The organism is Comamonas faecalis (assembly GCF_039538025.1).
Taxonomy (GTDB): domain Bacteria; phylum Pseudomonadota; class Gammaproteobacteria; order Burkholderiales; family Burkholderiaceae_C; genus Comamonas_C; species Comamonas_C faecalis.
This window is the reverse complement of sequence record NZ_BAABBP010000014.1, coordinates 1-93,713: the sequence shown is the minus strand read 5'-3', so window position 1 is coordinate 93,713 and position 93,713 is coordinate 1. Positions and strand designations below refer to the sequence as shown.

Sequence of the window (93,713 nt, the reverse complement as noted above, 5' to 3'; positions counted from 1 at the left end):
AGGGGCAAAACGCCCCGATCGGCGGGCAAAAAAATAGTTGCCCCTGCCGAAGTCAACTCAAATTGCATCATCTGAAAAATAGCCCAGACGTAGCACGCCTGGAGGTGAGTTATTCAGAGCATCCTTAGAGCCTAATGGCCTAGTTCACTGCCGCATAGGCAGCTCAGAAAAAAATGAGCGATATATACCAAAAACGCGGTAAGTTCACTGCCGCATAGGCAGCTCAGAAACTGTTCACACAAGGCTACTACCTGCACATCTTGTTCACTGCCGCATAGGCAGCTCAGAAAATCATGGAGTCGAGCGAGTGCCGGCAGTAGCCGTTCACTGCCGCATAGGCAGCTCAGAAAATGTCGTCTTGGTCTGGCTTGAATGTGGTCATGTTCACTGCCGCATAGGCAGCTCAGAAAGGTAGTCTTCCGCTCCCGGGCGCAGGCTCAGGGTTCACTGCCGCATAGGCAGCTCAGAAATTTGCGGCCAGGGCGCCCAGGTCGGCGGTTTTGTTCACTGCCGCATAGGCAGCTCAGAAAAGCTACTGCCAGATTTTGGCTGGTATCTCCTAGTTCACTGCCGCATAGGCAGCTCAGAAAGTCGACACCCCGTTTGACGCCGCGCCCGAGGCGTTCACTGCCGCATAGGCAGCTCAGAAAGTCAGCAGCGCCATGGGCACGGGCGTCAACGTGTTCACTGCCGCATAGGCAGCTCAGAAATTGGTGGAGAGCCCTGCGCCAGCGACCAGCTCGTTCACTGCCGCATAGGCAGCTCAGAAATACAACACAGATTTCGCAGGAGCGCCCAATGAGTTCACTGCCGCATAGGCAGCTCAGAAATTCAAGGCGCGCCGCGAAATGCAGACGGCCATGTTCACTGCCGCATAGGCAGCTCAGAAATTGCCCAGCATCACACCGTAGGTGGAGATGCCGTTCACTGCCGCATAGGCAGCTCAGAAAGAGAACGTGACGCTGCGCGTCTCCAGGCGCGAGTTCACTGCCGCATAGGCAGCTCAGAAAACCGACACGACGATCACCGTCGACGCCGAAATGTTCACTGCCGCATAGGCAGCTCAGAAAGGCGTGGCGTTTGACGTCTTTGATGCCGCCGTGTTCACTGCCGCATAGGCAGCTCAGAAATGGCCCTGGCTTGAGCAGGCAAAGGCGGTGATGTTCACTGCCGCATAGGCAGCTCAGAAATGGTCGATCGGTCGGAAGATTGCTGAGGAAGTGTTCACTGCCGCATAGGCAGCTCAGAAACATTTCGACCAGCAGGCGGGCCTGGATCTGCTGTTCACTGCCGCATAGGCAGCTCAGAAATGTATGGCCGCCTGTCCGAGCGCGTCGTCTACGTTCACTGCCGCATAGGCAGCTCAGAAATCTAAAACGCGTCTGTAAACACAAGTTTTATTGTTCACTGCCGCATAGGCAGCTCAGAAAACTCGACCTCGTAGGCCACGGCCTTGTCTGCCGTTCACTGCCGCATAGGCAGCTCAGAAACAGTGGCAAGGTGGGCAATGGCAGGTGCTGCCGTTCACTGCCGCATAGGCAGCTCAGAAATGGCGCGCGGTCAAGAACAACGTGCTCAAACCGTTCACTGCCGCATAGGCAGCTCAGAAAACGGCCCTGCTGCTGCACGCTGGCGGGTCGACGTTCACTGCCGCATAGGCAGCTCAGAAAGTCAGCCCACCACCGCCTGCGCCAGACGAGTAGTTCACTGCCGCATAGGCAGCTCAGAAATCGGAAAGACGAGGGCCATCACATCAGGGCAGGTTCACTGCCGCATAGGCAGCTCAGAAACGTACCGGCGCGCTGATTGCCACGCTGGACGTGTTCACTGCCGCATAGGCAGCTCAGAAAAGGTGCGGATTCCCGACAGCATGCCGAGGCTGGTTCACTGCCGCATAGGCAGCTCAGAAATACGATATTGCCGCCGGGACGTTTACAACCACGTTCACTGCCGCATAGGCAGCTCAGAAAACACCGTGCCGTCGGCGGTGACGCCCGTGCCCGTTCACTGCCGCATAGGCAGCTCAGAAACTTGGCCTGGGCAGCGCGGCGCAGGCCGCGACGTTCACTGCCGCATAGGCAGCTCAGAAATGTCCGCCCAGACCTACCGCGTCGTCGCGGTCGTTCACTGCCGCATAGGCAGCTCAGAAATCCACAAAAACCAGCTTCCCGCGTCCGTTGGAGTTCACTGCCGCATAGGCAGCTCAGAAATGCCGCCGCGCTTGATCCCGCAGGAGGCGCGGGTTCACTGCCGCATAGGCAGCTCAGAAAGCTGTCTTGCTGCTGCCTGCCGCGATGACGGCGTTCACTGCCGCATAGGCAGCTCAGAAAACACCCACGCACGGGCCGACTACCCGCGCGAGGTTCACTGCCGCATAGGCAGCTCAGAAAAGGGCGGCCTGCGCCAGGCTCCAGGGGTAGGCGTTCACTGCCGCATAGGCAGCTCAGAAATGGTGGATACCTGGCGTGGCTCGGCTGGCAGCTGCTGCGCGCGCCTGCAGCAGCGCATCGCGACCTGCCCATGCCGGGCTGGCACACCGCCCTGCCGCGCTGGAGCGCCGGCCTGCGCATGGGCCTGGCCTCGGGCCTGCTCAACCCCAAGAACGCGCTGTTCTACGCCAGCCTGTTTGCGCTGCTGGGCAATGCCGCCACAGGCGTACGGTGGTTTTACGGCGCCTGGATGTTTACCGCCGTGCTCGCCTGGGATCTGGCCGTGGCCGTCGCCATCGGCCACCCCCGGGTGGTCGCGCGCTTCACCCGCCAGGTGCCCCGCATCGAGCGGGCGACGGGCGTGGTCTTGCTGCTGGCGCTCGGGATGGTGCTGATCCGGTAATGCCCAGGCCCGGGCGCGCTACGATGCCGCCCCACAGGTCGACACGCGCCACAACCCGGAGACATCCACCCCATGCAACCCTACGACGCCGCCATCCTCATCGGGCGCTTCCAGCCCGTGCACAACGGCCACCTGGCGCTGCTGCGCGCGGCGTTGGCGCAGGCGCGCCAGGTCATCGTCATCCTGGGATCGGCCCACCAGGCGCGCACGCCGCGCAACCCCTTCACTTGGCAGGAGCGCGCCGACATGCTGCGCGCCGCGCTGCCCGAAGCCGAGCGCAGCCGCATGGCGCTGCTGCCGGTGCGCGACTACTACGATGAGCCGCGCTGGGCCGAGGCGGTGCGCCAGGCCGTCGCCGCGCACCTGCCCGCGGATGCCCGCATTGCGCTGATCGGCCACTTCAAGGACGACACCAGCGGCTATCTGCGCGCCTTCCCCGGCTGGCCGCTGGTGCGCATGCCGCGCCAGGGCCAGTTCGACGCCACGCCGGTGCGCGACGCCTATCTTGGAGCCGCCCCCGGCGCGCTTGAGCCCGCACTGGCGGCACTGACCGGCCAGTTGCCCGCCAGCACCCGCGACTGGCTTGCGCGCTTTGCGCAAACGCCCGACTACGCCGCGCTGCAGGAAGAATGGCGCGTGCTGCGCGACTACCGCGCCAGTTGGGCCAACGCGCCCTACCCGCCGGTGTTCGTCACCGTCGACGCGGTGCTGCGCTGTCAGGATCAGGTGCTCTTGATCCGCCGCGCGCACGCGCCGGGCAAAGGGCTGTGGGCGCTGCCCGGCGGCTTTCTGGAGCCCTACGACACGCTGTGGCAGTCCTGCCTGCGCGAGTTGGCCGAGGAAACCCTGCTGCAACTGCCCGAGGCGCAGCTGCGCGCGGCGCTGCGCGGCGTGCAGGTGTTCGACCACCCGCAGCGCAGCCAGCGCGGACGCGTCATCACCCATGCTTTCTGCTTCGACCTGGGCGACACCCCCCTGCCCGCGGTGGAAGGCGGCGACGACGCGGCACACGCGCAATGGGTGGCGCTGGCCGACCTGCCGGCGATGGAGGCGCAGTTCCACGATGACCACTGGCAGATCCTCGGCCACTTTTTTCCCTTGCCCGCGCCGCTGAGGTCTTGAAATCGGCGACAACGCCCTTATCATTAGCACTCAAGGCGGATGAGTGCTAACAACACCATCTGCTGCAAATACGAAACGCCCGCCTCCATTGCGGGCGTCTTGTTGGGCATTTCGCCTTTTGTTTCAACTTAGGAGCCTTGCAAATGAAACTGCGCCCCCTCGCCGATCGCGTGATCGTCAAGCGCCTGGAAAACGAGACCAAGACCGCCTCGGGCATCGTCATCCCCGACAACGCTGCCGAGAAGCCCGACCAGGGTGAAGTGCTGGCCGTCGGCCCCGGCCGCCTGGATGAGGATGGCGACCGCGTCGCGATGAGCGTCAAGGTCGGCGACCGCGTGCTGTTCGGCAAGTACAGCGGCCAGACCGTCAAGGTCGAAGGCGACGAGCTGCTGGTCATGAAGGAAGACGACCTGTTCGCGGTCGTCGAGCAGTAATTTGGAAGCCGTTGGGCGCCCCGCCGGCTGCACCGCGCATGCCCGGACATGCAAGGCGCCCAACCCACGAACGCAACACTGGAGTTTTGAAAAATGGCAGCAAAAGACGTAGTTTTCGGTTCTGACGCCCGCGCCCGCATGGTCGAAGGCGTGAACATCCTGGCCAACGCGGTCAAGGTCACCCTGGGCCCCAAGGGCCGCAACGTGGTGCTCGAGCGCAGCTTCGGCGCCCCCACCGTGACCAAGGACGGCGTGTCCGTGGCCAAGGAAATCGAGCTCAAGGACAAGATCCAGAACATGGGCGCGCAGCTGGTCAAGGAAGTCGCTTCCAAGACCAACGACATCGCCGGTGACGGCACCACCACCGCCACCGTGCTGGCTCAGGCCATCGTGCGCGAAGGCACCAAGTACGTGGCCTCCGGCCTGAACCCGATGGACTTGAAGCGCGGCATCGACAAGGCCGTCGTCGCGCTGGTCGAGCAGCTCAAGAAGCAGTCCAAGGCCACGACGACGAGCAAGGAAATCGCCCAGGTCGGCTCCATCTCGGCCAACGCCGACGAGTCCGTGGGCAAGATCATTGCCGACGCGATGGACAAGGTGGGCAAGGAAGGCGTGATCACCGTCGAAGACGGCAAGAGCCTGGACAACGAGCTGGAAGTCGTCGAAGGCATGCAGTTCGACCGCGGCTACCTGTCGCCCTACTTCATCAACAACCCCGAGAAGCAGGTCGCGCTGCTGGAAAACCCCTTCGTGCTGCTGTTCGACAAGAAGATCAGCAACATCCGCGACCTGCTGCCCACGCTGGAAGCCGTCGCCAAGGCCAGCCGTCCGCTGCTCATCATTGCCGAGGACGTCGAGGGCGAGGCCCTGGCGACTCTGGTGGTCAACACCATCCGCGGCATCCTGAAGGTCGTCGCCGTCAAGGCCCCCGGCTTTGGCGACCGCCGCAAGGCCATGCTGGAAGACATCGCCATCCTGACGGGCGGCAAGGTCATCGCTGAAGAAGTGGGCCTGACGCTGGAGAAGGTGACGCTGGCCGACCTGGGCCAGGCCAAGCGCGTGGAAATCGGCAAGGAAAACACCACCATCATCGACGGCGCCGGTGCCGCCGCCGACATCGAGGCGCGCGTCAAGCAGGTGCGCATCCAGATCGAGGAAGCCACCAGCGACTACGACCGCGAGAAGCTGCAAGAGCGCGTGGCCAAGCTGGCCGGCGGCGTTGCCGTGATCAAGGTCGGCGCTGCCACCGAGGTCGAGATGAAGGAGAAGAAGGCCCGCGTCGAAGACGCACTGCACGCCACCCGCGCTGCGGTGGAAGAAGGCATCGTCGCCGGCGGCGGCGTGGCCTTCCTGCGCGCACGCCAGGCCATTGGCGACCTGCAGGGCGACAACGCCGAGCAGGATGCCGGCATCAAGCTGGTGCTCAAGGCCATCGAAGCGCCGCTGCGCGAAATCGTGGCCAACGCCGGTGGCGAGCCCTCGGTGGTGGTCAACGAAGTGCTGGGCGGCAAGGGCAACTACGGCTTCAACGCCGCGACCGACACCTACGGCGACATGCTGGAGATGGGCATTCTGGACCCGACCAAGGTGACCCGCGCCGCGCTGCAGCACGCCGCCTCCGTCGCCTCGCTGCTGCTGACGACCGAAGCCATGGTCGCCGAGTCGCCCAAGGACGACGCACCCGCCGGCATGCCCGACATGGGTGGCATGGGCGGCATGGGCGGCATGGGCATGTAATCGCCTACGCGACGGGAAGAAGGCTTCAGCCTTCTTCCACGGCCCGCATCACGAAAGGCTGCTTCGGCAGCCTTTTTTGCGTCTGCATCATTCCGTTCGGGCGAATTTTTGAAGGACGGCAAGCAATCGACTTCTGCCGCCGACTGGCCCCCATTCGGAAAGTAGGAAAATTTTTCTTATAGTTACTAAGAATCATTCTCATTTATAGCGATAATGCACTCAGGCCGCGACGCACGACGTTGCGGCACGACGCTCATCGTGGGGTCGCCAGCGGGTCGTTCAATGCAGCCCGTTGGCTACTTTTTGCCAGTCACCGGTTCGCCCTTTAGCCAGGCATTTTTTTGCACGAACACGAGCGCATTCTTCGCAAGTCCGCCCGATTCCGATGGAGAGCCGCTGCGCCGTGCCCTACCCCGAAGAAGACTCCGATCTGCTGGCAGCGGAACATGGCGTGCTGCTGCGCCACTTCGGCGCGCTGCAACGGCGCTGCACCGAGCAGGCCCGCGCCCAGGCCCAGGAGATCGCCCGACTGCAGCAGCAACTGGTGCGCGTGCGCGCCCAGGCCGTCGTGCTGTGCAGCGTGCTGGCCTGGGAGCGCGAAGACCGCCGCCGGCAACTCGCTGCCAGCGCCGCCTGGCTCGAACCGGATCTTCTCCCTCCAACGAACACCCATGCCGAAACCGATGCCGAAGCCGAACGGCTGGCGCGCAGCCAGCGCTACGCCGATCTGGTGATCTGCCAGACCGGCTGTGTGAGCCACGGCCATTTCTGGCGCGCCGAGGATTTTTGCCGGCGCAAGGGCGCGACCTGCGTGCTGGCCGAGCAGCCCGACGCGCTGCGCATCCTGCGCAGCCAGCCCACCGAGCAGGCCCAGCCCGCCGAACCCGCCACCGTGAACGACAAGGACATGCCATGAGACAGCCCGCCCTCCAGTTCCCCGCGACCGCCCAGGACGCCTCCATCATCAACGACACGCCCGACCACCCGCTGCTGAGCGAATGGAAACAGCTCACCCGCGAGGGCCTGGCGGCCCGCCGCGCGCACTGCCTGGCGCACGCGCTGGCCTGGTACACGCGGGCGCTGTGCGTGGCGCGCCAGCTGCTCACCCATGCGCAGGACAGCCATGCGCCGCACGAGCGGCTCGCCGCCTACGTCACCGCCCACCTGAATCTGGCCGACTGCTACGCCGACATGAACCAGCCTGCCAGCGCCGCCGAATGCCTGTGCCGCGCCCACCACAAGCTCATGGCACTGCAGGACAGCGACGCCGCGCCACAGCCCCTGCGCCTGGAGGCGGCCCGGCTGCTGCAGTCCACCCGTGCGGCCTTGCAGCAAGGCCGGCGTGCGCGCAGTGCTCAAGCACTGCATACGCTGCATGCATTGCCCAATGCCCTGATGCATTGACCCGGAGAAGCGGTTGTTGGCCGCTTGCGCTTGCCATCCTTATCGAATGCGAGTGCGGGTGCGCCTGCCTGGCGCCCACATCACAGGGGCGCCGCCGTGCGACTCAACGCATGCGTTGCAGCAGTCCGGCCGTCGAGGCATCGAGCCCCGCCACGTCACCGCTTTGCAGGCGCGGCAGCAGGTCCAGCGCCATTTGCTTGCCCAGTTCCACGCCCCACTGGTCGAAGCTGTTGATGCCCCACAGGCTGCCCGAGCAGAACACCCGGTGCTCCTGAAGCGCCACCAGCGCGCCCAGCGAGGCGGGCGTAAGCGCGTCCAGCAGCAAGAACGTGCTGGGCCGGTTGCCCGGAAAGTGGCGGTGGCCGCAGTCGCTGTGCCGGCCCTGCATCAGCGCCCGCGCCTGGGCCAGCGCGTTGGCCAGCAGCATCTGGTGGTGGCCCGCCAGCGCGTGCATGCCCTCGCGCACCGCGACGAACTCCAGCGGCAGCACGTCCGGCCCCTGGTGCAGCAGCTGGAAGAACGCATGCTGGCCGTTGCTGCCCGGCTCGCCCCACAGCGCCGGCGAGGTGGCATAGGGCAGCGCCCGCCCGTGGTGGTCGACGCGCTTGCCGTTGCTCTCCATCTCCAGCTGCTGCAGGTGCGCCGGCAGGCGCCGCAGGTTGGCGTGGTAGGGCGCGATGCAGCGGCTGCCGAAGCCATGGAAGTTGCGATACCAGACGTCGAGCAGCGCCAGTCGCACCGGCAGATTGTGCTCCAGAGGCGCGGTGCGGAAATACTCGTCCATTGCGTGCGCGCCGGCCAGCAGCGCGCGAAAGCCGGCGTCGCCAATGGCGATCGCGATCGACAGGCCAATGGACGACCACAGCGAATAGCGCCCGCCGACCCAGTCGGCGAAGCCGAACGTCGTGGTGACGCCCCAGTCACGCGCCGCGGCGACGTTGCTGGTCAGCGCGACGAAGTGACGCGCCACGTCCTGCCCGCCCTGGGCGTCGAACCAGGCGCGCGCCGAGCGCGCGTTGGTCATGGTCTCCAGCGTGGTGAAGGTCTTGGAGGCGACGATAAACAGCGTGTGCTCGGGGCGCACGTTGCGCAGCACGCGGTCGAGTTCGTGGCCGTCGATGTTGGAGACGAAGTGAAAGCGCTTGCCCAGCACCCGGTAGGGCTCCAGCGCCACCACCGCCATCTGCGGCCCCAGGTCGGAACCGCCGATGCCGATGTTGACGATATCGGTGATCTGCGCGTCGGCCCGCACGCTCTCGGCAAACGCCAGCATCGCATCCAGCGTCTGGTGCACCTCCTTCAGCGCGCCGGCCACCCAGGGCTCATCGCCCGGCAGAGCCAGGCCGCGCGGGCGGCGCAACAGCGTATGCAGCGCAGCGCGCTGCTCGGTGATGTTGACCGCCTGGCCGGTCAGCAGCGCATCGCGGTGCCGCTGCAGGCCGCAGGCGCGCGCCATGTCCAGCAGCAGGCGCTCGCTGCCCCTGTCCCACAGGTTTTTCGACAGATCGGCAAACACCTCGGGTGCCTGCTGGCTGAAATGCGCAAAGCGCTGCGGGTCGCTGGCAAAGGCCTCGCGCAGATCGAGCTGACGTCCCTGGCGCTCGAAGTAGGCGCGCAACTGCGCCCATTGCGGCGTCTGGTCGCAGCGCGGCCCCAGCGCTGCCTGCGCGGTCTCGCATTCCTGTGGCATCACGGCATCCATGCGGGCAGCCCTCAGCGCTTGCGCACCACGACGCTGCCCACCGAATAGCCGGCGCCAAACGAGCAGATCACGCCTGCGTCGCCCGCGGCCAGGTCGCCGCGGTGGCGATGGAAGGCGATGATGGAGCCGGCCGACGCGGTGTTGGCGAATTCGTCCAGGATCAGCGGCGCGCGGTCGCGGCTGACCTCGCCCACCAGCTTCTTGATGACCAGCTGGTTCATGCCCTCGTTGGCCTGGTGCAGCCAGAAGCGGCGCACCCCGGCAGGCTGCAGATCCAGGGCGTGCAAGTGTTCCTCAATGTGCGCGGCGGCAATCGGCACCACCTCCTTGAACACCTTGCGCCCTTCCTGGCGGAAGGTCTTGTCGCGCGCGGCCGGGTCGCTGTCCTCGCTGCGGTTGAGAAAACCGAAATTGTTGCGGATGTTGTTGGAGAACTGCGTGGCCAGACTCGTGCCCAGCACTTCCCAAGTGTCGCTGGCGACTGCTTCCTCGGCGCGCTCGATGAGCACTGCGGTGCACACGTCGCCGAAGATGAAGTGGCAGTCACGGTCGTTCCATGCCTGGTGGCCCGAGGTGATCTCTGGGTTGACCACCAGCGCACAGCGCACGCTGCCGCTGCGCACCGCGTTGACCGCCTGCTCGATGCCGAAGGTGGCCGACGAGCAGGCGACGTTCATGTCGAAACCGTAGCCGCCCGCGCCCAGCGCCTGCTGGATCTCGATGGCCATCGCCGGGTAGGCGCGCTGCATGTTGGACGCAGCGCACACCACCATGCCCACGTCGGCGCCGCTCCTGCCCGCCTGGGCCAGCGCCTTCTGCGCCGCATCCACGCCAATTTCCGCCATCAGCGACAGCTGGTCGTCGCTGCGCTCGGCGTAATGCGGATACATGCGCGCCGGATCGAGGATGCCGGTCTTGTCCAGTACGTAGCGCTGGCGGATGCCTGAGGCCTTCTCGATGAACTCGACGCTGGAATGCTGCAGCGGCACACGCTCGCCGGCTGCAATCGCGCCGGCGTGGCGCGCGTTCTCCTGATCGGCGTAGTGGTTGAAGGCTTCGACCAGCTCGGCGTTGCTGATCGTAAACGGCGGCTGGTACAGGCCGGTGCCGCTGATGACGACTGAATGCATGGATAGTGGCTTTCCGCGCCCGCACGGGCGGGCGGCTGGCGCGAGTGTAGCGGGCTGACTCCCGGGCTCCGGCGGCTCAGGCCGCCGTCATCAATTGTTCTAACTTGACCGCGTCGACCGCAAACGCGCGAATACCTTCGGCCAGCTTCTCGGTGGCCATCGCGTCGTCGTTGAGCGCGTAGCGGAAACCCGCCTCGTCATACTGGATGCGCGGCAGATCCAGCGCGCGCGCGGCATCGGCATCAAGCGCCTGCACGATCGGCACGTCGCTGGCGGCCAGCTGCGCCAGGAGCTCTGGCGCAATCGTCAGCAGATCGCAGCCAGCCAGCGCCACGATCTGCCCGACGTTGCGAAAGCTCGCGCCCATCACCTCGGTGCCAATGCCGTGGTGCTTGTAGTATTGGTAGATGGCGCGCACCGAGCGCACGCCGGGGTCGTTGCTGCCAGCCGTCGCGGCCTCGTCCCAGGCGCTGCCGGCCTGCTTCTTGTACCAGTCGTAGATGCGCCCGACGAAGGGCGAGATCAGTTGCACGCCCGCCTGGCCGCAGGCCACGGCCTGCGCCATCGAGAACAGCAGCGTCAGATTGGTGTGGATGCCGCGGCGCTCGAGCTGGCGCGCCGCCTCGATACCCTCCCAGGTCGCGGCCACCTTGATCAGAACACGGCCCGTGTGCACGCCCTCGGCCTGGTAGAGCTCGATCAGGCGCTCCGCGCGCGCCACCGTGGCCGCCGTGTCAAAGCTCAGACGCGCGTCGACCTCGGTGGACACTCGCCCGTCGACGAGCGACAGGATCTCGCAGCCAAAGCGCACCAGCAGGCGGTCGATGACCTCGTCGACGGCGCGGCCGCGCCAGCGCTGCACCGCGTCTTGCAAGAGCGGCGCGTATTCGGGCTTCTGCACCGCTTTCAGGATCAGGGACGGGTTGGTCGTCGCATCGCGCGGCTGGAACTGCGCCATCTGCTTGAAGTCGCCGGTATCGGCCACGACGGTGGTGAACTGTTTCAGGGCCTGGAGCTGGTTCATGCACATCCTCATCGCAAAGCGCGCCCGCGGCGCGCATAGCCGTCAAGTGTATGCCGCTCGCGCGGATGAAACCGCGTTACATTCGCAACAGCTCCTCCGTCCTCAGCGTCCCCCATGCTCGACCGCATCGCCGCCTCCCTGCCCAGCCTGGCACCTGCCGAACAGCGCGTGGCGCGCCTGGTGCTGCACGACCCGCGCGCCTTCACCACGCTGCCGGTGCGCGAGCTGGCAGCGCGCGCGCTGGTCAGCAAGCCGACGGTGGTGCGCTTTTGCCGCAGCATGGGCTACGACGGGCTGGCCGACTTCAAGCTCAAGCTCGCCGGCAGCGTCAGCGAGGGCGTGCCCTTCATCCACCGCAGCGTGGATAGCGACGACAAGACCGCCGACGTGCTGGTCAAGGTGGTGGACAACGCGGTCGCGGCCTTTCTGCAGTACCGCAACGCCGCCAGCGTGCAGGCGCTGGACCGCGCCGCCGAGGCGATTGCCGCCACCTGGCGAACAGGGCGGCGCCTGGAGTTCTATGGCGCGGGCAACTCGGGCATCGTCGCGCAGGACGGGCAGCACAAATTCTTTCGGTTGGGCATCACCAGCCTGGCAACCAGCGACGGCCACATGCAGGTCATGAGCGCGACGCTGCTGGGCCCGGGAGACTGCGCGGTCATCATCAGCAATTCGGGGCGCACGCGTGACCTGATGGACGCCGCCGGCATTGCGCGCAAGGGCGGCGCGACGACGATTGCGATCACCGCCAGCGGATCGCCGCTGGCGCACAGCTGCCAGATCCACCTGGCGGCCGACCACCCCGAGGGCTACGACCGCTACAGCCCCATGGTCTCGCGCCTGCTGCACCTGCTCATCATCGACGTACTGGCCACGCGCGTGGCGCTGCGCATCGGCGAGCCGCTGCAGCCGGTGCTGCAGCAGATGAAGAACAACCTGCGCGCCAAGCGCTACACCTGAGTCCGCCCGCGCTACTTGGCCTCGGCCAGCAAGGTCTTGACGTCGGCCTCCAGCGCCTGAGGGCCGGCACCGTAGCGTTCATACACGCGCAGTTGCCCTTGCGTGTCGTACACATAGCTGCCGGCCGAATGATCCATGGTGTAGCTGGTCGGCGTCTGGCCGTCGACCTTGCGAAAGAACACCTTGAACTCCTTGGCCACGGCTTCCAGCTGCTCGGGCGTGCCGCGCAGCGCCAGAAAACCGGGATCGAAGTTGGCCATGTAGGCCTTGAGCACCTCGGGCGTGTCGCGCTCGGGATCAACCGTGATGAACAGCCCCTGCAGCCGCTCGCCGTCGGCACCCAGCGCAGCCTTGACCTGCGCCATCTCCTGCATCGACGTGGGGCACACGTCGGGGCACTGGGTGTAGCCAAAGAAGATCACCACCACCTTGCCGGCAAAGTCCTTGAGGCTGCGCTCGCTGCCGTTGTGGTCGGTCAGGTGGAAATTCTGGGCATATTCCAGCCCGGTCACGTCGGTGCCCTGAAAGCTCGCCTGCGGCTTGGAGCAGGCGGCCAGAGCCGCCACACAGCCGAGGGCGGCCAGGGTCTTGAGAGCATTGCGTCGAAACATGAAACCCATCACAGAACATAGTGATCGACCAGCAGCGCGGCAAACAGCGCGCTCAGGTGGATCAGGGAGAAACGAAAAGTCTTGCGCGCCAGCGCGTCGGAATAATCGCGCCACAGCACGAAGCCGTAGGCGCAAAAGCCCAGGCTCAGGACGATGGCGGCGATCAGGTAGATCCACGAGCTCATGCCGTAGACGAAGGGCATCAGGCAGCCGGCAAACAGGATGAGCGTGTAGAGAAACACCTGCAGCCGGGTGAACTCGTTGCCATGCGTGACCGGCAGCATCGGCAGGCCCGACTTGCGATAGTCCTCCACACGGTACAGCGCCAGCGCCCAGAAGTGCGGCGGCGTCCACAGAAAGATGATCAGGAACAGGATCAGCGCCTCGGGGCTGACCTGGCCCGTCATCGCCGCCCAGCCCAGCACTGGCGGCATGGCGCCCGAGGCGCCGCCGATCACGATGTTCTGCGGCGTCAGCGGCTTGAGGATGACCGTGTAGATGATGGCGTAGCCGACAAAGGTGGCAAAAGTGAGCCACATCGTCAGCGGGTTGACCAGGAAATACAGAATGCCCGAGCCCGCGGCGCACAACAGCGCCGAGAACGCGAGCGCCTGGCGCATCGACAGCTCGCCCTTGGCCGTGGGGCGCCAGGCGGTGCGCTTCATGCGCGCGTCGATGCTGCGCTCGACCATGCAGTTGAACGCCGCCGCCGCGCCCGCCACCAGCCAAATGCCAAAGCTGGCCACGGCCATACTCAGCCATTGCCCGGCCGTCGGCAGGCCAGGCACGGCCAGCACCATGCCGATGAAGGCGCAGAACACGATGAGCTGGATCACGCGCGGCTTGGCCAGCGCGTAGAACTGCGCCAGGCGCGACGGCATGGCGTGCACAGCGGTGGCCGCCTGGCCGGGGTTGGTCGTCGTCGTGTTCATGCGGATACCTGTGATGCCATGCGTGCCGCGCCCTGGGACGCCGCCACGGTTGCGGGCGCGCGGCAGCTTGCCGCCAGTGCCCAGGTCAACACCACCACCAGCGCACCGGCGCCGCCGGTGTGCAGCACGGCGGCGGCCAGCGGCCAGTCCAGCACCACGTTGGACAGGCCGGTGACGAACTGCAACAGCGTCAGCCCGACCAGCCAGCGCGCCTGGTCGCGCAGCACGCCAGCGCGGTGCAACCGCCAGGCCAGCACCAGCAGCAGCGCCACCACCGCATAGGCCGCCAGGCGGTGCAGATAGTGAATCGCGGTGAGCGCGGCAAAACCGATCAGGCTGCCGTCGGGCATCTGCCCCAGCGGACGCCACAGCGTGAAGCCCTGGCCAAAATCCATCGCCGGCCACCAGCCGCCCTGGCACTGCGGAAACGTGGTGCACGCCAACACCGCGTAATTGGTGCTGACCCAGCCGCCCAGCGCCGCCTGCAGCCCCACCAGCAGCGCCGTGGCGCCCAGCAGCCAGCGCAGGCCACGGCGCAGCGGCACGCGCTGGCGACCTTGCAATATGTAGGTATGGCGCACTGCCTGCGCGCACAGCAGCACCAAGAGCACCAGACCGCCGAGCAAGTGCAGCGTGACGATGGCGGGGAACAGCTTCATCGTCACCGTCAGCGCACCAAACGCGCCCTGCAGGCACACCCAGACCAGCGTGACCGTGGGCCACCAGGGGTTGAGCGGCCGCTCGGCACTGGCGCCGGCTCGGCGCGCCTGGCGCCAGCGCAGCCAGGCCGAAATGGTGAGCACGATGATCAGCACGCCGACGCCAGTGGCCAGATAGCGGTGGATCATCTCGACCCAGGCCTTGCTGTGCGTGACCGGCCCAGTGGGCATGGCCGACTGCGCGGCCGAGATCTCGGTGTGCGCGCCCACGGGGCTGGCGCTGCCGTAGCAGCCAGGCCAGTCGGGGCAGCCCAGGCCCGAATCGGTCAGTCGCGTGAAGGCGCCGAACATCACCAGATCGAAGGTCAGGAACAGCGTGAGCACCGTCAGCGCCTGCACGCGCCGCAGCGGCCCGGCGCCGCGGTTCTTGAACCACACCCAGGCCAGCGGCAGCAGCGCGATCAAAAGGCCCAGCGTCATCAGCTCGATCACCGGGGCCAGGTCGTACAGCGGTTGCTCCATCGTCGTCGTCATCCTCGTCGCGCCTTGTTGCGCCCCGGCCTCACTGCAGTTCCTCGCGTCCGGCGCGATCCCACGAAGAAGACGCGCGCAGCAGGCGCTCGATGTCGCGCCGCGCCTTGGCCGCGCCCTTGGCGTCCAGATCGGCAGGCATGCGCATCATCCAGTGGCCCATCGGGTCGACCAGGTACAGGTGCTCGGCCAGCGCATGGCCGTCTTCAGGCTGCAGCCAGCCGGCGATGTCGGCGCCATCCATGCGCAGCACGCTGGCTTGCGCCAGGCCGGCGCGGATGTCGCTGGGCAGTGCCTGCGCGTCGCTGACCAGCCAGATCCAGTCCAGGCGATCCTTCTCGCGCCCCAGGCTCTCGCGGATCTGGCGCTGCAAATACAGGTTGTTTCGGCAGGTGGCGTCGCACGCGCCGGGCGCGACGCTGACCAACAGCCATTGGCCCTTGAGCTCGCCCAGGCGGCGCGTGCTGCCGTCGAGCGCGGTGACGAGCGCCTGCTCAGGCATGGCGCGCTGCGGGTTGATCAGCGTGCCGAAGTTGGTGCGCCCCTCGGGCCGGATGACGTAGTAGGTGAAGTACGACAGCACGACCGGCGCGGCAAACACCAGCATCAGCAAGAGCAGCTTCCAGCGGCCGGTGCGCGTGCGCGACTGCTCGACCAACGCCACCAATGCGGTGTCGCCCGCAGAGCGCTGCTGCGCCGCGGCGTCAACCGGCGGGCTGGCGCCCGGGGCGAAAAAAGCGTCGGATGATTTGGAACCAGACATAGAGCACCATCACCAGGGCAGAAAGCCCGAACCACTGGAAGGCATAACCGTAATGTTTGTCGACACCGCTGTCGGCCGCCGGCCACTGGCGCAGCAGGCCGTCGCCGCCCGGCCCGGTCTGCTGCACCGTCACCGGCAGCAGCGCCAGGCCAAGCTCATCGGCATAGTCCGACAGGTGCAGATTCTGCCGTATGCGCGAAGGCCCCGAACCCGTCGCCGTTGATGCAAATTCAAACAGGCGCGCGGGCTCGCCGGCCACGCGTCCTTCGACGCGCACCTCGCCCGCCGGGGCGGGCAATTCGGGCAGGCGGGCGCGGTCGCCAAAATCGCGCGCCACCCAGCCGCGCTGCACCGCAACAACCGCTTCGGTGCCGCTCAAGCGCAGCGCGCTAATCACGTCAAAACCCACGCGCCCACTCATCTGGCGATTGTCCAGAAACACGGTCGAGCCCTCCACCCACTGCCCGCGCAGCATCACCGGGCGGTGCAGCGCCGCCCCGCCCGCTGCGGCCAGCTCCACGCTGTCCAGAGCCGCCTCACCCTGGCGGGCCTGCACCTGTGCCTGCAGCCGCTCTTTTTCATGCGCGCGCGAGAGCTGCCACGCCCCCAGCCGCGCGGTCACGCCCGCCAGCAGCAGCGCCGCCAGCGTCAACACCCACCAGCGCAGCATGGCGCTGCGCGGCGAATGACGCTGAACGGTGTTCATTTGATAATGCATGGCATGAAAATCGTCATCGTACTCGCGCTGCTGGCCATCATCGCCAGCCTGGGCAGCGCCCTGTTCTTCATGATGCGCGGCAACCATGGCGACGCCAGCGATGCGCTGCAAAGCCGGCGCATGGTGCGCGCGCTGGCGCTGCGCGTGGGCCTGTCGGTGGCGCTGTTTCTACTGTTGCTGCTGTCATGGAAGCTGGGCTGGATACAGCCCACGGGCCTGCCATTGCAATAAGACAATAAGCACCACCAACGAAAAAGCGCCCTGAGGCGCTTTTCGCGTTGCTGCGGCCGCCTGCTCACATCCAGTAGACCAGCACGTACAGGCCCAGCCAGACCACGTCGACGAAGTGCCAGTACCAGGCTGCGCCCTCGAACCCAAAATGGCGCTGGGGCGTGAAATGCCCGCTCATCAGCCGCAGCGTGATGAAAAACAGCATCAGCATGCCGATGAACACGTGGAAGCCGTGGAAGCCAGTCAGCATGAAGAAGGTCGAGCCGTACACACCCGAGCTGAGCTTGAGGTTCAGCTCGGTGTACAGGTGGTAGTACTCGTAGCCCTGCACGCACAGGAAGACGAAGCCCAGCACCACCGTGATCCACATGAAGCCGATCGTCTTGCCGCGGTTGCCCAGTTGCAAAGCGTGGTGGGCAATGGTCAGCGTCACGCCCGAAGTCAGCAGCAACGCGGTGTTGATGGTGGGCAGCCAGAACGGCCCGACGGTGTGAAACGGCTCCACGGTCTGCGCTGGCGACCCGGTCGCGCCCGCGGCGACGCTGGGCCATACGCCCTTGAAGCCCGGCCAGATGATGTCGTTGCCCAGGTTGGCCAACTCTGGCAGCGAGTGCACGCGTGCCCACCACAGCGCGGTGAAGAAGGCGCCGAAGAACATGACCTCCGAGAAGATGAACCAGCTCATGCCCCAACGGTAGGAGTGGTCGATGCGCCTGCCGTACAACCCGGCCTCGCTCTCGCGGATCGCGTCGCGGAACCACACGAACAGCACGGCCAGCCACCACACGAGGCCGAAGATGAACGAATACTTGCCGATCTGCACGCCATTGACCCACAGCGCAGCGCCCAGGATCACGAAGAACAGGCCGAACGCGGCCATGATCGGATGGCTCGACTGCTCCGGTACGTAGTAATAGGGCGCAATGCCCTGGGTAGTGCTTGTCATGGCGTCTCCTCGGTTCTCGTTGGTGTCTGTGGGGATCAAATCCGTGCTCTGCCGTGCATCACCCGCCCACCCAGTGCACGACGGCGATCAGCGTCAGTACCAGGGCCAGCATCGCACCGAGCGCGACGAAGACGAGCAGCAGCGGGGGAAGCTTTTCCTGATCCTGGTGGTGACGGGCATTGCGGCGCAGCCCCAGCAGCGACCACGCGACGATGCGCACCGCACGCCAGTGCGACGCCTTGCGCGGCGTGCCAGGGGCGTCGTCGGGGTTGGTCGCCATCACGACCGCGCTCCCTGCGCCGCGGCCTGTGCCGCGTCGGCGGTTGCAGGCGCCGGCGGCGTCTTGCCGCCGACTTCGAAGAAGGTGTAGGACAGCGTGATCGTCGTCACGTCGCGCGACAGGCGCGGGTCGATGACGAAGGTGACCGGCCACTGTTTTTTCTCGCCCGGCTCCAGCGTGTACTGGTTGAAGCAAAAACACTCGATCTTGTTGAAATGCGGCGCCGCCTGGCGCGGCGCATAACTGGGTATGGCCTGCGCGGCCATGCGCCTGTCCTGCACGTTTTCGAATTCATACATCACGGTCGCCATCTCGCCCGGATGCACGGTCACGGTGTGCTGCGCCGGCTTGAAGCGCCATGGGCCGTGGGCATTGGCGTCGAATTGCACGGTGACCGTGCGGCTGGTGTCGATCTGAGAGTTGCTTGGCACGCGCACGTTGGCGCCGGCCGTGCCATTGCCCGGTACCAGCCGCTCGGACAGCGACAGGATGTTGATGCCGGTGACCTCGCAGATGCGCTGGTACAGCGGGATCAGCAGATAGCCAAAGGCGAACATGCCTGCGGCCACGACTGCCAGCTTGCCCAGCATCCTCAGGTTTTCACCGCGCACGACAGCCATGGCCAGCACCCTCCCGCGTTCAGTGCATCCAGGCCATGTTGACCACGAACCCGATCAACAGCGCCAGAGAAATCGACGCCAGGATCAGCGCAGTGCGCACATTGGCCTTTTTCTGCTGCTCACTCAGCATGTCTGTCTCCTGTCCTTGGCCGCTCAGCCCACGACGCGGGTGGCGGTCTCGTCGAGCTTGGGCGGCTCGACGAAGGTGTGCATCGGTGCCGGCGAAGGCACCTCCCACTCCAGCCCCTCGGCCCCTTCCCAGGGGCGCTGCGGTGCCTTCTCGCCCTTGCCGCGCATCATCGGAACGACCACGGCAACGAAGAAGTACACCTGGGCGATGCCGAAGAAGAACGCGCCGATCGAGGCGATCATGTTGAAGTCGGCAAACTGCATCGGGTAGTCGGCGTAGCGGCGCGGCATGCCGGCCAACCCCAGGAAGTGCATGGGGAAGAACGCTACGTTGAACGAGATGATCGACCACCAGAAGTGGATCTTGCCGCGCGTCTCGTCGTACATCACGCCGGTCCACTTGGGCGCCCAGTAGTAGTAGGCACCGTAGATGGCGAACAGCGAACCCGCCACCAGCACGTAGTGGAAGTGGGCAATGATGTAGTAGGTGTCCTGGATCTGCGTGTCGATCGGCACCACGGCCGGAATCACGCCGGTGAAGCCGCCGATGGTGAACACGAAGATAAAGCCCACGGCCCACAGCATCGGCGTCTCGAAGGTCATCGAGCCGCGCCACATCGTGGCCGTCCAGTTGAACACCTTCACACCGGTGGGAATGGCGATCACCATCGTCGCGTACATGAAGAACAGCTGGCCGGTCACCGGCATGCCGGTGGTGAACATGTGGTGCGCCCAGACGATCATCGACATGGTCGCGATCGCCGCGATCGCGTAAACCATCGAGGTGTAGCCAAACAATTTCTTGCGCGCAAAGGTGGGGACGATCTGGCTGATCATGCCGAAGGCCGGCAGAATCATGATGTAGACCTCGGGGTGGCCGAAGAACCAGAAGATGTGCTGGTACATGACCGGGTCGCCGCCGCCCGCGGGATTGAAGAAGCTGGTGCCGAAGTGGCGGTCGGTCAGCGTCATCGTGATCGCGCCGGCGAACACCGGCATCACCGCGATGAGCAGGTAGGCGGTGATCAGCCAGCTCCAGCAGAACATCGGCATCTTCATCAGCGTCATGCCCGGCGCGCGCATGTTCAGGATGGTGACGATGATGTTGATCGCGCCCATGATGGACGACGCGCCCATGATGTGCAGCGCGAAGATGGCGGCATCGAGCGACATGCCCATCTGCGCCGACAGCGGTGCGTACAGCGTCCAGCCCGCCGCGGGCGCGCCGCCGGGCATGAAGAACGCCGCCGACAGCATGAAGCCGGCGGGCGGCAGCAGCCAGAAGCTGAAGTTGTTCATGCGTGCGAACGCCATGTCGGACGCGCCGATCTGCAGCGGAATCATCCAGTTCGCAAAACCCACGAAGGCCGGCATGATGGCGCCGAACACCATGATCAGCCCATGCATCGTCGTGAGCTGGTTGAACATCTCGGGGTTGAAGATCTGCAGCCCCGGCTGAAACAGCTCGGCGCGGATCAGCATGGCCAGCAGGCCGCCGATCATCAGCATCGTGAACGAGAACAGCAGGTACAGCGTCCCGATGTCCTTGTGGTTGGTGGCAAACAGCCAGCGGCGCCAGCCGGTGAGCTGGTGGTGGCCGTGCCCGGTGTCGCCGACATGTCCGTGGTTATCCAGAACTGCGCTCATGGTCGAATCCTCAAATGACGTTGGACGGGTGGCTCACTTGCTGCGCTGGGCAAGCACTTCGGCGGGCTGAACCAACTGGCCGGTATGGTTGGACCAGGCGTTCTTGGTATAGGTCACAACGGCGGCCAGATCGGTGTCGCTGAGCGCGGCCCATGACGGCATCGCGCCATTGCCCGCGCCGTGCAACACGATTTGCAGCTGCTTGGCATGGTCGTCGTCGCGCACGACGGCCGAACCGTCCAGCGGCTTGATCGGCCCTGCACCCTTGCCGTTGGCCTGGTGGCAGGCGGCGCAGTTGGCGGCATAGACCTTCTCGCCGCGCGCCTTCAGCGCGTCGAGCTCCCAGACCTTGTTGGGATCGTCGAGCTTGGCCGCGGCGACCTTGCGCTGCGCGTCCACCCACTCGGTGTAGGCCTGGGCCGACACCACCTTCACGTGGATCGGCATGTAGGCGTGCTCCTTGCCGCACAGCTCGGCGCACTGGCCGTAGAAGTCGCCCTCGTGGTCGGCGCGAAACCAGGTGTCGCGCACGAAGCCGGGAATCGCGTCCTGCTTGACGCCGAAGGCCGGCACCATCCACGAATGGATCACGTCATTGGCCGTGGTGATCACGCGCACCTTCTTGCCCACCGGCACGACGAGCGGGTTGTCCACCCGCAGCAGATAGTCGTCGGGCGCGTTGCTCACGTCGCCGCTGTTGGACATGACACGGTGGCTGTTGTCGATCGTGGAGAGGAAGCCCAGCCCCTCGCCCTCGCCGGCCAGGTAGTCATAGCCCCACTTCCACTGGTAGCCCGTGGCCTTGATCGTCAGGTCGGCGTTGGTCGTGTCCTTTTGCGCCACGATGACCTTGGTCGCCGGCAGCGCCATGCCGATGATGATCAGGAACGGCACGACGGTCCAGGTGACCTCGACGACGATGGACTCGCTGAAGCTGGCCGGCTTGGCGCCGCGCGACTTGCGGTGGTGCCAGATCGAATAGAACATGACGCCGAACACGCCGATGAAGATCACGGTGCAGATGATCAGCAGCATCCAGTGCAGATCCACCTGCGCCTGCGCGATGCGTGAGGCCGGCGGGTGCAGGTTGAGCTGGCGCACCGCAGGCCCGCCAGGAAGATCCTGAACGGCGTGGGCGTTGCCGGCCAACCACAGTGCGCCAGCCAGCAGCGGCGCGGTGAGCTTGTGGGAAATGCTTGTCATCTTTGTCTTTCTCTGCGCTTTCGACCAATCATGTGCTGCGCCCGCAGGCGGCCGGCAACGCCGGCGGCGGTGACCGGCCAAGCCGGCATTCCCACCTCGCTCCATCAGTCCAGGCTGCTTTCCATGCAGCCTGTTGTCTCCTTGCTTCACGCCACGCGGCCGTGTCTGCCCAGTCGCACCGGTTCATTACACGGCCCAAGCATGCCCGCACACCACAAAATCCAGCAATACGCATTAATCCCGATCAAACAGTCCAGGATTGCGATGCGGTTGCCAGCCGGGGCCTTCCCCGGCATCTCACGCGGCACACGCTGCAGGCGCTATCAAAAATGATTCTAGTGCGATTTGACGCAGATCACAGGCAGCGCGATTGCAATCGTTGCGCAACGGCGATACAAAACAACAATTCGTGCGCTGCTGACCGGCCTACCGCGCCGGTGCGCTGCGTGTGATGCTCAGCGGCGCGCGCGGCGGCGCCTTGAACGCGTGGCCGTAGACGATCTCGAAGGTCAGTGCCAGCTGCCCGCCCTGGGCCGGGTCGGCCAGCCGCTCGGCCATGGCCAGCAGCAGCTGCGCTCGCCAGTGCCGTCCGCGCAGGCCGGCAAAGCGCGCCACATGCAGGTTGCGCCCCAGCTCGCGCAGTTCCTGCAGTGCACGCTCGGGCGTGGCAAACGTGAGCACGATGCGCTCCATGTCCATCACCGGCTCGGCAAAGCCGCCGCGCACCAGCATGTCGCCCCAGTCGTGCATGTCGGTGAAGGCATGGCCCGGCGCGGGCCAGCCCAGCGCGTCGTAGACCGCACGCAGCTCGCGCAGCGTGTCCGGCCCCAGGCAGGAGAACATCAGGTAGCCATCGGTGGCAATCGCCTCGCTCCACCGGCCGATCAGCGCCTGCGGATTGGCCGCCATATGCAGCGCCATATTGGCCCACAGCATCTGCACGCTGCCCGGCTGCGGCATGCCAAAGCGCACCGGCGCGCCGCGCAGCCGCTCCCATAACGACGGCGTGAAGCGCTTTCTCGCCAGCGCCTGCCCGGTCGGGCTGGAGGTCTCGGCCACCAGGCACTCGGCCTGCGGGAAATGCTGCGCCACCAGCGCATGGCCCTCGGTGCCGCCGCGCAGTGGATCCCAGTCGCACCAGATGCCAGGCGGGCGCACGATCCACGACAGGCGCTCATGCATGCGCCGCGCCACCTCCTCGTGCAGCCAGGGCGCCTGCTGCGGCGCTTGCGCCTGCCAGCGCGCGGCGGCCACCTGGTCGATCGTGGGAGGGAGTTGTTCGGTCATGGCACAAAAACGGCGCAACCGTGCGCCATGGCGGACGAGTATATTGAGCCGATGGTTTTCCCGTGGCCCGCATGGACATCGCCTGCGCGCGCGCCGCATGGCACGCGCCCCGGCCCGCTGCACCGGGCGTTGCAGTTGCTGCAGCGCCTGCCCAGCCAATGCGCCGTCTGCCATGCCTGGCCGGCACAGCGCCTGTGCCCCGCCTGCCGCCAGTGCGGCCATGCGGCGGCAGTGGCGCGCTGCACGCGCTGCGCGGCCCCGGTCGCGCCCGGCATCGCGCAGTGCGGCGATTGCCTGAAGCACCCGCCGCCGCTCGATGCCTGCCTGGCCGCCGTCGGCTACGGCTACCCCTGGGCTGACCTGCTGACACAGTTCAAGTTTGGCGCTGATCCCGGCTGGGCCGCGGCGCTGGGCACGCTGCTGCGCGACCTGCCCGGCGCCGCGGCGCTGCTGGACGGCGCCGACGCGCTCGTTCCCATTCCGCTGTCGACGCAGCGCCTGCGCCAGCGCGGCTACAACCAGGCACTGCTGCTGGCGCGCCAGCTCGACCGCGCCAAGGTACGGCCGCAGTGGCTTGAGCGCCTGCACGATACGCCGGCGCAAAGCCGCCTCACGCGCGCCCAGCGCCTGCGCAACCTGCGCGGCGCGTTTGCAACAGCGGGCGATGCGCCGGTTGCTGGGCGCTCCATCGTGCTGATCGACGACGTGATGACCACCGGCGCCACGTTGTACACCGCCGCCAGCGTGCTGCGCGGCGCCGGCGCGCGCAGCGTCAATGCCATCGTGCTGGCGCGAACGGATTGAGGACGCGTTGTCACGCCCCGGACAAGCTGCGTGCAACAGCACCCCTACAGTGGCCGCATGAAAATTTTTGCCAATCATGACGAAGTGACCGCCAGCGTCGGGCAGGCCGTGCCGCCGACCGACTGGGTCACCATCACCCAGGCGCAGATCGACCAGTTCGCCCAGGCCACCGGCGACCATCAATGGATTCACACCGACCCGGAGCGTGCCGCGCAGGGGCCGTTCGGCACCACGGTGGCGCACGGCTTTCTGACGCTGTCGCTGCTGGCGCGCTTCATGGGCGAGGCCTTTGGCGTGCAAGGCACACAAATGGGCATCAACTACGGGCTCAACCGCGTGCGCTTTCCGTCGCCCGTGCCCGTCGGCAGCCGCCTGCGCGCCCACCTGAAGCTGCTGGCCGCCGAGCCGCTGCCCGGCAACGGCCTGCAGATGACCTGGGAAGTGAGCGTGGAGCGCGGAGGTGCAGACAAACCCGCCTGCGTTGCCGAGGCGCTGGTGCGCACCTACGGCGCGCCGGATTATTGATTCGACCCTTTGAAGTAGCAATTTTTCGTCATTGCGGCGAAGGCCGCAATCCATGACTTCCTCTCAAAGGCACTGGATCCCGGCCTTCGCCGGGATGACGAGTTCAAACATCACAAGGCCGGAGCAATAATTAATCAGAGACTGCCCCGGCAAAGCCGTTTTGCCGCCAGGCCTCGAACACGGTCACTGCCACCGCGTTCGACAGGTTCAGGCTGCGCTGCTGCGGGCGCATCGGCAAGCGCAGGCACTGCACCGGAGCAAAGCGCGCGCGCACCGCCGGCGGCAGGCCGCGCGACTCGCTGCCGAAGACCAGCCAGTCACCCGGCGCAAAGCGCGCGTCGTGCACCGCCCGCGTGCCGCGCGTAGTCAGCGCAAACATGCGCGCGGCATCGGGCCGTTCGCCATCCAGCAAGGCCTGCCAGTCGCGGTGCACGCGCACCTGGGCGTATTCGTGGTAATCGAGCCCGGCGCGGCGCATCAGCCGGTCTTCCATTGAAAAGCCCAGCGGCTCGATCAGGTGCAGCCTGCAGCCGGTGTTGGCCGCCAGCCGGATCACGTTGCCAGTGTTGGGCGGGATTTCGGGTGCGACGAGAACAATGTGGAACATGGCGTGATTGTCCGCCGCCCGCGCACCGGCTATTCCATTTCTATATCGATCGAGTACGCGAAGGTGAAGCGCAGACAGTGCTGTAGCACGACAAGCGAAGCCGACAAAGTAATCGGCTGATATAGAAATGGAATTACATCCGCCCGGCGCGATTCAAGCGCCGTCAGCCCACCTCATCGAGCCACTGGCACAGCGTCTGCCACTGCTCCAGATCGCGCCGCACGCGCGAAGGGCTGACGTCGAACAGCGTCAGCCCCTGCGCCGCCAGGTGCACATAGTTCTGCGCGTTGCGCAGCGTGCCCAGTCGGGTAAAGCCCAGGTCGTCGATGAACTCGCGCAGGTGCTCGGCGGCAATCGTGCGCTCGTCCACACGCGTGCCGATGATGCCCACGCGCGCCGGGTCGCGCTCCAGCTGCTGCGCCAGGTCATTGAGGAATTCACGCGTCGCGAACATGTCGAACACGCTGGGCTGCAGCGGAATGACGATGCGGTCGGCCTGGCGCAGCACGTCGTTCAGGCGCCAGCCCTGCAGGCCGGCGGGCGTGTCCAGCACCGCATGCGTGCTGCCACGCGGGGGCTGGCCCAGCCAGTCCGGACGCGCATCCCACAGCGCGATGGGCGCCGCGCTCTCGGGGCGCTGCTGCAGCCACAGGCGCGCCGACTGCTGGCGATCGATGTCGCCCAGCGCCACCGCGTGGCCGCGGCTGGCCCAGTAGCCGGCGATATTGGTGGCCAGCGTGGATTTACCCACGCCGCCCTTGGGGTTGGCGACTGCGACCACCGGCATGGCGTTCCCTCCTGTCGTGATGTGTTCGTGGTGTCTGACCTCGGCGCATTATCACTGCGCCGCACCACGCCAGACCGGCTATTGCGGCTGCGTGCGCTTGATGAAGAACAGCCCCGCGCCAACCATCATCAACAGGCCGCCAAACACCCGGTTCTGCGCCCGCATCGCGCCGGCGTTCTGCATCACGCGGCGCAGCGCACTGGCGCTGGCGGCGTAGCCACCCATCACCAGCATGTCCACCGGCACCATGGTGGCGGCCATGACCAGCAGCTGGCTCCACAGCGGCCGCTCGGGGTTGATGAACTGCGGCAGCACGGCCACCATGAACAGAATGCCCTTGGGGTTGGTCGCATTGGTCAGCAGGCCGGTGGCCAGGCGCTGGCGCGGCGCCATGTACTGCTGCTGCAGGTCGCCGCCCAGCGTGCCGGCGCTGCCTGCGCGCCACTGGCTCCAGCCCAGGTAGATCAGGTAGCAGGCACCCAGTACCTTGACCACCAGAAAGGCCGGCGCCGAGGCGATCAAAAGCGACCCCACGCCAGCGCCGGCGATCACCAGCAGCACCAGCAGGCCCAGCTCCAGCCCGCAGATCGTCACCGCCGCGCGGCGCACGCCGTAGGACAGGCCGTGGCTCATCGACAGCACCGCGCCCGAGCCCGGCGAGACCGCGATCACCCACGACGCCACGAAAAATGCCACCCAGGTATGCCAGTCCATGATTGCCCGCACCGAAAAAGAAAAGCCGCCAAGCCGGCGGCCGGGAAAACCCTCGATTTTAGCGATCTGCAGGGGCCTGCGCACGGCGCCGGCAGATGCGCTCAGCGCCCGTACAGCGCGGTGAAGCTGGCCTTGGCCAGCGCATTGGCGTTGGCCATGAAGCCGGCCAGCGCGGCGGGTGCGTCGTCGGGCACTTCCAGGCGCTCGACCGACAGCGCGTACACAGTGAAGACGTAGCGGTGCGGCTTGTCGCCCGGCGGCGGGCACATGCCGCCCCAGGCGTACTGGCCGTAGTCGTTGCGGATGTGGCGCGCGCCGGCGGGCAGGTTGGCGCCGCCTTTGGCGCCAGCGTTGGCCGCAAGCTCGTTCACGTTGGCCGGCAGATCGACCACATACCAGTGCCAGAAGCCCGAGCCCGTGGGCGCATCGGGGTCGTACACGGTGACCGCAAAGCTCTTGGTGGCGGCCGGCGCGCCGCTCCAGCGCAGCACGGGCGAGCGGTTGTCGCCGCCGCAGCCGAAGTCGTCGAACTCGAAATGCTTGGCAATGGTGCTGCCGTCGGCAATGTCGGGGCTGCTCAGCGTGAAGGTGCTCATGGTGTTCTCCTGTTCAGATTCGCGATGCCTATCGCCGCGAACAAATCCTTATATCAAATACGCCCTTCCTCGACGGCGTGGCAGGCCACCAGGCCGCCGCCTTCCTGCGCCAGCATCTGCGGGCGCTCGCTGTGGCAGCGCGCGTTGGCAAACGGACAGCGCGGGTGAAAGGCGCAGCCCGTGGGCGGGTCCAGCGGATTGGGCACCTCACCCTGCACCGGCGTGCGCGCGCGGCCGGTGTCGTGCATCTTCGGGATCGCGTCCAGCAACATGCGCGTGTAGGGGTGGCGCGGCGCGGAGAACAGGCGCTGCTTGTCCGCCAGCTCCACCAGCCGGCCCAGGTACATCACGCCCACCTGGTCGCTGACGTGGCGCACCACGGCCAAATTGTGGCTGATGAACAGATAGGTCAGGCCGCGCGCGCGCTGCAGGTCGCGCATGATGTTGAGCACCTGCGCCTGCACCGACACGTCCAGCGCGCTGGTGGGCTCGTCGCACACCAGGAACTCGGGCTCGGTCGCCAGCGCCCGGGCGATCGAGATGCGCTGGCGCTGCCCGCCCGAGAACTGGTGCGCAAACTTGGCCATGTCCGCCGCCGCCAGCCCCACCGAGGTCAGCAGCTGCGCCACGCGCTCGCGCAGCGCGCCGCGCTCGGTCACCAGCCCATGCTCGCGCAGCGGCTCGCCGACGATGTCCTGCACACGCCAGCGCGGGTTCAGGCTGGCATAGGGATCCTGGAAGATCATCTGGATGCGCCGACGCATCGCACGGGCGTCCCGCCCCTTGAACGCGGCATGCGCGTCCTGCCCATCGAAGGTAAAGCCCCCGCGCGTGGGCGCGTACAGGCCGACCAGCAGGCGCGCCACCGTGCTCTTGCCGCAGCCCGACTCGCCCACCAGCGCCAGCGTGGTGCCGCGCTCTATCGTGAAGCCCACGCCGTCGACCGCATGCAGCAGCTGGCGCGGCTTGCGCTCGATCACGCGGTTGAGCCAGGGCGCAGATACGTCAAAAGTCTTGGCCAGGTCATGCGCCTGCACCAGCGGCTGCCCTGCTCGCTCCTCCTTTGGGGGAGGGTTGGGGTGGGAGCCAGCGCCGCCCGCTCCCTGCTCGACGAGGCCAGCCCCCATCCCGGCCTTCCCCCAAAGGGGGAAGGAGCAATTGCCCAAGGGCTTGTTCATGCGGCCTCCTTCTTCGCAGCATGCAGCCAGCAGGCCGCCTGCGTGCTGCCGGCGGGCATCAGGTCGGGGCGTTCGACGCGGCAGCGGTCGAAGACCTTGGGGCAGCGCGGGTTGAAGGCGCAGCCGCGCGGAATGGCGTTCAGCCGCGGCATCGCGCCGTCGATCTGGTTCAGGCGCTCGCGATCGCTGTCCATGTCCGGGATGCAGGCCATCAGCCCGGCCGTGTACGGGTGGGCCGGCTGGTGGATGACCTCGTGCACCGGGCCAATCTCGGCAATGCGCCCGGCATACATCACCGCGACGCGGTCGCAGGTCTCGGCAATCACGCCCATGTCGTGCGTGATCAGCATCACCGCGGCGCCGTGCGTGCGGCACAGGCGCTTGAGCAGCTCGATGATCTGCGCCTGGATCGACACGTCCAGCGCCGTCGTCGGCTCGTCGGCGACGATCAGCTGCGGCTCGGCCGCCAGCGCCAGCGCAATCACCACGCGCTGGCGCATGCCGCCCGAGAACTGATGCGGATAGTGGTCGATGCGCTGATCCGCCGCCGGGATGCCGGTGTCCTGCAACAGCTCGATGGCGCGCGCCCGTGCCTGCGCGGCCGACAGCGGCAGATGGGTGCGAATCGTCTCGACCAGTTGCTGGCCCACGGTGTACAGCGGGTTCAGCGAGGTCAGCGGATCCTGAAAGATCGCGCCGATGCGCCGCCCGCGGATGTGGCGCATCTTCTCGGGCGGCAGGTCGTCGATGCGCTCGCCGCCCAGCAGAATCTGCCCGCCGGCAATGCGCCCGGGCGGCTCCAGCAGGCCGATGATGGACGCGCCCGTCAGCGACTTGCCCGCGCCCGACTCGCCCACCACGCCCAGGATCTCGCCCGGCGCAATCGAAAACGACACATCATCCAGCGCGCGCAGCGTGCCGCGGCGCGTCGGAAATTCAACCATCAGGTTCTGGACTTGCAGCAGCGGTGCGCTCATTTCAGCCTCTCAGCCCCTCAACTTCGGGTTCAGCGCATCGCGCAGCCAGTCGCCCAGCAGGTTCACCGACAGCGCGATCAACACCAGCATCACGCCCGGGAAAATCGTGATCCACCACTCGCCCGAGAACAAATAGTCGTTGCCCACGCGGATCAGCGTGCCCAGCGACGGCGAGGTGGGCGGCGCGCCCACGCCCAGAAAGGACAGCGTCGCCTCGGTGATGATGGCCGTGGCCACCTGGATGGTGGCCAGCACCATCACCGGCCCCAGCACGTTGGGCAGCACGTGGCGGTGCATGATGGCCAGCGGCGCGACGCCGGTCACGCGCGCCGCCTGCACGTATTCCTTGCCGCGCTCGACCATGGTCGCGCCGCGCACCGTGCGCGCGTACTGCACCCAGCCCGACAGCGCGATCGACAGAATCAGCACGCCGAACGCCAGCGACTCGGGCGCCTGCGGAAACACCGCGCGGCCCACGCCGGCAATCAACAGCGCGATCAGGATGGCCGGAAACGACAGCATCACGTCGCACAGCCGCATCAGCAACCCGTCGACCCAGCCGCCGCGAAAGCCCGCCACCAGCCCCAGCGCCACGCCCAGCACGACCGACAGCAGCACCGACACCAGCCCCACGACCAGCGAGATGCGCGAGCCGTAGATCACCGCCGACAGGATGTCGCGCCCCTGGTCGTCGGTGCCCAGCGGGTACTTCCAGCTGCCGTCGTCGAGCCACACCGGCGGCAGGCGCGCGTCCGACAGCTCCAGTGTCGACAGATCAAGCGGATTGTGCGGCGCCACCCAGCCGGCAAACGCCGCGCACAGCAGGCACACCAGCGCCACCAGCGCCGCGGCGATCGCCACCGGCGAGCGGCGAAAGCTGTAGGCCACGTCGCTGTCATACCAGCGCAAAACGGTGTTTTTCATGGGCTTGAGAAGAGGCTGATGGGGAAGGAGGAAGTGGGCAGCGGGGAGCCGTCACAAGCCGCCCCCATCCCTGCCTTCCCCCAAAGGGGGAAGGAGTGGTGACGATAGCCTGCGCCGGGGTATTTCCCCCTCACCGGCTGAAGACCGCGGCTCCTCTTGCGGTATTTCTCCCTCCCCCTCTGGGGGAGGGCAGGGGTAGGGGCCGGCGACGTCAAGCAACCGAGCCACACCCCCCAAAACCAGCGCGCCCCCATCCTCGCCTCCCCCCAAAGAAGAAAGGCGTCAATCCATGCAGCGGCATGCATCACCTTCACACGCCCCCCGTCAGCGGCATGGCCTGCTCGACCAGGCTGGCGTGCAGCGCCGCGCCCAGGGGCAGCACCGCGTCGTTGAAGTCGTAGCGGCTGTTGTGCAGCGCCGCGCCGTTGCCCTGGCCCAGGCGCAGATAGGCGCCGGGCTTGGCCTGCAGCATGAAGGAGAAATCCTCCGCGCCCATGCTCGGCTCCAGGTTGCGCACCACGCTCTCGGCGCCCACCAGCTGCTCGGCCACACCGGCGGCAAAGCGCGCCTCGCTGGCGGTATTGATCGTCGCCGGGTAAATGCGCTCGTAGCGCACCGTGGCCGTGGCGCCAAAGCCCAGCGCAATCGCGCTGCACAAATCCTTGATGCGCGCCTCCATCATGTCCTGCACCTTGGGCGAGAAGCTGCGCACCGTGCCCACCAGCGTCGCCTCGCCCGGCATCACGCTGAACGCACCCAGCTCGCCCGCGCGCATCGCGCACACACTGATCACCGCGCTATCGATGGCGCGCACGTTGCGCGCCACGATGCTTTGCAGCGCCGTCGTGATGTGGGCCGCCACCAGCACCACGTCCACCGTCTGGTAGGGGTGGGCGCCGTGGCCGCCGCGGCCGGTGATCTCGATGGTGATGCGGTCGGCTGCGGCCATCATCGCGCCCTCGTTCAGGCCGATGGTGCCGGGCTTCATCGCCGGCCAGTTGTGCATGGCAAACACCGACTGCACCGGAAAGCGCTCGAACAGCCCGTCCTCGATCATCACGCGCGCGCCGCCCATGCCCTCCTCCCCGGGCTGAAAAATGAGCACCGCCGTGCCGTCAAAGCGTCGCGTGGCCGCCAGATAGCGCGCCGCGCCGACCAGCATGGTCGTGTGCCCGTCGTGGCCGCAGCCGTGCATCAACCCGCTTTTGCACGACCTCCAGGCAAAGTCGTTGTGCTCGGCCATGGGCAGCGCATCCATGTCGGCGCGCAGGCCCACCATCTGCCCGCTGCTGCGCCCGCGCCCGCGCACCACGCCCACCACTCCGGTGCGGCCAATGCCCTCGTGCACCTCGTCCACGCCCGCGGCGCGCAGCGCCTCGCGCACGCGCGCGCTGGTGTAGACCTCCTCGAACCCCAGCTCCGGGTGGGCGTGCAGGTCGCGGCGCAGCGCGGTCAGCTCGGGGTGGAACTGGGCAATCTGCGCAAACGCGCGCCCGCCCGCCTTGTATTGCAGGTTCTGCATTCAATGCCCCCCTGCCTTGTCCACGCGCAGGCGCGGGTCGACTACGAAATACAGCAAATCGACCACCAGGTTGATGACCACGAAAATCAGCGCAATCAGGCACAGATAGGCGGCCATCACCGGGATGTCGGCAAAGGTCACGGCCTGGATGAACAACAGCCCCATGCCCGGCCACTGGAACACCGTCTCGGTGATGATGGCAAACGCGATCAACCCGCCCAGCTGCAGCCCGGTAATCGTCATCACCGGCACCAGCGTGTTCTTGAGCGCGTGGCCGAAATAGATGGCGCGGCTGCTCAAGCCGCGCGCACGGGCAAACTTGATGTAGTCGGTGCGCAGCACCTCCAGCATCTCGGCGCGCACCAGCCGCATGATCAGCGTGAGCTGGAAGATCGCCAGCGTGATCGCCGGCAGCACCATGTGGTGCCAGCCCTTGGCCGACAGCAGCCCCGTGCTCCACCAGCCCAGCTGCAGCACCGGCCCGCGCCCGAAGCTGGGAAACCAGCCCAGCGTCACCGAGAAGATCAGGATCAGCAAAATGCCGATCAGGAAAGTGGGCAGCGACACGCCCAGCAGCGACAGCATCATGAACACTTGGCTGGTGAAGCTGCCGCGGCGCAGCGCCGCGTACACACCCATCGGCAGGCCCACCAGCAGCGCCAGCGCGGCGGCCACCAGCGACAGCTCCAGCGTCGCCGGAAAACGCTCGGCGATCAGGCGCGAGACCTTGACCCCCTGGCGCAGAGACAGGCCGAAGTCACCCTGCACCGCGTTGACCAGGAAATGCCAGAACTGCACGATGAACGAGCGATCCAGCCCCAGCGCCGCACGCAGCTGAGCGATCTGCTCGGGCGTGGCGTCCTGGCCCAGCACGATGAGCACCGGGTCGCCAACGAACTGAAACAGCATGAAGGCGATGAACGCCACCGTGGCCATCACGACCACGGCCTGGAGCAGACGACGCAGGACAAAGGCAAGCATGGGGTCGGAGTATGTCAGCAGTTGGAACGATCGCCCCGGCTACAAACCATGATGGGCTGTCGTCATTGCGACGCAAGAGCGTCACTTCGGTGCAAACACCACTGGGGAAAAAGAGCACCGTCCGGAAAAAAACGTCATCCCGGCGAAAGCCGGGATCCAAAGTCCCCATCAACGCGACAGAAAGGGAAAGGCCTCCCAAAGGAGGCCCGTCACCCGATCCGGAAACCGGGCCCCAAAAAAATCGGGCGCCCGGAATTTGCAGCCGCGCTCAGAAGCGGTGGCGCAGGCCTGCAGTAATGCCGGTGCGGCTGCGCGCGCCGTTGGCGTCCAGCGCCATCCCATTGCCGCCGCTGACGCGGGTGTGGTCGACGCCGAAATAGGCATCAGTGCGCTTGGAGAACGCATAGTCGGCCACCGCGACCAGGAAGTTGGCCTTGCCGTTGAACGCGCCACTGGCCGAGCCCGTCTGCTTGGCGTGGTAGTAATGCGCGCCCAGGTTCAGCTGCGGTGTGATCTGGTAACCAGCGCCCACGGTGTACATCTGGCGCTTGTTGGCGTGGTCCAGCACATTCATCGGGTTAGCAAGTGCACTGGCGCCCGGCAGGAAGCCGCCGTTGGACGCACCAGACCAGTACGCTGCCAGCAAACCGCTGTCCACGATGCTGTTCACGCCTGGGGTGAACGTGCCCTTGCGCTTGTTCAACGCATAGCCGGCATTGAAGTACCAGCCTTGCATGCGATAGGAGCCACCCAGTGTCCAGGCATCGACCTTGGTGTCACCCGGCAGTGTCGTGCGCAAATACCCCCCGCCCACGGCCAGACCCTTGTCGGCATAGCGCAGATAACCACCAAAGGTCTTGATGCCACCAGTCGCAGCATTCACACCGGGGCCAAGCTTCTCGACGGTATTGCCTTCATCAAACGAGTACTGCAGCGACCCGCGAACGGCCCCCATCTCGGCGGTGTACTTGATCATGTTGCTGGCGCGCGCGCTCATCGCCATGCCGATCTCGGGCTTGTACGCCTCCATGTAGGGCGAGTACGGGAACGATGCATAGGTAGTCGTCACCACATCGAACAGTACGTTGTACTGGCGACCCATCGTGATGCGGCCAAAGCTGTTGCTTTGCAGTCCCACCCACGACTGCTGGAAAAAGTTGGCGGCCGCCTGGGTGCCATCGTCGGCATTGAAGCGCGCCTCCAGGTTGGCCAGGGCCTTCAGGCCGCCGCCCAGATCCTCGGTGACGTTGACACCCCAGCGGCTGTTGGACATGCCGCCGCCAATCATCTTGCTGGAAGCCTCATTCTGGGCATTGGAAATATGGCGGTAGGCCACGTCCACGATGCCGTACAGCTGCACGCTGCTTGCATTGGCCTGGGCATAGGACAGCGGCGCGGCAACGGCCAGCATGGCGGCCAGTGCGAGAGTCTTGGGAGTGAACAGGCGCATGGTTTGTCTCTTTCAATCGAGAGTTGTGAATGAAAGTTTCATTCTAGGAAACACCCCGGTGTGAGCAAGCTCACAGTGCATCCGCACCACAGTCGTTTTCCCGCATAGCCTGTTGCGCAGGTGACACATGGGGCGCATGGGGCGGCGCGTCGTGGCGCCAGCGGCGCGCGCGAAACCGGCTACTGCGTTGCCTGCGCGAAAAAAACAAAGCCCGCACAGGGCGGGCTCAGACAGGCAGAACGGGATTGCGGCGGGCGAGGGCATCGAGAAAACGCGCCAAGCCTTCTTTTTGTTCTTTGCTGTACTTGGAGGTCATCACGGCATTCCATGGCGCCGCACCGAACGGCAGGCACCCACAAAAAAACCGCCACCCGAGGGCGGCGGTTTGCATGCGATCCAATCGCGCCGGCCTGGGCCGGCATCGGATTAGAAAGCGTGGCGGATGCCGACTTGCAGACCTTGCTGCTTGCCGCTGGCGGTCAAGCCAGCGCTCGTGGCCAGGTTACCGGCGTTCAGGCCGAAAGTAGCACCATTCTTGTTCTTCAGGTAGGCATAGGTGCCGTACACGGCGGTGCGCTTGGACAGATCATAGACATAGCCCAGCGAGAATTCGTTGGCCTTGGCGCTGCTGTCGCTCCACTTGTAGTGGCTGTATGCGGCCTTGATCTTGCCGGCGCCCACGGGAGCGGTTACGCCCAGCATGTAGCTCTTGAGCTTCTCGCTGTTGCCCAGATCGTCCTTGTACTTGGTGTTCTTGTAGGCAGCGGCCAGCTTGGCAGCGCCCAGATCGTACGAACCACCCAGCTGCCACGTCGTCAGGTCTTCAGCAGCAGGATTCAGGCCACCCACACGGTTGCCGTTGAGCTTGTCGTAGCCAAAGCCCACGCTCAGAGGGCCGTTGTCATAGGTCGCACCCAGGGTGATGTAGCGGTTATCGCGCGAAGCGGTTTGCTCGCCAAAGCCGTAGTTAACACCCAGCTTGAAGCCGGCAATATTGGGCGTGTAGTAGGTAATACCGTTTTCAACACGTGCCGCATAGCCGTTGCCCCAGAAGCGGGTAGCACCAATACCGGTATCACCAAATGGGTCGTAGCGCGAAACGGCCAGGTAGGAAGCGGTCAGCTCGCGGCCAAAGCGCACGATACCGAAGCCGCCTTCCAGGCCAACGTACGAAGTACGCTTGAAGTCGAAACCACCGCCAGCAGCCTTGCCTTCGCCGGTGTCGGTGCCGATGCCGCCTTCCAGGTTGAAGATGGCCTTCAGGCCGCCACCCAGGTCTTCGGTGCCGCGCAGGCCCAGACGGCTGTTGGTGGTGCCACCGTAGTTGGTCAGGCCGTAGACGTTCTTGTCGCCCTTGATGTAGGTGGGGCCGGTGTCAACAACGCCGTACAGAGTCACGGAGGACTGCGCCATGGCCAGGCCGGAAGCGGACAGGACTGCCAGGGCGATCAGGGATTTTTTCATTGCGAGGTTCTCCAAGGTTGAACAGAGGGCGCCGCTTTGGGGCGCCAACCTCCTGGTGGGGAAGTTGGGACTATTGCACCAGAGGGGACTGTGATCTGCAAAGCAAATCGGCGAAGGACCACTGGAAAACCCGGCATTCGTTGTGGCGTTGCAACATTTCGCCCTTACGCCCAGACACATTGCCCAAGTGCCACCTGGCAGGCATTCATCCCTCGACCAGTTCGAAACTGGTCGTGATTTGCGCTGTTTTGCCCAGCATGATGCTGGCCGAGCAGTATTTCTCGTGGCTAAGCGCAATGGCGCGCTCCACCGCCGCTGCGGGCAGGTTGCGGCCGGTGACGGTGAAGTGCATGTGGATGCTGGTGAACACCTTGGGCTCGGTGGCGGCGCGCTCGCTGGTCAGCCGCACGGTGCAGCCGCGCACCTCGTGGCGCCCGCGCTGCAGTATGAGCACCACGTCGTAGGCGGTGCAGCCGCCGGTGCCGGCAAGCACGGCCTCCATGGGCCGCGGCGCAAGGTTCTGGCCACCGCGCCCGGGGTGCTCGACGTCGGGCGCGCCGTCCATCATCAGCACGTGGCCGCTGCCGGTCTCGGCCACAAAGCCCATGCCGGTGCGCGTGCCGGCGGGGCCGGTCCAGCTGACGGTGCATTCCATGGCGGTGTTCTCCCCAAAAAGACGAAAAAGAAAATAGATGTTGCAGTGCAATATTTTTACACTACAATCGGCACCAAGCGCTGGCACCCAGGTGTTGCGCACCGATTGTCTCCTCCATCTCCTCAAAGGATGGATTACGCCCCGCACCGCAAGGTTCGGGGCGTTTTTTTGCGCCCGCGTTCGGGCGCGCTGCGGTCGCAGCGCGTCACATGCCTGGCGGCACAGTGGCGGTGCCATGACGGCGAATGTGTGGCGAATGTGCAACGGTTGTTCACCAGGCGCATGCCGCCTACCATTGGCACGGCGAGCGTACGGAACGTATTTTCAGGAGCAGACATGCGCCCCTCAGAAGCATTGGCCCGCCACCGGGAAGCAGTCCACCAGGTGATTGCCGCGCACCACGCCTGCAATGGCCGGGTGTTTGGCTCGGTGGTGCATGGCCGCGACGCACCCGGCAGCGATCTGGACATTTTGATCGACACCACGAACGAGACCACGTTGATGGACGTGGCAGCCATTCAGGTTGCCCTGCAGGCGCTGCTGGCCGTGCCCGTCGACGTCGTCACGCCCAAGGCATTGCCGGAGCGTTTTCGCGGCCAGGTGCTGCGCGAAGCACGTCCGATATGAGCCCGCCATGAGCAAGGCCGACCGGGTTGGCGACTATCTATCGCACATGTTGACCGCGTTGGAGCGCATCGAGCGCTACACCGCGGACATGGATGAAGCGCAATTCATGGCCAATGCGTTGGTACAGGATGCGGCGCTGCGCAACATCGAAATCATCGGCGAGGCGGCCAACAACATTCAGCGTGCAGCGCCTGAATTTGCCGCACAGCACAGCGAGGTGCCGTGGCTGGTGGTGTACACCATGCGCAACCGCATTACGCACGGCTACGACAGCGTCGACCTGGCCATTGTCTGGCGGACGATCCGCAGCGATCTGCCTGCGCTGAAAATTCAGATCGAGCGGGTGCGGGCCAGCGTGCGGGCGTAGCCGCCGCGGATGAACGACAGCCGTCGCCGGGGTCTATCATGTCCGCCCGCGCCGTTCGTGCTGCGGCGCAGCAAAATACACCCATGACCCAAGTCCAGACTGCCTCCCATTCCTTTGTTCTCTCCCCGGCCGAATACCTGAAGAAAGTACTGACCGCGCGCGTCTACGACGTGGCGCGCGAGTCGGATCTGCAGCCGGCCAAGGCGCTGAGCCGGCGCCTGCACAACAAGGTGCTTTTGAAGCGCGAGGATCAGCAGCCGGTGTTCAGCTTCAAGCTGCGCGGCGCGTACAACAAGATGGCACAGCTGCCGGCCGACCAACTGGCGCGCGGGGTGATTTGCGCGTCGGCCGGCAACCATGCGCAGGGCGTGGCGATGAGCTCGGCGCGCCTGGGCACGCGCGCCGTCATCGTCATGCCGACGTCGACGCCGCAGGTCAAGGTGGACGCGGTGCGCCAGCTCGGCGGCGAGGTGGTGCTGGTGGGCGACAGCTATTCCGACGCCTACGAGCACGCGCTGGCGCTGCAGGCCGAACAGGGCCTGACGTTTGTGCACCCGTTCGACGACCCCGACGTGATTGCCGGCCAGGGCACGATTGCCATGGAGTTGCTGCGCCAGGTCCAGGCGCTGGGCAATGCGCGGCTGGATGCTGTGTTCGTGCAAATTGGCGGCGGCGGGCTGATTGCCGGCATTGCCAGCTACATCAAGGCGCTGCGCCCGGAAGTCAAGATCATCGGCGTGCAGACGGTGGACTCGGACGCGATGGCCCAGTCGGCCCAGGCCGGCGCGCGCGTGCAACTGCCCGATGTGGGCCTGTTTGCCGACGGCACGGCAGTCAAGCTGGTCGGCGAGGAGACGTTTCGCCTGGCGAGCAAGCTGGTCGACGAGTATGTGCGCGTGGACACCGACGCCGTGTGCGCGGCGATCAAGGACATTTTTGCCGACACGCGCAGCATCGTCGAGCCGTCGGGCGCGCTGGGCGTGGCGGCCATCAAGCAGTACGTGGCCAAAAACAAGACGCGCGGCGAGACCTATGTGGCCATTTTGTCGGGCGCCAACATGAACTTCGACCGCCTGCGCTTCGTCGCCGAGCGCGCCGACATGGGCGAGGAACGCGAGGCGCTGTTCGCGGTGACGATTCCCGAGGAGCGCGGCAGCTTTCGCCGCTTTTGCGAGGTGGTGGGCGCGCTGCCGGGCGGCCCGCGCAGCGTGACCGAGTTCAACTACCGCATCAGCGACGAGCGCAAGGCCCATGTCTTCGTCGGCCTGTCGACGCACGGCAAGGGCGAGTCCGAGAAGATCGCCAAAAGCTTTCTGAAAAACGGCTTCGAATCGCTGGATCTGACGCATGACGAGATGGCCAAGGAGCATTTGCGCCACCTGGTGGGCGGCCACTCCAACCTGGCGCGCGACGAGCGGCTGATGCGCTTCACCTTCCCCGAGCGTCCGGGCGCGCTGTTCAAATTCTTGAGCCTGATGCGCCCGACCTGGAACATCTCGCTGTTCCACTACCGCAACCAGGGCGCCGACTACGGCCGCATCCTGGTCGGCATGCAGGTGCCGGCGCAGGACGGCGCGGCGTTCGACGCGTTTTTGCAGGAACTGGATTACCCCTGGGTGGAAGAGACGCACAACCCGGCGTACCGGCTGTTTCTGCAGGCCAATGGGCGGGCGTGAGGGGGAGGGGTGGGCGGCAGATGGGTCAGCCCTGCCGCCAATGCCAAAAACCGCGCCGGCCTTGCTCCCTCTCCCCCCGGGAGAGGGTTGGGGTGAGGACGGTGTGCACAGCAACAGGCTTTTGCCGAGGCCGACGCCGCTGGCCCCCACCCCCGCCCTCCCCCAGAGGGAGAGGGAGAAATACACACGCCGGTCGGCAGCTTTGCTCCTTCCCCCTCTGGGGGTAGGTTGGGATGGGGGCGGCTGGCCATGATCCAAGCCCTGCGCCACTATCTGCTGGCCGTGCAGTTCTTCACCCGCCTGCCCGTCACCGGCCGGCTGGCGGCGTGGGTCGGCTACAGCCCGGCCCTGCTCAACGCGGCCAGCGCGCACTTTCCCGGTGTCGGCTGGCCGGTGGCAGCCGTTGCCTGCGCCGTGTACGCGCCACTGTGGTGGGCGCTGGGTAGCGGCGGCTTTGCGCCGCTGGCAGCGGCCGCGCTGGCCACGGCCACCACGCTGCTGGCGACCGGCGGCTTTCACGAGGACGGCCTGGCCGACACCGCCGACGGCCTGGGCGGCGGCTACACGCGCGAGCGCGTGCTGGAGATCATGAAGGACTCGCGCATTGGCGCGTTCGGCGCCATGGCGCTGGTGCTGGCGCTGCTCACCAAGCTGGCGCTGCTGGCACAGCTGGGCAGCACGTCGCTGGCGCCGGCGCTGTTGGCGCTGCTGGGCGCGCATGTGCTGTCGCGCTGGTGGCCGCTGACGGTGATGCGCTGCCTGCCCTATGCAGGCGACGGCGCAAGCAGCAAAGCTAAGCCGCTGGCCAGCCACACCAGCGCTGCAGCCGTTGCCGCCGGCGCGCTGTGGTGTGTGCCGGCGCTGCTGTGGCTGGGCGCGGCGCTGGGCTGGGCGGCGCTGGCCAGCGCCGTCGTCGTCAGCGGCCTGGCCGCGCAGTGGATGCACTGGCGGCTGGCGCAGCGGCTGCAGGGCTTTACCGGCGACGGCCTGGGCGCGGTGCAGCAACTGGGCGAGCTGGGCTTTTACCTGGGGCTGGCGCTGGCGCTGGCGCAGCGGTGAGCCAGCTGTGGCTGGTGCGCCATGCGCGCCCGCTGCAGGCGGATGGCCTGTGCTACGGGCGGCTGGATCTGGCGGCCGACGCGCAGGCCACGGCGTTGGCGGCGCTGCAACTGCACACGGCGCTGCCACCGGACGTGGCCGCGCTGCGCCACTCGCCGCTGCTGCGCTGCGCGCAGCTGGCTCAGCAGTTGCAGGCCCTGCGCCCGGCGCTGGCGCTGACGGCCGACCCGCGGCTGGCCGAGATGGATTTCGGCAGCTGGGAGGGCCGCACCTGGAGCGCCATCGACCGCCAGGCGCTGGACGCCTGGGCCGCCGACCTGGCAGGCCACGCGCCCGGCGGCGGCGAGCCGCTGGCCGCGATGCTGCAGCGCGTGGCCGCAGCGCTGCGGCAGGCGCGCGCGCAGGCACGGCAGGCGGGCGGTGCCGACCAGGTATGGATCACCCACGCCGGCGTGGCGCGCTGCGTGGACTGGCTGCTGGGCCCGCACGCCACGCGCACGCCGCAGGCGCACGAATGGCCGGTGCAGGCGCCGGTCTTTGGCGGCTGGGCCTGCATTCCTCTATAGCTTCGTGACAATGGCGGCCATGACTGCACCGAACAAGAAACCCCTGCTCTCCATGCTGGACCTGGTGGCCGTGCGCGAGGGCGGCACCGCGGCCCAGGCCATCGAGATTGCCGTGACCACGGCGCGCAAGGCCGAGGCGCTGGGCTTTGCCCGCTACTGGCTGGCCGAGCACCACAACATGCCCGGCATCGCCAGCTCGGCCACCGCCGTGCTGGTGGGCCACATTGCCGGGGCCACGCAACATATCCGCGTGGGCTCGGGCGGCGTGATGCTGCCCAACCACGCGCCGCTGGTGGTGGCCGAGGCCTTCGGCACGCTGGCCAGCATCTACCCCGGACGCATCGACCTGGGGCTGGGTCGCGCGCCGGGCACCGACGGCGCGACCATGCGCGCGCTGCGGCGCGACCGTTTCGAGACCGAAGCCGACTTTCCGCGCGATGTGGCCGAGCTGCAGCGCCTGCTGGGCCCGGTGCAGCCGGGCCAGGCCATCGTGGCGGTGCCGGGCGCGGGCACGCGGGTGCCCATCTGGCTGCTGGGCTCCAGCCTGTTCTCGGCGCAGCTGGCGGCCGAGCGCGGCCTGCCCTACGCGTTCGCCTCGCACTTCGCGCCGCGCCTGCTGCACGCGGCGCTGGATCTGTACCGCTCGCTGTTTCGCCCGTCCAGCGTGCTGGACAAGCCCTACGCCATCGTCGGCGTGCCACTGGTGGCCGCGCCCACCGACGACGAAGCGCAATACCTGGCCAGCAGCACCTACCAGCGCGTGCTGGGCATCCTGACCGGGCGGCGCGGCCTGCTGCCGCCGCCGGTGCAGGGCTACCTGGAGCGCCTGGGCGCGCAGGAACGCCAGGCGATCGCCGACTTTCTGGCGGTCGCGGTGATCGGCGGGCCGCAGACGGTGCGCGAGGGCTTTGCCGCGCTGGCCCAGGCCACGCGCGCCGACGAGTTCATGCTGGTCAGCGACGTGTTCGACCCGCCGCTGCGGCTGCGCTCGCTGGAGATCGCGGCGGCGGCCCGGCAGGCGCTCTAGGGCCTGTTAACGCTATTTTTGGCGATGCGAACATACTCAAAACGGCGTCAATCGAGACGTGCGACGCGGCCCAGACTGGGTGTCTGGGCAAGGAGCGCAACGAAGAGTGGCGCAGTTTTGAGTATGTTCCCTTCGGGTTGCGATCAAAAGGGCCATCGCCGGCGTTGCCAGCCTTGCCAAGGGTGGCACCTTGGCTGCGGCTGGCGCCTTGGCGAGTGGCCCTTTTGATCACAACGCATCCGTCAAAAATAGCGTTAACAGGCCCTAATCCTTTTCTCGGAGGAAAACCATGGCGGCGACGCTCAGCGACAAACTGGTGGTGGCCATCTCCTCGCGCGCGCTGTTCGACTTCGAGGAAGAAAACCACCTGTTCGAGGCCGGCGACGAGGCCGCCTACATGCGCTACCAGCTCGAACACGTGCACGCACCGGCGCGCCCGGGCATTGCCGACGCGCTGGTGCGCAAGCTGCTGGCATTCAACACGTCCCAGGCGCAGCGCGTCGAGGTGGTCATGCTCTCGCGCAACGACCCGGCCAGCGGGCTGCGCGTATTCGCGTCGGCCCAGGCCGCCGGCATGGCCATCGAGCGCGGTGTGTTCACGCGCGGACGCAACCCCTTTGCCTACCTGCGCCCGCTGGGCGCCCACCTGTTTCTGTCGGCCAACGAGGCCGACGTGCGCCAGGCGCTGGCCGAGGGTTTTCCGGCAGCGCGCGTGATGACCGACGCCACGCCCGCCGGCGACCGCTACCCGCACGAGGTGCGCATTGCGTTCGACGGCGACGCGGTGCTGTTCTCCGACGAGGCCGAGCGCGTCTACCAGGCCGGCGGCCTGCAGCAATTCCTGGCGCACGAGCAGGCGCTGGCCACCACGCCGCTGGGCAGCGGCCCGTTTCGCCCGCTACTGGCCGCGCTGCACCGGCTGCAGCAGCAAGCCCAGGCGTCGCAGACCATGCGCGTACGCACCGCGCTGGTGACCGCGCGCAGCGCACCGGCGCACGAGCGCGCGGTGCGCACCCTGCTGCAATGGGGCATCACGGTGGACGAGGCGATGTTTCTGGGCGGGCTGGAGAAAGGGCCGTTCCTGCGCGCGTTCGAGCCCGATTTCTTCTTCGACGACCAAAGCGGCCACGTGCAGTCGGCCGCCGCCCATGTGCCTGCGGGCCACGTGGCCAGCGGGGTGTCCAACCCGGAACCTGGATAGCCGCCGCTGCTCGCCCGCCTGCGGCTTGTCGAGATATAGGAGGCCAGCCCTCTGGCCGATGCAATCCTCGCGACGAGGGCGTCGCTCCTACCCGGTGGCAGGTCTCGCCTGGATGCGGTGGGTGGGGCAGCCCGCTTTATTCCGTTTCGATATCGATCGAGTACGCGAAGGTGAAGCGCAGACAGTGCTGTAGCACGACAAGCGAAGCCGACAAAGTAATCGGTTGATATGGAAGTGGAATTACGCGCCGCCGCCGCGCTTGATCTTGGGGTCGGCGTAGGTGGGCGACTCGTCGTTGCTGACCTGCTGGGCCAGGCGCTCTTGTGTGGTGACGCGGTTGACCTCCTGCGCCGCGTCGATCGCCGAGGCGCTGGCGCGCCACATGGACTGGATGAAGTCGATCATCTGCTGGTACATCGGCGGACGCTTGGGGATTTCCTCATCCTCCTTGGGCGCTTCCTTTTTTTCCTCGGGCAGGGTCCAGTCGCGGTATTGCTCCTCGGGCGAGAGGGTTTTCTCGGGCATGCGCACCACGGCGCCCTCGCCCAGGCGATCCAGCGACTCGACCGGGTTGACCGCCTGCACCGGGCGCACCGGCACCGCGCCGGAGGCGCCGGTGGAGTACAGATCCGCACCCTGCGGGCGCCATGGCAAGGCTGTGCGGTCTACGGATGGCAATGGCATGGCATGTCCCTCTTGTTCGTCTGAATGGGGCGGTAGTGGCAATGACCTCCTCGTCGTACCTTTGATTCGGCAAACAAAAGGGGGAATTGAGGCTTTATTGTGTTTTGTTACAAATAAAGGCGTATTTACGCCCTCACCGCCATGCCGGCGAAAGTCGGAATGACGGGGCGCGCGGAAAGTCCGGGGAATCTTGGGAGATATGCAAAACGGGCCCGCGGCCCGTTTCCTTGTTCCCTGGCTTTCCCTGCCCTGGTCTGCCCCGCTGCTACAGGAACCGCTCCAGCAGCTTGCGCGAGGCGCGATCCAGCCGGGCCACGTCGCGGATGAAGAACTGCAGGCCGTCGCTGGAGGCGATGCGCAGCTGGCCGCGCTGGCCCAGGCGGCGGATGTCCTCCTCGCCCTTGAGCACCAGCGTGGCCGGCCCGCGGTCGGTCTGCAGCTGCCAGGTGCTGGGCATCGAGAAGCTGGAGACGCCCAGGATGCGTTCGATGGTCGGGACGAACTCGCGCACCGCCAGGTCCTGCTCGATGAGTGCGCGCACCGGCGCGGGCAGCGCGTCCAGGCGCTCGACCCAGGCGCATTCGTGGCCGTCGCTGCCGACCAGCGACAGGCCGTCCAGCGGCGCCTCGATCGGGAAGGCGCGCACCGGCGTGACGCCCTCATGCACCGTGCCGTCGGCCAGGGTCAGCACCAGGCGGCCATGGGCGTTGCGCTGCAGCTGCCAGTCGATGGCGGCGATGGTTGCTACGGTGGGCTCGGTCATTGCGCCTGCTCCTCACTGTGCGGGCCTTCCTGCCCTCCGCGGCGCTCCTGCGCCATGTACAGCTCCCAGTAGGCGCCGCGCCGGGCCATCAGCTCGTCGTGCGGGCCGACCTCGACGATCTCGCCGCGGTCCATCACGACCAGGCGGTCGGCCTTGCGCAGCGTGGACAGGCGGTGGGCGATGGCGATCGTGGTACGCCCCTGCACCAGGTTGTCCAGCGCCTTCTGGATTTCCTTCTCGGTCTGCGTGTCCACGGCCGAGGTGGCCTCGTCCATGATGAGCACGCGCGGGTCGATCAGCAGCGCGCGCGCAATGCTGATGCGCTGGCGCTCGCCGCCCGACAGGCTCTGGCCGCGCTCGCCCACCAGCGAGTCGTAGCCCTGGGGCAGGCGCAGGATGAACTCATGCGCGTGCGCGGCGCGCGCGGCGGCGATGATCTCGGCGCGCGTGGCGCCGGGCTTGCCGTAGGCGATGTTCTCGGCGATGGTGCCGAAGAACAGGAAGGGCTCTTGCAGCACCAGGCCGATGTGGCGGCGCCAGTCGGTCACGGCCATGCGGCGGATGTCGACGCCGTCGACCTCGATGGCGCCGTCGCTCACGTCGTAGAAGCGGCAGATCAGGTTGACCAGCGTGCTCTTGCCCGAGCCGCTATGGCCGACCAGGCCGATCATCTCGCCCGGACGGATGTCCAGCGACAGGTTCTTGATGACGGTGCGGCTGCCATAGCGAAAGCCCAGCCGGCGCAGCGTGATGCCGCCCTGGATCTGCGCCAGCTGCACCGGCTGCTCAGGGTCGGGCACGTTGCTGACGTGGTCCAGGATGTCGAAGATGCGCTTGGCGCCCGACGCCGCTTTTTGCGTGACCGAGACGATGCGGCTCATCGAGTCCAGCCGCGTGTAGAAGCGCCCGATATAGGCGATGAAGGCGGCCAGCACGCCCACGGTGATCTGGTGGCGCGCCACCAGCCAGATGCCAAAGGCCCAGACGATGAGCAGGCCGATCTCGGTCAGCAGCGAGACGGTGGGCGCAAACAGGCTCCAGACGCGGTTGAGCCGGTCGTTGGCCTGCAGGCTGCGCAGGTTGGCCTTGCGAAAGCGCTTGGCCTCACGCCCCTCCTGGGCAAAGGCCTTGACGACGCGGATGCCCGGAATGGTGTCGGCCAGCACGTTGGTGATCTCGCTCCAGACGCGGTCGATCTTCTCGAAGCCGGTGCGCAGGCGGTCGCGCACGTTGTGGATCAGCCAGGCGATGATGGGCAGCGGCACCAGCGTGACCAGCGCCAGCCAGGGGTTGATCGAGATCAGTATGGCGCTGGTCATCACGATCATCAGCACGTCGGTGGCGAAGTCCAGCGCGTGCAGCGACAGGAAGACGTTGATGCGGTCGGTCTCCGAGCCTATGCGTGCCATCAGGTCGCCGGTGCGCTTGCTGCCGAAGTAGTCCAGCGACAGGCGCAGCAGGTGCTCGTAAGTGGCGGTGCGCAGGTCGGCGCCCATGCGCTCGGACACCAGCGCCAGCACATAGGTGCGCGCCCAGCCCAGGCCCCAGGCCAGCAGCGCCGCCAGCAGCAGCCCGCCCAGGTACATCGCGACGAGCGAGACTGGAATGTCCTTGCCGTCCTGGTAGGGAATCAGGATGTCGTCCATCAGCGGGATGGTCATATAGGGCGGCACCAGCGTGGCCGCGGTGCTGGCCAGCGTCAGCGCAAAGCCGGCGGCCAGCTGCTTTTTGTACGGACGGGCAAAGCGCCACAGGCGCAGCAGCACCCAGGTCGAGGTGGGCGCGGCCTGGCGGCGCGCGCAGACCGGGCATTCGTCGCTGCCGGCGGGCAGCAGCTGGCCGCAGGTCTCGCAGCGCGGCTGCTCGTCCCCCTCGCCTTCTCCCTGCCAGGCCTGGCCACGCTCCAGGTGCGCGATGCACTGAACGAAGGCCTGCTGCAGCGCCACCGCCTGCGACTGGCGCGCCAGCGTGAAGCGCCACAGCGCGATCTGGCGCTCGTCGTCGTGCAGCGCCAGCGTTCCGACGCCGGCGGTCTCGGTCAGGTGCAGTTGCATGCCGGGCGCCAGCACCTGGGCGCCGAGCGCGCCGCCTGCGTCGCGCGAGAGCAGGCGCTGGCCGGTCAGCGCCAGCGCGCCGGGCGCAAAGCGCAGATCGGGGGTCAGGTCAACCTCCAGGGTTGCCAGGACGTTTTCTTGTGGAGCGAGGGCATCCTGCCAGCGCGCTGCCGCCAAAGCGGGCAGGTCAGCCTCAACAGCGTCTACCAAAGAGTGATGTTGCATTGTCTTTCTGTCATGGACACGGCCAACCCCTTCGGGGGATGCGCAGGTTTGCGTGGCCAGGCTGCGGTGGCGCATCAGTGTGTACGGCGCCAGGCACCTCCGCTTAACGCGCCAGGGCCGCTTGCGGCTGACGCGCCCTGACCGCCGGCGCGAGAATCCGGCTCCTTTCCTCTGAATCCCCAAAAAAACACCCCCTTCCGCCCATGGCACGCTTTGAAGACATCCAACTGCTGCGCACCACTTATCTGCGCGGCCCCAGCGTCTGGACTTACCGCCCGGTGCTTGAAGTCTGGCTCGACCTGGGCGCGCTGGAGGACTGGCCGTCGCACAAGCTGCCCGGCTTCAACGAGCGCCTGACGGCCTGGCTGCCCGACCTGGTCGAGCACCACTGCGGCGTGGGCGAGCGCGGCGGCTTCATCCAGCGCCTGACCGGCGGCACCTGGATGGGCCACGTGCTGGAGCACGTCATCATCGAGCTGCTGAACCTGGCGGGCATGCCGGCCGAGTTCGGCCAGACGCGCGAGATCTCGCGCCGCGGGGTCTACCGCATGGTGTTTCGCTGCCCCGAGGAAGCGGTGGCGCGCACCGCGCTGGCCTGGGGCCACAAGCTGGTGATGGCAGCGATCAACGACGACGCGTTCGACCTGGACGCGGCAATTGCCGCGATCAAGACCGTGATCGACGAGCGCTACCTGGGTCCGAGCACGGCCAGCATCGTCGACGCAGCGGCCGAGCGGCGCATCCCCGCGATCCGCCTGAACGACGGCAACCTGGTGCAGCTGGGCCACGGCGCGGCGCAGCGGCGCATCTGGACCGCCGAGAGCGACCAAACCAGCGCCATTGCCCAGGGCATTGCCCAGGACAAGGACCTGACCAAGGAACTGCTGACCAGCTGCGGCGTGCCCGTACCCGAGGGGCGCGACGTGGAAAGCGCCGACGACGCCTGGGAGGCGGCGCAGGACATCGGCCTGCCGGTCACCATCAAGCCCAGCGACGGCAACCACGGGCGCGGCGTGACGCTTGAGCTGAGCGACGAGGACGACATCCGCACCGCCTATGCGCTGGCGCGGGCCGAGAGCGAGGACGGTGACGTCATCGTCGAGCAGTTCATCGCCGGCACCGAGCACCGGCTGCTCGTCGTCGGCGGCAAGGTGGTGGCCGCCTGCCGCGGCGAGCCGGTGCACGCGCTGGGCGACGGCCAGTCCACGCTGCGCGCGCTGGTCGACGCGCTGAACAAGGACCCGCGCCGCGGCCCCGAGCAGCAATACCCGCTGGACCGCATCGACCTGGACAAGCCCGCCGTGCGCCTGGAGCTCAAGCGCCAGCGCGTGACGCCCGACACCGTGCCCGCGCTGGGCCAGCAGGTGCTGCTGCAGCGCAGCGGCAACATGGCGATCGACTGCACCGACGAGGTTCACCCCGACGTGGCCTACCACGCCTGCCTGGCGGCAAAAATCGTCGGGCTGGACATTGCCGGCATGGACATGGTGATGGCCGACGTCTCTCGCCCGCTCAAGGCGCAGGGCGGCGCCATCATCGAAGTCAACGCCGGCCCCGGCCTGCTGATGCACCTCAAGCCCACCGTGGGCATGCCGCGCCCGGTGGGCATGGCCATCGTCGACCATCTCTTCGCGCCCGCAGAAGGCGGCGCCGGCAGCGGGCGCATTCCGCTGGTGGGCATTGCCGGAACGCAGGGCAACGCCTTCATCGCCCGCCTGGTGGGCTGGCTGCTGCAGCTGTCGGGGCGGCTCACCGGCGTGGCCAGCAGCGACGGCATGTTCCTGGCCGGGCGGCGCACCCAGCGCAGCAGCTGCGCGCACTGGGCCGGCGCCCACCGCGTGCTGACCAACCGGCTGGCGCAGGCCGCCGTGATCCAGACGACGGCGCGCTCCATTCTTGAAGAAGGCCTGGCCTACGACCGCTGCCAGGTCGGCGTGGTGACCGACATGGACGGCTGGCAGGATCTGGCCGACCACGACGTGCTGGAGCGCGCCGCGATGACGCGCGTGCTGCGCACGCAGATCGACGTGGTGCTGGACGGCGGCGCCGGCGTGCTCAACGCCGACGATGCCCAGGTGGCGGCGCTGGCCAAGCTGTGCGACGGCGCGGTGCTGCTGTATGCGCTGGACGAGCACAACCCGCTGCTGGCCGCCCACCGCGCCGAGGGCGAAGGGCGCGCGGTCTTCGTGCGCGACGGCCAGGTGGTGCTGGCCAGCGGCGCGCGCGAACGCGTGCTGGGCACGCTGCAGGCGCTCGCCCCCGCCCGCGGCACCGCGCCCGACACCGCGTCGCTGCTGGCCGCCATTGCCGGCGCCTGGGCGCTGGACATTGCGCCCGAGCTAATCGCCGCCGGCATCAAGACCTTTGAATACGGCGACACGGCCGGCGCCTGACGCGTCGGCAGCGCCCCACACAAGACAGACAGACCAAGGCCATGGAAATCATTCGCACCCGCGCGCTGCGCGGCCCCAATCTCTGGACCCGCAGCACCGCCATCGAGACCATCGTGCGCTGCAGCGAGCAGGAGCACGACATCGGCCAGCTGGCCGGTTTTGAAGACCGGCTGCGCGCGCGCTTTGCGCAGATCGGCGCGCTCAAACCCCAGGGCACCCACCAGCCGCTGTCGCTGGCCGACGTGCTGGAGACCGCCGCGCTGCAGCTGCAGGCGCAGGCCGGCTGCCCGGTCACCTTCAGCCGCACGCACGAGACGGTGGAGCACGGCACCTTCCAGGTCGTCGTCGAATACACCGAGGAGGCCGTCGGCCGCCGCGCGCTGGAACAGGCCGCCGCGCTGGTCGAGACGGCGCTGGCCGACGCGCCCTTCAACGCCGACCAGGCGATTGCCGAGCTGCGCGAGCTGGACGAGGACGAGCGCGTCGGTCCGTCCACCGGCTCCATCGTCGACGCGGCGCGCGCGCGCGGCATTCCGGTGCGCCGGCTCACGCGCGGCTCGCTGGTGCAGCTGGGCTGGGGCGCGCGGGCGCGGCGCATCCAGGCGGCCGAGCTGGACGCCACCAGCGCGGTGGCCGAGTCGATCGCGCAGGACAAGGACCTGACCAAGCGCCTGCTGCACGCCGCCGGCGTGCCGGTGCCGCTGGGCCGGCCGGTGGCCAGCGCGGACGACGCCTGGGCCGTGGCCGAAGAGGTCGGCCTGCCGGTCGTCGTCAAGCCCCAGGACGGCAACCAGGGCAAGGGCGTGACGGTGAACATCGCCACCCGCGCCCAGCTGGACGCCGCCTACGCGACGGCGCGCGAGTACGGCGACGAGATCATGGTCGAGCGCTTTCTGCCCGGCCATGACTTTCGCCTGCTCATCGTCGGCGACCGCATGGTGGCCGCCGCGCGGCGCGACCCGCCGCAGGTGCTGGGCGACGGCGTGCACACCATTGGCGAGCTGGTTGACGAGGTCAACCGCGACCCGCGCCGCGGCAGCGGCCACGGCACGGCGCTGACCCGCATCCGCCTGGACGAGATCGCGCTGGCGCGCCTGACCGCCGAGGGCCTGAGCCCCGAGAGCGTGCCCGCGCGCGGCCAGCGCGTGGTGCTGCGCCACAACGCCAACCTGTCCACCGGCGGCAGCGCCACCGACGTGACCGACGACGTTCACCCCGACATCGCCGCGCGCGCCATCGAGGCGGCGCAGACGATTGGCCTGCACATCTGCGGCGTCGACGTGATCTGCGAGTCGATGCTGCGCCCGCTGGAAGACCAGGGCGGCGGCATCGTCGAGGTCAACGCCGCACCCGGCCTGCGCATGCACCTGTCGCCCTCGTTCGGGCGTGCGCGCAACGTCGGTGCACCCATGGTCGACGCCCTCTTTCCCCCGGGCGAGGACGGGCGCGTGCCGCTGGTCGCCGTCACCGGCACCAACGGCAAGACGACGACGACGCGCCTGATCGCCCACCTGTTTGCCGCCCACGGCTGGCGCACAGCGATGACCAACACCGACGGCGTCTACGTCAACGGCCACCAGATCGACAGCGGCGACTGCTCCGGCCCCAGGAGCGCACGCAACGCGCTGTTCCACCCCGAGACCGACGCCGCCGTGCTCGAATGCGCGCGCGGCGGGCTCTTGCGCGAGGGCCTGGGCTTCGACCGCTGCCAGGTCGCGGTGGTCACCAACGTCGGCGAGGGCGACCACCTGGGGCTGAACTTCATCACCACGGTGGAAGACGTTGCCGTGCTCAAGCGCGTCATCGTGCAGAACGTCACGCCCGCCACCGGCTGGGCCGTGCTCAACGCCGCCGACCCGCACGTCGCGGCCATGGCCTCGGTCTGCCCGGGCAAGGTCATCTTCTTCGCCCACGACCGCCACCACCCGCTGATGGCCACGCACCGCGCCCAGGGCCAGCGCGTGGTCTACGTCGAGGGCGAGCACATCGTCGCCGCCGAGGATTCGTGGCGGGAAAGCGTGCCGCTGCGCGACATCCCGCTCACGCACGGCGGCACCATCGCCTTCCAGATCGACAACGCCATGGCCGCCGTCGCCGCCGCCTGGGCCATCGGCCTGCCCTGGGACACGATCCGCCGCGGCCTGGCCAGCTTCGTCAACGACAGCGACAACGCGCCCGGGCGCTTCAACGTCATGCACTACCACGGCGCCACGCTGATTGCCGACTACGGCCACAACCCCGACGCCATCCGCGCGCTGGTGCAGGCGGTGCAGGGCATGCCGGCCAACAAGCGCAGCGTGGTCATCAGCGGCGCCGGCGACCGGCGCGACGAGGACATCACCGCGCAGACGCGCATCCTGGGCGAGGCCTTCGACGAAGTCATCCTCTACCAGGACGCCTGCCAGCGCGGCCGCGCCGACGGCGAGGTGCTGGCGCTGCTGCACCAGGGCCTGCAGAACGCGCCGCGCACCAGCTACGTGACCGAGATCCACGGCGAATTCCTCGCCATCGACCACGCGCTGGCACGCCTGCAGCCGGGCGACCTGTGCCTGGTGCTGGTCGACCAGGTGCAGGAGGCTCTGGAGCACCTGCAGCAGCGCTGCGCGGGGCCGGCGCCGAGCTGATTGTGCTGCGGCAGGCCGGTTTCAGAGGTTTTCGAGCCTGGCCTCGATCTGCGCACGCAGCGCCGCATCGGTGGCCTCGCGTGCCGCTTTTTTCAGCACCTTCCTGGCGTCTTCGGCACGGTTCTCGTTCAGGTACAGCTCGCCAAGCCGCAGGCGCGCGCGCGCCGCACCATTGGCGTCGCCGCTGGCTTCGTGAATATGGGCCAGCGTGTCGAGAACCGTGGGGTTGTCGGGCGCCGACTGGCCGGCGCGGCTGGCCAATGAAAGCGCCTCGTCCTTGCGGCCCTCTCCCAGGCGCAGCAGCGCCAGGTTGTTCAGGCTGGCCCAGTGCTCGGGCGACGTCTTGAGCACGCGCTCGTAATACGTCGCGGCGCTGCGCTTGTCACCCGCGCCTTCTTCCAGCATGCCGACCATGAAGGCGGCATCCACGTCGTCCGGCGCCAGTTCCAGCCGTTTGCGCGACTGCGCAAGCGCGGCCTTCGTATCGCCCTGGCGCAGCAGCACCAGTGCCATGCCGGCGCGCAGCGAGGGATCGCCCGGCTGCCCGGCAATCGCCCGTGCAAACGTGTCGCGCGCCTTGTCGTAGGCACCCATGCCGGCATACAGCCTGGCGGCGGCGGCCAGCGTGTCGACGCCGGGCTTGCGCTTTTGCTCCACCAGCCTATCCAGGCGCTGCTGCGCAGCATCGCCGGCACCCGAAGCCGCCTCGCTGACGGCCAGTTCCAGCGCAGGGGCGGGATCCTGGGGCGCGATCGTGCTCGCCTGGGTCAGGGTCGCGATGGAATCGCCCCACTGCTGCTGGGCGCGCTGGGCACGGCCGAGGCCCAGCAGCGCAGGCACGTCCTTGGCGTGCTCCTGCCGGGTCAAAACAGTGCGATAGCGCGCCGCCGCCTTGGCCGGATCGCCGGACGCCAGCCAGGCATCCCCCAGCGCCACAAGGGCCGGCGCAGGCACGTCCTTGCCGCCGCTGTTGGCTTCATCCCACGGTTTGAGCAACTCCAGGGCCTGCTCGGGCCGCCCGTCGCGCAGGTACAGGTGCGCCAGATCCACGCGCAGGCCAGGGGTGGTTTGCGCAAGTCCCGCCACGCCTTTTTCCAGATGCACGATCGCAGGCTCGACGGCGCCATGGCGCGCCAGGTACAGGCCAATGCGCTGGTTGGCAAGCCTGTCTCCGGGGGCGATCTTGGTGGCCTCCTGGTAGAACGAGAAGGCCTTGTCCTCCTCACCCATTGCCGTCGCGATGTCGCCGAGCTTCGTCCATGCGGTGTACTGGTCGGGATCGATCTTGACCGAGCGCTGCAAGGCCTCGATGGCCTGGGGCACCTTGTTCTGCAGTGCCAGCGCAATGCCCAGCACCTCATGCGCGGGCGCCGATTGCGGTGACTCCTTGATCACGCGGCGGGCCAGTTTTTCAGCGTCCGCGGCCTTGCCCGACTGGATCAGCTCCACCGCCTCGTCCAGCGGGCCGCGCTGGGCCGCCATTTTCCCCATGCCCATCACGCCCTGGGTCAGGTCGACCGTCATGGCGTTCGCCTGGACCATGGCAAAAAGCAGCGGCAAGGACAGCAGGACGGCTCGCAACGAAAAAACTTGCATGGTCAGCTTTCAGGTCGAATACAAAATGGTGCAGCCCTCAACAAAATGGGGCGGCACCGTGCCGCCCCATTCTGCCCCAGCAGGTTGGCTTGGATCAGCCCAGATTGCGGCGACGGCGGCGCAGTGCGGCGCTGCGCAGGCCGAAAGCACCCAGCAACATGGGCAGAGCGCCCGGCAGCGGCACTTCGGATACCGAGCCAACGACCGTGATGTAGTCCTTCTCCAGCGCCACCTGCCCGCCATCCACAAAGGCGCCCACGCCAAAGTCGTAGGTGCCGGCCATCAGGCCCGTCAACGTCATGTTGAACGTGAAGGTGCGGTCTTCCGAGCGGTCCCAGGAACCGGAATAGGACACCGGATCAAAGCTCACCTCAACGCCGCCGGGCGCCGCGCCGACCAGGCCAAGCGCGACATTGGTGTAGGTATCGAAGGCGTCCCCAATCGCGTTCTGTATCAACGTTGCAATGTCCGCGCTGCCGTCGAACAGATTGAAAGAGCCGCCAGTCTCAGTGGCGATCGTCATTGCCGCATCGAGCGTGCAATCAGAGCAGTTAGCGTTCATCGCGTTGGTACCGACGACCAGCACCTTGACGTTGTTGTCCTTCAATGCGCCGATTGTTTCGTTCAGCGTTGGGTAGTACAAGCCACCCTCATGCCCGGGAGCATCGCCGAACTGGACGATGAACCGGTGCGACCCAGCGCGCCAGTCGCTGGCCTCGGCCTGCTCCTTGAGCGCGATCAGATTGGCCTCGGGTGTGTCACCGCCCCCGCCAGCAACCCACGTGTTGATTCCCGTCTGTACCGCGGCCGTATCGGACGTCAGCGCCTGGTTAACTTTGGTGATGTAGGCATCCGTTCGATCCCTGTATTCACTGGCACCGAACTGGGCGTCGCCGTAACCGGCGACGTTGCCCATGATGGAAGTCGCGTTCGCTTTCGCCTGATTGATGATGCTTCCCATCGAGCCCGTGGTGTCGGCGACGAATTTCACGTCAACCAGCGCCGATGTTGGCGCCTCTTTGGAGATGACGACCGTCTTGGTAATGGTGATGGATTCACCGACACCCAGAGTCGCCGAGAAGGTCTCGGGTGAAATGGAATCGGCCATGGCTGCATGGCTGGCCAAGGCAAAGCCCGCGGCGATGCCCAGCATTCGCAATACATGTTTCATGGAACTGTCTCCTCGTTTGTGGACGGTACAGAGTACAAACGAGCTCCCCTCCTCTCAATAGGGCCAATGGACTACGGGTTTGCCGATGTAAATGCAAATGCAGCCACGCCTGCCCATGCCAAGCCTGGGTTGAGCCAGAAACCCGGCGCGCGCCCGCGGCAGCGGCCGACCTGGCCGCGGATCTGGGCGTGAGCGTGCCCACGCTGCAGCGCCTGCCGCCCGCTGCACGCCGGCCGGGGCATGTTGGCCGACTTGCCCATCTGCGCCGTTCAACCCCCAGGGCCAGGCCGAACTGCTGACGCAGTTGACGCCGCTGCAGGGCGGTGGCTGCTGGATGCCGCTGGCCGGCAGCGGCTGGCCAGTCCCTGACGAGGCACGCGACGGCTGGTGGCCCGGCCTGCCCTATCTGCTGCACGACATGCGACCGCAGGGCTACATGGGCCGCCTGTTCGCCCGCGCCGAGCACCACGCCCTGGGCGTCGCGCCCGACCCGCAGGCCTGGTCCGACGACGACATGCTGCCCATGCTGCACGCGCCGCTGCCCGGCGGCGAGGTGCCGATGCGGACGTTCGAGCCGCCCCTGCCGCTGCCGCCCCAGTGCGCGGTGTGGCACGCGGCATGGAGCGCAGCGCGGGATTTCTGGCGTGCCGCAGCGGACGATGGGCGCGTCAGCGCCACATTCTGCGAGGTCTGCGCGGCGCATGCGGATCAGCTGTCCGCGGCGGCAGTGCATGCATGACTACCCTTGGAGCGTGCACGAACCGGGAAAGCGGTGTTATTGCAACCAGTTGAACTGGCACTGGCCCCTCATCCCCTCGCCAGCACCGGCCCCAATGCCAGGCCGGTGTGCGTCCCCGCCGCCACCAGCTCCTCGGGCGTGCCTGCCGCGACGATGCGCCCGCCGCCGCTGCCGCCCTCGGGGCCCAGGTCGATGATCCAGTCGGCCTCGGCGACGACGTGCAGGTCGTGCTCGATGACGACGACGCTGTGGCCGCCGTCGACCAGGCGGTGCAGCACGCGGATCAGCTTGTCCACGTCGGCCATGTGCAGGCCCACCGTCGGCTCATCGAGCACGTACAGCGTGTGCGGCGGCTTCTGGCCGCGGCGGGTCACGTCGTCGCGCACCTTGGACAGCTCGGTCACCAGCTTGATGCGCTGCGCCTCGCCGCCCGACAGCGTCGGGCTGGGCTGGCCCAGCGTCAGATAGCCCAGGCCCACGTCCTGCAGCAGTTGCAGCGGGTGGGCGATGGACGGCATTGACGCGAAGAACCCGACGGCCTCGTCGACCTCCATCTGCAGCACCTCGCCGATGTGCTTGCCGCGCCAGGTGACGGCCAGCGTCTCGGGGTTGAAGCGCGCGCCGTGGCAGACCTCGCAGGGCAGCTTGACGTCGGGCAGAAAACTCATCGCGATGGTGCGCATGCCCTGGCCTTCGCAGGAGGGGCAGCGCCCGGCGCCGGTGTTGAACGAGAAGCGCCCCGGCGCGTAGCCGCGCGCCTTGGCTTCCAGCGTCTCGGCGAACAGGCGGCGCACCTGGTCCCAGAAGCCGATGTAGGTCGCTGGGCAGGAGCGCGGCGTCTTGCCGATCGGCGTCTGGTCGACTTCGAGCACACGGTCGATGCCCTCGAAGCCCGACAGCCCGGTGCAGCCGACGAGCGGCGGCGCCTTGCCGTGCAGATCCATGGCCTCGCGCCCTGCCTTGGTCTGGCGCTGGCCGACCCAGGCGGCCACGTTGGCCAGCAGCACGTCGCGCGCCAGCGTGGACTTGCCCGAGCCGGACACGCCGGTGACCGCCACCAGCCGCTGCAGCGGCACGCGCGCGGTGACGTTCTGCAGGTTGTGCAGGTGGGCGCCACGCACGGTGAGCCACTGCAGCGCGGGAGCGGATACTCCCTCACCCCGGCCCTCTCCCCCTGCTGGGGGCGAGGAAGTGGCAGCGCCGGTGTTCACTCCCTCTCCCTCTGGGGGAGGGAGCAAGACCGCGCGGCGCGCCTGCAGCGGATGGCGCATCGCATGCAGCAGATAGCGGCCGGTCTGCGAGTCGGGCGCGGCCTCCAGGTCGGCGACGCTGCCTTCGGCGATCAGCCGCCCGCCGCGCTTGCCGGCGCTGGGGCCGATGTCGATGATGTGGTCGGCGCGGCGGATGGTGTCCTCGTCGTGCTCGACGACGACCAGCGTGTTGCCCTTGTCGCCCAGCTTGTGCAGCGCGTTCAGCAGAATGTGGTTGTCGCGCGCGTGCAGGCCGATGGTGGGCTCGTCGAGCACGTAGCACACGCCCTGCAGGTTGCTGCCCAGCTGCGCGGCCAGGCGGATGCGCTGTGCCTCGCCGCCCGACAGCGTCGGCGCGCCGCGGTCCAGCGTCAGATAGGACAGGCCGACCTCTTCCAGAAACTCCAGCCGGCTGGCGATCTCGGGCAGCAGGTCGCGCGCGATCTCGGCGGCGCGGCCATCGAGCTGCAGGCCCGCGATCCACGCGCGCACCTCGCTGACCGACAGCCGCGCCACCGCGGTGATCGGCTCGCCGGCAAAGCGCACCGCGCGCGCCACAGGGTTCAGGCGCGTGCCGTCGCAGCTGGGGCAGGCCTGGTCGCTGACGTCCTCGACGTCGGGTTCGGCAAAGCTTTGCTCGCGGCCCTTGTCCTTGTCGGCCAGCTGGGTGTCGTCCAGCAGCTTGCGCTGCTCGCGGTTGAGCCGCACGCCGGTGCCGACGCAGTCCGGGCACCAGCCGTGCTTGCTGTTGTACGAGAACAGGCGCGGGTCGGGCTCGGCGTAGCTGGTGGCGCACACCGGACAGGCGCGCAGCGTGGAGAACGCCTGCACGCTGCCGATGCCCGCCGTCGGCAGGCCCTGCTCCAGCGCCTGCTGCAGGCCGTCCAGCGCGCTGATGACCTGCACCACGCCCTTGCCCAGCAGCAGCGCGTGCTCCAGCTGCTCGCGCAGCAGCGCCTCGTTCTCGGGCAGCACGTCCAGGCTGAACACCGGCAGCTCGATGTTGTGCTCCTTGAAGCGGTCGATGCGCGGAAAGCCGGTCGTCGGCAGAAATGCGCCGTCGACGCGCAGATGCGTGTAGCCGCGCGGGCGCGCCCAGTCGGCCAACTCGGTGTACACGCCCTTGCGGTTGACGACCAGCGGCGCCAGCAGCCCGACGTGCTGGCCGCGGTAGTCGCGCAGCACCTGGGCGACGATGCTGTCCGCGCTCTGCGGCTCCACCTTCGCGCCGTCATGAATGCAGTGCTGCATGCCCAGCTTGACGTAAGCCAAGCGCAGAAAGTGCCAGACCTCGGTGACGGTGCCCACGGTGCTCTTGCGCCCGCCCCGCGACAGCCGCTGCTCGATGGCCACCGTCGGCGGAATGCCGTAGACCGCGTCGACCTCGGGCCGGCCCGCGGGCTGGACGATGGAGCGTGCATAGGCGTTGAGGCTCTCCAGGTAGCGGCGCTGGCCCTCGTTGAACAGGATGTCGAAGGCCAGCGTGGACTTGCCCGAGCCCGACACGCCGGTGACCACGTTGAACCTGCCGCGCGGAATCGAGACGCTGAGGTTCTTGAGGTTGTGCTCGCGCGCGCGGACGATGTCGATGCTCTGCGTGACCGCTGCGCGCGGCCGTGCATAGGCCAGGCGAGGCTCGGCAGCCACCAGCGCCGCCTGCGGCGCGCCGATGGCCTGCGCATACTGCCGCAGCGCCGCGCCGGTATGGGAGTCCGGGTGCTCGCGCAAGTCCTGCGGCGTGCCCTGGGCGACCAGCTGGCCGCCGCCTTCGCCGCCCTCGGGACCCAGGTCGATCACCCAGTCGGACGCAGCGATCACGTCCAGGTTGTGCTCGATGACGATCAGCGAGTGGCCGGCGTCCAGCAGCTTTCTCAGCGCGCGCATCAGCTTGGCGATGTCGTCGAAGTGCAGGCCGGTCGTCGGCTCGTCGAACAGAAACAGCGTGCCCTTGCGCGCCAGCGGCTGGCGGCTGCTGGCCGCGGTGCGGGCCGCCTCGGCCAGAAAGCCGGCAAGCTTCAGGCGCTGCGCCTCACCGCCCGACAACGTCGGCACCGGCTGGCCCAGGCGCACGTATTCCAGGCCCACGTCGACAATCGGCGCCAGCGCGCGCACCACCTCGCGGTCGCGGACAAACAACTGGGCCGCCTCGCTCACCGTCAGCTCCAGCACGTCGGCCACGCTGAGCACGCGGCCGCCGCGCTCTATGCGCACTTCCAGCACCTCGGGGCGGTAGCGCCGGCCGTTGCAGTCGGGGCAGCGCAGGTAAACGTCGCTGAGGAACTGCATCTCCACATGCTCGAAGCCGGAGCCGCCGCAGGTCGGGCAGCGCCCATCGCCACTGTTGAAGCTGAACTTGGCCGCGGTGTAGCCGCGCTCGCGCGACAGCGGCGCGTTGGCGAAGATCTCGCGCACCGCGTCCCACGCGCCAACGTAGCTGGCCGGGTTGGAGCGCGCGGTCTTGCCGATCGGCGACTGGTCGACGAACACCACATCGCTCAGGTGATCGAAGCCCAGCAGGCGGTCATGCGCGCCCGGCGCCTCGGTCGCCTTGCCGAACTGGCGCAAAAGCGCCGGCGCCAGGATGTCCTGGATCAGCGTGGACTTGCCCGAGCCCGACACGCCGGTGACGGTGACCAGGCGCTGCAGCGGGAACGCCACGTCGATGCCGCGCAGGTTGTGCGCACGCGCGCCCTCCAGGATCAGCCGCGGCGTGCCCGGCTGCACTGGCCGCGCCGCGCCGCTGGTGATGGTGCGCCGCCCGCCCAGGTACTGGCCGGTCAGCGTGTCGGCGCGGCGCAGCTGTTCGACCGTACCGTCGAACACGATGCGCCCGCCCAGCTGGCCCGGGCCAGGGCCCATGTCGATCACGCGGTCGGCCGCCAGCATGACGGCCGGGTCGTGCTCGACGACGACCAGGGTGTTGCCCGCGTCGCGCAGGCGCAGCATGGCCTGGTTGATGCGGTCCATGTCACGCGGGTGCAGGCCGATGCTGGGCTCGTCGAGCACGAACAGCGTGTTGACCAGGCTGGTGCCCAGCGCGGTCGTCAGGTTGATGCGCTGCACCTCGCCGCCGCTCAGCGTGCGGCTTTGCCGGTCCAGCGTCAGGTAGCCGATGCCCACGTCGCACAGGTATTTCACGCGCGCCAGGATCTCGTCCAGGATGAGCTTGAGCGCCTGGGCGTCGGCGCTGCGCGCTGCGGCGCCCACGTCGCTGGCGGGCGCGGCAAGATCGGCCGGCGCGCCCCCCTGCTGCAGCCGCGCAAAAAACCGCGCCAGCCGCTCCAGCGGCAGCAGCATCAGGTCATGCAGGCACAGGCCGGGCAGCGCTTCAAGCTGCTCGCGCGTCCACTGCACGCCCTGGGGCATGAAGCGCTTTTCCGGCGCCAGCACCGCGTCGGCATCCGTTTTGCTGCCCACGCGCCACAGCATGCTTTCGGTCTTCAGGCGCGCGCCGGCGCAGCTGGGGCAGGTGGTGTAGCTGCGGTATTTGGACAGCAGCACCCGGATGTGCATCTTGTAGGCCTTGGTCTCCAGGTAGGCGAAGAAGCGGCGGATGCCATACCACTGGCGGTTCCAGTTGCCCTCGCGAAAATCCGGCGTGCCCTCGATGACCCAACGCTGCTGCTCGGCGGTGAGCTTGTACCAGGGCGTGTCGCGCGCAATGCCTGCCGCCTCGGCGTAGCGCAGCAGGTCGTCCTGGATTTCCTGCCAGGCCGGCGTCTGGATGGCCTTGATCGCGCCGCCGCGCAGTGTCAGCTTGTCGTTGGGAATGACCAGGCCCCAGTCGACGCCGATGACCCGGCCAAAGCCGCGGCAGGCCTCGCAGGCGCCGACGGCCGAGTTGAACGAGAACATCGACGCGATCGGCTCGCTGTAGCGCAGGTCGGTGTCGGGGCAGTGCAGGCCGGTGGAGAAGCGCCAAATCTCAGGCTCGCCGTCGTCGCGCAGCCGGTAGACGGCCATGCGCCCGCCGCCGCGCAGCAGCGCCAGCTCGATGGCCTCCATGGCCCGGACGCGCTCGGTGCCGGCGATGCGAAAGCGGTCGGCCACCACGTCCAGCAGCTTCTTGCCGCCGGCGGCGCGCTCGGCCTGCACCTTGGTGAAGCCGCTGGCCGACAGCCACTGCTGCAGCTGCTCGGCGCTGACGTTCTCGGGCAGCTCGACCGCAAAGGTCAGCACGATGCGCGGGTCGCCCTGCGCGGCGCAGCGCGCCAGCAGCTCGTCGTAAATGCTTTGCGCGCTGTCGTGGCGCACCGGCTGGGCGCTGACGCGGTCGAACAACCGGCCGGCGCGCGCGAACAGCAGCTTCAGGTGGTCGTTCAGCTCGGTCATCGTGCCGACCGTCGAGCGGCTGGAGCGCACCGGGTTGGTCTGGTCGATGGCAATCGCCGGCGGCACGCCCTCGACCTTGTCCACCGCCGGCTTGTCCATGCGGTCGAGGAACTGGCGCGCATAGGCGCTGAAGGTCTCGACGTAGCGGCGCTGGCCCTCGGCGTACAGCGTGTCGAACACCAGGCTGGACTTGCCCGAGCCGCTGGGGCCGGTGACCACCGTCAGCTCGCCGGTGCGGATGTCGAGGTCGATGTTCTTGAGGTTGTGCTGGCGCGCACCATGGATGCGGATCAGGCCGTGCGGCTGTGTCATGGAAGAGGTCTTTGCAAAACAGGCGGAACATTCTAGGAAGAACCCTGCCCGTTCACCGGCGCCTGCACCGATAGCTGCAAGGGCATTGCCGGCATTGCCCTGCTGGCGGGAAAAACGTCAGCCGGCACCCAGCTGCGCCTGCACGCGCAACTGCGTGGGCGACTGGCCGGTCCAGCCGCGAAACGCGCGGATGAAGCTCTTCTCGCTGGCAAAGCCCACCGCCTGCGCCACCTGCTTGACCGGGCGGCGCGTGCGCTGCAGCAGCTCAATGGCGCGCGCGCGGCGCACCTCGTCCTTGAGCTGCTGCAGCGACGCGCCCTGCTCGCGCAACTGGCGGTGCAGCGTGCGCACCGACAGGTGCAGCTGCGCGGCCAGGCCCTCGCCGTCGTGGGCGGCCGCCGGGTTGGCGGCCAGCAGCTGGCGCACGCGCGCCACCAGCAGGCGGTCGCGGCGGTACTGCAACACGGTGAGCGGCAGCGCGCGCTGCAGCATTTGGCGCAGCTGCGCCTCGTCGCGCGCCAGCGGCAGCACCAGGTAGCGCGCGTCAAAACACAGCCGGGCCTGCGGCGCGTCGAAACGCACCGGCCCCGGGAACAGCAGCGGGTAGACGCCGGCGTGCGCCGGCGCGGCAAACGGAAACTCCACTGCCAGCAGCGGCAGGCGCGAGTCGATCAGCCAGCAGGCCACGCCGTGCAGGTTGCGCAGCAGCGAGACCATGCAGAACTCGCGCAACGCGCCGTCGCCGCCCGGCGGGCTCTGCTCGGCCAGCGTCACCACGGCCTGCGCGCCATCGCTTTGCAGCGCCAGCGCGACGGTGTCGGTCAGCAGGTTGTGGTGGCGGCACCAGCGCGCCAGAGCCAGGCCCAGGTCGGGCGCGGTGATCGACGCGCGCACCAGCATGCCGTAGCTGCCCCAGGGCAGGCGGCGCTCGAACCAGCCCAGCGCCTCGTCGTCCAGCCCGCGCATCGCGCCCTCGCACAGCAACTCCATTTGCGCGGCGGTGATGCGCTGGCTGGCGTCGCTCACGTCCTGTGGCGCAATGTGTGCCTGCTGCAGCACCTGCGCAGCGTCCATGCCGCGCAGTGCATAGGCATGGACGATGGCCTGGACGAAGGCCATGGGCGTGACCGCGCTGCCCTGGTGCGGCGCAAGTGGCGCGCGGGCGCGAGAAACGGCAGGAAAGGCGGGCGTCGACATGCGGGCAGCGGTGGGCACGATCAGGGTCGATGGCCATTATTGCAACCTGGCTGGCCCCATCTGCATCACGACCCGGCGTACCCTTGGAAACTACCTGCCGCAGGACATGAAGGAGACCAACCGATGACCAGCCCCGCCCCCAGCCTGGCGCAAGGCGCGACCGACACCGCGCTGATCGAACAGACGATTGGCGACTTCTTCGCCGATATGGCCCGCCGCCAGGGCGCGCACGAGGCGCTGGTCAGCCGCCACCAGGGCCTGCGCTACAGCTACGCGCAGTTGCACGCCGAGGTGCGGCGCCTGGCCAGCGCCCTGTTGGGCCTGGGGCTCACGCCGGGCGACCGCGTCGGCATCTGGTCGCACAACAACGCCGAATGGGTGCTGATGCAGCTGGCCACGGCCCAGGCCGGGCTCATCCTGGTCAACATCAACCCGGCCTACCGCGTGGCCGAGCTGGAATACGCACTGGGCAAGGTCGGCTGCAAGGCGCTGGTGACCATGGCGCAATTCAAGACCAGCGACTACCTTGGCATGCTGCGCGAGTTGGCGCCCGAGCTCGCGCTGTGCCTGCCCGGCAAGCTGGCGGCCAAGCGGCTGCCGGCGCTGCGCAGCGTGGTGTGGATCGACGCGGCCGGCCAGGGCAGCGAGCAGCCGGGCATGCTGCGCTTTTCCACGCTGATGGAACGCGGCGACGCGCAGGATGCGCGCATCGACGCGATTGCCGCGCAGCTCAAGAACACCGACCCGATCAACATCCAGTTCACCAGCGGCACCACCGGTTTCCCCAAGGGCGCGACGCTGACGCACCGCAACATCCTGAACAACGGCTTCTTCATCGGCGAATGCATGAGGCTGACCAGCGCCGACCGGCTGTGCATTCCGGTGCCGCTGTACCACTGCTTCGGCATGGTGCTGGGCAACCTGGCCTGCTTCACGCATGGCAGCACCATCGTCTACCCCAGCGACGGCTTCGAGCCGCTGTCGGTGCTGGAGACCGTGCAGGCCGAGCGCTGCACCGGCCTGCACGGCGTGCCGACCATGTTCATCGCCGAGCTGGATCACCCGCGCTTTGCCGAGTTCGACCTGTCGACGCTGCGCACCGGCATCATGGCCGGCAGCCCCTGCCCGATCGAGGTGATGAAGCGGGTGCAGGCCGAGATGAACATGACCGAGGTGACGATTGCCTATGGCATGACCGAAACCAGCCCGGTGAGCTGCCAGAGCAGCACCGACACGCCGCTGGCCAAGCGCGTCTCGACCGTCGGCCTGGTGCAGCCGCACCTGGTGGTCAAGATCGTCGACCCAGAGACCGGCGCCATCGTGCCGCGCGGCGCGACCGGCGAGCTGTGCACCCAGGGCTATTCGGTGATGCACGGCTACTGGGGCGACGAGGAGCGCACGCGCGAGGCCATCGACGCCGAGGGCTTCATGCATACCGGCGACCTGGCAACGATGGACGACGAGGGCTACGTCAACATCGTCGGACGCATCAAGGACATGGTGATCCGCGGCGGCGAGAACCTGTACCCGCGCGAGATCGAGGAATTTCTGTATCGCCACCCGCAGGTGCAGGACGTGCAGGTGGTCGGCGTGCCCGACGCGAAGTACGGCGAGGAGCTGTGCGCCTGGATCATCGCCAAGCCCGGCACCAACCCGACCGAGCAGGACATCCGCGACTTCTGCAAGGGTCAGATCGCGCACCACAAGGTGCCGCGCTACATCCGCTTCGTCGCCGAGTTCCCGATGACCGTGACCGGCAAGATCCAGAAATTCCGCATCCGCGACGCGATGATCGAGCAACTCGACCTGCGCGCCGGGCCCACGGCCTGAGAAGCTGAGAAATTGAGTGCACACATGCCTGGAAGATCGCTGGGAGCCGACGCGCTTCTGCCGCGCAGGCTCCTAGTGCCAGTCGTCGCCCGTGCCCGGATTCAGCCCGGCCGCGCGGCGGGCGACGACCAGGCGCTTGCGCATTGCCACCTCCTGCATGTCCAGCTCGCTGACCAGGTTGCGCAGCGACTCGTCGTTGATGCGGTGGGCCTGGCGCTCGTGGTAGTAGAAATCCCGCTCGGCGTGGATGCAGTCGAGGCGGGTCTCGATCTCCAGCACGTAGCGCAGCTTGCGCTGGCGCACCACCTCGGGCGCCTCGCGCTGCGCCTCGATGGTCGAGACCATGCCGCTGCCGTCATCGAGCAGCTGGACGCGGTTGCGGTACTCCTGCGTCAGGTGGCCGTTGACCTCCTGGCGCATCGCGATCCACTCGGGATCGCGATCCTGCAGCTCCTGCTCGGTCAGCGCCAGCCGGCTGATGGCAGCCATGCAGGCCTGCTCGCGCGCCAGGCGCTCCTCGCGCAGCGTGGGCGACTCGGCGGTCGGCGGCAGGCGGCGCAGGATGATGGGCAGGCTGGCCGAGCCCAGCACCAGCGTGAACAAAATGGTGCCGGTGGCCAGGAAGACCAGCATGTCGCGCGCCGGGAACGGCTGGCCGTCCGCCAGAAACATGGGCACGGACAGCGCGCCGGCCAGCGTCACCGCGCCGCGGATGCCGGCCATGGTGGTCGCCAGGTTCAGCAGCGGCGAGGGGCGCTCGGCCATCTTGCCCTGGCGGTGGGCGCGCAAGAGCGAGCCGTGCACGCCCAGCGTCAGCCAGATCCAGCGCAGCAGCAGCAGCGCGAACGAGATGGCGGCGACGTAGCCCACCAGAATCCACCAGTCGTGGCCGGCCTTGTGCAGCGTCACGCCGATGATGGACGGCAGCTGCAGGCCCAGCAGCAAAAAGACCGCGCCGTTGAACGCCGCCTCCACCATGCTCCAGGTGCCGGCCGTCTGCAGCCGCTCGCTGATGTAGCTGCTGCGCTCCAGATCGCCGAAGTTGGTGGCCACGCCGGCGGCGACGACCGACAGAATGCCCGACACGCCGATCTTCTCGCCGACGATGTAGGCGGCGAACGGCAGCAGCACCAGCAGCAGCACCATTTGCGTGGCCGCCACGTCGCCCAGACGGCGCGTGATGGTGCCGCGCGCATAAGAAAAGCCCCAGCCGATCGCCGCACCCACGCCCAGGCCGCCGACGGCCATCCAGGTGAAGTCGCGGGCCACGTCGGTCCACGAGAACAGGCCGGTCAGCGTGGCGGCGATGCCGAACTTCAGCGCCACCAGGCCCGAGGCGTCGTTGAGCAGCGACTCGCCCTCCAGCACATGCATGGTCTTCTCGGGCATGCCCAGGTTGCGCGTGATCGACGAGACCGCCACCGCGTCGGTGGGCGAGACCACGGCCGCCAGCGCGAAGGCCACGGCCAGCGGCATCTCCGGAATCATCCAGTGGATCAGGTAGCCCAGGCCCACCACGGTGAACAGCACCAGGCCCAGCGCCAGCAGCAAAATGGGCCGCGCCAGCGCGAAGAACTCGCGCTTGGGGATGCGCCAGCCGTCGGCAAACAGCAGCGGCGGGATGAACAGCAGCAGGAACAGCTCCGGGTCGAAGGCAATGTGCAGCCCCGCCTGGGGCCAGGCGATCAACGCGCCCAGCGCGATCTGGATCAACGGCAGCGGGATGGCGCGCACATAGCGGGCCACAATGCCCGTCAGCGCACCCAGCAGCAGGACGAGCAGGACGATTTCAACAGCGTGCATGCAGCATTTTCTTCATCTGCCGCCCGCGTTTTCCGTCCGGCCGTGAAAAAACCCCTATCCCCTTCACGAACACCACAGCAAAGAGGTCAGCCATGAGCATTCTGGAGACACAACTGAACCCGCGGTCGGCGGACTTCCAGGCCAACGCCAGCGCGATGCAGGCGGTGGTCGACGATTTGCGCGCCCAGGTCGCGCGCGTGGCGCTGGGCGGCAGCGAGGCCGCGCGCGCCAAGCACGTGGCGCGCGGCAAGCTGCTGCCGCGCGAGCGCGTGCAGATGCTGCTCGACCCCGGCACGCCCTTTCTGGAGATCGCGCCGCTGGCGGCGCTCAACATGTACGGCAACGACGCGCCGGGCGCCGGCCTGATCGCCGGCATCGGCCAGGTGGATGGCATCGCCTGCATGGTGGTGTGCAACGACGCCACGGTGAAGGGCGGCACCTACTACCCGGTCACTGTCAAAAAGCATTTGCGCGCTCAGGAGATCGCCGAGCAGAACCACCTGCCCTGCATCTACCTGGTCGACTCGGGCGGCGCCAACCTGCCCAACCAGGACGAGGTCTTCCCCGACCGCGACCACTTTGGCCGCATCTTCTACAACCAGGCCAACCTGAGCGCCCAGGGCATCGCGCAGATCGCGGTCGTCATGGGCAGTTGTACCGCCGGTGGCGCCTACGTGCCGGCAATGAGCGACGAGACCATCATCGTCAAGAACCAGGGCACCATCTTTCTGGGCGGCCCGCCGCTGGTCAAGGCCGCCACGGGCGAGGAGGTGAGCGCCGAAGACCTGGGCGGCGGCGACGTGCACACCCGCCTGTCGGGCGTGGCCGACCACCTGGCACAGGACGACATGCACGCGCTGGCGCTGGCGCGCAACGCGGTCAAGAACCTCAACCGTGCGGCGCCCGCGCCGGCCCCCTCGGATCGGCCGGCGCAGCCGCCGCGCCACGACGCGCACGAGCTGTATGGCGTGATCCCGACCGACACGCGCAAGCCGTTCGACGTGCGCGAGATCATTGCCCGCGTCGTCGACGACAGCGCGTTCGACGAGTTCAAGGCGCGCTTTGGCGCGACGCTGGTGTGCGGCTTCGCTCGCATCGAGGGCATGGCCGTCGGCATCATTGCCAACAACGGCATCCTGTTCTCCGAGTCGGCGCAAAAGGGCGCGCACTTCATCGAGCTGTGCTGCCAGCGCAAGATTCCGCTCATCTTTTTGCAGAACATCACCGGCTTCATGGTCGGGCGCAAATACGAAAACGAAGGCATTGCCCGCCACGGCGCCAAGCTGGTCACCGCCGTGGCCACGGCCAACGTGCCCAAGTTCACCATCATCATCGGCGGCAGCTTTGGCGCCGGCAACTACGGCATGTGCGGGCGGGCGTACTCGCCGCGCTTCCTCTGGATGTGGCCCAACGCGCGCATCAGCGTGATGGGCGGCGAGCAGGCGGCCAGCGTGCTTGCCACCGTCAAGCGCGACGGCATCGAGCGCAAGGGCGGGCACTGGAGCGCAGACGAAGAAGAAGCCTTCAAGGCGCCGATCCGCGACCAGTACGAGAAACAGGGCCACCCCTACTACGCCACCGCGCGGCTGTGGGACGACGGCATCATCGACCCCGCCGACACCCGCCGCGTGCTGGCGCTGGCGCTGGCCACCGCGCGCTGCGCACCGGTGCCGGACGTGAAGTTCGGCGTGTTCCGCATGTAACCACGAATCAATGAGACAGACATGAGCGCTCTTTCCATCCGCTACGAGGGCCACCGCGCCACCATCACACTGACCCAGCCCGAGGTGCGCAACGCCTTCAGCGACGAGGTCATCGCCCAGATCACCGCCGCGTTCACCGAGGTCGGCGCGCGCGCCGAGGTGCGCGCCGTGGTGCTGGCCGCCGAGGGGCCGGCATTCTGCGCCGGCGCCAACCTCAACTGGATGCGCCGCATGGCCGACTACACGCGCGACGAGAACATTGCCGACGCGGGCAAGCTCGCCGAGATGCTGCGCGTGATCTACGAATGCCCCAAGCCCACGGTCGCCCGCGTGCAGGGCGACGTGTACGCCGGCGGCATGGGCCTGGTGGCCGCCTGCGACATGGCGGTCGCGGTCGATACCGCGGGCTTTTACCTGTCCGAGGTCAAGATCGGCCTCATCCCCGCCACCATCAGCCCCTACGTGATACGCGCCATGGGCGCGCGCGCGGCGCACCGCTACTTTCTGACCGCCGAGCGCTTCGACGCGTTTGAAGCGCTGCGCATCGGCTTCGTGCACGAGGTGGCCGCGGCCGACCAGCTCGACGCCCGGGTGGACACCCTGGTCAAGGCCCTGGCCAGCGCCAGCCCCAACGCGATGCGCGCGTGCAAGACCCTGGTGCTCGACGTGGCCGGGCGCGCGATCGACGCCGAGCTGATCGCCGAGACGGTAGAGGGCATTGCCGACATCCGCGCGAGCGACGAAGGCCGCGAGGGCGTGCAGTCCTTTTTGCAAAAGCGCAAGCCGGGCTGGCTGGCGTGAGGATGGCCGCCGTGCCCGAAACTCCAAACATGGGAGCGCCGGCATCTTGCCGGCAGCAATGCCCGGGCGCAGCCAGCCCCCACCCCAACCCTCCCCCAGAGGGGGAGGGAGCAATGCATAACGGCTGACAGCCATGGACCAGCTCTGGCTCGACCTCGTGCAATGGCTCCACCGCGTGGGCCTGCACATCGACGCGGACACCGCCCAGGCGGTGGCCGACGGGGCGGCGCACGCCACGCAGCGGCTGGACATGCCCGGCCTGCTGGCGCTGGCCGCGGCGCTGGGCTGGGCCAGCGGGTTGCGGCTGTACGCCGTCATCTTCCTGGTGGGCGCCGCCGGTGCGCTGGGCTGGATGAGCCTGCCCCCGGCGCTGGCCGTGCTGCAGCACCCGCTGGTGCTGGCGGCCAGCGGTTTCATGCTGCTCGTCGAATTCTTTGCCGACAAGGTGCCGTGGCTCGACAGCGCCTGGGACGCGCTGCACGCCTTCATCCGCGTGCCGGCCGGCGCCTTGCTTGCGGCCGGCGTATTCGGCGCCGACAACGCCAGCATGGCGCTGGCCGCGGGCCTATTGGGCGGCACGCTGTCGGCCACTGCGCTGGCCACCAAGATGACCACGCGCGCGGCGGCCAACACCTCGCCCGAGCCGCTGTCCAACTGGGGCCTGTCGTTCATGGAGGACGGGCTGGTCGCCGCGATGCTGTGGCTGGCAGTACAGCACCCGCTGTGGTTCGCGCTGGCCCTAGTGCTGGTGCTGGCGCTGTCCGTGGCGCTGCTGGTCGTGCTTTTCAAATTCCTGCGCGCCGTGCTGCGGCGCGTGTCCTCGCTGTTTTCCGCTTCTACCAAGGTGGTCTGAATGTTCAACAAAATCCTGATTGCCAACCGCGGCGAGATCGCCTGCCGCGTCGCCGCCACCGCCCGCCGCCTGGGCGTGCAGACCGTCGCGGTGTACTCCGACGCCGACGCCCAGGCCAAGCATGTGGCCGCCTGCGACGAGGCGGTGCACATTGGCGCCAGCGCCCCCAAGGACAGCTATCTGCGCTGGCAGGCCATCATCGACGCCGCGAAATCCACCGGCGCCCAGGCCATCCACCCGGGCTACGGCTTTCTGAGCGAGAACGAGGACTTCGCCCGCGCCTGCGCCGACGCGGGGCTGGTCTTCATCGGCCCGCCCGCCAGTGCCATCCAGGCCATGGGCCTGAAGGCCGAGTCCAAGCGCCTGATGGCCAAGGCCGGCGTGCCGCTGGTGCCGGGCTACCAGGGCGAGGACCAGGATCCCGCGCTGCTGCAGCGCGAGGCCGACGCCATCGGCTACCCGGTGCTGATCAAGGCCAGCGCCGGCGGCGGCGGCAAGGGCATGCGCCTGGTCGAGAAGAGCGAGGACTTCGCCGCGGCGCTGCAGTCGTGCAAGCGCGAGGCGATCAACAGCTTTGGCAATGACGCGGTGCTGGTCGAGAAATACGTGCAGCGCCCGCGCCACATCGAGATCCAGGTGTTTGGCGACAGCCAGGGCGACGTGGTCTATCTGTTCGAGCGCGACTGCTCGACGCAGCGGCGCCACCAAAAGGTGCTGGAAGAGGCGCCGGCACCCGGCATGACGCCCGAGATGCGCGCGCGCATGGGCGAGGCCGCCGTTGCCGCGGCCAAGGCCGTGGACTATGTGGGCGCGGGCACGGTGGAATTCATCGTCGAGCAGCCAGGCGGCTACGACGCGCCCGAGCAGATGAAGTTCTACTTCATGGAGATGAACACCCGCCTGCAGGTCGAGCACCCGGTGACCGAGGCGATCACCGGGCTGGATCTGGTCGAGTGGCAACTGCGCGTGGCCAGCGGCCAGCCGCTGCCGCTGCGCCAGGGCGAGCTGAAGATCCATGGCCACGCGATCGAGGCGCGCATCTGCGCCGAGAACCCGGACAACCAGTTTCTGCCCGCCACCGGCCAGCTGGCCGTCTACCGCAAGCCGGCGCACACGGCGTTCGCGCGCGGCGACGTGCGCTTTGACGACGGGGTGCGCGAGGGCGACGCGATCAGCCCGTTCTACGATTCGATGGTCGCCAAGCTCATCGTGCACGGCGACACGCGCGAGCAGGCGCTGGCGCGGCTGGACGAAGCGCTGGCGCAGACGCACATCGTCGGCCTGGCCACCAACCTGCAGTTTCTGCGCTACGCGGTGCGCAGCCAGGCGTTCTCCAGCGCCCGGCTCGACACCGCGCTGATCGAGCGCGAGCGCGCCGCACTGTTCAACCAGGAGCCCGTGGGCCTGGCGCTGGCCGCGGCCGCCGCCGTGGCCGACCAGCTGCAGCGCGAGCAGGCCGCGCCCGGCGCCAACCCCTGGAACCAGCGCGACGGCTGGCGCTCGCTCACGCCGCTGACGCGCCGCTTCGACTTCGGGTTCGCCGGCGAGCCGGCGCAGGCGCTGCTGACCTATGGCCAGCGCGGCGGCGCGCACCAGCTGCAGGTGGGCGGCCAAAGCGCGGCGCTCGCCTTTGTCGCGCGCACCGAAGGCGGCATCGATTTGCAGTGGGGCGAGCACAGGGTGCACACCAGCGTCTACCGCCTGGGCGGCCAGGCCCATGTGTTCACCGCACGCGGCGCCACGCGCATCACGCTGGTCGACCCGCTGGCCCACGCCGGCGAGGCCGCCAGCGAGGGCGGGCGCCTCACCGCGCCGATGCCCGGCAAGGTGGTTTCGTTTGCGGTGCAGGCGGGCGACAAGGTCGGCCGCGGCCAGCCGCTGGCGGTGATGGAGGCGATGAAGATGGAGCACACGATTGCCGCACCGCGCGACGGCGTGGTCGCCGAGCTGCTGTACGCGCCCGGCGACCAGGTGGCCGAGGGCGCCGAGCTGCTGACGCTGCAAGACGCGTGACCCTAGAAACGGCAGTTGGATGCGCTCGCCAGCGCCGTGATCGGCGTGCCAGGCAAGGCGAGACGACGCAGCGGGCTCCTGCCCGCAAGGAGGAGCAACGCCGCATGGCGCGTCGAGCACGGTGCTGGCGAGCACATAGTGCGTTCACTCCACAGGTGAACTCCAACGAAACAGCTAATGTCAGTATCCATGCGGCTCTTGTGAAGATAGCAAGCGGTCAACTGCCGTTTCTAGGGTGCGGCGCATCGGCACGGGCTGCGGTACGCTGTGCAGCCATGAAAATCACTTTTTGCTGCACCCACACCAAACCCGAACCCTGGCTGGCCGGCCTGCGCGCCCTCCTGCCGCAGGCCGACATCAGCGCCTGGCAACCCGGCGCCGCAGCTGCGGACTACGCCATCGTCTGGTCGCCGCCGCAGCAATTCATCGACGAGCAGCGCCAGCTCAAGGCGCTGTTCAACACCGGCGCCGGCGTCGACGCGCTGCTCAAGCTGCGCCTGCCCGCCGATCTGCCCGTCGTGCGGCTGGAAGACGCCGGCATGTCGGTGCAGATGGCCGAATACGTCTGCCACGCGGTGATCCGTCATTTCCGCGAGCTGGACGCCTATGAGGCCAGCGCGCGCGAGCACGCCTGGAGCTTTCGCAAACCCCGGCTGCGGCGCGACTTCCCCATCGGCGTGATGGGCCTGGGCGTGCTGGGCCAGCGCGTCGCGCAGGCGCTGGCGCAGTTCGACTTTCCGGTGCACGGCTGGAGCCGCAGCCCGCGGCAGATGGACGGCATCGCCTGCCACAGCGGCGCGCAGGGCTTCAAGGACTTTCTTGCCGCCAGCCGCGTGCTGGTCAACCTGCTGCCGCTGACCGACGACACGCAGGGCATCCTGAACCGCGCCAACCTCTCGCGGCTGCAACCGGGCGCCTACCTGATCAACGTCGCGCGCGGCGACCACCTGGTCGAGGCCGACCTGCTGGCGCTGCTCGACGAGGGCCAGGTGGCCGGCGCGACGCTGGACGTGTTCCGCACCGAACCACTGCCGCCCGAGCACCCGTTCTGGGCGCACCCGAAGATCACGGTCACGCCCCACACCTCGGCGCGCACGCTGCGTGACGAGACGATTGCGCAGATTGCGCGCAAGATCGCTGCGCTCGATCGCGGCGAGGCGATCTCCGGCATCGTCGAGCCCGCGCGCGGTTACTGAATTCCCCCCTTTTTCTGCTACGAGTCAGCCATGAAATATCCAGACCATGTCCGCATCATCGACGTCGGCCCACGCGACGGGCTGCAGAACGAGAAACAGCCCGTGCCGGCCGAGATCAAGGTCGAGCTGGTGCACCAGCTGCAGGCCGCCGGCCTGCGCGAGATCGAGGTCACCAGCTACGTCAGCCCAAAGTGGGTGCCGCAGATGGCCGACAACCACGACGTGATGGCCGGCATCACGCGCCAGCCCGGCGTGCGCTACAGCGTGCTGACGCCCAACCTCAAGGGCTGGGAGGCGGCCGTTCCCGACAAACCCGACGAGATCGTCGTCTTCGGCGCCGCCAGCGAGGCCTTCAGCCAGAAGAACATCAACTGCTCGATCGCCGAGAGCATCGAGCGCTTCGCCCCCGTCGTCGAGGCGGCGCTTGCCGCCGGCGTGGCGGTGCGCGGCGCGATGAGCTGCACCGTCGGCTGCCCCTACGAGGGCGAGGTCGCCCCCGGGCGCGTGGCCTACCTGGCCGCTCTGATGAAAGGCATAGGCGTCGAGCGCGTCGACGTGGCCGACACCATCGGCGTGGGCACGCCGCTGAAGGTGCAGCGCGCCATCGAGGCGGCGCTGCAACACTACGACATCGACCATGTGAGCGGCCACTTCCACGACACCTACGGCCAGGCGCTGTCCAACACCCTGGCCGCGCTGGAGCTGGGCGTGTGGAACTTCCAGAGCTCGGTGGCCGGCCTGGGCGGCTGCCCCTACGCCAAGGGCGCCACCGGCAACGTGGCGACCGAAGACCTGGTCTACCTGTTGCACGGCATGGGCATCGCCACCGGCATCGACCTGGACGCGCTGGTCGACGCCGGCGCCTTCATCAGCGGCCACCTGGGCCGCAAACCCCAGTCGCGCGTGGCGGTGGCGCTGCTCAACAAGCGCGCGGGGTGAGCAGACATGCCGGCGAAATGCCGGCGCTCCACATGCAAGCAATTCTCATGACAACGACAACCACTCTTCCCGAAGGCATGCAGCGCGTCGCCCAGTCGCTGGCGGCCGCCGGCCATCCGCATGCACCCATTCTTCTCGACGGCAGCGCGCGCACTGCGCAGCAGGCGGCCGACATGCTGGGCGTGCAGTTGGGCCAGATTGCCAAGAGCATCATCTTCCGGCGCAAGAGCGACGATGCCGCGGTGCTGGTCATCACCTCGGGCGACCGGCGCGTCGACGAGAAAAAGGTCGACGCCATCGTCGGCAAGACCGGCCGGGCCGACGCCGATTTCGTCAAGGCGGCGACCGGCTTCACCATCGGCGGCGTCTCGCCGGTGGCGCACGCCAGCGCGCCGGTCACGCTGATCGACCGCGAGCTGCTGCGCTTTGACGTGATCTGGGCCGCTGCCGGCCATCCGCATGGCGTGTTTCAGCTCAAGCCCCAGGATCTGGAACGGCTCACCGGCGCGCCGCTGGCCGACGTGGTGCAGGACGGCACGCCGTGAGCGCCGCCCAGGCGCTGGCGCAGCGCGCACACGAAGTCGCGACCAGCGGCGCGTTTGACTGCGATGGCGCAGCTCCCCTGCCCTCGCCCTGCGTGTCGGTCTGCCGCATGACGCAAGACCGCAGCCACTGCGTGGGCTGTTTTCGCACGCTCGACGAACTGCGCGCCTGGCGCGGTGCCGAGCCGGCCGCGCAGCGCGCCATCTGGGCGCGCGCATTGCAACGCGCCGGCCTGGCGCTGCCCACGTCCCTGGAGAGTGCATGAAACACGTCACTGCCACCATCGACTTCATCTCGCCCTACGCCTGGCTGGCGTTTGCCGACCTGCCACGCCAACTCGAAGGACTGAGCTGGCATGTGCGCTGGCGCCCGGTGCTGCTGGGCGCGCTGCTCAAGTCGCACGGCAACCCCGGGCCGCTGGCGGTGCCGGCCAAGGCGCAGTGGCTGCGCCGCCACTGCGGCTGGCTGGGGCAGCACCTGGGCATGGGGCTGGACTGGCCGGCAGTCCACCCCTTCGACCCGCTGCCGCTGCTGCGCCTGGCGTTGCAGTGCAGCGAGGACGGCCACGTCAACCGCTTCGTCGCCGGCGCGGTGCTGCGCCATGTCTGGCTGGGCGGCCACGATGCGCTGGCGCCCGAGCGGCTTGAAGCCCTGCGCTCCGAGCTGCAGCCCCAGCTGCGCTGCGACGAGGCCACGGCGCGCCAGCTGCTGCGCTCCAACACCGACGCCGCGCTGGCCGAGGGCGTATTCGGCGTGCCCAGCTTCCACGTCGACGGCCAGCTGCTGTGGGGACTGGACAGCCTGCCGATGCTGCGCAGCATCGTCGCGCAGAGCCCGCCGGCGACGGCGTGATCAGCCGGCTGCAAGCCTGATGCAAGCCGGGGCGTCTTCAATGCACAAGCAGGAGAGTCGCCCATGCCCAACGCCTTCAATTTTTCCGCCTCGCCCTTTGACTGCCTGAGCGCCGACGAGCAGGCGTTGGTGCGCGCCAGCGTCGACATTGCCTACTACCCCGAGGGCGCGGTGGTGCTGGACGTGGGCGACGCGCCGCAGCACCTGTTCGTCGTCATCAAGGGCTTCGTCACGCAGGCCGACGGCGACGAGGTGCTGGCCACCTACGGGCCGGAGGACACCTTCGACGGCCGCGCGCTGGTCTCCGGGCGCGCCAGCAGCCGCTTCGTGGTCACCGAGGAGCTGGTCGCCTATCAACTGGCGCGCACCACGGTCAAGGAGCTGATCGCGCGCAACACCGCGTTCGGCGCGCTGCTGTTCTCCGACCTGGGGCACAAGCTCAGCACGCTGGCGCAGCGCGCCGAGCAGCACGAGGCGCAGTCGTTGATGCTCGCGCGCGTGGACCAGGCTTTTCTGCGCCCGGCGCACGTGGTGGACGCGGGCACCGACATCGTCTCCGTCGTGCGCCTGTTCCAGCAGCAGCGCACCACCAGCGTGCTGGTCAGCGGCCTGCCGGGCGGCCGCGAGGGGCTGGGCATCTTCTCCAACACCACGCTGCAGCGCGCCATCCTGGACGGCCGGCCGCTGGCGCAGATCACCGTCGGCGAGCTGGCCAGCCACCCCCTGATCACCGTGCGCGCCAGCGACCAGCTGGGCGACGCCATGGCGCTGTTGCTGCGCGTGCGCGTGCACCGCCTGGCGGTGCTGGGCGACGACGGCCGGGTGCTGGGCATTCTGGAGGCGCTGGATCTGTTCAGCTTTCTGGCCAACCAGTCGCACCTGATCACGGTGCACATCGAGCAGGCGCGCGACCTGGACGGCCTGGCCGACGCCGCGGCCCAGGTCACGCGCCTGATTGCCGCGCTGCACCACAGCGGCACGCGCGTGGCGCTGATGGCGCAGCTGGTGCAGCAGCTCAACGCGCGCCTGTTCGAGCGCGCCTGGCAGATGATTGCGCCGCCCGCGCTGCTGGCCAACAGCTGCCTGTTCGTGATGGGCAGCGAGGGCCGCGGCGAGCAGCTGCTCAAGACCGACCAGGACAACGGCCTGGTGCTGCGCGACGGCTACGCGCCGCCGCCCGGGCTGCAGGCGCTGTGCGACCGCTTCTCGGACACGCTCACGCGCTTTGGCTACCCCGAATGCCCCGGCGGCATCATGGTGCGCAACGCCGCCTGGCGCGGCACGCAAGCCCAGTGGGGCGAGCGCATACGCGCCTGGCTGCACGAGCCCGGCGGCGAGCAGCTGATGCAGCTGGCGATTTTTCTGGACGCGCACGCCGTCGCCGGCGACCCGCAGCTGCTGGCGCCGCTGCGCCGCCAGGCGCTCGACGGCGGCAGCAACGACGCGCTGGTGGCGCGCTTTGCGCTGGCCATCGACGCCTTCGGCAACCCCGGTGGCTGGTGGAACCGGCTGCTGGGCCTGCACGACGACGCGCCGATCAACCTGAAGAAGGCCGGCATTTTCCCCATCGTGCACGGCGTGCGCAGCCTGGCGCTGGCGCAGCGCATCGCCGCCACCTCCACGGCAGAGCGCCTGGCCGCGCTGACCGAAGCCGGCGTGCTCGACGCGCAGATCGGCCAGGAGCTGCTGCAAAGCCTGCACTTTCTGATGCAGCTGCGCCTGCAGGCCGGCCTGGCCGAGCTGCAGACCCAGCGCGCGGTGACCGGCCAGGTCGACCCCACGCGGCTGCGCAGCCTGGAGCGCGACCTGCTCAAGGATGCGCTGTCGGTGGTCAAGCGCTTCAAGGTGGTGCTGCACCAGCGCCTGCGCCTGGACGCGGCATGAACCCGATCACCACCGTGGCCCAGGGCTGGCGCCGCCAGTGGCAGCGCCGCCAGCTGCGCGACGCGCGCTACGCCTTCGTATTCGACGCGCCGCCCGAGGGCGAATGGGTGGCACTCGATTGCGAGACCACCGGACTGAATCCACGCGTGGATCAAATCATCTCGGTGGGCGCGGTGCGCATCGTCGGCCAGCGCATCCTGACCAGCGAGCGGCTGGAGCTCCTGGTCCGCCCGGACAAGGGCGTCAGCGCCGACAGCGTGCGCATCCACCGCCTGCGCAGCCGCGACCTGGCCGCCGGCCTGCCGCAGGACGAGGCCATGGACAGGCTGCTGCACTTCATCGGCAGCCGCCCGCTGGTGGGCTACTACCTGGAATTCGACGTCGCCATGCTGGGCCGCGCCATCCGCCCGCTGCTGGGCCTGGCGCTGCCCCAGCAATGCATCGAAGTCTCGGCGCTGTACTACGACTGGAAGTTCCGCCAGCTGCCGCCCTGGCAGCAGCAGGCGCCCACCATCGACCTGCGCTTTGCCACGCTGATGCACGATCTGCAGCTGCCCGAGCGCCACGCGCACGACGCGCTCAACGACGCGGTGATGGCCGCGATGGCCTTCATCAAGCTGCGCCATCTGCTGGCGCAGTGAGCGAATCCATCGGCCAGAGGGCTGGCCTCCTACACCCCCCCAGCGCAGGTTGCACCCACAATAGGAGCGGCGCCCTCGCCGCGATCAGCGCCGGCGAGGCGCCGGCACTCCCAGGCCTCCCACGCCCCAACACATGCTCTGCTTCAGGGTAGGAGCGGCGCCCTCGCCGCGATGGTTTTCACGCGCACAAAAAAGCCGGGCGCAGGGCCCGGCTTTGGGGAGCTGCGCTCCCATCCCTCTTATATCAATGCGACGACGCCTTGGTCGCGCCCAGGCCCGTCTCGGCGCGCACCTGCTGCGCGGCAAAAGCCTCGCGCTCCTGGCCGGCACGCGCGCTCTTGTCGATAACCGAGAAGAACCACACGCCGACGAAGCCGATGGTCATGGAGAACAGCGCGGGCGAGGTGTAGGGGAACAGCGACGAGCCGGCCGGATTGCCCAGCGTGGCTTCCCACACCGAGGGCGAGACGATAGTCAGGCCCAGCGACGAGATCAGGCCCAGGAAGCCGCCAGTCACCGCGCCGCGCGTGGTGCAGCCCTTCCACAGAATCGACAGGATCAGCGCCGGAAAGTTGGCCGAGGCGGCGATCGCGAAGGCCAGCGACACCATGAAGGCGATGTTCTGCTTCTCGAACGCGATCCCCAGGATCACCGCGATCACGCCCAGCGTCAGCGTGGTGATGCGCGAGACGCGCAGTTCGGCGGCGCTGTCGGCCTTGCCGCCCTTGAGTACGGTCGAATACAGGTCGTGCGAGACGGCCGAGGCGCCCGACAGCGTCAGGCCGGCAACGACGGCCAGGATGGTGGCAAACGCCACGGCCGAGATGAAGCCGTAGAACACGTCGCCGCCCACGCTCTTGGCCACCAGCACCGCCGCCATGTTGGCCGTGCCCGCGCCGCCCAGGATCACGCCCTTGGCCGTGTCGGCCATTTCGGGGTTGGTGAGCACCATGGTGATGGCGCCAAAGCCGATGATGAAGATCAGCACGTAGAAGTAGCCGATCCACACCGACGCCCAGCCCACGGACTTGCGCGCCTCCTTGGCGTTGGGCACGGTGAAGAAGCGCATCAGGATGTGCGGCAGGCCGGCGGTGCCGAACATCAGCGCCATGCCGAACGAGATGGCCGAGATCGGATCCTTGATGAAGCCGCCCGGGCCCATGATGGACAGGCCCTTGGCGGCCGCCTCCTCGGGCGACGCGCCGGAGCTGGCGGCAATCTGCGTGCGCACCTCGACGCCCTTGGCAAACAGCGCCTCGGGGCTGAAGCCGTAGTTGGCCAGCACCATGAAGGCCATGAAGGTGACGCCCGCCAGCAGCAGGCAGGCCTTGATGATCTGCACCCAGGTGGTGGCCGTCATGCCGCCAAACAGCACGTAGACCATCATCAGCGCGCCCACGAGCACCACGGCAATCCAGTACTCCAGGCCGAACAGCAGCTTGATCAGCTGGCCCGCACCCACCATTTGCGCAATCAGGTAGAAGGCCACGACGATCAGCGTGCCTGACGCCGCGAACACGCGGATCGGCCCTTGCTTGAAGCGGTAGCCCACCACGTCGGCAAAGGTGAACTTGCCCAGGTTGCGCAGCCGGTCGGCCATCAGGAAGGTGATGATGGGCCAGCCGACGAGAAAGCCGATGGAATAGATCAGCCCGTCGTAGCCGGTAGCCATCACGGCCGCGGAGATGCCCAGAAAGGACGCCGCCGACATGTAGTCGCCGGCAATGGCCAGGCCGTTCTGAAAGCCTGTGATGCCGCCGCCGGCGGTGTAGAAATCGGCCGCCGAGCGGGTGCGCGAGGCGGCCCACTTGGTGATCCACAGCGTGGCGGCCACAAAAACGGCAAACATGATGATGGCCGTCCAGTTGGTCGCCTGCTTGGCCACCTGGCCCATGTCGGCGCCAGCGGCGTAGGCCGCGCCCGTGCCGGCCAGCGCCAGGCTTGCCAGCACGCCGGCAAAAAGTCGATTGCGGTTCATTTCTGGACGTCCTTGAGCAGCTCTTCGGTCAGCGCGTCGAACTTCTTGTTCGCCACACGCACGTAGTACACGGTGATGGCGACCGTGAAGACGATCACCCCCATGCCGATCGGAATGCCCAGCGTGGTCACGCCGTCGCCGATAGGCTGGGCCAGGAACTCCTTGTCGAACGCGATCAGCGCGACATAGCCGTAATACACGACAAGCATCGCAATCGTCAGCACCACCCCCAGCGGGTTGCGCTTGGCGCGCAGCTCCTGGTACTTTGGATGGCGTTGAATTCTTTCAACCACCGGGTCGGTCGTCATCTGTCGTCTCCTGTTGGAATCAAAAGGGCTGCAGCCATGTTGCACTGCACACGCCGGCGGATTCTGTGAAGCGCGTCTGACCGATGGCTTACGCGTGCAACCCGATTTTCGAGACGATTTTTTGGTGATTTCTGCCCTGTTTTTTATAAGGAGAAAATTTTCTCCAGGGTTATTACTGAGTTTGTCAGCCCTGCATCAGCTCCGAGTCAGCCCCTGTTGGACGGCCGTCAGGTCACCGTCAGGCCCGGCGCGAGCCGAGCTGCCAGCCATCCGGAAACCAAGGGTAATCCTTAGGCGCCATTACTTCGCAAACCGCCAAACGTACAAAGTGTTGCGTGTACGCATCGAATCGCCGCGGCGCCGCACGCCAGCTGACGCTTTTTGACCATGCTCCCTCTACACTATCCGCCAGTCGCAGCCACGAGCACAGCGACAAGCAATACCTCAAAGGACATTCCATGCAAAAAACCACCCGCATCGCCCTGGCCGCAATGGCCCTGCTGGGCTCCGGCGCCGTTATGGCGCAAAGCAGCGTCACCCTGTATGGCCGCGTGAACACCAGCGTTGAAAACCAGAAGGTCACCGGCGCGTCCAGCGTGAACGTCCTGCAGAACAACTCGTCGCGCTTTGGCCTGCTGGGCAGCGAAGACCTGGGCGGCGGCCTGAAGGCCGGCTTCCAATTGGAGAGCGGCTTCAACTCCGACGATGGCTCCGGCAGCGCCTGGACGCACGGCCCGGCCAACGGCAGCCTGACCTTTGCCCGCCAGAGCGAAGTGAACCTGTCGGGTGGCTTCGGTATGGTGCGCCTGGGCAACTTCACGCCCGAGTCGTACTACGCCACGGCCGACTACGTCAGCATGCACAACCACGACACCGGCACCTCGGCCGATGCGCTGTACTACGACCCGGTGTGGTTTGGCGGCCTGAGCACCAAGAACAAGATCGGCTACCGCACGCCCAACTTCGGTGGTTTCGTAGTTGATGCAGCCATGAATCTGCACGAGCGCGAGGCTGGCACCAACAACAAGAACGGCTACGACCTGGCCGCCAACTACAACAACGGCCCGCTGCACCTGGGCGCCGGCTACAGCTACGTCGACAGCAACTACCAGGTCGGCCTGCGCGGTCTGTACACCTTTGGCCAGTTCACCGTCGGTGCCTACTACCAGCGCAACAAGGACGATAACAAACTCGTTCCCGTGACCGGCGCCGGCACGCGCAACAATTACCGCCTGTCGGGTATGTATGTGCTGAACGCCTCCGAGTTCCACGTCAACGTCGGCCGCGCCGGCTCGTGGAGCAAGATCAGCGACTCGGCCGCCACGCAGTGGACGCTGGGCTACAACTACAACCTGAGCAAGCGCACCAAGGTCTACGCCTTCTACACCAAGGTCAACAACAAGGCCAATGCTGATTATCTGACCGGCAGCGCCGGCGACGACTTCCGCTCGGTCGCCATGGGCATCCGCCACAACTTCTGATGACACAGCGGCCACAAGCCGTCCTGCCTGAAGACAAGCCCCGCTCTGCGGGGCTTTTTCGTGGGTGCGGCAAAGACCAAGCCCATTGCATTTCCATACTTGATTGGAAGCGCGCGTCAGATGCCACTCTTACTCCCTCCCCCTTTGGGGGAGGGTTGGGGTGGGGGCCAGCAACGCGCGCGCGTCTACGTCGGCACGTCGCTGGCGCACTGGCCCCCATCCCTGCCTCGGCGCTGGCAGCGAGACGCTGCCGCTCTTCGAGCTGTCCAGTTCCGCACTAGCGGAACTGGAGCCGCAGCCCTCAGCCCCAAAGGGGGAAGGAGTCTGAGGGTGAGAGGCAATCCCCCATGCCCGCTTTGCACGCCAAAACACCGCCACTCTTCGTTGCAAATACTCGCCATAGCCCGCGCTATGGCTGCGTTTTGCGCCTCGATTGGCAGCGTTTTGGCACGCCTTTCGGGCATGGCCGATTTCCTCTCACCCTCTGAGAATGAAATCAGCCACCCACCCAGGCGGGCAGCTCGCTCATGTGGCGCAGCACCCGCACGGCGCCGGCGGCCAGCAGCGCCTCGGCGGGGGCATGGCCGGTGGGCTGCTCGGGGCTGAATCCCAGCACCGTGGCGCCAGCAGCCACGCCGGCAGTCACGCCCGTCACCGTGTCTTCAACGACCAGGCAGCGTGCCGGCGCCACGCCCACGGCGGCCGCGGCGGCCAGGTAGACGTCGGGCGCGGGCTTGGTGGCCGGCAGGTCGTGACCGCTGAAGACGCGCGCTCCAAAGTACGGCGCCATGCCGGCCATCTCCAACTGCATCACCACCTTGGCCCGATCGGCGCCCGAGGCGCAGGCAATGCGCCCATCCAGACGCGCATGCACGGCGCGCACGGCGCCAAGCGCGCCGTCTATGGCCTGCAGCTCGCGGCGCAGGCGGGCGTCGCGGCGGGCGTAGAACTGCGCCAGCCATTCCTCGGTGAACGGGCGGCCGGTCTCGCGCGCGATGCGCGCGGCCTCGCTGCGCACCGTCTTGCCGATGAAGATACGCATGCACTCGGCGCGGGGCAGCGCCCAGCCGGCCTCGTTGAGCATCTCGCACAGCACGCCGTTGGTAATCGGTTCGCTGTCGACGAGCACGCCGTCGCAGTCAAACAAAATCGCGTCAAAAGTCATGGTTTGCCGTCCATCGATGGGCGGGTGGTTCGGTCGCTGAGCGACGCGTCGCAGTCGGGGCCGTAGAGCACCCACTGGTCGCGCCCGCGCTGCTTGGCCTGGTAGAGCGCGGCGTCTGCCTGGCGCAGCAGCTCCAGGCAGTCCTCGCCCGGCACCCACGACGGGCCGAGCCCGGCCACGGGCCGCCCGCGCAGCACAAAGCACAGCTGCTGCACGTCGACGCTGGTCACGCCCACGCTGATGCTGACCCGTCGCTGGGCGTTGCCGGCGCCCGCATGCGCCAGATCCAGCGCACGCACCGCCAGCAACAGGCGCTGTGCGACCGCGCAGGCCTGGGCGGCATCGGCGCCGGGCAGCAGCACGGCGAATTCCTCGCCGCCATAGCGCGCCACCAGGTCGCCCGAACGCGCCACGCAGCCAGCCAGCGCGCCGGCCACGGCCTGCAGGCACTGGTCGCCGGCCAGGTGGCCGTAGTGATCGTTGAAGGCCTTGAACGCGTCGATGTCGACCATCAGCAGCGCCAGCGTGGTGCCGCCGCGCTGCGCGCGCGCCCATTCGCGGGCAATGGCCTCGTCCAGCGCCATGCGGTTGGCCACCTGGGTAAGCGCATCGGTGCGCACGCGTGTTTCCAGCTGCTGACGGTAAGCCTGCAACTCGGCCTCGTCGCGCTTGCGCTCGGTGATGTCCTGCACCGTGCCCATCATCGCGACGCCCGCGCCGGCGCCGTCCTCGGGAAACTCGCACCACGCCTCGACCCAGCGCTGCGCGCCGTCGCTGGCGCGGCGGATGCGGTACTGCAGCCGCAGGGGCTTGAGCCCTTTCAACGTCTGTTCGTGCTCCTGCAGAATGTGCTCGCGCTCCTGCGGCTCCAGCACGGCGATCCACTGCTTCAGGCTGACGGACTGTTGCGGTGCAAACCCGAAGATATCCGCGCTCATGCGCGACAGCTGGTAGCAGCGGCGCTTGCGGTCGTACAGAAAGTAGCCGATGGACGCCGCCTTTTGCGCCGCCTCCAGCCAGTGCATCTGCTGCTGCAGCGTCTGCTTGAGCATGCGCTCGCGCTGCCAGGCGCGCCACTGCCAGACGACGAACAGGCCGCCCAGCGCGATCACGGCCAGGCTGGCCAGCAACCCCAGCGCCAGCCACTGGCGCCAGCGCGCGTCGCTGAAGGCCTCTGCGGTGTCTATCTTGGAGATCAAAAGCCAGTCGCTGCCCGGCACCGCGCCGGCCGTGGCCAGCACGTCGTGCCCGCGGTAATCGCGCCCATACAGCGTGCCGCGCCCGCCGGCGACGGCCAGCGCCACCGTGGTGTCGTTCTCTTCGGCTCCATCGCCCCCGTCCTGCAGCGCCAGGCGCAGGGAGAGCGGCGCGTCGCTGCGGTGGCGCAGCGGGCTGAGCACGGTGACCGCGTCGCGGCCTCGGCGCACCAGCAGCGACTCGGCGCTGCGGCTGTTGTTGGGCCAGGTCTGCAGCAGCGGGTACAGCGTGCTGCGCGCGTCGACCATCAGCCACAGCGCGCCCAGCGGCTGCTCGCCGTCGAACAGCGGCGCGATGACGCTGAAAAACGTCGTGCTCTGCCCCTGCACCTGCTGCAGCCCCAGCTCCTGCGGCAGCGCGGTGCTCAGCGCCTCGGCCAGTGCTGCAAGGTCGCCGGCCTGCAGCGCCGGCATGTCCTGCTGCGGCGCCGCCAGCAGCACCCGGCCCTGCGGGTCGACCAGCGCCACCTTGCTGTACTGCAAATGCTCGACCAGCGAGCGCAGGCGCTGCGCAATCTGTTCCTGCAGCTCCTGTGGCCCCCGCCCTGCCTGCGGCGGGCGCAGCCACTGGGCGACGGTATGCGCCAGCAGCGCATCGTCGGTCAGCGCCTGAGCATCGCCCAGGCGGCGGCTGCGCCAATCGGCAATGCCGTGGATCTGCAGCTGGTTGATCGCGTTCAGGCTGGCTTCGATCTGGTGGCGGTAGTGCTGCTCGCGCTGCTGCGTGAACCACCACAGCAGTGTGCCGACCACGGCCAGCAGCAGACCCAGCGCCACGGGCGTGAACCACCAGCGCCGGGGCACTGCGACGGGTATGCGGATTTCGGTCGTGCTGGGCATGTGAACTTGTATCAAAGCATTTCCGTTACTATCGCACAACCGCGCTCCAGCCCCTCGCCATGCCCGCACACCCGGACCGATTCGCCCACGCACCGTCACGCCGCGACTGCCTGCGCCAGGCCGCGGCGCTGTCGTTTGCGGCGTTGCCCGGCATGGCGGGCGCGGCCGGGCGCAACGCCGTGGTGCTGAGCCTGTCGCTGGCACCCGACAGCCTCGATCCGACCATGGCGGCCGCATCAGCGGTGGGCGAGGTGAGCCACTACAACATTTTCGAGGGCCTGACGCGCATCGAGGAAGACGGCCAGGTGGCGCCGCTGCTGGCGCGTAGCTGGAGCCTGTCGCCCGACCAGCGCAGCTGGCGCTTCGACCTGCGCCGCGGCGTGCGCTTTCACGACGGCAAGCCGTTGACCGCGCAGGTGGTGCGCGCCAGTTTCGAGCGTTGTGCAGCACCGGGCTCGACCAACAAGGCGCGCCGTGCGGTGTTCGACAACATCGCCACCATCGCCACGCCCGACGAACACACGGTGGTGTTGACGCTCCACCATCGCGATCCCGACCTGCCGTTTCGCCTGGGCGAGGCAACGGCCTGCATCCTCCACCCCGACAGCGCCGCGCACGCCGCGACGCGCCCGGTGGGCACCGGCCCCTACCGGCTGGCGCAATGGAGCGCGCTGGGCGGCGTGGTGCTGACACGCACCGGCAGCTGGCACCCGGCGCAGCACGCACCGCTGGCGCAGGCGACGTTTCGCTTCATTGCCGACCCGGCCGAGCAGGAGGCGGCGCTGGCCGCCGGAGAGGTCGACCTGCTGTTCCAGTTCGCCACCCGCGTGGTGCGCCGCTTTCAGGACGATCGCCACTACCAGGTGCTGATCGGCCATTCCTGCGGCAAGGGCATGCTGGCGCTCAACCACCGGCGCGCGCCGCTCAATGACGTGCGGGTGCGCCAGGCGATCACCCACGCCATCGACCGCGAGGGCTTCATCCGCGAGGTGCTGGACGGGCGCGGCAGCGCCATTGGCAGCCACTTTGCGCCGACCGACCCCGGCTTTCTGCACCTGGACAGCCTGCTGCCCTATGACCCGGCGCGTGCTCGCGCGCTGCTGCGCGAGGCAGGCGTGCGCACGCCGCTGCGGCTGAACCTGGCCCTGCCGCCCGCGCCCTATGCGCTGAGCGGCGGCGACCGCCTGGCAGCCAATCTGGCCGACGTGGGCATCGACGCGCCGCTGCAGCGCCTGGACTGGAAGACCTGGCTGGACGGGCCGTTCAAGGGCGACTTCGACATGACGCTGATCAACCACGTCGAGCCGCTGGACTACCGCATCTACACCGACCCCAGCTACTACTTCGGCGTCGACGACCCGGTGTTTCGCTCCCTGGTGCAGCAGCACGACCGCACGCCCAGCCCGCGCGAGCGCCAACGGCTGTGGGCGCAGATGCAGCGCCGCCTGGCCGAGACCGCCGCCAACGCCTGGATCTTCACGCCGCAGATCGGCACCGTGGTGCGCAAGGGGCTACGCGGCGTGTGGATGAACTACCCCATCTTCGCCCACGACATTGGCGCGATGTCGTGGGAATGACGCCGGCTCACGCCACGTCGCCGTCGACGTAATACCAGCGTCCCTGCTCCTGCACAAAGCGGCTGCGCTCACGCATGCGCTGGCCGCGCCCCGAAGCGTCGCGCCATCGGGCGGTGAACTCCACCTCGGCGGTCTGCTCGCCAGTGCCGCGCGCGTCATGCACCTGCAGGCCCAGCCAGCGTGCTCCGGCGGCATTGGCGTCCATCGTCGGCGGGCGGGTGCGCGCATGCCAGGTGGCCTGCAGATACGCAGCGTCGCCGAGCACATAGGCGCTGTAACGCGAGCGCATCAGGCTTTCGGCGTCGGGCGCGGGGCAATCCGCGTGGCCGATGTAGCGGCCGCAGCAGGCGGCAAAGACCAGCGGCCGACCGCGCCCGTCCAGCCGGCCACAGGGGCATGGCCTGCCACCCGGGGCTGGTGCTGCGACCATCAGCCGGCCCCGAACACCTTGCGCAAAATGTCGCTGCCGGTGCCAACCGGATCCTGGCGGATTTTCTTTTCCTCCTGGCCGATCACCAGGTACAGGCCGTCCAGCGTCTTGCCGGTGACGTATTGCGCCAGGTTGGCGTCTTCCGTTTTGAGCAGGCCGAACGCCGCGGCCTTGCCCGCCAGCTGGTCGTACTGCTGGGTCAGGCCCAGCTTGCTGGTGGTCTGAGTGACGATGGGCAGAAAGCGCTCGGACAGCGGGCTGCGCGTCTTGTTGGCGAAAAAGTCGGTCACGCTGGTGTCGCCGCCGGTAAGAATACCCTTGGCGTCGGTCACGGTCATCGACTGCACCGCATCGACCAGCACCTGCTTGCCGGCGGGCACGGCCTGCTCGGCGGCGTGGTTCATCGTCGCCTCCAGCTCGTCGATGCGCTTGCCCTGGCCAAACTTGCGCAGCAGCTTGGCCGCTTCGTCGAGCTGGCCGGGCAGGCCGATGTGCACCAGCGGGTTGCCCAGAAAGCCGTTGTCGCGGCCCAGCAGGTCGACGGCTACTTCGGCGCCCCGCTTGAGTGCGGCCTTCACGCCGCTGGCGGCGTCGGCATTGGAAATCCCGGCCAGCGACAGGGCCTGCGCCTGGCGCCAGGCCAGCAGCGGCAGCAGGCCCAGGGTGGCCAGATGAAGTCGTCGGCGTTGCAGCATGTGCGTCCTCCTGAAATTTGCAGGCCGTCAGCTTACGCCAGCGCCCGCCCGATGATGATTTTCTGCACGTCGCTCGTGCCCTCGTAGATCTGGCAGACGCGCACGTCGCGGTAGATGCGCTCGACGGGGAAGTCGCTGACCACGCCGTAGCCGCCCAGCGTCTGGATGGCGGCCGAGCACACGCGCTCAGCCATCTCGCTGGCGAACAGCTTGGCCATCGCGGCCTCCTTCAGGCAGGGCTGGCCCGCGTCGCGCAGGATGGCAGCGTGCCAGATGAGCTGGCGCGCCGCCTCGATCTGCGTGGCGCAGTCGGCCAGGCGGTGGCCCACGGCCTGGTGGTTGAAGATGGGCACGCCAAAGCTCTCGCGCTCCTTGCTGTATTGCAGCGCGCAGTCGAACGCGGCGCGCGCCATGCCCACGCTTTGCGCGGCAATGCCGATACGCCCGCCCTCCAGCGCCGACAACGCGATGCGGTAGCCCTCGCCCTCTTGCCCGATCAGGTTCTCTGCCGGGATGCGGCAGTTGTCGAAGTTGATCTGCGCCGTGTCGCTGCTGTGCTGGCCCAGCTTGTCTTCGAGCCGTGCGACGACGTAGCCGGGCGTGTCGGTCGGCACGATGAAGGCGCTGATGCCCTTCTTGCCCGCGGCCTTGTCGGTCACCGCGATGACGATGGCCACCTGCCCGTTCTTGCCGCTGGTGATGAACTGCTTGACGCCGTTGATCACGTAATCGTCGCCATCGCGGGCCGCCGTGGTGCGCAGCGCCGACGCGTCCGAGCCGACGTGCGGCTCGGTCAGGCAGAACGCGCCCAGCATGGCTCCGCTGGCCAGCGGCGCCAGCCAGCGCTGCTTTTGCGCCTCGTTGCCGTAGCGCATCAAAATGGCATTGACCGGACAGTTGGTAACGCTGATCGCCGTACTGGTGCCGCCGTCGCCAGCGGCGATTTCTTCGAGCACCAGCGCCAGGGTGAGGTAGTCGAGCCCGGCGCCGCCATAGGCCTCGGGCACGCAAATGCCGTAGGCGCCCAGCTGCGCCAGGCCCTGGTGCACCTCGCGCGGAAAGTGGTGTTCCTTGTCCCAGCGCGCGGCGTGCGGCGCTATTTGCTCGCGCACGAAGTCGCGCACCGCGTCGCGGATCATCTGCTGGTCTTGGCTCAGAAGCATGGCTTGCCTTTACGTGTGCGCCGCCAGCGCGCCGCCTGGGGCGTGCTGGCGGCCAGGGTTGCAGGAATTACAGCAGTTCGATGGCCATGGCCGTCGCCTCGCCGCCGCCGATGCACAGCGTGGCCAGGCCCTTCTTCTTGCCCTGCTGGCGCAACGCGTAGATCAGCGTGACCAGGATGCGCGCGCCGCTGGCGCCGATGGGGTGACCCAGCGCGCAGGCGCCGCCGTGCACGTTGACCTTGTCGTGTGGCACCTTGAGGTCATGCATCAACGCCATCGGAACGACGGCGAAAGCCTCGTTGATCTCCCACAAGTCGACGTCCGCGACCTGCCAACCGGCCTTTTTCAGCACCTTCTCGGTCGCGCCGATGGGCGCCGTGGTGAACCAGTCGGGCTCCTGCGCGTGCGTGGCGTGGGCGACGATGCGCGCCAGCGGCGTGCAGCCCAGCTCCTTCGCGGTGGACTGGCGCATCAGCACCAGCGCCGCGGCGCCGTCGTTGATGCTGGAGCTGGCGGCGGCGGTGATGGTGCCGTCCTTCTTGAACGCGGGCTTGAGCGTGGGGATCTTGTCCAGGCGGATCTTCAGCGGGCCTTCGTCCTGGTCGACGGTGACCTCGCCCTTGCGGGTCTGGAAGCTGACCGGCGTGATCTCGTCCTTGAACGCGCCGCTCTGGATGGCCTGCTGCGCGCGCTGCACGCTGGCGATCGCGAACTGGTCCTGCTGCTCGCGCGTGAACCGGTATTTGGCCGCGCAGTCCTCGCCAAAAGTGCCCATGGAGCGGCCTGCCTCGTAGGCGTCCTCCAGCCCGTCGAGCATCATGTGGTCGAAGATTTTGTCGTGGCCCATGCGGTAGCCGCCGCGGCCCTTCTTGAGCAGGTAGGGCGCGGCGGTCATGTTCTCCATGCCACCGCTGACCATCACGTCGCGGCTGCCGGCCACCAGCTGGTCGTGCGCCAGGATGGTTGCCTCCATGCCCGCGCCGCACATCTTGGACAGCGTCACCGCGCCGGTGCTGCGCGGCAGCCCGCCCTTGAAGCCCGCCTGGCGCGCCGGCGCCTGGCCCTGGCCGGCCATCAGGCAGTTGCCGAACAGCACTTCGTCGACCTTCTCGGGCGCAACGCCAGCGCGCGCAACCGCCGCCTTGATGGCGGCGCCGCCCAGGTCGTGCGCGGCCAGCTCGCTGAACGCGCCCTGGAACGCACCCATGGGGGTGCGCGCGGCGCCGACGATGACGATGGGGTCGTTGTTGTGGATCGTGCTCATTTCAATCTCCTGTATCAGTGGGAAAAGCGGCACCGGCGGCAAAGCGCCGCTGGCTGTCGTAGGGAAAGACGTCGTACCAATGGCCGGCCTGGATGCGCTCCTTGTGCGACTGCCAGAACGTCACGTCCAGCAGGTCGGCATGGTGGCGCATGAAGGCCTCGCGCACCGCCGGGTGGCCCAGCAGGAACGGCGCAAAGGTCTCGGGAAACACGTCGCGCGGCCCGACCGGGTACCAGACCTCGCTGCTGAATTCATCCTCTTCGTTGCGCGCCGGCGGCACGCTGCGGAACTGGCAGTCGGTCAGATATTCGATTTCGTCGTAGTCGTAGAACACCACCCGGCCATAGCGCGAGAGGCCGAAGTTCTTCCACAGCATATCGCCTGGAAAGATATTGGCCGCGACCAAATCCTTGATCGCATTGCCGTATTCGACCACGGTGCGCTCCAGCGCCCGCTGCACCGCCGGGCGCTCCAGGCCGGCGTCCAGGCATTCCTGCAGGTGGATGTTCAGCGGCAGCATGCGCTGCTCGATGTAGAGATGGCGGATCACGACCTCCTGGCGGCCGTCGGCGTCGGGCTCGGTCAGCTCCAGCTGGCTGGGCGCGTGCTGACGGATCTCGTCCAGCAGCGCATCGGAGAAGCGCTCGCGCGGGAACGCCACCTGGCTGTATTCCAGCGTGTCGGCCATGCGCCCGACGCGGTCGTGCTGCTTGACCAGCTGGTACTTGGCCTTGACCTGCTCGCGCGTGATGTCCTTGGGCGCCGGAAAACGATCCTTGATCAGCTTGAACACATAGGGGAAGCTCGGCAGGTCGAACACCAGCATGACCATGCCCTTGATGCCCGGCGCGACGCGCAACTGGTCGCTGCTGTGGCGCAGGTGGTGCAGGAAGTCGCGGTAGAACAGCGTCTTGCCCTGCTTGGCCAGGCCCAACGCTGTGTACAGCTCCCAGCGCGGCTTGCGCGGCATCAGCCGGTGCAGAAACTGCACATAGGCGCTGGGCACCTCCATGTCGACCATGCAGTAGGCGCGCGAGAAGCTGAACAGCTGCTGCAGGTCGGACTCGCCGAACAGCGCCGCGTCGATGAACAGCCTGCCGTCGTCGCCATGCAGCAGCGGCAGCGCCATCGGCAGCTGCTGCTCACCATTGATCAGCCGCCCGATCACATAAGCGCCCTTGTTGCGAAAGAACAGGCTGCTGAGCACCTGGAACTGGAGATTGCTGCGCCATTTGGCGCCGCCCAGCTGCGCGGCCAGCGCCTGCGCCACCCAGCCCACATCGCGCGCCAGATCCTGAAAGTCGCAATGCAGCGCCATGTCCAGCACGATGCGTTCAAGCGTCACGGCCAGGCCATCCGGCGTGGGGTAGTAGACGCGGAACGTGGGCCGGACGGCGGGGTCGTCGCTCTCCAGGTATTCGGTGCTGACCGCCGGGCGCACGAAGAGAAAATCGTTGCGGTAGTGGGTGCGGTGCAGCAACCGCGTCGTCACCGAGTTGAAGAAGGTCTCGGCCAGCTCGGGCTGCAGGTGGTTGACCAGCAGGCCGATGTAGTGCAGCTTGACCTGGTGCCACACCGGCATGGGCAGGCCGGCCGCGCCGAACTCCTTGTCCAGGCGGCGCACGCATTCCTTGACGCGCAGGTCGTAGAAGGCAATGCGCTCGCGCTGCGCGCGCTGCTGGCCGTGCCAGTCCGCCGTCTCGAAACGATGTTTGGCGCGTGCCGATTCGGCATGGAACAGCCGGTAATGGCGGTTGAAGCCATCGCGCATGGCCTGGGCGATCTGCCAGGCCTGGGGGGCATCGAGCTGCTGCGGGAACATGGCGCCACCTTGCCGAACCGTCACCGCGCAACCCTCGCGCCAATCAGTCGCGCTGGCGCGACCCGACCTGCTCGATCGCCTGCTGGTGCACGTCGAACAGCCCGCCCGAGCCAGGCAGCGTCATCTCCAGGTCGGTGATCAGGCCATTGCTCAGGCGGTAGCACCAGCCATGCAGCGTGACCTTCTGGCCACGCGCCCAGGCGTCTTGCATCACGGTACTTTGCGCCACATTCATGACCTGGTGGATCACGTTGAGCTCACACAGCACGTCGTGGCGGTGCTGCACCGGCGTGTTTTTGATCAGCATGTAGTGCTTTTCGCGCACGTCCTTCACATGGCGGATCCAGTTGTCCGACAGGCCCACACGCATCTCTTCGAGCGCGGCCAACACACCGCCGCAGCCATAGTGGCCAACGACCATCAGGTGTTCGACCTTGAGTTGGTCGATCGCGTACTGGATGGTGGACAGACAATTGAGGTCGCTGGGAACGACGACGTTGGCAATATTGCGGTGCACGAACACCTCGCCCGGCTCCAGCCCGCTGATCTGATTGGCTGGCACGCGGCTGTCGGAGCAGCCAATCCACATGTATTTAGGGTTTTGCTGCTCCGTGAGCTTGGTGAAAAAACCGGGGCGCTCGCGCTCCATGCTTTTTGCCCATTCCTTGTTGTTCTCGAAAAGCTTGGCGATTGAATCTGTCGGCATGGTCTTCCTTTGCTGGTAAGTTGGGCAGGAGCGCCATTGCCCCCGTCCGGGGCGCTAGTGCACCCCTGAATCGGTTGGATGGGCTGCCGCACCGCGCCACGCACCGGCCAGCAGCTCGCTGCGTCAGCAGGTCTCGGCAAACAGCTCGCGGCCGATCAGCATGCGCCTGATCTCGCTGGTGCCGGCGCCGATCTCGTACAGCTTGGCGTCACGCCACAGGCGGCCCAACGGGTATTCGTTGATGTAGCCGTTGCCACCAAAGATCTGCACGCCCTCACCCGCCATCCAGGTGGCTTTCTCGGCGCACCACAGAATCACGCTGGCGCAATCCTTGCGCACTTGACGCACATGGTCGCTGCCCAGCGTGTCCAGGTTCTTGGCCACCGTGTAGGCGAAGCTGCGCGCTGCCTGCAGCACGGTATACATGTCGGCCACCTTGCCCTGGATGAGCTGGAACTCGCCAATGCTCTGGCCAAACTGCTTGCGGTCGTGGATATAGGGCACGACGTTGTCCATTACCGCCTGCATGATGCCGAGTGGCCCGCCGGTGAGCACTGCGCGCTCATAGTCCAGCCCGCTCATCAGCACCTTGGCGCCGCCATTGACCTGGCCCAGCACGTTCTCCAGCGGCACCTCGACGTTCTCGAACACCAGCTCGCCCGTGTGGCTGCCGCGCATGCCCAGCTTGTCGAGCTTTTGTGCGACCGAGAAACCCTTCATGCCCTTCTCGATCAGGAAGGCCGTCACGCCGCGAGCGCCCAGCTCGGGCTCGCTCTTGGCATAGACCACCAGCGTGTCGGCATCCGGCCCGTTGGTAATCCACATCTTGGTGCCATTGAGCAGGTAGTAGCCGCCCTTGTCCTCGGCGCGCAACTTCATGCTGATCACATCCGAACCCGCACCCGGCTCACTCATCGCCAGCGCACCTACATGCTCACCGCTGATCAGCTTGGGCAGGTACTTGGCCTTCTGCGCTGCGCTGCCGTTGCGGTTTATCTGGTTCACGCACAGATTGCTGTGTGCCCCATAGGACAGGCCCACCGAAGCGCTGGCGCGCGAGATTTCCTCCATTGCAACCATATGGGCCAAATAGCCCATGTCAGCACCGCCGTACTGCTCGGACACCGTGATGCCCAGCACCCCCAGATCACCAAGCTTGCGCCACACATCCATCGGGAACTGATCGTCGCGATCGATCTCGGCCGCCCGCGGCGCAATTTCCGCCTGGGCGAACTCGCGTACCGCGTCGCGCAGCGCGTCAATGTCTTCACCCAACTGAAAGTTCAGGCCTGGCAAGGACGTGGAAGAGCTCATGGAATGTCTCCTGGTGAAAAGTAGGCGAAAGCCGATTGATTACGTTTACGTAAACGTCAATTATCCATGACTTTGCGCATTCCGTGCTTCCATCTGCGCCAACAATTGCCGCGCCTCATGTTCATGTGCCAGCACCTCGTCCAGGTTGGCCTGCAGATCGAGCATCTGCGACTCCAACTGATGGCGGTGCGCACCCAGCACCTGCAAGAACTTGTGCAACTGCACGCCGGTGTCGCGCGGGCTGTCGTACAGATCAATGATTTCCTTGGCTTCGGTCAACGACAACCCCAGGCGCTTGGCGCGCAAGGTCAGGCGCAGTCGTGTTCGATCACGTGCGCTGTACACACGGCTGCGCCCACCCGCCCCGGTACGCGCCGGCGTCAGCAGACCCATGTCTTCATAGAAGCGAATGGCGCGAGTGGTGAGATCGAATTCCCTGGCCAGATCGCCAATGGTATAGGTATGTGCCATCTGGTCGCCTCCTGATCGCCGATGCGTATGACGTTCACGTAAACGTCAATCGTATCGCAAGCAGAGGGAATATTTAAATCCCCAAACGCCGAACCCCCAGCACGGTCTCCGTACTGGGGGTTGGTCTAATAAGAGCCTGACGATGACCTACTTTCACACGGGGATCCGCACTATCATCGGCGCGAAGTTGTTTCACGGTCCTGTTCGGGATGGGAAGGGGTGGTTCCAACTTGCTA

The 93,713-nt window shown here is 67.6% G+C and carries 83 protein-coding genes, 1 rRNA gene and 1 CRISPR repeat array; of the genes, 35 read left to right on the top strand and 49 right to left on the bottom strand.

The window, feature by feature from the left end; all coding sequences use genetic code 11:
• Nucleotides 1-142: 142 nt before the first annotated feature.
• Nucleotides 143-2,450: direct repeats of the CRISPR family, unit length 28 nt; unit sequence GTTCACTGCCGCATAGGCAGCTCAGAAA.
• 10 nt (nucleotides 2,451-2,460) lie between these two features.
• The 6 genes from ABD767_RS09770 to ABD767_RS09745 all read left to right on the top strand — a co-directional run bounded on the left by ABD767_RS09770 (nucleotide 2,461) and on the right by ABD767_RS09745 (nucleotide 7,529).
• Entirely contained in the window at nucleotides 2,461-2,832 is a 372-nt protein-coding gene (locus ABD767_RS09770; RefSeq protein ID WP_344869559.1) for a LysE family translocator, read from the top strand.
• Nucleotides 2,833-2,904: 72 nt separating this feature from the next.
• Nucleotides 2,905-3,954 carry a bifunctional nicotinamide-nucleotide adenylyltransferase/Nudix hydroxylase gene (locus ABD767_RS09765; protein WP_344869555.1) on the top strand — a complete coding sequence of 350 codons (1,050 nt, stop codon included), beginning with the start codon at nucleotides 2,905-2,907 and terminating at the stop codon, nucleotides 3,952-3,954.
• A gap of 143 nt (nucleotides 3,955-4,097) precedes the next feature.
• Nucleotides 4,098-4,388 (top strand): co-chaperone GroES, encoded by a 291-nt coding sequence (groES, locus tag ABD767_RS09760; RefSeq protein WP_103045530.1) that lies wholly within the window; start codon nucleotides 4,098-4,100, stop codon nucleotides 4,386-4,388.
• Nucleotides 4,389-4,481: 93 nt separating this feature from the next.
• Nucleotides 4,482-6,125 carry a chaperonin GroEL gene (gene groL, locus ABD767_RS09755; RefSeq protein WP_103045531.1) on the top strand — a complete coding sequence of 548 codons (1,644 nt, stop codon included), beginning with the start codon at nucleotides 4,482-4,484 and terminating at the stop codon, nucleotides 6,123-6,125.
• A 403-nt stretch (nucleotides 6,126-6,528) separates the two neighbouring features.
• Nucleotides 6,529-7,041: a hypothetical protein gene (locus tag ABD767_RS09750; RefSeq protein WP_344869551.1), complete on the top strand. Its 513-nt coding sequence runs from the start codon at nucleotides 6,529-6,531 to the stop codon at nucleotides 7,039-7,041.
• Nucleotides 7,038-7,529, top strand: coding sequence for a hypothetical protein (locus tag ABD767_RS09745; protein WP_344869549.1), 492 nt, complete (start codon nucleotides 7,038-7,040; stop codon nucleotides 7,527-7,529). The genes ABD767_RS09750 and ABD767_RS09745 overlap by 4 nt, the downstream gene beginning before the upstream one ends.
• A 103-nt stretch (nucleotides 7,530-7,632) precedes the next feature.
• On the opposite strand, the gene pgi is transcribed toward ABD767_RS09745, so the two are convergent.
• From pgi to tal, 3 genes are all read right to left on the bottom strand, one after another.
• Nucleotides 7,633-9,231, bottom strand: coding sequence for a glucose-6-phosphate isomerase (pgi, locus tag ABD767_RS09740; protein ID WP_344869547.1), 1,599 nt, complete (start codon nucleotides 9,229-9,231; stop codon nucleotides 7,633-7,635).
• A gap of 11 nt (nucleotides 9,232-9,242) precedes the next feature.
• Entirely contained in the window at nucleotides 9,243-10,361 is a 1,119-nt protein-coding gene (locus ABD767_RS09735; RefSeq protein ID WP_103045533.1) for a beta-ketoacyl-ACP synthase III, read from the bottom strand.
• A 76-nt stretch (nucleotides 10,362-10,437) separates the two neighbouring features.
• Entirely contained in the window at nucleotides 10,438-11,385 is a 948-nt protein-coding gene (tal, locus tag ABD767_RS09730; protein ID WP_344869545.1) for a transaldolase, read from the bottom strand.
• A 114-nt stretch (nucleotides 11,386-11,499) separates the two neighbouring features.
• Between tal and ABD767_RS09725 the strand changes: the two genes are divergently transcribed.
• The gene (locus tag ABD767_RS09725; RefSeq protein WP_103045535.1) at nucleotides 11,500-12,345 is read left to right on the top strand and encodes an SIS domain-containing protein; all 846 of its coding nucleotides are present in this window, start codon (nucleotides 11,500-11,502) and stop codon (nucleotides 12,343-12,345) included.
• 11 nt (nucleotides 12,346-12,356) lie between these two features.
• Here the strand turns inward: ABD767_RS09725 and ABD767_RS09720 are convergent, their stop codons facing one another.
• Genes ABD767_RS09720 through ABD767_RS09700 form a run of 5 tightly spaced genes read right to left on the bottom strand, consistent with a single transcriptional unit; the run spans nucleotide 12,357 to nucleotide 16,547 of the window.
• The gene (locus tag ABD767_RS09720) at nucleotides 12,357-12,956 is read right to left on the bottom strand and encodes an SCO family protein (RefSeq protein WP_344869542.1); all 600 of its coding nucleotides are present in this window, start codon (nucleotides 12,954-12,956) and stop codon (nucleotides 12,357-12,359) included.
• An 8-nt stretch (nucleotides 12,957-12,964) separates the two neighbouring features.
• Nucleotides 12,965-13,888, bottom strand: coding sequence for a heme o synthase (gene cyoE / locus ABD767_RS09715; protein WP_103045536.1), 924 nt, complete (start codon nucleotides 13,886-13,888; stop codon nucleotides 12,965-12,967).
• Entirely contained in the window at nucleotides 13,885-15,081 is a 1,197-nt protein-coding gene (locus tag ABD767_RS09710; protein WP_344869539.1) for a COX15/CtaA family protein, read from the bottom strand. The genes cyoE and ABD767_RS09710 overlap by 4 nt, the downstream gene beginning before the upstream one ends.
• Before the next feature lie 28 nt (nucleotides 15,082-15,109).
• Nucleotides 15,110-15,841, bottom strand: coding sequence for a hypothetical protein (locus tag ABD767_RS09705; protein ID WP_344869537.1), 732 nt, complete (start codon nucleotides 15,839-15,841; stop codon nucleotides 15,110-15,112).
• Nucleotides 15,783-16,547 (bottom strand): SURF1 family protein, encoded by a 765-nt coding sequence (locus ABD767_RS09700; RefSeq protein ID WP_344869536.1) that lies wholly within the window; start codon nucleotides 16,545-16,547, stop codon nucleotides 15,783-15,785. Before ABD767_RS09700 ends, ABD767_RS09705 begins: the two co-directional genes overlap by 59 nt.
• Nucleotides 16,548-16,562: 15 nt before the next feature.
• Here ABD767_RS09700 and ABD767_RS09695 point away from each other — a divergent pair, with 15 nt between their 5' ends.
• Nucleotides 16,563-16,790 carry a twin transmembrane helix small protein gene (locus tag ABD767_RS09695; RefSeq protein WP_344869535.1) on the top strand — a complete coding sequence of 76 codons (228 nt, stop codon included), beginning with the start codon at nucleotides 16,563-16,565 and terminating at the stop codon, nucleotides 16,788-16,790.
• Nucleotides 16,791-16,854: 64 nt separating this feature from the next.
• Here ABD767_RS09695 and ABD767_RS09690 read toward each other — a convergent pair whose 3' ends face one another.
• The 7 genes from ABD767_RS09690 to ABD767_RS09660 all read right to left on the bottom strand — a co-directional run bounded on the left by ABD767_RS09690 (nucleotide 16,855) and on the right by ABD767_RS09660 (nucleotide 22,902).
• Entirely contained in the window at nucleotides 16,855-17,736 is an 882-nt protein-coding gene (locus ABD767_RS09690; RefSeq protein WP_103045541.1) for a cytochrome c oxidase subunit 3, read from the bottom strand.
• A gap of 58 nt (nucleotides 17,737-17,794) precedes the next feature.
• A complete protein-coding gene (locus ABD767_RS09685) occupies nucleotides 17,795-18,016 on the bottom strand; it encodes a DUF2970 domain-containing protein (protein WP_103045542.1) in 222 nt (73 codons plus the stop codon).
• Complete coding sequence (locus tag ABD767_RS09680; protein WP_103045549.1) at nucleotides 18,016-18,636, bottom strand: cytochrome c oxidase assembly protein; 621 nt, start codon at nucleotides 18,634-18,636, stop codon at nucleotides 18,016-18,018. The genes ABD767_RS09685 and ABD767_RS09680 overlap by 1 nt, the downstream gene beginning before the upstream one ends.
• A gap of 19 nt (nucleotides 18,637-18,655) precedes the next feature.
• Nucleotides 18,656-18,766, bottom strand: a complete 111-nt coding sequence (locus ABD767_RS09675; RefSeq protein ID WP_344869532.1) for a cytochrome oxidase small assembly protein — start codon at nucleotides 18,764-18,766, stop codon at nucleotides 18,656-18,658.
• 23 nt (nucleotides 18,767-18,789) lie between these two features.
• Entirely contained in the window at nucleotides 18,790-20,412 is a 1,623-nt protein-coding gene (gene ctaD / locus ABD767_RS09670; protein ID WP_103045543.1) for a cytochrome c oxidase subunit I, read from the bottom strand.
• A 33-nt stretch (nucleotides 20,413-20,445) separates the two neighbouring features.
• Nucleotides 20,446-21,615: a cytochrome c oxidase subunit II gene (coxB, locus tag ABD767_RS09665; RefSeq protein ID WP_344869529.1), complete on the bottom strand. Its 1,170-nt coding sequence runs from the start codon at nucleotides 21,613-21,615 to the stop codon at nucleotides 20,446-20,448.
• 426 nt (nucleotides 21,616-22,041) lie between these two features.
• Entirely contained in the window at nucleotides 22,042-22,902 is an 861-nt protein-coding gene (locus ABD767_RS09660) for a biotin synthase (protein ID WP_344869525.1), read from the bottom strand.
• 51 nt (nucleotides 22,903-22,953) lie between these two features.
• On the opposite strand from ABD767_RS09660, the gene ABD767_RS09655 reads away from it, so the two are divergent.
• Nucleotides 22,954-23,706, top strand: a complete 753-nt coding sequence (locus ABD767_RS09655) for a ComF family protein (RefSeq protein ID WP_344869523.1) — start codon at nucleotides 22,954-22,956, stop codon at nucleotides 23,704-23,706.
• 57 nt (nucleotides 23,707-23,763) lie between these two features.
• Entirely contained in the window at nucleotides 23,764-24,231 is a 468-nt protein-coding gene (locus ABD767_RS09650) for a MaoC family dehydratase (RefSeq protein WP_344869521.1), read from the top strand.
• A 130-nt stretch (nucleotides 24,232-24,361) separates the two neighbouring features.
• Here ABD767_RS09650 and ABD767_RS09645 read toward each other — a convergent pair whose 3' ends face one another.
• The 13 genes from ABD767_RS09645 to ABD767_RS09585 form a co-directional block, all read right to left on the bottom strand.
• On the bottom strand, nucleotides 24,362-24,838 hold the full coding sequence (locus ABD767_RS09645) for a tRNA (cytidine(34)-2'-O)-methyltransferase (protein WP_344869519.1): 477 nt from the start codon (nucleotides 24,836-24,838) through the stop codon (nucleotides 24,362-24,364).
• Nucleotides 24,839-25,001: 163 nt separating this feature from the next.
• Nucleotides 25,002-25,625, bottom strand: coding sequence for a nucleotide-binding protein (locus ABD767_RS09640; RefSeq protein ID WP_344869517.1), 624 nt, complete (start codon nucleotides 25,623-25,625; stop codon nucleotides 25,002-25,004).
• A 78-nt stretch (nucleotides 25,626-25,703) separates the two neighbouring features.
• Nucleotides 25,704-26,339 (bottom strand): LysE family transporter, encoded by a 636-nt coding sequence (locus tag ABD767_RS09635; protein ID WP_344869515.1) that lies wholly within the window; start codon nucleotides 26,337-26,339, stop codon nucleotides 25,704-25,706.
• A gap of 101 nt (nucleotides 26,340-26,440) precedes the next feature.
• Entirely contained in the window at nucleotides 26,441-26,935 is a 495-nt protein-coding gene (locus tag ABD767_RS09630; protein WP_103044060.1) for a YbhB/YbcL family Raf kinase inhibitor-like protein, read from the bottom strand.
• 53 nt (nucleotides 26,936-26,988) lie between these two features.
• Entirely contained in the window at nucleotides 26,989-27,972 is a 984-nt protein-coding gene (locus ABD767_RS09625) for an ABC transporter ATP-binding protein (protein ID WP_344869557.1), read from the bottom strand.
• A gap of 137 nt (nucleotides 27,973-28,109) precedes the next feature.
• The gene (locus tag ABD767_RS09620) at nucleotides 28,110-29,090 is read right to left on the bottom strand and encodes an ABC transporter ATP-binding protein (protein WP_344869511.1); all 981 of its coding nucleotides are present in this window, start codon (nucleotides 29,088-29,090) and stop codon (nucleotides 28,110-28,112) included.
• Nucleotides 29,091-29,099: 9 nt separating this feature from the next.
• Entirely contained in the window at nucleotides 29,100-30,014 is a 915-nt protein-coding gene (locus ABD767_RS09615; protein ID WP_344869509.1) for an ABC transporter permease, read from the bottom strand.
• A gap of 310 nt (nucleotides 30,015-30,324) precedes the next feature.
• The gene (locus tag ABD767_RS09610) at nucleotides 30,325-31,536 is read right to left on the bottom strand and encodes a M20 aminoacylase family protein (RefSeq protein ID WP_344869507.1); all 1,212 of its coding nucleotides are present in this window, start codon (nucleotides 31,534-31,536) and stop codon (nucleotides 30,325-30,327) included.
• Nucleotides 31,537-32,517 (bottom strand): ABC transporter permease subunit, encoded by a 981-nt coding sequence (locus tag ABD767_RS09605; RefSeq protein WP_103044065.1) that lies wholly within the window; start codon nucleotides 32,515-32,517, stop codon nucleotides 31,537-31,539.
• A 268-nt stretch (nucleotides 32,518-32,785) separates the two neighbouring features.
• Entirely contained in the window at nucleotides 32,786-33,967 is a 1,182-nt protein-coding gene (locus ABD767_RS09600; protein ID WP_344869503.1) for a porin, read from the bottom strand.
• 226 nt (nucleotides 33,968-34,193) lie between these two features.
• Nucleotides 34,194-34,358: a hypothetical protein gene (locus ABD767_RS09595; RefSeq protein ID WP_344869501.1), complete on the bottom strand. Its 165-nt coding sequence runs from the start codon at nucleotides 34,356-34,358 to the stop codon at nucleotides 34,194-34,196.
• Nucleotides 34,359-34,393: 35 nt separating this feature from the next.
• A complete protein-coding gene (locus tag ABD767_RS09590; protein ID WP_103044067.1) occupies nucleotides 34,394-35,431 on the bottom strand; it encodes a porin in 1,038 nt (345 codons plus the stop codon).
• A gap of 205 nt (nucleotides 35,432-35,636) precedes the next feature.
• A complete protein-coding gene (locus tag ABD767_RS09585) occupies nucleotides 35,637-36,086 on the bottom strand; it encodes an OsmC family protein (protein WP_103044068.1) in 450 nt (149 codons plus the stop codon).
• Between the two features lie 336 nt (nucleotides 36,087-36,422).
• Here ABD767_RS09585 and ABD767_RS09580 point away from each other — a divergent pair, with 336 nt between their 5' ends.
• The 7 genes from ABD767_RS09580 to ABD767_RS09550 all read left to right on the top strand — a co-directional run bounded on the left by ABD767_RS09580 (nucleotide 36,423) and on the right by ABD767_RS09550 (nucleotide 42,609).
• Entirely contained in the window at nucleotides 36,423-36,713 is a 291-nt protein-coding gene (locus ABD767_RS09580; protein ID WP_103044069.1) for a nucleotidyltransferase domain-containing protein, read from the top strand.
• A 7-nt stretch (nucleotides 36,714-36,720) separates the two neighbouring features.
• Nucleotides 36,721-37,080, top strand: coding sequence for a HepT-like ribonuclease domain-containing protein (locus ABD767_RS09575; RefSeq protein WP_103044070.1), 360 nt, complete (start codon nucleotides 36,721-36,723; stop codon nucleotides 37,078-37,080).
• Between the two features lie 83 nt (nucleotides 37,081-37,163).
• Nucleotides 37,164-38,756 (top strand): threonine ammonia-lyase, biosynthetic, encoded by a 1,593-nt coding sequence (gene ilvA / locus ABD767_RS09570; RefSeq protein WP_103044071.1) that lies wholly within the window; start codon nucleotides 37,164-37,166, stop codon nucleotides 38,754-38,756.
• A gap of 252 nt (nucleotides 38,757-39,008) precedes the next feature.
• A complete protein-coding gene (locus tag ABD767_RS09565; RefSeq protein ID WP_103044101.1) occupies nucleotides 39,009-39,815 on the top strand; it encodes an adenosylcobinamide-GDP ribazoletransferase in 807 nt (268 codons plus the stop codon).
• Nucleotides 39,812-40,381 (top strand): histidine phosphatase family protein, encoded by a 570-nt coding sequence (locus ABD767_RS09560; RefSeq protein WP_103044072.1) that lies wholly within the window; start codon nucleotides 39,812-39,814, stop codon nucleotides 40,379-40,381. Before ABD767_RS09565 ends, ABD767_RS09560 begins: the two co-directional genes overlap by 4 nt.
• A gap of 19 nt (nucleotides 40,382-40,400) precedes the next feature.
• Entirely contained in the window at nucleotides 40,401-41,408 is a 1,008-nt protein-coding gene (locus tag ABD767_RS09555) for an MsnO8 family LLM class oxidoreductase (RefSeq protein WP_103044102.1), read from the top strand.
• 289 nt (nucleotides 41,409-41,697) lie between these two features.
• The gene (locus tag ABD767_RS09550) at nucleotides 41,698-42,609 is read left to right on the top strand and encodes a 5'-nucleotidase (protein ID WP_103044073.1); all 912 of its coding nucleotides are present in this window, start codon (nucleotides 41,698-41,700) and stop codon (nucleotides 42,607-42,609) included.
• Between the two features lie 240 nt (nucleotides 42,610-42,849).
• Here the strand turns inward: ABD767_RS09550 and ABD767_RS09545 are convergent, their stop codons facing one another.
• The 3 genes from ABD767_RS09545 to ABD767_RS09535 form a co-directional block, all read right to left on the bottom strand.
• Nucleotides 42,850-43,293, bottom strand: a complete 444-nt coding sequence (locus ABD767_RS09545) for a hypothetical protein (RefSeq protein WP_103044074.1) — start codon at nucleotides 43,291-43,293, stop codon at nucleotides 42,850-42,852.
• Between the two features lie 265 nt (nucleotides 43,294-43,558).
• Nucleotides 43,559-44,056: a cyanophycin metabolism-associated DUF1854 family protein gene (locus tag ABD767_RS09540; protein WP_344869491.1), complete on the bottom strand. Its 498-nt coding sequence runs from the start codon at nucleotides 44,054-44,056 to the stop codon at nucleotides 43,559-43,561.
• On the bottom strand, nucleotides 44,053-46,335 hold the full coding sequence (locus ABD767_RS09535) for a cyanophycin metabolism-associated ABC transporter (protein WP_344869489.1): 2,283 nt from the start codon (nucleotides 46,333-46,335) through the stop codon (nucleotides 44,053-44,055). Before ABD767_RS09535 ends, ABD767_RS09540 begins: the two co-directional genes overlap by 4 nt.
• A gap of 203 nt (nucleotides 46,336-46,538) precedes the next feature.
• Between ABD767_RS09535 and ABD767_RS09530 the strand changes: the two genes are divergently transcribed.
• Entirely contained in the window at nucleotides 46,539-48,728 is a 2,190-nt protein-coding gene (locus tag ABD767_RS09530; RefSeq protein WP_344869487.1) for a cyanophycin synthetase, read from the top strand.
• A gap of 41 nt (nucleotides 48,729-48,769) precedes the next feature.
• Nucleotides 48,770-51,352 carry a cyanophycin synthetase gene (cphA, locus tag ABD767_RS09525; protein ID WP_344869485.1) on the top strand — a complete coding sequence of 861 codons (2,583 nt, stop codon included), beginning with the start codon at nucleotides 48,770-48,772 and terminating at the stop codon, nucleotides 51,350-51,352.
• A gap of 21 nt (nucleotides 51,353-51,373) precedes the next feature.
• Here the strand turns inward: cphA and ABD767_RS09520 are convergent, their stop codons facing one another.
• Together ABD767_RS09520 and ABD767_RS09515 are read right to left on the bottom strand one after the other, a co-directional pair.
• A complete protein-coding gene (locus ABD767_RS09520; RefSeq protein ID WP_344869483.1) occupies nucleotides 51,374-52,876 on the bottom strand; it encodes a tetratricopeptide repeat protein in 1,503 nt (500 codons plus the stop codon).
• A 166-nt stretch (nucleotides 52,877-53,042) separates the two neighbouring features.
• Nucleotides 53,043-54,119, bottom strand: a complete 1,077-nt coding sequence (locus tag ABD767_RS09515; protein WP_344869481.1) for a vWA domain-containing protein — start codon at nucleotides 54,117-54,119, stop codon at nucleotides 53,043-53,045.
• A 304-nt stretch (nucleotides 54,120-54,423) separates the two neighbouring features.
• Here ABD767_RS09515 and ABD767_RS09510 point away from each other — a divergent pair, with 304 nt between their 5' ends.
• Nucleotides 54,424-54,858: a hypothetical protein gene (locus tag ABD767_RS09510; protein ID WP_103044081.1), complete on the top strand. Its 435-nt coding sequence runs from the start codon at nucleotides 54,424-54,426 to the stop codon at nucleotides 54,856-54,858.
• Nucleotides 54,859-54,926: 68 nt separating this feature from the next.
• Here ABD767_RS09510 and uvrA read toward each other — a convergent pair whose 3' ends face one another.
• On the bottom strand, nucleotides 54,927-60,752 hold the full coding sequence (uvrA, locus tag ABD767_RS09505; RefSeq protein ID WP_344869478.1) for an excinuclease ABC subunit UvrA: 5,826 nt from the start codon (nucleotides 60,750-60,752) through the stop codon (nucleotides 54,927-54,929).
• Between the two features lie 117 nt (nucleotides 60,753-60,869).
• Nucleotides 60,870-61,871, bottom strand: coding sequence for an AraC family transcriptional regulator (locus ABD767_RS09500; RefSeq protein WP_344869476.1), 1,002 nt, complete (start codon nucleotides 61,869-61,871; stop codon nucleotides 60,870-60,872).
• On the opposite strand from ABD767_RS09500, the gene ABD767_RS09495 reads away from it, so the two are divergent.
• Together ABD767_RS09495 and ABD767_RS09490 are read left to right on the top strand one after the other, a co-directional pair.
• Nucleotides 61,852-62,076 carry a hypothetical protein gene (locus tag ABD767_RS09495; RefSeq protein ID WP_344869474.1) on the top strand — a complete coding sequence of 75 codons (225 nt, stop codon included), beginning with the start codon at nucleotides 61,852-61,854 and terminating at the stop codon, nucleotides 62,074-62,076. The two genes, ABD767_RS09500 and ABD767_RS09495, sit on opposite strands and share 20 nt — an antisense overlap.
• Entirely contained in the window at nucleotides 62,073-63,779 is a 1,707-nt protein-coding gene (locus ABD767_RS09490) for a fatty acid CoA ligase family protein (protein WP_103044085.1), read from the top strand. Before ABD767_RS09495 ends, ABD767_RS09490 begins: the two co-directional genes overlap by 4 nt.
• A 72-nt stretch (nucleotides 63,780-63,851) precedes the next feature.
• Here ABD767_RS09490 and ABD767_RS09485 read toward each other — a convergent pair whose 3' ends face one another.
• Nucleotides 63,852-65,582 carry a Na+/H+ antiporter gene (locus ABD767_RS09485; RefSeq protein WP_103044086.1) on the bottom strand — a complete coding sequence of 577 codons (1,731 nt, stop codon included), beginning with the start codon at nucleotides 65,580-65,582 and terminating at the stop codon, nucleotides 63,852-63,854.
• 92 nt (nucleotides 65,583-65,674) lie between these two features.
• On the opposite strand from ABD767_RS09485, the gene ABD767_RS09480 reads away from it, so the two are divergent.
• From ABD767_RS09480 to ABD767_RS09430, 11 genes are all read left to right on the top strand, one after another.
• Nucleotides 65,675-67,285, top strand: a complete 1,611-nt coding sequence (locus ABD767_RS09480) for a carboxyl transferase domain-containing protein (protein ID WP_103044087.1) — start codon at nucleotides 65,675-65,677, stop codon at nucleotides 67,283-67,285.
• A gap of 21 nt (nucleotides 67,286-67,306) precedes the next feature.
• Nucleotides 67,307-68,086: an enoyl-CoA hydratase/isomerase family protein gene (locus tag ABD767_RS09475; RefSeq protein WP_344869471.1), complete on the top strand. Its 780-nt coding sequence runs from the start codon at nucleotides 67,307-67,309 to the stop codon at nucleotides 68,084-68,086.
• A 133-nt stretch (nucleotides 68,087-68,219) separates the two neighbouring features.
• Entirely contained in the window at nucleotides 68,220-68,939 is a 720-nt protein-coding gene (locus tag ABD767_RS09470; protein ID WP_103044089.1) for a DUF4126 family protein, read from the top strand.
• Nucleotides 68,940-70,952: an acetyl-CoA carboxylase biotin carboxylase subunit gene (locus ABD767_RS09465; RefSeq protein ID WP_103044090.1), complete on the top strand. Its 2,013-nt coding sequence runs from the start codon at nucleotides 68,940-68,942 to the stop codon at nucleotides 70,950-70,952.
• A 275-nt stretch (nucleotides 70,953-71,227) separates the two neighbouring features.
• Complete coding sequence (locus tag ABD767_RS09460) at nucleotides 71,228-72,148, top strand: NAD(P)-dependent oxidoreductase (protein ID WP_103044091.1); 921 nt, start codon at nucleotides 71,228-71,230, stop codon at nucleotides 72,146-72,148.
• A 30-nt stretch (nucleotides 72,149-72,178) separates the two neighbouring features.
• Nucleotides 72,179-73,087 carry a hydroxymethylglutaryl-CoA lyase gene (locus ABD767_RS09455; protein WP_103044092.1) on the top strand — a complete coding sequence of 303 codons (909 nt, stop codon included), beginning with the start codon at nucleotides 72,179-72,181 and terminating at the stop codon, nucleotides 73,085-73,087.
• Between the two features lie 47 nt (nucleotides 73,088-73,134).
• Nucleotides 73,135-73,632 (top strand): YbaK/EbsC family protein, encoded by a 498-nt coding sequence (locus ABD767_RS09450; RefSeq protein WP_103044093.1) that lies wholly within the window; start codon nucleotides 73,135-73,137, stop codon nucleotides 73,630-73,632.
• Nucleotides 73,629-73,895: a DUF1289 domain-containing protein gene (locus ABD767_RS09445; protein ID WP_103044094.1), complete on the top strand. Its 267-nt coding sequence runs from the start codon at nucleotides 73,629-73,631 to the stop codon at nucleotides 73,893-73,895. The genes ABD767_RS09450 and ABD767_RS09445 overlap by 4 nt, the downstream gene beginning before the upstream one ends.
• Nucleotides 73,892-74,482 carry a DsbA family protein gene (locus tag ABD767_RS09440; RefSeq protein WP_103044095.1) on the top strand — a complete coding sequence of 197 codons (591 nt, stop codon included), beginning with the start codon at nucleotides 73,892-73,894 and terminating at the stop codon, nucleotides 74,480-74,482. Before ABD767_RS09445 ends, ABD767_RS09440 begins: the two co-directional genes overlap by 4 nt.
• Before the next feature lie 63 nt (nucleotides 74,483-74,545).
• Complete coding sequence (locus ABD767_RS09435; RefSeq protein ID WP_103044096.1) at nucleotides 74,546-76,366, top strand: DUF294 nucleotidyltransferase-like domain-containing protein; 1,821 nt, start codon at nucleotides 74,546-74,548, stop codon at nucleotides 76,364-76,366.
• Nucleotides 76,363-77,007 (top strand): 3'-5' exonuclease, encoded by a 645-nt coding sequence (locus tag ABD767_RS09430; RefSeq protein ID WP_103044097.1) that lies wholly within the window; start codon nucleotides 76,363-76,365, stop codon nucleotides 77,005-77,007. The genes ABD767_RS09435 and ABD767_RS09430 overlap by 4 nt, the downstream gene beginning before the upstream one ends.
• A 244-nt stretch (nucleotides 77,008-77,251) precedes the next feature.
• On the opposite strand, the gene ABD767_RS09425 is transcribed toward ABD767_RS09430, so the two are convergent.
• Together ABD767_RS09425 and ABD767_RS09420 are read right to left on the bottom strand one after the other, a co-directional pair.
• Entirely contained in the window at nucleotides 77,252-78,985 is a 1,734-nt protein-coding gene (locus ABD767_RS09425; RefSeq protein ID WP_103044098.1) for a cation/acetate symporter ActP, read from the bottom strand.
• Entirely contained in the window at nucleotides 78,982-79,293 is a 312-nt protein-coding gene (locus ABD767_RS09420) for a DUF485 domain-containing protein (protein WP_103044099.1), read from the bottom strand. Before ABD767_RS09420 ends, ABD767_RS09425 begins: the two co-directional genes overlap by 4 nt.
• A gap of 458 nt (nucleotides 79,294-79,751) precedes the next feature.
• On the opposite strand from ABD767_RS09420, the gene ABD767_RS09415 reads away from it, so the two are divergent.
• On the top strand, nucleotides 79,752-80,774 hold the full coding sequence (locus tag ABD767_RS09415) for a porin (protein ID WP_103044100.1): 1,023 nt from the start codon (nucleotides 79,752-79,754) through the stop codon (nucleotides 80,772-80,774).
• Nucleotides 80,775-81,270: 496 nt separating this feature from the next.
• On the opposite strand, the gene ABD767_RS09410 is transcribed toward ABD767_RS09415, so the two are convergent.
• A complete protein-coding gene (locus tag ABD767_RS09410; protein ID WP_103046140.1) occupies nucleotides 81,271-81,939 on the bottom strand; it encodes an HAD-IA family hydrolase in 669 nt (222 codons plus the stop codon).
• On the bottom strand, nucleotides 81,936-84,035 hold the full coding sequence (locus ABD767_RS09405; protein WP_103046139.1) for a diguanylate cyclase domain-containing protein: 2,100 nt from the start codon (nucleotides 84,033-84,035) through the stop codon (nucleotides 81,936-81,938). Before ABD767_RS09405 ends, ABD767_RS09410 begins: the two co-directional genes overlap by 4 nt.
• A 59-nt stretch (nucleotides 84,036-84,094) precedes the next feature.
• On the opposite strand from ABD767_RS09405, the gene ABD767_RS09400 reads away from it, so the two are divergent.
• Nucleotides 84,095-85,612 carry an ABC transporter substrate-binding protein gene (locus ABD767_RS09400; protein WP_103046138.1) on the top strand — a complete coding sequence of 506 codons (1,518 nt, stop codon included), beginning with the start codon at nucleotides 84,095-84,097 and terminating at the stop codon, nucleotides 85,610-85,612.
• A 7-nt stretch (nucleotides 85,613-85,619) separates the two neighbouring features.
• Here the strand turns inward: ABD767_RS09400 and ABD767_RS09395 are convergent, their stop codons facing one another.
• The 9 genes from ABD767_RS09395 to rrf form a co-directional block, all read right to left on the bottom strand.
• Nucleotides 85,620-86,042, bottom strand: a complete 423-nt coding sequence (locus ABD767_RS09395; RefSeq protein WP_103046137.1) for a YchJ family metal-binding protein — start codon at nucleotides 86,040-86,042, stop codon at nucleotides 85,620-85,622.
• Nucleotides 86,042-86,734, bottom strand: a complete 693-nt coding sequence (locus tag ABD767_RS09390) for a DUF4197 domain-containing protein (protein WP_425549910.1) — start codon at nucleotides 86,732-86,734, stop codon at nucleotides 86,042-86,044. The genes ABD767_RS09395 and ABD767_RS09390 overlap by 1 nt, the downstream gene beginning before the upstream one ends.
• A 35-nt stretch (nucleotides 86,735-86,769) precedes the next feature.
• Nucleotides 86,770-87,900, bottom strand: a complete 1,131-nt coding sequence (locus ABD767_RS09385) for an acyl-CoA dehydrogenase family protein (RefSeq protein WP_103046135.1) — start codon at nucleotides 87,898-87,900, stop codon at nucleotides 86,770-86,772.
• A 67-nt stretch (nucleotides 87,901-87,967) separates the two neighbouring features.
• Nucleotides 87,968-89,164: an acetyl-CoA C-acyltransferase gene (locus ABD767_RS09380; protein ID WP_103046134.1), complete on the bottom strand. Its 1,197-nt coding sequence runs from the start codon at nucleotides 89,162-89,164 to the stop codon at nucleotides 87,968-87,970.
• 1 nt (nucleotide 89,165) lies between these two features.
• Nucleotides 89,166-90,986, bottom strand: coding sequence for a bifunctional isocitrate dehydrogenase kinase/phosphatase (gene aceK, locus ABD767_RS09375; protein WP_103046133.1), 1,821 nt, complete (start codon nucleotides 90,984-90,986; stop codon nucleotides 89,166-89,168).
• A gap of 43 nt (nucleotides 90,987-91,029) precedes the next feature.
• A complete protein-coding gene (can, locus tag ABD767_RS09370) occupies nucleotides 91,030-91,692 on the bottom strand; it encodes a carbonate dehydratase (protein WP_103046132.1) in 663 nt (220 codons plus the stop codon).
• A gap of 123 nt (nucleotides 91,693-91,815) precedes the next feature.
• Complete coding sequence (locus ABD767_RS09365) at nucleotides 91,816-93,006, bottom strand: acyl-CoA dehydrogenase family protein (RefSeq protein WP_103046131.1); 1,191 nt, start codon at nucleotides 93,004-93,006, stop codon at nucleotides 91,816-91,818.
• A gap of 60 nt (nucleotides 93,007-93,066) precedes the next feature.
• Nucleotides 93,067-93,477: a MerR family transcriptional regulator gene (locus ABD767_RS09360; RefSeq protein WP_103046130.1), complete on the bottom strand. Its 411-nt coding sequence runs from the start codon at nucleotides 93,475-93,477 to the stop codon at nucleotides 93,067-93,069.
• A 134-nt stretch (nucleotides 93,478-93,611) separates the two neighbouring features.
• A 5S ribosomal RNA gene (rrf, locus tag ABD767_RS09355) occupies nucleotides 93,612-93,713 on the bottom strand; the annotation flags it as partial.

Coding starts and splice junctions, on each gene's coding strand:
- ABD767_RS09530 (WP_344869487.1), top strand. CDS start 46,539: ATGGCACGCTTTGAAGACATCCAACTGCTGCGCACCACTTATCTGCGC.
- ABD767_RS09710 (WP_344869539.1), bottom strand. CDS start 15,081: ATGACGACGACGATGGAGCAACCGCTGTACGACCTGGCCCCGGTGATC.
- ABD767_RS09675 (WP_344869532.1), bottom strand. CDS start 18,766: ATGCTGAGTGAGCAGCAGAAAAAGGCCAATGTGCGCACTGCGCTGATC.
- ABD767_RS09400 (WP_103046138.1), top strand. CDS start 84,095: ATGCCCGCACACCCGGACCGATTCGCCCACGCACCGTCACGCCGCGAC.
- ABD767_RS09700 (WP_344869536.1), bottom strand. CDS start 16,547: ATGAACACCGTTCAGCGTCATTCGCCGCGCAGCGCCATGCTGCGCTGG.
- ABD767_RS09645 (WP_344869519.1), bottom strand. CDS start 24,838: ATGTTCCACATTGTTCTCGTCGCACCCGAAATCCCGCCCAACACTGGC.
- ABD767_RS09650 (WP_344869521.1), top strand. CDS start 23,764: ATGAAAATTTTTGCCAATCATGACGAAGTGACCGCCAGCGTCGGGCAG.
- ABD767_RS09635 (WP_344869515.1), bottom strand. CDS start 26,339: ATGGACTGGCATACCTGGGTGGCATTTTTCGTGGCGTCGTGGGTGATC.
- ABD767_RS09405 (WP_103046139.1), bottom strand. CDS start 84,035: ATGCCCAGCACGACCGAAATCCGCATACCCGTCGCAGTGCCCCGGCGC.
- groL (WP_103045531.1), top strand. CDS start 4,482: ATGGCAGCAAAAGACGTAGTTTTCGGTTCTGACGCCCGCGCCCGCATG.
- can (WP_103046132.1), bottom strand. CDS start 91,692: ATGCCGACAGATTCAATCGCCAAGCTTTTCGAGAACAACAAGGAATGG.
- groES (WP_103045530.1), top strand. CDS start 4,098: ATGAAACTGCGCCCCCTCGCCGATCGCGTGATCGTCAAGCGCCTGGAA.
- ABD767_RS09425 (WP_103044098.1), bottom strand. CDS start 78,985: ATGAACCGCAATCGACTTTTTGCCGGCGTGCTGGCAAGCCTGGCGCTG.
- ABD767_RS09430 (WP_103044097.1), top strand. CDS start 76,363: ATGAACCCGATCACCACCGTGGCCCAGGGCTGGCGCCGCCAGTGGCAG.
- ABD767_RS09745 (WP_344869549.1), top strand. CDS start 7,038: ATGAGACAGCCCGCCCTCCAGTTCCCCGCGACCGCCCAGGACGCCTCC.
- ABD767_RS09450 (WP_103044093.1), top strand. CDS start 73,135: ATGACAACGACAACCACTCTTCCCGAAGGCATGCAGCGCGTCGCCCAG.
- ABD767_RS09555 (WP_103044102.1), top strand. CDS start 40,401: ATGACTGCACCGAACAAGAAACCCCTGCTCTCCATGCTGGACCTGGTG.
- ABD767_RS09465 (WP_103044090.1), top strand. CDS start 68,940: ATGTTCAACAAAATCCTGATTGCCAACCGCGGCGAGATCGCCTGCCGC.
- ABD767_RS09695 (WP_344869535.1), top strand. CDS start 16,563: ATGAAAATCGTCATCGTACTCGCGCTGCTGGCCATCATCGCCAGCCTG.
- ABD767_RS09480 (WP_103044087.1), top strand. CDS start 65,675: ATGAGCATTCTGGAGACACAACTGAACCCGCGGTCGGCGGACTTCCAG.
- ABD767_RS09590 (WP_103044067.1), bottom strand. CDS start 35,431: ATGAAAAAATCCCTGATCGCCCTGGCAGTCCTGTCCGCTTCCGGCCTG.
- ilvA (WP_103044071.1), top strand. CDS start 37,164: ATGACCCAAGTCCAGACTGCCTCCCATTCCTTTGTTCTCTCCCCGGCC.
- ABD767_RS09490 (WP_103044085.1), top strand. CDS start 62,073: ATGACCAGCCCCGCCCCCAGCCTGGCGCAAGGCGCGACCGACACCGCG.
- cphA (WP_344869485.1), top strand. CDS start 48,770: ATGGAAATCATTCGCACCCGCGCGCTGCGCGGCCCCAATCTCTGGACC.
- ABD767_RS09380 (WP_103046134.1), bottom strand. CDS start 89,164: ATGAGCACGATCCACAACAACGACCCCATCGTCATCGTCGGCGCCGCG.
- ABD767_RS09610 (WP_344869507.1), bottom strand. CDS start 31,536: ATGCAGAACCTGCAATACAAGGCGGGCGGGCGCGCGTTTGCGCAGATT.
- ABD767_RS09620 (WP_344869511.1), bottom strand. CDS start 29,090: ATGAGCGCACCGCTGCTGCAAGTCCAGAACCTGATGGTTGAATTTCCG.
- aceK (WP_103046133.1), bottom strand. CDS start 90,986: ATGTTCCCGCAGCAGCTCGATGCCCCCCAGGCCTGGCAGATCGCCCAG.
- tal (WP_344869545.1), bottom strand. CDS start 11,385: ATGAACCAGCTCCAGGCCCTGAAACAGTTCACCACCGTCGTGGCCGAT.
- ABD767_RS09720 (WP_344869542.1), bottom strand. CDS start 12,956: ATGTTTCGACGCAATGCTCTCAAGACCCTGGCCGCCCTCGGCTGTGTG.
- ABD767_RS09420 (WP_103044099.1), bottom strand. CDS start 79,293: ATGACGACCGACCCGGTGGTTGAAAGAATTCAACGCCATCCAAAGTAC.
- cyoE (WP_103045536.1), bottom strand. CDS start 13,888: ATGAACACGACGACGACCAACCCCGGCCAGGCGGCCACCGCTGTGCAC.
- ABD767_RS09605 (WP_103044065.1), bottom strand. CDS start 32,517: ATGCTTGCCTTTGTCCTGCGTCGTCTGCTCCAGGCCGTGGTCGTGATG.
- ABD767_RS09460 (WP_103044091.1), top strand. CDS start 71,228: ATGAAAATCACTTTTTGCTGCACCCACACCAAACCCGAACCCTGGCTG.
- ABD767_RS09640 (WP_344869517.1), bottom strand. CDS start 25,625: ATGCCGGTGGTCGCAGTCGCCAACCCCAAGGGCGGCGTGGGTAAATCC.
- ABD767_RS09735 (WP_103045533.1), bottom strand. CDS start 10,361: ATGCATTCAGTCGTCATCAGCGGCACCGGCCTGTACCAGCCGCCGTTT.
- ctaD (WP_103045543.1), bottom strand. CDS start 20,412: ATGAGCGCAGTTCTGGATAACCACGGACATGTCGGCGACACCGGGCAC.
- ABD767_RS09495 (WP_344869474.1), top strand. CDS start 61,852: ATGGCCTGGACGAAGGCCATGGGCGTGACCGCGCTGCCCTGGTGCGGC.
- ABD767_RS09690 (WP_103045541.1), bottom strand. CDS start 17,736: ATGACAAGCACTACCCAGGGCATTGCGCCCTATTACTACGTACCGGAG.
- ABD767_RS09550 (WP_103044073.1), top strand. CDS start 41,698: ATGGCGGCGACGCTCAGCGACAAACTGGTGGTGGCCATCTCCTCGCGC.
- ABD767_RS09600 (WP_344869503.1), bottom strand. CDS start 33,967: ATGCGCCTGTTCACTCCCAAGACTCTCGCACTGGCCGCCATGCTGGCC.
- coxB (WP_344869529.1), bottom strand. CDS start 21,615: ATGACAAGCATTTCCCACAAGCTCACCGCGCCGCTGCTGGCTGGCGCA.
- ABD767_RS09515 (WP_344869481.1), bottom strand. CDS start 54,119: ATGAAACATGTATTGCGAATGCTGGGCATCGCCGCGGGCTTTGCCTTG.
- ABD767_RS09440 (WP_103044095.1), top strand. CDS start 73,892: ATGAAACACGTCACTGCCACCATCGACTTCATCTCGCCCTACGCCTGG.
- ABD767_RS09630 (WP_103044060.1), bottom strand. CDS start 26,935: ATGAGCACCTTCACGCTGAGCAGCCCCGACATTGCCGACGGCAGCACC.
- ABD767_RS09660 (WP_344869525.1), bottom strand. CDS start 22,902: ATGACCGAACAACTCCCTCCCACGATCGACCAGGTGGCCGCCGCGCGC.
- ABD767_RS09470 (WP_103044089.1), top strand. CDS start 68,220: ATGGACCAGCTCTGGCTCGACCTCGTGCAATGGCTCCACCGCGTGGGC.
- ABD767_RS09410 (WP_103046140.1), bottom strand. CDS start 81,939: ATGACTTTTGACGCGATTTTGTTTGACTGCGACGGCGTGCTCGTCGAC.
- ABD767_RS09545 (WP_103044074.1), bottom strand. CDS start 43,293: ATGCCATTGCCATCCGTAGACCGCACAGCCTTGCCATGGCGCCCGCAG.
- uvrA (WP_344869478.1), bottom strand. CDS start 60,752: ATGACACAGCCGCACGGCCTGATCCGCATCCATGGTGCGCGCCAGCAC.
- ABD767_RS09580 (WP_103044069.1), top strand. CDS start 36,423: ATGCGCCCCTCAGAAGCATTGGCCCGCCACCGGGAAGCAGTCCACCAG.
- ABD767_RS09360 (WP_103046130.1), bottom strand. CDS start 93,477: ATGGCACATACCTATACCATTGGCGATCTGGCCAGGGAATTCGATCTC.
- ABD767_RS09540 (WP_344869491.1), bottom strand. CDS start 44,056: ATGACCGAGCCCACCGTAGCAACCATCGCCGCCATCGACTGGCAGCTG.
- ABD767_RS09575 (WP_103044070.1), top strand. CDS start 36,721: ATGAGCAAGGCCGACCGGGTTGGCGACTATCTATCGCACATGTTGACC.
- ABD767_RS09585 (WP_103044068.1), bottom strand. CDS start 36,086: ATGGAATGCACCGTCAGCTGGACCGGCCCCGCCGGCACGCGCACCGGC.
- ABD767_RS09385 (WP_103046135.1), bottom strand. CDS start 87,900: ATGCTTCTGAGCCAAGACCAGCAGATGATCCGCGACGCGGTGCGCGAC.
- ABD767_RS09680 (WP_103045549.1), bottom strand. CDS start 18,636: ATGGCTGTCGTGCGCGGTGAAAACCTGAGGATGCTGGGCAAGCTGGCA.
- ABD767_RS09500 (WP_344869476.1), bottom strand. CDS start 61,871: ATGGCCTTCGTCCAGGCCATCGTCCATGCCTATGCACTGCGCGGCATG.
- ABD767_RS09615 (WP_344869509.1), bottom strand. CDS start 30,014: ATGAAAAACACCGTTTTGCGCTGGTATGACAGCGACGTGGCCTACAGC.
- ABD767_RS09725 (WP_103045535.1), top strand. CDS start 11,500: ATGCTCGACCGCATCGCCGCCTCCCTGCCCAGCCTGGCACCTGCCGAA.
- ABD767_RS09535 (WP_344869489.1), bottom strand. CDS start 46,335: ATGCAACATCACTCTTTGGTAGACGCTGTTGAGGCTGACCTGCCCGCT.
- ABD767_RS09435 (WP_103044096.1), top strand. CDS start 74,546: ATGCCCAACGCCTTCAATTTTTCCGCCTCGCCCTTTGACTGCCTGAGC.
- ABD767_RS09395 (WP_103046137.1), bottom strand. CDS start 86,042: ATGGTCGCAGCACCAGCCCCGGGTGGCAGGCCATGCCCCTGTGGCCGG.
- ABD767_RS09765 (WP_344869555.1), top strand. CDS start 2,905: ATGCAACCCTACGACGCCGCCATCCTCATCGGGCGCTTCCAGCCCGTG.
- ABD767_RS09485 (WP_103044086.1), bottom strand. CDS start 65,582: ATGCACGCTGTTGAAATCGTCCTGCTCGTCCTGCTGCTGGGTGCGCTG.
- pgi (WP_344869547.1), bottom strand. CDS start 9,231: ATGGATGCCGTGATGCCACAGGAATGCGAGACCGCGCAGGCAGCGCTG.
- ABD767_RS09415 (WP_103044100.1), top strand. CDS start 79,752: ATGCAAAAAACCACCCGCATCGCCCTGGCCGCAATGGCCCTGCTGGGC.
- ABD767_RS09685 (WP_103045542.1), bottom strand. CDS start 18,016: ATGGCGACCAACCCCGACGACGCCCCTGGCACGCCGCGCAAGGCGTCG.
- ABD767_RS09520 (WP_344869483.1), bottom strand. CDS start 52,876: ATGACGGTCGACCTGACCCAGGGCGTGATGGGCATGGGGAAAATGGCG.
- ABD767_RS09655 (WP_344869523.1), top strand. CDS start 22,954: ATGGTTTTCCCGTGGCCCGCATGGACATCGCCTGCGCGCGCGCCGCAT.
- ABD767_RS09455 (WP_103044092.1), top strand. CDS start 72,179: ATGAAATATCCAGACCATGTCCGCATCATCGACGTCGGCCCACGCGAC.
- ABD767_RS09595 (WP_344869501.1), bottom strand. CDS start 34,358: ATGCAAACCGCCGCCCTCGGGTGGCGGTTTTTTTGTGGGTGCCTGCCG.
- ABD767_RS09475 (WP_344869471.1), top strand. CDS start 67,307: ATGAGCGCTCTTTCCATCCGCTACGAGGGCCACCGCGCCACCATCACA.
- ABD767_RS09705 (WP_344869537.1), bottom strand. CDS start 15,841: ATGTCTGGTTCCAAATCATCCGACGCTTTTTTCGCCCCGGGCGCCAGC.
- ABD767_RS09365 (WP_103046131.1), bottom strand. CDS start 93,006: ATGAGCTCTTCCACGTCCTTGCCAGGCCTGAACTTTCAGTTGGGTGAA.